This window comes from Amycolatopsis sp. NPDC114504, from assembly GCF_055633595.1.
The window spans coordinates 279,492-392,658 of sequence record NZ_JBVKDU010000003.1; the positions used below are offsets into that span (position 1 = coordinate 279,492).

Sequence of the window (113,167 nt, forward strand, 5' to 3'; positions counted from 1 at the left end):
GACGTCGTCGTCTGGCACACCTTCGGCCTCACCCACGTGCCGCGCCCCGAGGACTGGCCGATCATGCCCGTCGATTACACGGGCTTCACCCTCAAGCCGGTCGGGTTCTTCGACCGCAACCCGACGCTGGACGTGCCGCCGTCGGCGAGCGCGCACTGCCGCCACGAGGGAGGCCAGGCATGACCCCCGCGAACCTCGTCGTCACCGGCGGCCGGATTCGGACGCAGGACCCGGCGCGGCCGTGGGCCGAAGCGCTGGCCGTGCTCGTCGCGGTCGGCGGCGACGCCGACGTCCAGGCGTTCATCGGCCCGGACACGGTCGTTCACGACGTCGGGGGCGCGCTGGTGGTGCCGGGCCTGATCGACGGGCACGTCCACCTCAACCTCGGCGGCAGCCAGGCCGCCTTCGAACTGCCGTTGCTGCCGACCGACGACCTGGCCACGATCCTCGAGAAGGTCCGTGACTGGGCGGAAAAGCTCGCTCCGGACGCGTGGCTCGTCGGCGGCCGGCCGGTGCTGCTGCGCGACGACAGCATGCACAACCGGTGGGTCAGCTCGAAAGCGTTCGAGGCAATGGGCGTCCGGGCCGATTCGCCGGACCCGGAAGGCGGCCGGTACGTCCGCGACGCCGAAGGCCGGCTGACCGGTGTGCTGCACGAAGCGGCGTCCGCCCAGGCCGAAAGCGCTTTCGCCCGCTCGATCACCGACCTCCCGGCCCGGACCGCCACCGCCGTGCGCCGCGCGATCGAGGTCCTCAACGGCTACGGCGTCACCTCCGCGCAGGAAGCGGCCACGATGCTCGGGCCCGCGACCGCCCTGCACGACCTCGAAGCGGCGGGCGAGCTCAACGCCCGGGTCGTCCTCTCCGGACCGGCGAGGCCGTTCCTCGAAGACGGCGTCGTCGGCGAGGATCTCTTCGCGCAGCTGGAAAAGCTGCGCGGGGAGCTGGTGCGCCCCGACTTCGTCAAGATCGTGCTCGACGGCGTCCCGATGACCCGCACCACCACGCTGCTGGCACCTTATCGGTGTCACCACGGGGAAGAACCGTTCCGCGGCGAGGCCTACTGGACCCTGCCGGAGCTGGTCGAGCAGCTGACCCGGTGCACCGAACTGGGGCTGGGCGCGAAGCTCCACGCGACCGGCGACGCGTCGGTCCGGCTGGTGCTAGACGCGGCCGAACGGATCCGGCGGGCGGGGTCGGGCATCGGCCTGCAGATCGCCCACGCGGAGTTCGTCCACCGCGACGACATCGGCCGGTTCGGCGCGCTGGACGTCGTCGCCGACCTCTCCCCCTACATCTGGTACCCCAGCGTCATCCAGGACAGCATCGGCGCGCAGATCGAGCCGGAGCTGATCGAGGAGTCCTGGCCGGTGCGGGACCTCGTCGACGCGGGCGCGCTCGTCGCGGCCGGTTCGGACTGGCCGTGCGCCGCGCCGACGCCCGACCCGTGGACCGGCGTGGAAACCCTGGTCACCCGCGCGAACCCGGACGGCCGGTTCCCCGGCACGCTCAACCCCGGTCAGGCCGTCACCGTCGAGGAAGCGCTGGCCGCCTTCACGACCAACCCGGCGAAGGCGATGGGGATCGACGACGTCGCGGGCCGGCTGGCACCCGGGTACGCGGCCGACTTCCTCGTACTGGACCGGAACCTGTTCGAGATCGACCCCGGCGACATCCACGCCACCGTGGTCGAGCGGACGTACTTCGCCGGACGGCTCGTCCACCACCACGAGCCGTCGAATCCCTGACGCCCCCGTCTCCCTCGGAGCCGACCATGGCCGAACCGCGCACCACTCCCGTCCCCTCCACCGACACCGGTCACACCCTGCGCGGTTCCATCGGGATCGCCGGGATCGTCTTCCTCGTCGTCGCGGCCGCCGCCCCGCTGACCGCGATCGGCGGCGCGCTGCCGGTCATGCTCGCGATCAGCAACGGGCCGGGCGTCCCGCTCGCCTACGTCGTCGTCGCGGTCGTGCTGCTGCTGTTCAGCGTCGGCTACGCGACCATGAGCCACCACGTCGTCGACGCGGGCGCGTTCTACGCCTACGTCACGCGCGGGCTGGGCCCGGCGACCGGGCTCGGCGCGGCCGGGCTGGCGCTGCTGACCTACACCGCCATCCAGGCCGGGATCTACGGCCTGGCCGCGACGACCCTGCAGGGGCTCATCACCCACTACGGCGGGCCGTCGATCCCGTGGTGGGTCCTCGCCGGGGTGCTGCTGCTCACCGTGGCCCCGCTCGGTTACCGCAGCATCGACCTCGGGGCCCACGTGCTCGGCGTGATGCTGGTGCTCGAGATGAGCGTGCTGGCCGTGCTCGCCGTGACGATCCTCGTCCAGGGCGGCCCGGAGGGGTATTCGGCCGGCTCGTTCAGCCCGTCGGGCTTCTTCCACGGCGCCCCGGGGATCGCGATCATGTTCGCCGTCGCGTCGTTCATCGGGTTCGAGGCGACCGCGATCTACGGCGAGGAAGCGCGGTCCCCGAAACGCACCATCCCGAAGGCGACCTACATCGCCGTCCTGCTGATCGGCGTGTTCTACGCGGTCTGCAGCTGGACGATGGTCATCGCCTACGGGCCGTCGAAGGTGGAAGCGGCGGCCGGCGGCGACACCGCGGGTCTCGTCTTCAGCGCGGCCGCCCAGTACCTGGGCAGCACGTACGCCGACATCATGAACGTCCTGCTGCTGACGAGCCTCTTCGCCGCGCTGCTGGCGTTCCACAACGCGATCGCGCGCTACCTCTACGCCCTCGGCCGCCAGGGCGCCGGCCCGGAGGCGCTGGCCCGCACGCATCGACGGCACGGCTCGCCGCACATCGGCTCGCTCACGCAGTCGGCGTCGGCGGCCGTGATCCTGGCGGTGTTCGTCCTCGCGGGCAGCGACCCGGTGCTGAACCTGTTCACCTGGATGTCCGGGCTGGCGACGGTCAGCATCCTGGCGCTGATGGTGCTCACGGGCGTCGCGATCATCGTGTTCTTCGCCCGGAACCGGGTCGACCCGCGGCTCTGGCACACGCGCGTCGCGCCCGCGCTCGGCCTGGCGGGGATCGTCGGGGTGACGGTACTGGTGCTGGTGAACTTCACGACGTTGATCAGCGGCTCGGCGACGCTGGCGGCGATCCTGCTGGCGCTCGTGGTGCTGTTCTTCGCCGCGGGCCTCGTGGTGGCCCGGTTCACCCGCGCGAGCCGGTGAAGGCGTCCGTCAGTCCCGGGCGGCGGCGTTGGCCCGGTCGATCACCGGCATGTTCTCCTCGGCCCAGTTCCGCAGGGCGGCCAGCGGAACCTCGAGCGAGCGCCCCAGGTCGGTGAGGCGGTAGTGGACCTTCGGCGGCACCGTCGGCTCGACCCGGCGCGCCACCAGGCCGTCGTGGGTGAGGCTCCGCAGCGTCACGGACAGCATCTTCTGCGACACCCCCGGCATCCGCCGTTGCAGGTCCGCGAACCGCACCTCGGCCGGGCCGGCCTCGGCCAGCACCTTGACCGCCATCGACGTCCACTTGGTGCCGATCCGGTCCAGCAGCTTCCGGGTCGGGCACGCGGGGTCGAAGAGGTCGCCGCGCGCGCCCTTCGGTGAGGGGGTCACCTGGAGCTCACCACCTGTCGGGGAAGTGCCGTCTTGGCCGGGCCTCGGTCGTTACCTACCGTTAGCCACTAACCAATGGTAACCGCCCCCGGGAGGCATCGTGCGCGAACACCGGATCACCGCGAACGGCATCGAGGTCAACGTCGCCGTCGGCGGCCAAGGCCCCGCGCTCCTGCTGCTGCACGGCTTCCCGCACACCTGGCGCGTCTGGAGCGCGGCCATCCCGCACCTGACCCCGCACCACCGCGTCATCGCCCCCGACCTGCGCGGCCTCGGCGCGACCACCCGCGCCGGCGGCGGGTACGACGCCGGCACCCTCGCCGCCGACGCCGAAGCCCTCCTCGACGCCCTCGGCGAACCGGCGGCGACGGTCGCCGGCATCGACGCGGGCGCCCCGCCCGCCTTCCTCCTCGGCCTGACGCGGCCCGAGCGCGTCCACCGGCTCGTCCTCATGGAGTCCTTGCTCGGCCGCCTCCCCGGCGCCGAGGACTTCCTCGCCGGCGGGCCGCCGTGGTGGTTCGGGTTCCACGCCGTCCCCGGCCTCGCCGAGACGGTCCTCACCGGGCACGAAGCCGAGTACATCGGTTGGTTCCTCGACACCGGCACCCGCCGGGGCGTGCCGGCCGAGCTCCGGGACCACTTCATCGCCGCCTACACCGGCCGCGACGCGCTGCGCGGCGCGTTCGCCCACTACCGGGCCATGCCCGAGAGCGCGCGGCAGATCGCGGAGGCGGTCGCGACGGCCCGGCTCACGGTGCCCACGGTGGCGATCGGCGCCCACCCGGTGGGCGACACCCTCGCCCGCCAGCTGCGCCCGGTGGCCGACGTCCTCGAGTGCCACGTCCTCGAGGACTGCGGTCACATCATCCCGCTGGACCGCCCGGACGCCCTGGTTCCACTGCTGAAGTCCGGTGGTTCACGCGTATCCGCCGGCCGGTGAGCGGATGCGCTCGAGCCGACTGGGCGGTGACGGCCCTCGACGAGCGGAGCCGGATGACGGACAGCCGGGCCCCCGGCCGGCTGTCTCGCCGCGGTGCGCTGATCCTCCGGTCAACCGGTGGTGCGGGTGAACGTCACGTGCGTGACGCCGCTCGGGGACGACGTCGCCTCGACCTGGTAGTCCTTCTCCAGGCCCTCCAGGTCGTCCCACAGGCGCACCCCGCGCCCGAGCACGATCGGGACGATCACGACGTGCAGGTGGTCGACGAGCCCGGCCGCGAGGAACTCGCGGATCGTCGTCGCGCCGCCGCCCAAGCGGACGTCCTTGCCCTGCGCCGCTTCGCGGGCCACGTCGAGCGCTTCGGTGGGGGACGCGTCGAGGAAGTGGAACGTCGTGCCGCCCTCCATCTCGATCGGCGGGCGCACGTGGTGGGTGAGCACGAAGACCGGCGTGTGGAACGGCGGGTTCGGGCCCCACGGCCCCTTCCAGTCCGGGTCCTCGTGCCAGCCGGGGTGGCCGAACTTCCCGGCGCCCATGATCTCGGCGCCGATCCCCGGGTCGTGCTGCCGGATGAAGGTGTCGTCGACGCCGCCGCTGCCGCCGGGGTGCCACCACCGGGTCGTGAACATCCACTCGTGCAGCCGGTCCCCGGCGTGCCCGAAGTGGGCGTCGGCGGTCTGGCCCTCGCCGGTGCCGAAACCGTCGAGGGAAAGGGAAAAGCTGTGGACGCGGACGAGGGACATGGTCGCTGCTCCTTGCGTGGCGGTGTCGGTGCCGTCGATCGTGCAGGGAATCCGCTCGTCCGTCCAATGGCGATGTTCATGCCTTTCCATAGATAAAGTCGATGCATGCTGGACGTCACCAGACTGCGCGTCATCGATGCGCTCGCGCAGTTCGGCTCGGTCACCGCGGCGGCGAAGGAGCTGCACTACACGCAGCCGACCGTCAGCCACCACCTCGCCCGGCTCGAAGCCGAGACCGGTGCCCAGCTGCTGCAACGCGCCGGGCGCGGCGTCCGGCTCACCCCGGCCGGGCAGCTGCTGGCGTCCCGGGCGGCCGAGATCCTCGGGCGGATCGACGCCGCCGACGCCGAACTGTCCGCCCACGTCGGCCTGAGCGCCGGACGCGTGCGCGTGCGCGTGGCCAGCTTCTCGTCCGTGATCGGCTCGCTCATCCCGCGGGCGGTGACCGCGCTGACGGACGCGCACCCCGGGCTGGAGATCGGCCTCACCGACACGGAACCGCCCGAAGCGCTGGAACTGCTGCGCACCGGCAGGATCGACGTCGCGATCATCTTCCGCTACGACGACACCGAGCCCGAACCGCCGGACGTCCGCCTGCACCACCTGCTCGACGACCCGCTGTACCTGCTGTCGACCCGCCCCGGGCAGACGCTGTCCACCCTGCGCGACGCCACCTGGATCGCCGGTTGCGACCGGTGCCGCGTCCACCTGCTCTCGATGTGCGCCGAGCAGGGTTTCGAACCGCGGATCGGCTACACCTCCGACGACATGGTCGTCATGCAGGCACTGGTCGTCGCCGGGCTGGGCGTGACGACCAGTCCGGGGCTGGCGCTGCGCGCCCACCGCGTCGACGGGATCGAGGCGAGCGAGCTGCCCGGGTCGCGTCAGCACATCTACGCGGCGACCTACGGCGAACCTCCCGATCCGCCCGCCACCACCGCCCTCCTCGCCGCGTTGGCCGAAGCCGCGGCGTCGGTGCCGGGAGGATCCTGAAAGCTCAGACCGTGGTGATCTTGGGGCTGCCTTCGAGGTAGGTCACGAGGTTCGCGGGCGAGTACGCCATCGACTGGTGCCGGTCGCGGGCGCTGGACGCCAGTGACTCCGACGGCCCGTCCGCCGCGCCGATCGGGCGGTCGGCCGAGCCGAACAGCCGGAAGAACGCGTTGAGGGAGTTGTGCAGCTCCCCGGCCGGGTCCGCCTCGGCCAGGTCCCCGAGCGCACCCTGGCCGAACTCGAGACCGCACCGCTCGGCCCGGTCCGCCAGCCACCGCAGGGCGAGGTCCGACAGGTCGTGCTCCTGGTACCCGCCGCCGACGTCGGAATGCGCGCCGGCGAACCAGACCTGCTCCCGTTCCTGGTTCTGCTCCGCCCGTTTGAACGAGGGCAGCCAGACGGCCGGGACGTAGGACTTCCGGTGCTCGTCCACCGCCAGCGCCTGGAAGGCCGCCTGCACGGTCGAGCTCAGCGTCATGTCGTGGAACTGCCAGCGCCGGTTGAACCGGTGGAGCAGCCGGCCGCCGCTCAGCGGGATGCCCAGCGCGCCGACCGTGTCCCACACCCCGATGAACCGGATGGGGGTCACGTTCTCCTGGGCGTGCTCGTCGCGGAACCGGGCCGCCGCGGGACTGTCCGGCCCGGTCGCGACGTCGCGGTCGCGGTAGAGCCGGTACGCCTGCCCGATCAGGCCGGCGTGCTCGGCGCGCAGGACACCGCAGTTGCGGATGAGGCCCACGGTGCTGCGCGCGGTGTAGGCGCCGCGGCTGAACCCGAAGAAGAACAGCTCGTCCCCGGGCGCGTAGTTCTCGACGACGAACCGGTAGGCCTCCCGCACGTTGGCCGAGAGGCCCCAGCCGAACGCCCCGCCGGCCAGGTGCCCGACCAGGGGCAGGTTGGCGCCGACCCCCTCGATGTAGCAGGTCAGCTGGCGCGTGCCGGCCGCGGACTCGCCGGACACGGCCTTCCACACCCGCGCGACATTCGTCCGGGCCGGCTGCTTGAGGGAGTTCCAGGTCCCGTCGCAGCAGATCACCAGTCGTTTCTTCATCGTGCCCTCCCGGCCCGCCGGACACGCGTGAGTCGCGTCCGGACGGTCGCCCGTTACGCCGGGGTGGAGCTTTCCGGGTCGGCCCGGTTCCGGTGATCGTCCGGCGAAACTCGGCCGTGGACGGTCAGCCAGATCGAGCGCGCGAGCGCGACCGAAGCCACCGTGTCAGCCGCCGTGTCAGTGCGGTGGCCGCCGGGTGTCAGCAAGATCCGCGACGGTGGTTCTCGTCCCCACCACGGGGGGCCACAACTCCAGGAGCACCCGATGCAGACCTTCGCCACCGCCTTCCCGATCACCGCCGCCTTCGACCTCGCCGCCGGCCGCATCCGGCTCGCCGCCACCGACCGCGCCGACACCACCGTCGAGGTCCGGCCGGCCGACCCGGCCAAGAACCGCGACGTCAAGGCGGCCGAGCAGACCACCGTCAGCTACGCCGACGGCGTCCTGCGCGTCCACACCCCGCAGGGCCGGAACCAGTACTTCGGCCCCTCGGGATCCATCGAGGTCACCGTCGAGCTGCCCGCGGACTCCCGCGTGGAAGCCACCACCGCCGCCAGCGAGCTCGACGGCACCGGCCGCCTCGGCGAGGTCACCTTCACCGGCGCGTACCGCCACATCAAGCTCGACGAAGCCGCGAGCGTCCACCTCACCGCCACCGACGGCGACGTCGAGATCGGCCGCCTGGCCGGACCGGCCGAGATCACCACCGCCCGCGGCGACATCCGCATCGGCGAAGCGGCGGCCGGCCTGGTCACGCTGACCGCCCAGTCCGGTTCCATCACCATCGGCGCCGCCCCGGGCGTCTCGGCGTCGCTGGACGCCGGCACGTCCTACGGCCGCATCGACAACACCCTCAAGAACGACGGCACCCCCGGACTCGCCATCCGCGCCACCACCAGCCAGGGCGACATCGTCGCCCGCGGCCTCTGACCGGCCGGTGCCGGGCAAGACCTCGGGGGCACGTGACGGCTGGAGGGCACCTTCACCGCGAAGGCGCCCTCCAGCCCACCCGGGCGGCCGGCTCCGTCCACTAGGCTCGGTGGCCGTGCCGCGTCGAGGTCGTGCTCCGGGATCCACCGGGCCCGTTCTCGGGCGGGCCCTGCGGGTGCTCGGGGCCTTCACCCCGGACCACCCCGCCCTGCGGCTCGGCGAGATCGCGCGCCGGGCCGGGATACCCGCCGCCACCGCGCACCGCGTCCTGCGGGAGTTCTGCGAGTGGGGCGCGCTCGAACGGGACGAATCCGGCGTCTACCGGGTCGGGCTGCGGCTGTGGGAGCTCGGGTCGCTCGCCCCGCGGGGGCTGGGGCTGCGTGAACGCGCGCTGCCGTTCCTCGAAGACCTCTCCCAGATCACCCGCGAGAACGTGCAGCTCGCCGTCCGCGAAGGCACCGAAGTCGTCTACATCGAGCGGATCGCCGGGACCGGAGCCGTTCCGGTGCTCACCCGCGTCGGCGGGCGGTTCGCGCTCACCGCGACCGGGGTCGGGCTCGTCCTGCTCGCCCACGCTCCCGCCGACGTGCAGGAAGACGTCCTGCGCAGCCCGATCGAGCGGTACACCCCCGAGACCGTCACCGATCCGGACCGCCTGCGGCACCTGCTGGCCGACGTGCGCACCCACGGTTTCTCCACCAGCGAGCGCCAGGTGACCCTCGACAGCCTTTCGGTGGGCGCGCCGATCCACGACGCGCGCGGGCAGGTCGTCGCCGCCGTGTCGCTGGTCGTGCGGTACGGCAGCGCGTCGCCGCACGAGCTGGCCCCGCTGGTCATGACCAGCGCCCGCGCGATCTCGCGCGCGCTCGGCTGAAGCTTTCCATCTTATGGAAAGGCCCTTCGTGGGCGCCGGGGAGTTCCCGCACGCTGGGAGCCCCGCCACGAGAGGACGAAGCCCATGAGCGCCATCCCCCGCGACCAGTGGTACGTCGCCGCGTACGGCTCGGAGATCGGCCAGGACCTGTTCAGCCGCACCATCTGCGGGGAGCCGATCCTGTTCTGGCGGAAGCGCGACGGCGGCGTCACCGCGATGGCCGACCGCTGCGTGCACCGCCGGTTCCCGCTGTCGCAGGCGCCGTCCCGGCTCGTCGACGACCACGTCGTCTGCGGCTACCACGGTTTCACCTACGGCGTCGACGGCAAGTGCGTGTCCGTGCCGGGCCAGACCCGGGTGCCGCGGACGGCGCGGCTGCGGAGTTATCCGTTGGCGGAGCAGGATTCCTTCGTCTGGGTGTTCATCGGCGACCCGGAGAAGGCGGACGTCACGAAGATCCCGCGGGCGCCTTACCTCGACTCCCCCGGGTACACGACGGTCGCCGGAATGGAACCGCTGCAGGCGCGTTACTCGCTGCTGGTCGACAACCTGCTGGACCTCTCGCACGAGACGTACCTGCACGGCGGTTACATCGGTACGCCGGAGGTTGCCGAAACACCGATCACGACCGAGGTCGACGACGAGGCCGGGATCGTCTACGTGTCCCGCCAAATGGCCGACGCGGCGTGCCCGCCCTTCTACGCCAAGTCCACCGGCCTGCAGGGCCGGATCGCGCGCTGGCAGGACATCGAGTACTCGCCGCCGTGCCTCTACAAGCTGCACAGCCGCATCGCGCCGGTCGGCTCGGTACCGAACCCGGATGGCAGTGACCCGGACGCCTTCCACGTCGAAGTCGTCTACGCGATCACGCCCGAAACCGAGCACTCGACGCACGACTTCTGGGCGGTGGCAAGGGACTTCGCGCTCGACGACGAAGGCGTGTCGGCCTTCCTCGCGGAGAACAACCGCACGGTCGTCCTGCAGGACGTCGAAGCGCTCGACGTCCTCGAGCGGGTGCTCGCCGCCGAACCGGACGGCTACCAGGAGCTGTCGATCAACATCGACACCGGCGGCCTCGCGGCGCGCCGGCTGCTGCAGCGGCTGGTCACGTCGTGACGCGGCCGATGCTCACCGGCGACCGCGTCTACCGCATCCACTGGGTGCTGGGCACCGACCGGCTGCGCGCGGTCTGCCACTGCGCGGCCGAGCGCGAGTTCGACGACCCGGTCGCCCTGTGGGACTGGCTCCTCGCCCACCCCGAGGGGCACGAATGACACTCGAACTGCTGGTGGCGCACAAGGAGGAGATCGCCGATGGCGTCGTCCGGCTGACGCTCCGGGAGCCGGCCGGGCACCCGCTCCCAGCCTGGGAACCGGGAGCGCACGTCGATCTCCGGCTGTCCGGCGACGTCGTCCGGCAGTATTCGTTGTGCGGCCGGCCCGGGGACACCTCGGCGTACCAGGTGGCCGTCCTCCGCGAGCCGGGCGGCCGCGGCGGGTCGGCGTTCGTGCACGACGAACTCGCGGCCGGGCACCGCGTTTCCCTGGACGGACCCCGCAACCACTTCACGCTGGTCGACGCGAAGCGCTACCTGTTCGTCGCCGGCGGCATCGGCATCACGCCGATCCTGCCGATGATCGAGCGGGTAGCGGAGGCGGGCCGCGAGTGGCAGCTCGTCTACGGCGGCCGGACGCGCTCGTCGATGGCCTTCACGGCCGACCTGCGCCGGCACGAGGGCCGCGTGACGATCCACCCGCAGGACGAGCACGGGCTCCTCGACCTACCCGGGCTGCTGGCGGAGCCGCAACCGGACACGGCGGTGTACTGCTGCGGCCCAGAACCACTGCTGGCGGCGGTGGAGCAGCACTGCGCCGGCTGGCCGGAGGGCGCGTTGCGCGTCGAGCGGTTCACACCGGTGGCGGACGACTTCGCGAACACCGCGTTCGAGGTCGAGCTCGCGGCCTCGGGGCGCGTTCTGGAGGTCCCGGCGGACCGGTCGATCCTGGAGGTGGTCGAGGACTCGGGCGCGCAGGTGCTGTCTTCGTGCCGCGAAGGAACGTGCGGCACGTGCGAAACCGGCGTGCTGGAGGGCACTCCGGACCACCGCGACGCGGTGCTGACCCCGGCGGAACGGCGGGAGGGCGAGGTGATGATGATCTGCGTGTCCCGCTCGTGTTCACCCCGGCTGGTACTGGACCTCTGATCCTCCGGAAGGTAGCGCCCGCACCACCCCGGATCCGGTAGCCCGCGCTACTGATCTTCGCGTCGGATTCGAGCAGCATTTCCGGTATCGAACCGGACATGAAGGAGAACCGATGCGCAAGGGTGCAGTGATCTTGACGGTGGCGGGGCTGCTGGGCGGCCTGACCACGACAGCGGCGGCCACGACCCCGAAGTCGCCCGTCCAGGAAAGCCTCGACGCGCTGGTCAGCCAGCAGAAGTTCCCGGCCGCGCTGGCCTGGGTGGGCCGGAACGGCGACGGCGCGTCGCTGGTCGCCGGGTCCGCGCGGCTCGACCGCCCGGCTCCGGTCCCGCGCAACGGCCGGGTCCGGGCGGGCAGCAACACGAAGACCTTCACCGCGGTCGTCGTCCTCCAGCTCGTGGCCGAGGGCAAGGTCGAGCTGGACGCGCCGATCGAGAAGTACCTGCCCGGGCTGGTGCGCGGCGAGGGCATCGACGGGAACGCGATCACCGTCCGGCAGCTGCTGCAGCACACCAGCGGGCTGCCGAACTACACCGAATACCTCGGCGTCGAGAGCTTCGAAGACATCCAGCACAAGTTCTTCCAGCCCCACGACCTGCTCGCCGCGGCGCTGGCGCACCCGGCGAAGTTCGCGCCCGGCACGAAGTGGGACTACAGCAACACCAACTACCTGCTGGCCGGCCTGCTGATCGAGCACGTGACCGGGCGTCCGGTGCAGGAGCAGATCACCCGGCGGGTGATCGCGAAGGCGGGTCTGCGCGACACGTACTGGCCGCAGCCGGGCGACGAGACCATCCAGGGACCGCACCCGCACGGCTACTCGATCGCGGACAGCACGGGCACGCAGGTCGTCGACGCGACCGAGATGGATCCGTCGTGGGGTGGGGCGGCCGGCCAGCTGATCTCCACGCCGAGCGACCTCGCACAGCTCTCGCGGGCCCTGCTCGGCGGCAAGCTGCTGCCGCCCGCGCAGCTGGCCGAGATGCGCAAGACCGTCGACGCGCCGCTGTACCCGGGGTGGCAGTACGGCCTCGGCCTGTTCCGCGTCCCGCTGAGCTGCGGCGGCGTCTACTGGGGACACGGCGGCGACATCCCGGGCTACGAAACCCGCGGCGGCGCCACGGAAGACGGCCGTTCGGTCGCGCTGGCGGTGACCGCGCTGCCGGGCACGTTCGGCGACCCGCAGCAGGCGGCGAACGCCGTGCTGTCCACTGTGGATACGGCCTTCTGCCGGTGACCCGCGCTTGAGACTCCGGCGCGCGGGTAACCACTCCCCATGACCGAAGCCGAGAACGCACCGATCAGCCCCGACGTCCCCCGCCCGCCCGGCGTCCCGGAAGTCGACCTCGACGTCGAAATCCCCGAGGCCGACCGGGAGCAGCCCGAACACCAGGACGTCCAAGAGGACGCCGGCGAGGCCGAACCGCCGAGCTGATCACCGGATCGGGGGAATCCCCGGCGCGAACGGTGGTCTTCGGGCTGCCCGCGACCGCACTGCCGTGCTTGGGTGATCGCGGGGTTGCCGGGAGTCGGGGAGGAAGCTGCGGTGCGGACGTCGCGAGCGGGGTTGGCGCTGGCCGTCGCGGTCCTGGTGGCGGCGACGGCGCCCGCCGCCGCGACCACGCCCGATCCACTGGCGCCCTACCTGACCCAGAAGGTCGCCTGGGGCGCTTGCCCCTTCAAGGGCGACAAGGCTCAGTGCGCGCGGATCACCGTCCCGCGGGACTGGGCCGCGCCGGCCGCCGGGAAGGACCTGAAGGTCTCGATCAGCCGGGCCACCGCGACCGGCGAGCGGCGGGGCGCGATCCTGGTGAACCCGGGCGGGCCCGGCGGCCAGGGCACCTCTCTCGCCGGCGTGCTGGCCGGCCTGGAACCGGCGGTGAACGAGCACTTCGACTTCGTCGGGATGGATCCGCGCGGCACCGGCCAGGAGGGCACCGACGACGCGGGGTTCGTCTGCCGAGTGCCGCTGGGCCGGATCCCGGCCGACGATGACCTCGACGCGCGCGACCGGTCGGCCGCCAGCATCGCGCTGCACCAGCGGACGCCGCGGGCGGTGGCCGAGGCCTGTCAGAGCGACGCGCTCGCGCCGTTCGTCACCACCTGGCAGACCACGCACGACATGGACCTGATCCGCGCGCTGCTGGGCGACGAGAAGCTGAACTACCTCGGCTACTCCTACGGCACCTGGCTCGGCGCGAAGTACGCGTCGCTGTTCCCCGAGCACGCCGGCCGGGTCGTCCTCGACTCCAGCGTCAACTTCGAGGGGCGGCTCCAGGCCGCTTTCGAGGCGTTCCCGAAGATCGACCAGCGGCAGTTCGACCGCGTCTACGCGCCGTGGCTGGCCCGGCGGTACCCGGACCAGCTCGGCAAGAACGCCGCGGAGGTCAAGAAGAACTGGGAGCGGGTGCGTGCGTACTTCCGCCACGAGGGCGTGTCGCCGGACGTCTTCGACCACGTCTTCGTCGGCAACGGCAGCACGAAGCAGTGGCTGGTCGGCGCGCTGATCCTCACCAAGGGCCTGGCGGCGCTGAACGGCACGGCCCCGCCCGAGCCCGCCGACCTCGACGGCGTCGCGCGCTCGGCGTTCGGGCGTCCGGCGGCCCGGCTGACCGCGTCGGACGTGGCGCCGCCGGAGCCCGACTACGCCGACGTGGGCGGCACCCGCCTGGCCGTGGCATGCGGCGACCAGCAGACGCGGGCGTCGACCTGGTACAAGCTGCTCAGCGACCTCCAGGGCCCGCAGTACCCGCTGTTCGGCTGGGCGTACGGGCTCAGCGAGGCGTGCGGCTACTGGTCCGACCTCCCCCGGCACCCGCTGCCGAAGCTGTCTCCGGAAGCGGCGAAGAACGTGCTGGTCGTCCAGGGCGAGTTCGACCCGCAGACCGGCTACGAGCAGGCCGAGGCGGCGGCGCGGTCGGCCGGGATCCCGATGGTCTCGGTGGCGGATTCGCCGTTCCACGGCCAATATGCGGTCAGCGGGAACTCCTGTGTGGACGGTCTGGTGAGCGGCTACTTCCTCGGCGCCGCCCGGCCGGCCGCCACCATCTGCCCCGGGGTCCCGCTGCCCGGGGAGAAGCGGGTCTTCCCGGTGACCGGCCCGGCGGGCGACGCGACCGAGCAGCAGGCCCCGGAACCGGAGCCGGCGCCGCGGGACGCGCTTTCGTCCGCGCGGCACCAGCTCCAGGACCGGATCAGTGCCGTGAACCGGGACTACTGACCCGAGTACACGCCCGTGTCGAGGTCCTCGATCAGCGTCTTCCCGGTCGGCGTCCACCCGAGCAGCTCCTGCGTGGCGGTGCTCGTCGCCGCGAGGTCCATCGCGAAGAACCCGCCGATCCAGCCGAAGTGCGCCGGGACGTCGGCCGCGTCGATCGACGCCACCGGCAGGTCGAACGCGCGGCCGATCGCCTCCGCGATCTCGCGCGTCGGCACGCCTTCCTCCGCGACCGCGTGCAGGCGGCTGCCCGCGGGCGCCTTCTCCAGGCCGAGAACGACCATGCGGGCGGCGTCGCTCACGTGCACCGCCGCCCAGCGGTTCGTGCCGTCGCCGGGGTAGCCGGCCACGCCCTTGTCGCGGGCGATCGCCGACAGGTGCGCGATGAACCCGTGGTCACCGGTGCCGTGGACGGTCGGCGAGAACCGCAGGCTCACCGGGTGCACGCCGCGCTCGGCGAACCCGAGCGCGAGGTTCTCGGCGCCGCCGCGGGGCGAGTCCGGGCCGTGGAACGGGGACGCGTCGGCTTCGGTGGACGGGCGGCCCCGCGTCAGGCCGGCGACCCCCGATGCAAGCAGGAACGGGCGGCCGCTGCCCGCGAGCGCGTCGCCGATCGTTTGGACGGCTGCTCGCTCGGCCGCGTTCGACGCGGCCTGGTCGGCGAAGTCGTGCTTGTTCGCCAGGTGGATGACCGCTTCGGCCGCCTCGGCGCCGGCGCGGATGCCGTCGAGGTCGTCGAGGTCGCCGCGCCGGACCTGGACGCCCTTCGCTTCGAGCTTCGCGGCGGACGCGGCCGACCGGGCCAGCCCGCTGACCTCGTGGCCCGCGGCGAGCAGCTCGCCGACGACGGCGGTGCCGATCCAGCCGGAGGCTCCGGTGACGAAAACGCGCATGGCGTGAACTCCTTCAGTGACTGACGTGGTGCCTGTGACGTCTTAGACTGATGTCAGCGACCGACGTCAGTCGCTGACATACGCACCCTACGCCTTTATGTCAGCCGCTGTCATCACTAGAATCGGGAGCATGGTGCGCTGGGAACCCGGGACCGCGGAGCGGCTGCAGAAGGCCGCGCTCGAACTGTTCGCGACCCGCGGGTACGAGCAGACGACCGCCGCGGAGATCGCGCAGGCCGTCGGCCTGACCGAGCGCACCTTCTTCCGGCACTTCAGCGACAAGCGCGAGGTGCTCTTCCAGGGGCAGGAACTGCTGGTCCAGGCGTTCCTCGACGGTATCGACGCCGCTCCGCCGGAAGCGTCGCCGCTCGAGGTCGTCGCCTCCGCGCTGGCGTCGGCGGCGACGTTCTTCCCGGACGAGCGCCGCGCGCACTCCCGCACGCGGCAGTCCGTCATCGACCGGAACCCCGCGCTGCAGGAACGGGAGCAGCACAAGCTGACCACCCTGGCGACGACAGTCGCTGACGCCCTGCGCGCCCGCGGCGTCGACGAGCTCGCGGCCACGCTGGCGGCGGAGTCGGGCGCGACCGTGTTCGGGATCGCGTTCACGCGGTGGCTGCGCGAGGAGAAGTCACTGGCTGACATCGCGGCCGACGTGCTGGCCGAGCTGCTGCTGCTGGCGGAAACGGCGACTCAGGCCTTGCGCCCCACGAGGTGAAAGACGCGGCTGGGGTCGCGTCGGCCGGGTCCACTTCGGCGCTGCCGAAGCCGAGCCAGTCGGCGAACAGCCAGTCCCCGTACCAGCGCACGGGGTCCACGCCCTGGCCGCGCAGGATCCCGCCTGGTTCTTCGACGGTGCCGGCCGAGACCGTCCACAGTGGAGCAGACGGTCACTGCCCCGGCCGCCGCCGGATCCAGTCGCAGGCGGCGTCGACCGTCGGGTGCAGGGTGAACGCCTCGTCCAGCCGGCTGAGCTGCACCGCGCGCACGACCGGGTAGTGGTCGGCGACCACCGCGAGCGGCACGCCGCCGTCGGTCGTCGCCGCGACGAGCTCGGCCAGCACCTGCAGACCCGCCGAGCCGCAGAACCCGATCGCGTCCAGGTCGACGATGAGCGCGTCCGGCCGACCGTCCAGCACGGCCCGCGCCCGCTCCCGCAGCACGGGCGCCGACCCGAGGTCCAGGTCCCCGGCGGCCACGACGACGACGGCTTCGGGCACGGTGCGCACCCGCACCGTCAGCGTCCGCTCGCCGGTCACCGCATCTCCCTCCCGCCGGTGCCGACCTTAAGCCGCCCGCATCGGTTTGTCATCGATTCACCGGGTTACCGCAGCCGGACCACCCCCGGAAGGAGTCACGACGCTCACCGAGCAGCGCGGTCGTCGTGCGCCGACGAGGATCGCCACGCCCTGCCGCCGGAGGCACTGCGCGCGGCGCACCGGCCGGACACAGCGGCGCGCCCCTGTTCCTGGGCGGGTCCGTTCCGGACACCGCGCGGCGCCGGCCCGCGCTCACCGCCGGCCGTCGTCTGCGGAGCAGTCGCCCGGCGGCCCGTCCTCGCCGGGCCCGGCCGGCCACCCAGGATCGCGTGCGGCGCCCTCGGCGAGCCCCGCCCCGCTGCTGGCGCGCGCTCGCACCGGAAACCCACGCCCAGGCGCGCCCCCGCAGGCCGGGCACCTCCCCGAAACCCCGCCCCACCCGCGATCGGCCACCTGCACCACCGCACCCCACCCGCGTCGGGCATCCTTGGACCCGCTGTGTCCAGCGATGAGGGGACGAGGATGGGTGCTTCACCCGAGGTGACCGTGCCGGCGAGCGTCGACAGCCCGGTTCCGCCGAAGCCGCCGGCTTCCGGGCCGGCCCGCTGGCTGCTGGAGCACCGGGTCGCGCCCGTCGGGCGGCAGGGCGGCGAGGACCACGGCACGCCGCAGGCCTGGTGGAAGGTCATGTGCCTGACCGGCGTCGACTACTTCTCCACCCTCTCCTACCTGCCCGGCATCGCCGCGCTCGCCGCCGGGGCGCTCTCGCCGCTCGCCACGCTGCTGATCGTCGCCCTGACGCTGCTCGGCATGCTGCCGATGTACCGCCGCGTCGCCCGCGAAAGCCCGCACGGGCAAGGCTCGGTGGCGATGCTGGAGGACCTGCTGCCGTTCTGGCGCGGGAAGCTCTTCGTCCTCACGCTGCTGGGCTTCGTCGCGACGTCGTGGATCATCACGATCACGCTGTCCTCGGCGGACGCGACCGTGCACATGCTGGAAAACCCCTACCTGCCGGGCTTCCTGCACGGCCACGCCGTGCTCATCACCGTCGTGCTGCTGCTGATCCTCGGCGGGGTGTTCCTGCTGGGCTTCAGCGAGGCGGTCGGCGTCGCCATCCCGCTCGTCGCGGTCTTCCTGCTGCTCAACGCCATCGTCACGGTCGTCGGCGTCGTCGACATGCTCGGCAACTCCGCCGACCTCTCCCGCTGGAGCGACGCGCTGACCGCGGGCGGCGGCGGGTTCACCGGCGTCATCGGGCCGGCCGTGATCGCGTTCCCGCTGCTGGTGCTGGGTCTCTCGGGCTTCGAAACCGGGGTCAGCATGATGCCGCTGGTCGCCGCGGAGGGGAAGACCGCCGAAGAAAAGATGGAGTCGCGGGTCCGCAACACCCGCAAGCTGCTGACCGTCGCCGCGCTGATCATGTCGGTGTTCCTGATCGCGACGAGCTTCATCACGACCGTGCTGATCCCGGCGGACGCGTTCAAGGAGGGCGGCGAGGCCAACGGCCGCGCCATGGCCTACCTCGCCCACCACGAGCTGGGCGAGATCTTCGGCACCGCCTACGACATCAGCAGCGTCCTGATCCTGTGGTTCGCCGGCGCGTCGGCGATGGCCGGGCTGATCAACATCGTCCCGCGGTACCTGCCCTCCTACGGCATGGCGCCGGAGTGGGGCCGCGCGGTGCGGCCGGTGGTGATCGTCTACACGGTGATCAGCATCCTGATCACCGTCGCGTTCGGTGCCGACGTCAACGCGCAGGCCGGCGCCTACGCGACCGGGATCCTCGCGATGATGGTGTCCGGCGCGGTCGCGGTGAGCATCTCGGCGATCCGGCGGGGGCAGCGCGGCGCGGCGGCCGGGTTCATCGTCCTGACGCTGGTGCTGCTCTACGCGCTCGTCGAGAACGTCATCGAAAAGCCGGACGGCATCGCCATCTCGGGCCTGTTCATCCTCGGGATCATCGTCGTCTCCCTGGTTTCGCGGGTTTCGCGCACGACGGAGCTGCGGGCCGAGCGCATCGAGTTCGACGAGGAAGCGCGCCGGTTCATCACCGATTCGCTGGCCCACGACGGCAACCTGCACATCATCGCCAACAAGCGCCAGGGCGGCGACGAGGCCGAGTACTCCGCCAAGGAAGCCGAGCAGCGCTCGATGAACCCGGTCCCCGGCGCCGCCGACGTGATCTTCCTGGAGATCGACGTCGTGGACCCGTCGGAGTTCGCCAACGTGCTCCAGGTGCGCGGTGTGGACATCGACGGCTACCGGATCCTCCGTGCGGACAGCCCCGCGGCGCCGAACGCGATCGCGGCGATCCTGCTCGCCCTGCGCGACGTCACGGGCGTCCGGCCGCAGTGCCACTTCGAGTGGGCCGAAGGAAACCCGCTCGGGCACCTGTTCCGCTACCTCATCCTCGGCCGCGGCGACACGGCCCCGGTGGTCCGGGAGATCATCCGCACCGCGGAGAAGGACCCGGCCCGCCGGCCGGGCATCCACGTCGGCGGCTGAACCGGGAGTTCACCCGGAACGCGTGCGCCGGTCACCCCGGCTGGGTACGTTGCTCCGCGTGAAGACTCCGGCGCTGCTCGCCCTGCCCCTGTCCGCCGTGCTCACCCTGGCGCTGAGCACGCCGGCCTCGGCCGCCGGCGACGTGCTCGCGCCGGGGCTGACTGTGTCCACCACCGTCACCGGCGAAGGCACCGGGCACAGCACCTGGACCGTCACCACGCTCGTGCCCGGTGGGTCCAGTCCCGATCCGGACGCGCCGCCGTCCGCGCTCGGGAGCCGGGAGCACGCCGACGCGCTCGTGACGTCCTTGCGGGGCAAGGGTTTCGCCGCCCGCGCCGAGCGGGTCGACTGGCCCGCGTTCGCCGACACACCGCGTGGCGCGCTCGGCTGGCGGGTGCGGGTCGGCTCGTTCGCCGACCGCGCGCAGGCCGCCGCCACCGCGAGCGCCATGGCCGCCGGCGGCTTCACCAACTCCGTCGAATGGACCGGCCAGGACGGTCCCGAAGCGCAAGGCCCGCAACGCGTCCGGGTCGCCGTCGTCGATCCGCGGCGGTTCCGCGGCGACGTCGTCGCGTCGCACGGCGAGTCGGTGTCGGGCCGGCGCACGACGTCGGCGCTCTCGGCCGCCGCGGGGGCGCTCGTCGGGACCAACGGCGGCTTCTTCGTCATCGACCCGCGCGACGGCATCCCCGGCGAACCGGCCGGCATCGGCGTCTACCAGGGCCTCCTGCAGAGCGAAGCCACCACCGGACGACCCGCGCTGCTGCTCGGCGACCGGCCGTCGATCGGCGTTCCGCGGACCACGGTCACCGTCGGCGGCCGCGAGGTCAACGGCGTCAACCGCAAGCCCGGCCTCATCCGCAACTGCGGCGAGCCCGGCGACGTCCCGACCGACCGGCCGCTGCACGACACGACCTGCACCCACGCCGACGAACTGGTCCTCTTCACCCCGCAGCTCGGCACGCCGACCCCGGCCGGCACCGGCGTCGAAGCCGTGCTGGACTCCCACGACGTCGTCACGGCGGTGCGTCCCGCGGGCGGCGACGTCCCGGCGGGCGGGCACACGGTGCAGGGCATCGGCGCGGCGGCGACCTGGCTGGGCGACCACGCGCGGCCGGGCGCGAAGCTGCCGGTCGGGACGCGGATCTCCGCGGCCGGCCGGCCGATCCACCCGGCCGGCGTCGTCAACGGCGGCCCGTGGCTGGTCCGCGGCGGCCGGATCGCGGTGAACGCGGCGGCGGACGGCATCGTGCACCCGGGCGACCCGTCGTTCGTGTACGGCTGGGGCGTCAAGCGCAACCCGCGCACGATGGTCGGCCTCGACCGCGAGGGACGGCTGCTGATCGTCACGGCCGACGGGCGTCAGCCGGGCTTCGCCGAGGGCCTGTCCCTGATCGAGGGCGCGAAGCTGATGGCACGGCTGGGCGCGGTGACGGCGATCAACCTCGACGGCGGCGGCTCGACGGCGATGGCCATCGACGGCAAGCTGGTCAGCTCCCCCTCGGACGCGACGGGAGAACGTCCGGTCGGCGACGCCCTGCTGGTCCTGCCTCGACGCTGATCATCGAATGGTTTGATGGTGCGCGTGGAGCAGAAGAAATCATCCGAACGGCTGGTGTTCTTCACCGACGCCGTGGTCGCGATCGCGCTGACGTTGCTGGTCCTGCCGCTGACGGACCTGGTGCCGGAGCTGGTCGCCGAGCACAAGCCCGCGATGGAGGCCGTGACCGGCAACTGGTCGAAGATCATCAGCTTCGTACTCAGTTTTCTCGTGATCGGGCGCTTCTGGTCCGTCCACCACCGCATCTTCGAGCACGTGCGGTCGTACAGCACCGCGCTCGTGCGCGTGAACTTCCTCTGGCTGCTGACGATCGCCCTGCTGCCCTTCCCCACCGAGCTGATCGGCGCGTACCAGTCCGAGCGCTTCACCGTGCTGTTCTACCTGGGGACGTTGCTGGCCAGCAGCCTGTGCCACACCGCGATGGTGTTCATCATCCGCCACGACCCGCAGATCCGCGGGGACGCCGAGCCGGTGTCCGACGAGACGTTCTGGAACCACGTGCTGAGCGCGGCCGTGTTCGCGCTCGCGGTCGTCGTGGCGGTGTTCAAGCCGAGCATCGGCTACTACGTGCTGCTGTTGCTGCTGTTCCCGGCGAGGATCGCCCTCTGGCTGCGGAGCCGCCGGGCCGCGCGGTAAATCGGTGGGCACGGCGGCGACGGGCCGCTATCGTGCCCTTGACCGTGACTCGACGCCGGGAGGTGAGCCCCATGAACGCTGTTTCGATGGTGGGTGCTCCCCTCGTCGTCACGGTCGGGCGACTGTCGTAGGGGTCGCCGGGAGCGCTTCAGGCACTCCCGAGAGGTACGAACCCATGGAAACTTCCCATTTCACTTCAGGCGCGCCCGCGGTGGTGATCACGCGGGTCGCGCAGCGGCTCTGGCACGCGCTGGCGGACGACCGGGTGATCGGCCGCGGCGAAGCCACGACGCGGCCCGACGGGCGGATCTTCGTCAGCATCGACGCTTGGCACCGCTCGGTCTTCGACCAGCTCGCCGACGCGATGCTCGCCGAGTTCCCGGCCCCGCTCCACACGATCGTCGACAAGAGCGACGTCGAACTGACGGCCGGCTGGGAACGAGCCGGCTTCACGACCCGGCGTCGCGAGTGGGAGTACTCGGTGCCCACGGACGCCGTCCCGGTGCTCCCCCCGCCGGGCGTGACGATCGTGCCCCGCGGCTCGGCTTCGGAAGGCCCGCTGCGCGCGCTGGACCGCGTCGTCCGCGCCGAGGTCGAGGCGACGGTCGGCTGGCAGGAGATGCCGGCCGAGGTGCTGCCGCGGCCGGACGGGGACACCGTCGTGGACCCGGCGCTGTACGCGGCCGCGGCCGAAGCCGGCGAGTACGTCGGCCTGGTCCGGGTGGTCCAGGTGACGCGCCTGCCCAGGATCGGCCTGATCGCGGTCCGCGCGGACCACCGTCGCCGCGGCGTCGCCCGCGCACTGCTGACCCAGGTGCTGGGCGCCCTGCACGACGCGGGAATCCCCACGGCGACGGCGGAAGTGAACGAAGCCAACCCGGCGGCGACGGCGCTGTTCGAGAGCGTCGGCGCCCGGCGCGCGGGCAGCAACGTGGAGCTGGTGCGCCATGGCTGACAAGGGCGGCATCGAAGTCGAGGGCACCGTGCTCGAGTGCCTGCGCAACGCCACGTTCAAGGTGGAGCTGCCGAACGGGCACCAGGTCCTCGCGCACATCAGCGGGAAGATCCGGAAGAACTACATCAAGATCCTGCCGTACGACCGGGTGCTGGTGGAGCTGAGCCCGTACGACCTGAGCCGCGGCCGGATCCTCTTCCGCTACCGCAACTAGTCCCCGAAGGGTCGTGAGTGAGAAACAGGGTTAGAACACTGTTTCTCACTCACGACCGCTCAGGCCAGTTCCGCGCGCCACTTCCGTTCGAGCTCCCGCAGGAACTCCGGATCGCTCTCCGCCACCCGGGGAAAGGATTCCAGCCGCTCGTAAGGACGGCAGGCGTCGATGATCGCGCGGCTGTTGAACGGGGGCTCGCCCTCGACCGACAACGGATCCAGCTTGCTGCCCCACGTCCGCTTCATCACCTCGATGTCCCCGGCCGGGTCGCTGCGCGTCGACATCGCCCAGACGACCTGGTCGAGGTCCGCCGGGTCGATGTCGTCGTCCACCACCACGACGTACCGGTTCATGTAGGCGGCGGCCGGGCACTGGGCGGTCAGGTACGCCACCTGCCGCGCGTGCCCGGCGTACCGCTGCCGCACCGAAACCGCGATGAACAACCGCCCGCCGCCGGATTCGTGGGCCCACGCCTTGACGACACCCGGGACGCCCGACGCGGCCAGCTCGTCCTGGATCATCGCCGACTTCATCACCGTGCGCATGTACGAATAGTCGTGCGGCGGCTTGCCCGGCGGGGCACCGAGCAGGATCGGGTCGTCGCGGTGGTACAGCCGCGTGATCTCGACGGCGAGGTTCGGCCGGCGGCGGCCCGAGTAGTACCCGGTCCACTCGCCGAACGGCCCCTCCTCGCGCAGGTGGTCCGGCCGCAGCCAGCCCTCGATCGCCAGCTCGCTGCCCGCCGGGATCGGCAGCCCGGTGGCCGGCCCGGTGACGACCGGGACGCGCTCGCCCAGCACCGCCCCGGCGTACTCCAGTTCCGAAATCCCGTGCGGGACCTCGGTGCCGCCCAGCACGAGCAGCAACGGGTCGTGTCCGAAGGAGACGGTCACCGGCGCACGGCCCTCCTTTTCGAACCAGCGCCGGATGTTCTGGTCGCCGTGCTTGCCCGGCACCACCGCGAGGGTGACGCTCCGGCCCTCGTCGGCCACCTCCATCCGGTAGCAGCCTCCATTGTGGACGCCGGTGTCCGGATCGCTCGTGACGACGAAGCAGCCCGTGCCGATGAACCGCCCGCCGTCGTGGGCGTGCCAGCGCGGCACCGGGAACTTCAGCAGGTCGACCTGCTCGCCGGGGACCTCGTTGGCCAGCAGGGGCGCGTCCTCGACCGGCCGCACCGGGAAGTCCCGGGCCGACGCCGCCCAGCGCGACGGCTTCCCGCGCAGGGCCTCGACCACGCCGACGTCGTCGAGGTCGTCGCCCAGGCGCAGGGTCCGCCCGAATCGCCGCGGCGACCCGGTGCTGCCGGTGAGCACCCGCATCCCGGCCGGGTACCCGGCGATGTCGTCGAACAGGACGGCGGGCGCCCCGGGCAGCCGGTAGCTCAGCTCGGCGATCCCGCCCAGCTCGAGGTCCCAGTGCGCGCCCCGCACCGTGCGCAGCTCCCCGAACCCGGCGACGGCGTCGAGGTGCGAACGCAGGCTCAACAGCGGTTCCGTCACGTCTCGTCCCCGGCGAAGTGCCGGGCGACGACCGGCCACAGGTCGGGCCGTTCGAGCAGGCTCAGGTGCCGCGCGCGGTCCAGCACCCGCAGCCGCGCGCCCTCGATCCCGGCGGCCAGCTCGCGGGACATCTCCGGCGGCGTCGCGTAGTCCTCGGCGCCGACCAGCACCAGCGTTTCGGCCCGGACGTCGCCGAGCCGGTCGCGTGCGTCCAGCGCGCCGAGGGCCCGGCACGCGGCCGCGTGGGCCTTCGAGTCCGTCGCGGTGAAGATCTCGCACACGCGCTCGACCTCTTCGGGGTGTTCGGCGCGGAAGGCGTCGGCGAACCACCGGTCCCGCTGGAACTCCAGCTGCGCCGGCCGTTCCACGGTCAGCGCGCGCTCGGCCCGCTGCGCCCATTCGGCGACGCTGTCCGGGCCGTACCACGCGGTCGCGTCGGCGAGCACGAGCCGGTGCACGAGGTCCGGCCGGTTCACGGCGAGCGTGAGGGCGGTGCTGCCACCCATCGACAGGCCGATGACGTCCGCCGGACCGGCACCGAAGTCCTCGATGACGGCGGCGGCGTCGGCGGCCATGTCGTCCACAGTGAACTCCGCACCGTCCCAAGAGGACTCGCCGTGCCCGCGCGCGTCGAGCGCGAGCACCTGGTGCCGGGTGCCGAGGTATTCGGCGACCGGGTCCCAGACGGCGCCGCTGAGCGCCAGGGGGTGCAGCAGCACGACGGGACGGCCGTGGGTCCCGGTGCGGTGGACGTGCACTTCTTTCACGCGCTCTTCCTTCCCTCGCGGGCTTCCCGGCGGGCGGCCGCGGCCTTGATCGCGGTGCGGATCTCGCCGTAGGTGCCACAGCGGCAGATGTTGCCCTCCAGGTGCTCGGTGACGTCGTCGTCGGTCGGCCGCGGGTTCTCCGCCAGCAGCTCGTGGGCCATCAGCACGAACCCGGGGATGCAGTAGCCGCACTGCATCGCGCGGGCCGCGACGAACTCCTTGACCACCTCGTCGTCCTCCGGTAGCCCGTCGGCCGTCGTGATCTCGGCGTTGTCGTACCGCGCGGCGCGGGCCAGGCAGCTCGAGACACTGCGTCCTCCCACCAGGACCGTGCACGCCCCGCACGCGCCGACGCCGCAGCCTTCGCGCGCGCTCGTCACGCCGAACTCGCGGCGCAGCACGTCGAGCAGCAGCTCGTCGTCGGCGACGGTGAGGTGGCGGCGCCGTCCGTTGACGGTCAGCTGGATCTCCCTCATGACTGCTCCTGCTCGGTGATCGCGGTGAGGATCCGCTCCGGGGTGAGCGGCAGCTCGGTCAGCCGGACGCCGGTGGCGTCGCGCACGGCGTTGGCGATCGCCGGGGCGAGCGGGATGATCGCGGTCTCGCCGACGCCCTTGGCGCCGAACGGTCCGGTCCGGTGTGGACTCTCGATGACGATCGGCGTCAGCTTGTCCGGCATGTCCTTGATGGACGGCAGCTGGTAGTCCAGCAGGGTGCCGTTGACGATCTGGCCCTCGTCGAACACGAGCTGGTCGAACAGCGCGTGCCCGAGGCCCATGATCGCCGCGCCGGAGAGCTGCTGCTCGACCATGGCCGGGTTGATCGCGCGGCCGACGTCGCCGGCGACCGCGAGGTGCTCGACGTGCACGCGCCCGGTCGCGGTGTCGACGGTCAGCTGGACGGCGGCCGCGCCGGCGAACCAGTGCTCGGTGACCCGCGGGGACTGCCCGGTCTCGTGGTCGTAGGGCTGCCACGTCGTGCTGAAGTTCGCCTCCGCGGTGAGCGTGGTGCCCCGCGCGCCGAAGTGGGCGAGCAGCAGGTCCGGGATGCTGACGGTGGCCTGGCTCTGGGCGCTGACGAGCCCGTCGCCGGTGATCTTGATGTCGGTCGCTTCGACGTCGAAGTGCTTCGCCGCGAGGCCGGTCAGCCTGTCCCGCATGGACTCCGCGGCGAGCCGGACGGCGTTGCCGGTGTGGTAGGTCGAGCGCGATCCTGCGGTGATCGTGTCGTACGGCGTGACGTCGGTGTCCGCGCCGACGACCCGCACCCGGCCCTCGCCGAGGCACAGCACCTCGGCGGCGATCTGCGCCATGATCGTGTCGCTGCCCTGCCCCATGTCGACGGTGCTGATCAGCACGGTCGCCGAGCCGTCCTGGTTGAGCTGGACGGTGGCGTTGGAGATCGTCGGGGTCAGCACGGCCTTGATCCCGACCGCGACCCCGCGCCCGCGCACGAACCGGCCTTCCGCCGGTGGTAGCGGGTCGGCCCAGCCGATGGCCTCGGTGACGGCGTCGAGGCAACCGACGAAGTCCGCGCTGTGCATGGGCGTGCCGACGGGGGCGATGTCGCCCTCCCGCAGCAGGTTGCGCCGCCGGAACTCGGCCGGGTCCTCGCCGCGTTCGCGCGCCAGCTCGTCCACAAGGGACTCGTGGGACCAGGTCACCTGCGGCACACCGAAGCCGCGGAACGGCCCGGCGGACGGCTTGTTCGTGTAGACGCACCGGGAGCGCACGCGGACGTTGTCCACTTTGTACGGTCCGGTGGCGACCATGCCGGACTTGGCCGTGATGCGCGGCCCGACGTCGGCGTAGGCCCCGGTGTCGTACCGGACGTCGGCGGTCGCGGCCACGATCGAGCCGTCCTCGCCGGCGGTCATGCTGCCGGACACGGCGGCGCCGTGGCGCGTGGTGAGCAGGAACGCCTCTTCGCGGGTGGCGGTGATGCGCACGGGCTTGCGTTGCGTCCACGCCAGCGCCGCGACCAGCGGCTCCAGCCGGTCGTACATCTTGGCGCCGAAGCTGCCGCCGAGCGGCGCGGTCCGCACCCGGACCCGGTTGAGCGGCAGGTCAAGCAGGTCGGCGAGGCTCTGCCGGACGTAGGACGGCGTCTGCGTCGTCGCGACCAGCTCGACCCGGCCGCCCTCGGGCCACGCGGCCGCGTACGGCAGCTCGATCGGCACGTGGTGGGTCGGTGGCGCCCAGAACTCCGCGCTCACCTTGGTTCCCTCGGCCGCGTCGGGGTCGCCCTTCCGCAGGTTGAACTCGTAGTTGACGTTCGTGTCGCGCTTGCCGCGCAGGTGCTTGAGGTCGCCGAACACCGCCGACGGCCGGAGTTCTTCGTGCACGTAGGAGGTTCCGGTGATGGCGTCGTCGACGTCGTGCACCGGGGCCAGCTCGTCGTACTCGACCTGGATCTCTTCGGCCGCCTGGCGAGCTTGCGCGACGCTGTGCGCGAGCACGGCCACGACGGGTTCGCCGACGTACCGGACCTTGCCCACGGCCAGGCACGGCTGGTCGGAGAACGCGGGGCCGGTCATCATCCGCTCGCCGAGCAGGGCGAACAGGTCCGCGCCGGTGACGACCGCGACGACGCCCTCGACCGCGAGGGCCCGGGACGTGTCGACCGAGACGATCTTCGCGTGCGGCCGGGTGCCGCGGTGGACGGCGACGTCGAGGCACGGCCGGACGGGTTCCTCGGCGGCGTACCGGAACTCGCCGCGGACCTTGGCGCGCCCGTCGGTGCGGGCCCACCGCTCACCGACGGCGGCGCCGGCCGAGGAACGGGATCCGTCGCTCATCGTCTCGCTCCTTCCAGGAGGCTCGCACGGCTTCTTCGACGGCCACCAGGCCGAGCCGCGTTTTGTAAGCGCTTCCCCCGCGCACGTCCGGGAGGGGGTCGATCAGCGGCCCGGCGACGTCCTTCGCCGTGGCCACGACGTCGTCGACGGCGGTGTCGCCGGCGAGCTCGAACTGGGTGAACACCGGCACGTGGGCCAGCGCGCCGAGCCCGAGCCGCACCTGGCGGCGGCCGCGGGAAGCGGGCACGACCAGCACGGCGGCGGACGCGGCGGGCCAGTCGTTGACCGCGAGGCTCGACAGCTTGGCGAAGTGCGCGCCGGCGTCTTCGGGCTGCCGCGGGATCTCGACGGCCGTGATGAGCTCGCCGGGTTCCAGGGCCGTCTGCTGGAAGTCGACGAAGAACTCGCGCGCGGGCACGGTCCGCTTCCCCCGCGACGACGTGAGCTCGACGCGCGCGTCGAGCACCATCAGCGCGGTCGGCGGGTCGAGCCGGTAGTCGCCGTGCGCGAGGTTGCCGCCGACGCTCGCGGTGTTGCGGACGCGGGGGTTCGCGACGCGGCCGTAGACCTCGGCGGCCAGCGGTGCGAGCTCCCGCACGAGCGGGCTGGTTTCCATCTGCCGCAACGTGACCAGCGGGCCGGCGCGCAGGCCGTCCTTGGTGCGGGTGATCTCGCCGAGGCCCGGGACGGCGGCGATGTCGACCAGGTCGGACGCGAAGAGGACGCCCTGCTTGAGCAGGATCTGGACGGCGGTGCCGCCGCCGTAGACCATCGCGTCCTCGCCCTCCGCCAGGAGCGAGCAGGCTTCGCCGAGCGTGTCCGGGTAGTGGTAGACGGGCATCAGCTCTTCTTCCCGAACAGGCGCGCGAGCAGGCGGCGCCACCACGAGACGGGCTTTTCCGCAGCGTCGGCCGGCGCGGCGGGGCCGTTCCGGCGTTCGAGGACGCTGCGGAGCCCGGGGTTGTCCGGCCCCGGCGGGCCGGCGGCGCAGATCTCGGAGAAGGCCGCGACGAACTCCTTCTCGACCTCCTGCGAACGGCGCCGCACGAGCGACTCGCCGAGCCGGCCGATCCGGCCCCAGATCGCGACGTCCAGGCTGTAGTCCACTTTGGACGAGTCCGGGCCGTCGGGCCGGACGCCCAGGCGCGCGTCGATCTTGATGGAGCTGCCGAGCTTGTGGTCCTCGCCCTTGAGCAGCGCCCGCACCAGCTCCGGCTCGGTCAGTTCGGTGATCTCCGCGGAGAACCCGGCGCTGAACCGGACGTGGGCGATCTCGTTGACGAGCCGGCCGCGGTAGTGCTCCGCGTCCGCCCGGTCGAGTTCGGTGCAGCCGGGGACGCTGACCCGCATCGAGTCCGGGTCGAGGAAGTGCGCGAACACGCGTTCGTGCCCGGCGGGAACGAGAAAGGAGGATCCGAGCTTCATATGACCACCAGAGAGGACTAGGTGTCTAATATAGAGGACACTAACACGGTCCTGGCGACACGCAAACCCGCTCGGCTACCGTGCGCGAAGGAAGAACGACGAGGGGCGAGGATGACGAGCGACGTACCAGCGGTGCTGAGCGCCGTGCGGCTCCTGGAGCGGATCGCCCGGGACTGGCCGGAACCGGTGGCCTCCGGGGTGCTGATCGAGGAGCTGGGTCTCAACCGCAGCACCTGCTACAACATCCTCGGCACGCTGCAGCGGGCCGGCTGGACCACCAGCCGCGACGGCTGGTCGCTCGGCCCGCGGCTGCTCGCGATGGCCCGCCTCTCCGAAGACTGGATGACGGAGATCGTCCAGCAGGAGCTCGACGCGCTCAACCAGCGGATCAACTTCGTCGTCTTCGCCGTGCAGCCGCACGGGAAGGGCGAGTACTCGGTGCTGGCCAAGGGCGACCGCGGCAAGGGCGTGCGGATCACCGTCGGCGTCGGCGACACGTTCCCCTTCTCGGCACCGGCCATCATGCGCGCGTTCCACGCCTGGTCCGCCCCGGCCGAGGTGGACCGGCTGGTCGAGCAGTTCGGCGTCGAGGAGTTCACCCCCGAGACGGTCGCGACCCCCGACGAGCTGCGCGAGATCCTGGACGACACCCGCGAGCGCGGGTACGCCGAGAGCATCCGGGAGTACGACCTCGGCCAGTCCGGCGTGGCGGCCCCGGTGTTCGACGCGCAGGGCCGCGTCTGCCTGGTCGTGTGCTCGCTGGCGTTCGCGTCGGAGCTCAACGAGTCCACTGTGGATCACTACGGTGGCCTGATCCGCGAATGCGGGTCTCGCATCACCGAACGCACCGGCGGTGCGGAGAAAATCGCGGAATAGTTCCGCATCAGCGGAATCTCCACGATCCGGGGCTCCGGATCGTGCCTTGACCTCACCCTGCGGCTCGCTTACGGTTCCGCATGCAGGACTCGATGTCCTAGATAGAGGACAAGACTTCCGGCCCACGGCGGCCCGGAAAGGAGATCCCGTGTCCGAGGTCGCACTCGCCCGGAAGCCCTGGGCCAAGACACTGAACCGCACGCAGTGGCGGTCGCTGCTCGCCGCGAACCTCGGCTGGCTCTTCGACGGCTTCGAGACCTACGCGCTCATCCTGACCGCGAGTCTCGTCCTGAAGACACTCGAGCCCGGCGCGCCGGCGACGCAGGTGGCGTTCCTGACCGGCGCCACGATCGCCGTCACGCTGCTCGGCTGGGGCTTCGGCGGAATCCTCGGCGGGGTGTTCGCCGACTACTTCGGCCGGCGGAAAGCGCTCCTGACCTCGATGGTGCTGTACGCCGCGTTCACCGGCCTCACCGCGGTTTCCTGGTCGTGGGCGTCGTTCCTCGTCCTGCGGTTCATCACCGGGTTCGCGCTCGGTTCGGAGTGGGGCACCGGCACGTCGCTGGTCGCCGAGACCTGGCCGGCCCACGCGCGCGCCAAGGCCGCCGGCCTCATGCAGTGCGGGCTCGGGCTGGGCTTCTTCCTCGCGTCGGCCTGCTGGTACTTCATCGCGCCGCTGGGGCCGGACTCCTGGCGGTACATGTTCCTGATCGGCGTGCTGCCGGCGGTGTTCGCGTTGTGGCTGCGCCGCAAGGTGCCCGAGTCCGACCAGTGGACCAGCGCCCACCGCCGCCGCCGGGAGCTGAAGCAGCGGGGCGGCGAGCTGACCGACCACGAAAAGTCGTTCACCCGCCTGACCCTGCGCCAGATCATGGTCGACCCCAAGCTGCGCAGGCTGACCATCCTCGGCTCGCTGATGTCCCTGGTCACCACCCTCGGCTGGTGGGGCATCTCGACGTGGGTCCCCGCCTACGTCGCCTCGCGCGCCGCCGCCGACGGGCATTCGGCGACGTCGTGGGCGAGCGGGGCCGGGATGATCTACAACGCCGGCGCGATCGCCGGGTACATCGCCTTCGGCTTCATCGCCGACCGCGTCGGCCGGAAACCCGCGGTGCTGCTGTACTTCGCCGCTTCTTTGATCCTCACGCCGGTGCTGTTCCTGTGGACGCACAGCCTCGGCCTGATCGTGGTCGTGCTCGTGGTCAACGGGTTCTTCACGCTCGGCCAGTACACGTGGATGCCGGTGTGGCTGCCCGAGTTCTACCCCACCCACCTGCGCGCCACCGGCGCGGCGTTCGTGTTCAACGCGGCGCGGTTCATCGCCTTCCTCGGCCCGCTCACCGCCGGCGCGATCATCTCGAAGCTCGGCGGGTACGGCGTCGCCGCCACCGCCGTCGGGTCGATCTACGTGCTGGGCCTGGTCGTCGCCCCGTTCTGCCCCGAGACCCGGGGCCAAAAACTGCCTGACTGATCCCCGCGAAAGGGAACCTCCTTGTCGACCCTGCAGACGCCCACCGGCAGCGGTGGGCTCACTCCCGTGCGCTCCTACACCGCTCGCATCCTGTTCTTCGCGTTCCTCGGCACGCTCTTCGACGGCGCGGAGCTCAACCTCGTCGGCTACCCGCTGTCCTACCTGGCGGAGAGCTTCCACGTCAGCACCATCCAGATCATCCAGGTCGCCACGCTGCAGGGGTTCGCCTCGATCGTGGGCGGGATCCTGTGCGGCTGGCTCGGCGACCTCTACGGCAGGCGCTGGACCTACACCGGGTCCGTGCTGGCGTTCGGCGTCGCCGCGCTGCTCGGCGGGCTCGCGCCGAACTACTTCCTGTTCCTGCTGACCCGGCTGCTCGCCGGCGTCGGGATGGGCGGGCTGTTCGGGCTGTCGTTCTCGATGTTCGCCGAGTGCTGGAAGACCCGCAAACGCGGCATGATGGGCGGCTCGATCCAGGCGATGTACTTCGTCGGCCAGATCCTGACCGAGGGCGTGGTGTACGTCTGCCTCGTCGAGTTCGGCGAAGACCGCGGCTGGCGCACGGGGTACGTCCTGATCGGCGTCACGACGCTGGTGATCGGCATCGCCGCGGCCGTGCTGCTGCCGGAGTCCGAGCAGTGGCTGGAATACCAGCGCGAGCTGAAGGCGGGCCGGGTGCCGGAAAAGCTGCGGCGCACGAAGGTGCCGCTGCTGGACGTGTTCCGCGGTGGCTACGCGGCCGGCACGATCCTGTTCATGGCGCTGGCGACGGCGTTGTTCCTCACCACGAACTCGCTCATCTCGTACCTGTCGACGTTCCTCATCAAGGTGGAGAAGGTGCCGCTGGGCACGGCGAGCCTGATCGTCCTCTTGGGACTGGTCGTCACCGGGATCACCTACCCGCTGACCGGAATCCTTTCGGACGTCCTGAAACGCAAGTGGGCGATGTTCGCCTCGGCGCTGTTCGGCGTGCTCGGGTTCGCCTGGTTCCTCACCCTCGTGGTGAGCGGTGCGGCGAAGATCGGCACGGACTTCTGGGCGTCGCCGACGTTCTGGGCGCTGATGATGTGCGCCGGCGGCAGCGGCGGGTTCGGCGTGCTCGGCATCTGGATGGCCGAGTTCTTCCCGACGCGCGTGCGCTCGAGCGGCTCGAACCTCAGCTACTACGCCGGCCGCGGGTTCGGCGCCGGGCTGTTCCCGCTGGTCGCGTTGTCGCTCGCGGGCACGGTGCCGCTCGCGCTGGCACTCGGCATCGTCGGCCCGGTCGCCGCGGCGGTACTGGCGGTCGTGGCGCCGGACAAGACCGGCCGGCGCATCGAGGCGATCGAATGATCTCTCGCAAGATCGTCGTCGCGATCACCGGTGCCAGCGGCGCGGCTTACGGCGTCCGGATCCTGGAGCTGCTGGCGTACCGGCCGGACGTCGAGGTGCACCTGGTGCTGTCGAAGGCCGGCGCGGTGACCGTCCGGCACGAATGCGGGCTTTCCCCGGCAGAGCTGGGAAAGCTCGTGACGGTGCACCACCGGCCGGGCGAGATCAGCGCGTCCATCGCGTCGGGCTCGTTCCCGGTGGACGCGATGCTGGTGGCGCCGTGCTCGATCAAGACGTTGTCGGCGATCGCGTGGAGCTACACCGACGACCTGGTCAGCCGCGCGGCCGACGTGTGCCTGAAGGAAGGGCGCCCGCTGCTGCTGATGGTGCGTGAGACGCCGTTGCACCTCGGCCACCTCCGCGCGATGACGGCGGCGGCCGAGGCGGGCGCGATCATCGCCCCACCGGTCCCGGCGTTCTACCCGCACCCGAAGACGGTCGACGACCTGGTGGACCACACGGCCCGGCGCGCGCTGGCGCGGGTCGGGTTGCGCGAGCTGGCTCCCCCGGCGTGGCAAGGAGATCTCAACGGAGGCTCCGATCGGCGAACTCGACCGTGAAGCCGTCCGGGTCCCGCAGCTGCAGCTGCCGCTCGAACCCGCGGTCCCGTGGCGGGTCCGGCACCGGCACCCCGCGAGCGAGGAAGTCCGCGTACAGCTCGTCGAGGTCGTCGGCCAGCAGCTCGACCTGGACGAACTGCCGCAACCGCCCGGCTTCCCGCTCGACGACGTCGCCCAGTTCCAGCAGCCCGAGCGTACCGCTTTCCAGGCGCAGCAACACGAACCGCCCGTTGCGGACGTCGACGGTGAACCCGAGCGACTCGTAGAAGGGGACCGAACGGTCCAGACTGGTGACGGGCAGGCTCATCCCGGCAAAGGTGATCAAGGCGCACTCCTCCGGCTCAGTGCGCCAAAGGGAGTGCCGGGCGGGCGTTCCGACGCTGCACCCGCTCGCCCGTCAGCCTAGCCGAGTTCCGCCGCGACGAACCCGGCCGGACCTCGGTGACGCCGCCTCCGTGGTGGGAGCGGACCGGCCGGGCACGGGTCCCGGCGCTGCCGGCCGCCGCCGGCTCCGGGCAGAGCACCGACCTACCCCGGCGACCGGAGCACGCCGCGCGAAAACTCGAGAGAGCACTGCTGCTGCACCGACGATCCCGCAGCGTGGCCCCGCGGGTGCGCAAGGGTGGCTGGCTCCATACCGTCGCTCGCACTTTCGGCCTGGTTCCACCGCCGTGGTTCTTCACCCGTCGCTCCGCGGACGAGAAAGACGAGTAACACACCTCAGGGGAGCACAGCCGGCTGATCCGCACCGAGTTCCGCGAGCAGCGCCCGGATCGCCGGGCTCGCGTCGGCGCTGCGCCGCCACGCCGCGTGCACCTCGCGCTTCGGCTGCCGGCGCAGTGGGCGCGCGATCAGGTCCTCCCCCAGTGGTGGCCGGGCCAGGCGCGGGATCAGCGCGATCACCTCGCCGGACGCGACCAGGGACAGCTGCGTCGCGAAGTCGTCGACCAGGTGCCGGACGTCCGGCTCTTCCGGCGCGTCCGCGAACAGGCGGCGGAACCACTGGTGGCACACCGTTCCCGGCGGGCTCGTCACCCACGCGTGGCCGGTGAGGTCGGCGCGGCCGAGCGGTTCGGTGGCCGACGCGAGCGGGTGCGAGCGGCTCAGCACCACGTCGCCGACGTCGGTGTGCACGAGCCGCTGCGTCAACGACGGCGGGTGCGCGGCCGGCAGCCCGTCTGCGTCGTGGACGAGGGCGACGTCGGCCGTTCCGGCGTCGACGCCGCGCAGCGCCTCCTCGGGGTCCTGCTCGGTGATGTGGACGCGCAAGTCGGGACAGCGCAAGGACAATCCGCCCAGCAGCGGCGCGAGCAGGCCGCGGATGGCGGTCGAGAACGCCACCACCCGGAGCGTGCCGCGCGGGGCGCCCTCCGAGACCGATTGGGCCGCTTCGGCACACCGCTCCAGCGCCTGGAACACCTCCGGCGCCGAGTCCACGATCGCCTGCCCGGCCGGCGTCAGCACCACCCCGCGCCCGGCCGGCGCGAGGATCGGCACCCCGACCTGGTGCTCCAGCCGCTTGATCTGCTGCGACACCGCGGACGCCGTGAACCCCAGCTCTTCGGCCGCGCGCGCCAGCGTCCCGAGCGCCGCCACCGACCGCAACGCCCGCAGCGCACCGACCTCAATCATGAAGCAAGATTACGCAGTATCGGCAAAAAAGCATCGCTGGACCGCACCAGTCACGCCGGGCAAGGTCGAACCATGACCGACTTCGGCGCCAACCTCGTCGCGATGGTGACCCCCATGCGGCCCGGCGGGGCACTCAGCGAACCCGGCCTCGCGAGCCTCGTCGACCACCTGCTGGCCACCGGCTGCGACGGCCTCGTCGTCGGCGGGACCACCGGCGAGTCCCCCACCTTGACCGAACCCGAAGCCGCCGGGCTCGTCCGGAGCGTCGTGGCCCGGGCCGGGCACCGCGCCCGCGTGATCGCCGGCATCGGCACCTATGACACGGCCGCGAGCGTCCGCCGGGCCCGCGAAGCCGAGGCGGCCGGCGCGGACGGGCTACTGCTCGTCTGCCCCTACTACTCCCGGCCGACGCAGGCCGGGGTGATCGCCCACTGCCTGGCGGTGGCCGACGCGACCGAGCTGCCGGTGATGCTCTACGACGTCCCGGCGCGGGCCGGCATCGCGATGACGCCGTCGACTTTGATCGAGCTGGCCGCCCACCCGCGGATCCGGGCGGTCAAGGACGCCAAGGGCGACCTGTTCGAGGCGATGACGGTCATGACCCGCACGTCGCTGGCGTACTACTGCGGCATCGACGAGCTGAACCTGCCGTACCTGGCGTGCGGCGCGGCGGGCGTGGTCAGCGTGGTGGCCAACGTCGCGGCCGACCGCACCGCGGCCCTCATCGAGGCCGTCCGCCGCGGCGACCTGGAGACGGCCCGGTCGCTCAACGACGCACTGCTTCCATTGGTGGACACCATCATGCGCGCCGGCCCCGGGGTGGCGGCGGCGAAGGCCGCGCTGGCCGACCTGGGTGTCATCCCGCACGCGACGGTCCGGCTGCCGCTGATCGAGGTCAGCTCGACGGCAGCCGGTACACCGATACGTGCGACGGCGATCGCGTCGTGAACTCGCCGCCGGTCCAGTCCTCGTGGCGGGACTCCAGCTCGAACCCCGCCAGCCGGCCCATGAGGTCCAGCTCGGCCGGCCAGATGTAGCGCTGCGGGCACCGGCCGAGCCGCGCCTCCCGCCCCTCGCCGAACTTGAAGTGGTGCGAGACCAGGTGCTGGCGCACGGTGTCGTAGGTGTCCACGCCGAGGTACCCGGACTCCGCGGTGAAGACCACCGCGTCCTGCCCCGGCGGAAGCCGGCGCAGCTCGGGGACGCCGAGCTCGATCACGAACCGGCCGCCGGGATCCAGGTGCCGGGCCGCGTTGCGGAAGCACTCGACCTGCTCGTCCTGGGTCAGCAGGTTCCCGATCGTGTTGAAGACCAGGTAGACCAGCGAAAACCGGCCCGGCGCCGTGGCCGTCGCCATGTCGCCGGCGACCACCGGGATCTCGGCCTTCGCCCGCAGCCGGTCGAGCATCGGCTCGGACAGTTCGATGCCCGTGACGGACACGCCCCGCGCGGCCAGCGGGACGGCGATCCGTCCGGTGCCGATGGCGAACTCCAGCACGCGCCCACCCTCGGCCAGCGCGGCGAGGCGGTCCACGGTGGGGTCCACGACCTCGGGCGCGAACATGCCGCGACCGGGGGTGTCGTAGCGTTCGGCGGTTTCGACGTCCCAAATGTCTTCCTGGCGCACGTCGTCAACCCTTGACCCACCCCTGAGATGTGTCCAACCAATAAACTTGCCCGATTCCGGGCAAGAATTTGGGGTTCACCCGATCGATGAGGCATGCTGTCCGGCGTGGAGGACACGGACATCGTCGAGCGCGTCGCCGCGTCGACCGGCTTGCCGCCGGGCGTCGCCGCCCGCGTCGTCGACGACGTCCTCGCCTTCTACCGGACCCCCACCGAGCAGTACGTCCGCCGCAGGCACGCCGAGCTGCAGGCCGAGGGCCGGAAGAACCCCGAGATCTTCCCGCTGATCGCCGCCGAGCTCCGGGGCAGGCTCGTCGCCGCCCCCGACCTGTCCGAGCGCCAGCTGCGCCGCATCGTCTACGGCTGAGACCCAGCCCCCCTTGGAAGAAGAGGTTCGCCATGTGCGGGATCGTCGGCTACATCGGCGGCCAGAACGCCGCCCCCATCCTCCTCGAAGGCCTCACCCGGCTCGAGTACCGCGGCTACGACTCCGCGGGCATCGCCGTCCTCGGCCCGAAGGACACCGCGCAGGTCCACCGCGTCGTCGGCCGGGTCCGCAACCTCACCGCCGCGCTGCCCAAGCGCCTCACCGGGAAGGTCGGCATCGGCCACACGCGGTGGGCCACGCACGGGCCCGCGTCGGAGGACAACGCGCACCCGCACACGTCCGAAGACGGCCGCGTCTGCGTCGTCCACAACGGCATCATCGACAACGCCGACGCCCTGCGCGCCCAGCTCGCGGACGCCGGCGTGAAGCTGACGTCCGAGACCGACACCGAGGTCCTCGCCCACCTGATCGCGCGGTCGGGCGCCGACACCCTCGAAGACGCCGTCGTCGAGGCGGTCTCGCGGATCACCGGCACGTACGCGATCGCTGTCACCGACTCCGCGCACCCGGACCGCCTCGTCATCGCGCGCAACGGCTCGCCGCTGATCATCGGCGTCGGCGAGCGCGAGATGTTCGTCGCGAGCGACCTCGCCGCGCTGGTCCGGCACACCTCGCAGGTCGCGCACCTCGACGACGGCGAGTTCGCGACGGTCTTCGCGACCGGCTACCGGACCTTCACCGTCGACGAGAGCGACACCACCAAGCCCGCCACCGAGATCGACATCGCCGCCGAAGACCTCGATCTCGGCGGGTTCCCGCACTACATGGCCAAGGAGATCCAGGAGCAGCCCGAGTCGGTGGAGCGGATGATCCGCGGCCGCCTGGACCACCGGTTCGGCGTCGCCCGCCTCGACGGGCTCAACCTGACTCCGCGTGAGCTGCGCGGGTTCAGCCGCGTGAAGATCCTCGGCTGCGGCTCGGCGTACTACGTCGGCCAGATCGGCGCGACGATGATCGAGGAGCTGGCCCGGATCCCGGCCGACGCCGAAGCCGCGTCGGAGTTCCGCTACCGCAACCCGATCATCGAAGCCGACACGCTCTACATCGCGGTCAGCCAGTCCGGCGAGACGATCGACACCGCCTTCGCCGTCGAGGAGATCAAGCGCAAGGGCGGCCGGGTCACCGGCCTGGTCAACGTCGTCGGCTCGACCATCGCCCGCGCCTGCGACGGCGGCGTCTACCTGCACGCCGGCCCGGAGATCGCGGTCGCCTCGACCAAGGCGCTGACGAACATGGCCGTCGGGTTCGCGCTGATCGCGCTGTCGCTCGGCCGCGTGCGCGACCTGTCCAATGCGGACGGTCAGCGGATCATCGACGCGATCCGCGCGCTGCCGGACCAGATCCGCGCGGTCCTGGCGCAGGAAGCGGAGATCGCCGAGCACGCCAAGACCGCGGCGGCCGCGAACAGCCTGTTCTTCATCGGCCGCGTCCGCGGGTTCCCGGTGGCCCGCGAGGGCGCGCAGAAGTTCAAGGAGATCTCCTACCGCCACGCCGAGGCGTACCAGACGTCCGAGCTGAAGCACGGCCCGCTCGCCCTGATCGACGAGTCGCTCCCGACGGTCGCGATCGTGCCCGCCGACGAGCTGGCCGACCGCAACCTGGCCGCGATGCAGCAGATCCGCGCCCGCGGCGGAGCGGTACTGGCGGTGACGCACGAGGACGTCGACTTCGGCGAGCTGGACGTGCCGAAGATCGTCGTGCCCCGGACCGAGCCGGAGCTCGACCCGATCCTGCTGACGATCCCGCTGCAGCTGCTCGCCTACCACGCGGCGCTGACGCTCGGCTACGACATCGACAAGCCGCGCAACCTCGCCAAGTCCGTCACGGTGGAGTGAGGCTCAGCCACATGGTCCGCAGCCCGACGTCTCCGCGCGCCGGGTGGCGGAACGCTCCCGGGGCGACGCCGAGGGTCGTGAAGCCCAGGCTTTCGTAGAGGCGGATCGCGGCGGTGTTGGTGTCGACGACGGCGTTGAACTGGACCGCCGCGAACCCACCCGGGCAGGTGCGGGCACCAGCCACACCAACACCCGCCGCGCCTCCGCTTCGCTCATGCTCCGGTCGTAGGGGAACGTCTCCTGCTCGGCGCTCACGGCGTGGACGAGCGGCCAGATCGCCGGCCAGTCGGCGGCGCGGGCGGCGCGGATCGTGAGGGGCACTCCGCCACTGTGGCGGGATGCCGGCCGTCCCGCCACAGTGATTTACGCCGGCACGGCGGCGCCGGCGATGGCCTGCCGGTGAACCCGGGCCTGCTTGGGCATGTTCCAGCCCAGCACTCCGATCACACGGCCGTCCGCGCGGTACTCGGCCACGAACCGGCCCGACGCGGTGCTTCCCTCCACAATGGACACCTCGGCGTCCGCGGACAGCGTTCCGTACACGTGGATGCGCGCGTCGAACTGGTTGGTCCAGAAGTACGGCACCGGCGTGTACGGGCGGTCGTCGCCGAGGATGTTCGCCGCGACGGCGACCGCCTGCTCGGTCGCGTTGGTCCGGTTCTCCAGGCGCAGCAGCACGTCGAGGCCTTCGTGGTGCCAGCGCGCGACGTCGCCCGCCGCGTAGATCCCGTCCGCCGCGCGGCAGCGGGAATCGCAGACGACGCCGTTGTCGCACAGCACCCCGCTGCCCGCCAGCCACTCCGTCGCCGGGGCCGCGCCGAACGCCACCACGACGATCTCGGCGGGCAGCTCTTCACCCGTCGCCACACGAACGCCGGTGACCCGCCCGTCCCGTGAGGACAGTCCGGTGACCGCCGCGCCGAGTCGCAAGTGGACACCGCGGTCGGCGTGCAGGGACGCGAGCATGCCGGCCACCAGCGGCCCGAACTGGTACGCCAGCGGCGCGGGTTGCGGCCCGGCCAGCGTCACCGGGACACCGAGGCCGCACACGGTCGCCGCGATCTCCGCGCCGAGGACGCCGTCCCCGACGACCACCACGCGCTTGTCCGGCGTCAGCTCCGCCCGCAGGGCCAGCGCGTCGTCGAGGGTGCGCAGGACGTGGACGCCCGCGAGACCGTCCTGGCCCGGCAGGGTGCGCGGCCGCAGGCCGGTGGCGAGCACGACCGCGTCCGCGGTCAGGGTGCGTCCGCTCTGGGTGTGCACGGAGAGCGCGCGGGCGTCGAGCCGCACCGCCGGGTCGCCGAGCACGAACTCGGCGTCCAATGCGGACAGTACGTCCGGCGTGCGCAGGCTCGCCTGCCCGGGTGCCCAGCTCCCGGCGAGGACCTGTTTGGACAGGGGCGGCCGGTCGTACGGCAGGTGCGGCTCGGCGCCGAGCACGGTCACGCGCTCCTCGTAGCCCCTGCGCCGCAACGCTTCCACCGTGGCGAGCCCGGCGGCCGAGGCTCCGACGACGAGGACCGTCACGCGTCCTCGCTCACGGAGATCGCGACCCCGGGGCACACGCTCGCCGCCTCCCGGACGATCGCGTGGTGCGCTTCGCCGGGAGTCTCGTCGAGCAGGATCACGATGCCGTCGTCGTCGCGCTGGTCGAACACGTCCGGCGCGAGCATCACGCAGGTGCCGGCGCCGCAGCACTTGCCTTCGTCCACAGTGACCTTCATGGTCGTTCCTCTCCTTCGCGGGGGTGCGTCACGGGTGCGAGCCAGAGCCCGACCAGAGCGTCGGTCAGGCCGGTGGCGGCTTCGCGCCAGCTGGCTCTCGGGGTGTCGCCGCCTTCGGCCACCGCGCGTTCGCGCTCGGCCATCGTGTGGATCAGCAGCTGGCGGGTCATGGCGTTGCGTTCGGCGCGGACGTCGGCGGGCAGCTCGGGCAGGCACCGGCTCAGCCCCTCGACGGTCCGCGCCAGCGACGGCGACGACAGCGTCTCGACGGCGACGGCCGAGCGCAGCGACGGTTCGGTCATCACCTGCGCGGTGAACCGGGCGAACCAGCTCGGCCGGCCCGCCGCGGCCAGGTACTCGGTGGACGGGTGCACCAGGCACCGGACCCAGTCCCGCAGGTCCGCGCCCTCGCCGACGCCGGCCAGCATGCGTCCGCGCAGGTCTTCGACCGCCGCGGAGTGCCGCCGGGCGATGGCGCGGACGAGGTCGGTCCGGGTGCCGAAGTGGTAGCCGACGGCGGTGTTGTTGCCCTGCCCGGCGGCCTCGCTGATCTGCCGGTTGGACACGGCGAGCACGCCGTGTTCGGCGTAGAGCCGTTCGGCCGCGGTCAGGATCGCCTCCCGCGTCGCGTGCGCCCGAGCAGGAGCCGTCACCACCGGACGGGCAGTTCCCGCAGTCCGCCGACGGCGAGCCCTTCGACGCGGCGCAGTTCGTCCGCCGGGACGGCGAGCTCGAGCGAGGGCAGCTTGCGCAGCAGGACTTCCAGCACGACCTGCAGTTCGGTGCGGGCCAGCGGCTGCCCGAGGCACGCGTGCGCGCCGGCACCGAAGGACAGGTGCGGGTTCGGGCTGCGGCCCAGGTCCATTTCGGACGCGTTCTCGAACGCGCTGTCGTCGCGGTTGGCCGCGGCCATGCTGCACATCGCGGTGGTCCCGCCGGGCAGCACGGTCCCGCCGACCTCGAACTCGTCGGTGAAGTAGCGCATCATGCCGACGCCCGCGTTGGCGTCCAGGCGCAGCGACTCCTCGACGGCGGTGCGCACCAGCGCCGGGTCGGCCAGCAGCCGCTCCCACCGGCTCCGGTCGGCGAGCAGCATCGCGACCATCTTGGCGATCATGTTCGCGGTGGTCTCGTGGCCGGCGATCAGCAGGCCGATGCCGGTGGCGATGAGCATGGCGTCGGACCAGCCCTCGGGCAGCAGCGCGCTGAGGATGTCTTCGCCGGGTTCCGCGCGCTTGGCGGCGATGAGCCCGCCCATGTACCGGCCGAAGTCCTGCTGCGCGGCGTCGAATTCGGCCTGCGTGTAGCGGGTCATGCTGAGCATGACGTCCGACCAGTGCGCGAACCGGTCGCGGTCGGAGTCCGGCACGCCGAGCATGTCGCAGATGACCCAGACGGGCAGCGGGAAGGCGACCCCGGCCTTGAGGTCCCCGGGCGCGCCCTCGGCGACGAGGTCGTCGATGAGCTGCTCGGCCATCGCGGCCATACCCGGCCGCAGGGCGTTCATCCGCTTGGCGGTGAACCACTTGCCGATCGTGCGGCGCCAGGTGAGGTGGGCCTCGCCGTGCTGCGGGAGGACGGTCGCCATCTCGCTGTTGAAGACCCCGCCGGACTCGGTGTCGGCGACCCGCGCGGCGTTGTCGGCGGGTGTGGGCCGCGTCCACCGCGGATCGGAGAGGACGTTCTTGACGTCGGCGTAGCGCGTGATCAGGGCGGCTTCGTCCCCACTGGCCAGCTGGACGTGCGCGACCGGGCACTTCGCCCGGAGCTCGGCCCACTCGGCGGGCGGCTCCAGCGCGGTGTCGGACCGGAACGGGAAGCTCGGCAGCTCGGTGTGACTTCGCGTCATGACGGACTCCTCGTTGGTGAATGTCCCCTGCCACCGAGCATGGCGAGGATCGAGGATTACGTCAAGCGCTTGACTTAATTTGGCCCACCGAGAGGCACAGCCGGGCGCCGGCGGGGACTACTCGCGCTCGACCTTGCGGAGCCCGCCCTCGGGCGTCCACCACTCGACGACCAGCAGCGTCGCGGCCTCGTTCAGGTGGGTGTGCACCACCTCGGTGACGTCGACGCGGAAGCCGTCGCCCGCCTCCACGGCCCGGCCGGCGATCTTCGCCTCCCCCGGCCAGTCGGCCTCGGCGCCGTCGACCGGGTCGACCGTCGCGCTGTGCAGCGCCAGCCGCGGGTCGCGCTTCAGGTCCGCGCCCTTGCGCGCCCGGGGCATCGAGCCGAACGTCAGCTCGCCGTCCGCGAACTTCGTCTCGATGCCGGAGATCCGCGGCGAGCCGTCGGCCCGCAGGGTCGCCATCGTCTTGTGCTTGTGCGCGTCGAACAGCCCCTGCACGCGCTGGGCGAACTCCGGTTCCGCCGCCTCGAACTCACGCCACGCCGTCATGCGGTCATGATGGCAGCCACCGCGCGTGCACACCCAGCGGTTTGCGGAACACCAGGCCCGACGCCGCGGCCGGCTCCGCCAGCTCGATCCCGGGCAACCGGTCGAGCACGGTCTCCACGGCGGTCCGCGTCTCCAGCCGGGCGAGGTCGACGCCGAGGCAGAAGTGCGGGCCGTGCGCGAACGCCAGCTGTTTGCGCAGGTCCGGGCGGTGCACGTCGAAGACGTCCGGGTCCGGGAACACCGCGGGGTCCCGGTTGGCGGCGGTGAGCGAGACCGTCACGAGGTCGCCGCGTGCGATCGACGCACCCGCGAGCGAGACGTCGCGGGTCGCGTACCGGTCGACGATCGCCGCCGCGGGTTCGAGCCGCAGCGACTCCTCGATCGCGGCGGGGACGAGCGCGCGGTCCGCCCGCACCAGCTCCAGCCGCGCCGGATCCCGCAGCAGGTGCAGCAGGAGGTTGGCGATCATGCCCTCGGTGGTCTCGATGCCCCCGAACATCAGCACCGCCGCGTTCGACACCACCTCCGGCAGGTCCAGCACCGAAGCCGCCTCGGTCACCAGCGAGCGCCGGCCGACCGCGCCCTCGATGTGGGCACGCAGCTCCCCGAACGCTTCCGCACCACGGGAACCCGTCGGCCGGCCGGCCGAAATGTCGTCCACTGTGGACACGATCGCGTCGTACCAGGCCAGCACCCGCGCCGTGTCGGTGTCGGCCAGGCCCAGCGCGTCGGCGACCACCGCGACGGACAGCGGGCCGGCCAGCGCCCGGCGCAGCTCCGCCCGCCCGGCCGCGGCGAACCCGCCGACCAGCCGGTCGCATTCGGCGCGCACGAACCCGCCGAACCGGTCCTCGATCTCCCGGGGCCGGAAGTGCCGGGCGAACGGCGTCCGGTGCCGGGTGTGCCCGGCGGCGTCCAGGGAGAGCATCGACGGGCCGACGACCCGGGCCGTCGAGAAGCGGGGGTCGTCCACGGTGAAACCGTCCGCGTCGCGCATGACCCGCAGGGCGAGGTCGTGCCGCGTGACCAGCCAGCCGTTCAGCTCCGGCAGCCAGGCCACCGGCTCGGTCGCGCGGAGCCGGGCCAGCAGGGCGTACGGGTCGGTCGTGAGCTGCTCGATCACGCCCGCAGGCCCTCGATCAGGAGCCCGACCAGCCGGCGCGCGTCGTAGTCCGGGTTGTTCTCGGCGCCGACGCAGAGGTTGCCCACACCGCGCATCAGCTCCAGCGGGCGCACCCGGGACGTCAGCCCGGCCGCTTCCAGCAGGTGCGCGCACACCGGGACCAGGCGGTCGATGAAGTACGCGTGCAGGGTGTCGAAGCCGTCGCCCTGCAGGACACCCGCCAGCCCGTGCTTGGTCACCAGGAAGTCGACGAACAGGTCGATCCACTGCGCCAGCGCGGCGTGCGGCGTCTCGGCCGTCTCGAGCAGCACGGGCCCGGCCGCGGCGCACTCCTCCACCTGGTGCCGGTAGACGGCGACGATCAGGTCCGCCCGCGTCGGGAAGTGCCGGTAGATCGTGCCCATGCCGACGCCGGCCTTGGCCGCGATGTCCCGCACCGGCGCGTCGACCCCGGACGCGACGAAGACCGCCGCCGCCGCGTCGAGCAGCGTCCGCTCGTTGCGCCGCGCGTCGGCACGCTTCGGTTTGGCCACGAAACCTCCAGGGTTGCTAAACGGAACAACGCTCCGTATCGTTAGCGGAGCAACGTTCCGCTTGCCATCTTGTCACGGAGGACCGCGAAATGCAGTACCGCACCCTGGGTCGCACCGGCGTCCAGGTCAGTTCCCTCGCACTCGGCGCCATGAACTTCGGCGCGATCGGGCGCACCACCCAGGACGAGGCCACCGCCATCGTCGACGCCGCGCTCGACGGCGGGATCAACGTCATCGACACCGCCGACATGTACGGCCAGGGCGAGTCCGAGGTCATGGTCGGCCACGCCATCCGCGACCGCCGCGACGACATCGTGCTGGCCACCAAGGCGTTCATGCCCATGGGCGAGGAGCGCAACCACCAGGGCAGCTCGCGCCGCTGGCTGGTCACCGCGCTCGAGGACAGCCTGCGCCGGCTCGGCGTCGACCACGTCGACCTCTACCAGGTCCACCGGTGGGACCCGCGCACCAGCGACGAGGAAACGCTTTCCACGCTGACCGACCTGCAGCGCGCGGGCAAGATCCGGTACTTCGGCTCCTCGACGTTCCCGGCCTACCGGATCGTCCAGGCGCAGTGGGCCGCGCGCGAGCAGCGCCTCGGCCGGTACGTCACCGAGCAGCCCAGCTACTCGATCCTGCAGCGCGGCATCGAGGCCCACGTGCTCCCGGTGACGCAGGAGTACGGCCTCGGCGTCCTGGCCTGGAGCCCGCTGGCGTCCGGCTGGCTGTCGGGCGCGGTCCGCGCCGGGCAGGAGATCGCCACCAACCGCGCGACCGTCCTGCCGCAGCGCTTCGACCTCGCCGACCCCGCCAACCAGGCCCGCCTCGACGCCGTCGAGAAGCTGGCCAAGGTGGCCGACCGGGCCGGGCTGACGCTGATCCAGCTCGCCCTCGGCTTCGTGACCGCGCACCCGGCCGTGACCAGCGCGCTCATCGGCCCCCGCACGCTCGGCCACCTGGAGTCGCAGCTCGAAGCGGCCGACACCGTGCTGCCCGCCGACGTGCTCGACGAAATCGACACGATCGTCGCCCCCGGCGTCGACCTGGCCGCCCACGAGAAGTTCGACACCCCGCCCGCGCTGCTCGACCCGTCCCTCCGGAGGCGCTGATGACACCCCGTTTCGGCATCCTGACCGCACCGATGAACGTCGGCTACGACGAGGTCCTGCGCGTCTGGCGCGAGGCCGACACCGTTCCCGAGATCGAGCACGCCTGGCTGTTCGACCACCTCATGCCGATCGGCGGCGACCCGGACGGCCCGATCCTCGAAGGCTGGACGCTGCTTTCGGCGCTGGCCGCGCAGACCGAGCGGATGCGCCTCGGCCTGCTCGTCACCAGCAACCGCTTCCGGCCGCCGGCGGTGCTGGCGAAGATCGCGACCACAGTGGACATCGTGTCCGGCGGACGCCTCGACTTCGGCATCGGCGCCGGGTCGCGCCCGAGCCATCCGCTGGCCCGGCGCGAATACGACGGCCACGGCCTGCCGTACCACACCCAGGACGACGCCGTCGCCGCGCTGGCCGAAGCCCTGACCGTCATCCGTCGCTTGTGGACGGACGACGCGCCGTTCGACTTCGACGGCGAGCACGTCCGGCTGAAGGGCGCGTTCGGCAACCCCAAGCCGGTGCAGCGGCCGCACCCGCCGATCATGATCGGCGGCCGCGCGAGCGCCACGCTGCGGGTCGTCGCCGAGCACGCCGACCTGTGGAACATCCCCGGCGGCGGCGACATCGAGGACCTGGCCGGCCGCAGCAGGCTGCTCGACCGCTACTGCGCCGAGATCGGTCGCGACCCCGGGGAGATCACCCGCTCGATCTTCCTGCCGGTGGACTACGACAAACCCGCCTCCACGAAGGAAAAGATCGAGGAAGCCGTCGACGCCGGCTTCGGGCACATCGTCCTCGGCCTGGCGAACCCGTACCCCGACGGCATCGCGCACTGGGTCGCCGACGAGCTGATCCGCTGAGCTACTTGTCGACTCCTTCGTAGGTGCCCTGGGTGAACCGGCGCGAGAACACGAAGTACACGATCGCCACCGGCAGCGTCATCAGCAGCGCCGCGGCGAGCTTCAGCGGGAACTGGTTGCCCTGGCCCAGTTCGCCGGAGACCAGGCTCGCCACGCCGGAGGTCAGGGTGTTCAGCGCCGGGTCCTGCCGCGACACGATGTAGTGCGGCAGCTCGTTCCACGATCCCTGGAACGACAGGATGGTCACGGTGATCAGCGCGGGTTTCGACATCGGCAGCACCACCGACCAGAACGTCCGGAAAGGACTCGCGCCGTCGATCCGCGCGGCCTCCTCGACGCTGACCGGCACGGTGTCGAAGAACTGCTTCATGATGAACACCCCGGTGCCGTCGACCAGCAGCGGGATGATCATGCCCGAGTAGCTGTCGTACATGCCGAGCTGGTTGAGCACCAGGAACTTCGGGATCAGCAGCACCACGCTCGGCACCGCGATGACCGCCAGGACGGCCCCGAAGATCGCCCGCCGGCCGCGGAAGCGCAGGCGGGACAAGGCATACCCGGCCAGCGAGTTGAACACGACCCGGCCGACGGTGATCGTCACCGAGACGAACACCGAGTTCGCCGCCCAGCGCGGGAAGTTCTGCTCGGCGAGCGTCTTGAAGACACTCGCGGACCACTCCCGCGGCCAGGGCAGCAGCGGGTGCGCGGTGGCGTCGGCGTCGGTCTTGAACGCCGTCGCGAGCTGGATGAGGAAGGGGTAGATGTACAGCGCCGCGACCAGCAGCAGCACCGCGTACCCGAGCCGGCGCTTCACCGGCGTTCCCGCAGGACCCAGCGCTGCACCAGCGTGAAGGCCACGATCACGACGAACAGGAGGAACGCGATCGCCGCGCCCTGGCCCCACTGGTGGCCGATGAACGACGACGAGTACGACAGGTAGGCGGGCGTCAGCGTGGTGTTGGCCGGGTTGCCGCGGCTGAGCACGTACACCTGGTCGAAGACCTGCCAGGTGCCGATCAGCCCGAGCGTCAGCACGAGGAACAGCGTCGGGCGCAGCTGCGGCAGGGTGACGCGCCAGAAGCTCTGCCACGACGTCGCGCCGTCGATCAGCGCGGCCTCGTCCACCGACGGCGGCAGGTTCTGCAGCGCCGCGTAGAACATCAGCATGAAACCGCCGGTGGACGTCCAGACGACGAGCACGATGATCGAGCACATCGCGACGCTCGGGCCGGACAGCCAGTCCCACCAGGACAGCCCGAGGAAGCTGTGCCCGGTCAGCGTGCCCGGCGGGCTCGCGGGATCACCGAGGGCGAGGTGGAAGATGCCGCGCGGGTCGGCGAACCAGCTGGGACCGTCCACTCCGAACAGTTTCAGCGCGGCGTTCACCGTGCCGGTGCTGGAGAACAGGAAGAGGAACACCACGGAGATCGCGACCGAGCTCGTCACGGTCGGGAAGTAGAAGGCGGTCCGGAAGAACTGGCGCCCCTTCAGCTTCTTGCGGTGGAGCAGCAGCGCGAGGAACAACGCCAGCGCCGTCTGCAGCGGCACGACGAACAGCACGAAGTAGCCGTTGTTGCGGACGCTGGTGGCGAAGTTCTGGCGCGTCAGCCCGGGTTCCGCGAGCAGCGCGGCGTAGTTGTCGCCGCCGACGAAGTTCACGCGGGAGGAGAACGGGCTGCCGTTGCCGGTCCAGTCGCTGACGCTCACCCAGAGCGCCATCAGGATCGGCAGCACCATGAACAGGCCGAGCACGATCAGCGTCGGGGCGAGGAACAGCCAGCCGGCCCGGCCCTCGCGCCGGAGGGGGCGGCGGCCCCGGGTGCCGCGCGGGGGTGCGGTACCCGGGACCACCGGCGTGGTGAGCAGCGTGCCCATGACGTCACTGCCCCAGCGCGGCCGCGGTGTTCTGCTGCAGCTGCTGCAGGATCCGCTTCGGGTCGGCGCCCGGCAGCTGCTGCAGCTGGGCGTCGAAGTCGGTCAGCACGGGGTCCATCTTGCTCAGGGTGACGGGCCCGTGCGCGTGGTCGGCGCCGGCGACGAACGCCGCCTGCGCGGGGAACTTCTGCTCGTACTGCGCCCGCACGGACTGCCGCGACGGGATCACGCCGAAGGCCTCGGCGAACGCGAGCTGCTGCTGCGGCTGCATGAAGGAGTCGACGAGCTGCTTGGCCTGGTCCTGGAACTTGCTCTTGGCCGCGATGCCCCAGCACTGCGTGAACGACAGCGTCCCGGGCCCGGCCGGCCCGGCGGGCAGCGCGACGACGCGGTACTTGACGTCCGGGTAGTCCTTCTTCATCCCGCCGGCCATCCAGTTGCCGTCGATGCTCATCGACGCCTTGTGCTGGCCGAAGGCCTCGCCGGAGTCACCCGCGCCGATCTGCTTCGGGTACTTGGCCACCCCGGAGGACAGGAGGTCTCGCACGTAGGTCAGGGCCTGGAGGTTCTGCGGGGTGTCCGCGGTCGCCTTCTTCTGGTCGGCGTCGACCGACCAGCCGCCGGCCTGGACGAGGAAGGAGCCGATGCGGTCGCGGGTGTCGTTGAAGACGAGGCCGGTCCGGCCGCCGGTGGTCAGCTTCTGCGCGACGGTCTTCAGCTGGTCCCAGGTCCGGGGGAAGTCGGCGTCGGTGAGCCCGGCCGCGGTCCAGTCGTCGGTGTTGATCGCCAAGGCCAGCGTCGAAAAGTCCTTGGGGGCGCAGTAGAGCTTGCCGTCCTTGGTGAACGTCGTCCTCAGGGTGGGATAGATGTCCTCCTTGTAGGACAGCGCGTCCCCGTACGGGAGCATCTCGGCGGCGTAGCCCTCGAACTTGGTCGCGTCCACGGCGAAGACGTCCGGCGGGCTGCCCGCGGCGAAGCCCTGGCTGAGCTGCTGCGCCAGGTCGTTGGCGGAGACGACTTCGGCCTTGGAGCCGTCTTTGCCCCAGGCCGCGGCGGCATCCTGCATGGCTTTGAGCTCGGCACCGCCGCTCGCGGCGATCATCACCTTGAGCGTGGCGGGCCCGGCCTGCTGGGTGGCGGGCTTCGACGAGTCGTCGAAGCCACTGCCGCAGGCGGAAAGCGGGAGCAGCAGACCGGCCGCCGCGAAGGCGGCCACAGTTCGGCGGGGAAGCATCGATCCTCCTTGATCGCGCGGGGACTCACGTGGTGCGCAGCACCAGGTGCGGGGTGAAGAGGGTGGTCACGGGTTCGGTTTGCCCGCGCAGGATGGCCCGCAGCTGCCGCACGCATTCGGCGGCGACATCGGCGATGGGCTGCGCGACGCTGCTCAAGCCGAGGACGGAAGCGGTGGGGGTGTCATCGAAGCCGATGACGGCGGCATCGGCACCGGGCCGGATACCGCGGTCGCGCAGTTCGGCGGTGACCCCGAGAGCGAGGGAGTCACTGGCACAGACGAACGCGGTCGGCGCACCGGTGCCGGCCCAGTGCGCCGGGTGGCCCTCGCCGCCGGGCAGGCTCGCCGAGCGGCCGCTCATACCGCCCGCGATCAGCCCGCTGGTGCCGGATCGGCCGGCCTCGCTGCGACCGGGCCGGTTCGCCGAGCGGCCGCCCGCCGTTCCGGCACCGCGGGGCAAGCTCGCCGAACGACCGCTGCCCGCCTCCCCGGCGCTGCTGGGCAGGTCTGCCGAGCGGCCGCTCCTGCCGCCCGCCGCCCCGGCACCGCGAGGCAAACTCGCCGAACGACCGCCGTCCGCCTCCCCGGCGCTGCTGGGCAGATCTGCCGAGCGGCCGCTCACACCACCGGCCGCCCCGGCACCGCGGGGCGAGCTCGCCGAGCGACCGCCCCCTTCGCCGCCGGCCGGCCCGCTCGCGTCCAACAGCCGGGCGGCAGCCGAGCGACCACCCTCCACCCCGTCGAACACCGCGGCCTGCGGGCCTTCGCCCAGTCCGGCCGCCGCGAGGCCCGCCGCCCAGCCCGCGCGGCGGTCGTCGCCGCTTCCCGACCCCTCCGGCCAGCCGACGAACGCGATCCGGCGGTGGCCCTGGCGCACCAGGTGGTCCGTGGCCAGCCGGGTGCCCGCGGCGCCGTCGACGTCGACCCACGGGTGGGTGTCCTCCGCTCCCCACGGCCGGCCGAACGTCACGAACGGCAGCTCGCGCTCGAGCAGCCAGCGGGTGCGCAGGTCGTCGTGGTGGGTGTTGGTCAGGACGAAACCGTCGATGCCGACCGAGGCGATCAGGTCGGCGTACGCGCGCGTCTCGGCTTCGTCGTCGGCCGCGGTGAACAGCATGATGCGGTGGTCGAAGCGCTCCGCGGTCGCGGTGAGCGAATGCAGGAACTGGTCGAGCACGACGCCGCTGACGCCGTTGCCCGACGGCGGGATGCACAGCCCGATGATCTGCGACCGCGTGGTACGCATCTGCCGCGCTGCGGTGTTCGGGCGGTAACCCAGCCGCTCGATGGCGGCCTGGACGCGTTCGCGCGTCTCCGGGCTGACCACCTCGGGCGAGTTGATCACGTTGGAGACGGTCTGCCGCGACACCGCGGCCGCCTCGGCCACCGAGTTCAGCGTGGGCCGTGCCATGTCGCCTCCGGGTTTGAACGTTCAACTGCCGGTCACTCTGAACCCGTGGCGTTGAGCTGTCAAGACCTCGAAGTCAGTTGACATTCTTTCGTTTGATCGATCCAATCGTAGCCATGGCCGATCTCCAGCCCCTTCTTCACGACCTCGCGATCGCCCTGCACGCGCCGACCGTCGTCCTGTCCGGCCGGGACGGGCAGATCCGCGGCGGCGGGACGCAGGGCCTCCTGCACGGCGACCTGCGGCTGCTCAGCGAAGCCGTCGTGACGGTCGACGGGGATGAACCGGAGACCATCGGGAGCGACGAGCCGGGCGCCGACCGCGCGCGGTTCACCGGGCTGCTGCGCCGGGTCGGGAGTCCCGGGCCCGACCCGACGGTGTGGCTGCGGCGCGAACGCCACGTCACGGCGTCCGGGATGACCGAGGAGCTTGCGCTCGTCTCGACGGACGGGGTGCACCGCGACTGCGTCGTGGAAGTGGTGCTGGCAGCCGACTTCGCGCCGATCGACGAGATCAAGTCGGGCGGCCGCCGCTCGCCGGTGACCCCGGACGGCGCTCGCTGGGCCGGCGACTCCGCGACGTCCGAAGTGACGGCCGAGGGCGCCGAAGTCGTCGTCGACGGCCCCCGCGTCCGGCTGCGCTGGACGGTGGCCGCGCCGGCCACGCTGCGCTGGTCACTGCGAGTTTCCGACGAACGCGCGCTGTTCGTGCCGGCCGGCACCCGGCTGCCGCGGCCCGAGGTGCACGCCGACGACCGCCGGTTCACCGCGTTGCTGGACCGCGCGCTCGACGACCTCGACGGCCTCCTGCTCGCCGAGCGCGACCACCCCGGCGACAGCTTCGCCGGCGCCGGCGCACCCTGGTTCCTCACACTGTTCGGGCGCGACAGCCTCTGGGCCGCACGGCTCGCGTTGCCGCTGTCGGTCGACGTCGCGCGCGGCACGCTCCGGACACTCGCCCGCGCGCAGGGCACCCGGCACGACCCGGCGACCGGCGAGGCGCCGGGCAAGATCCTGCACGAGCGGCGCCGGGACACCTTCGAGACGATCGGCGGCGCCTCGCTGCCCGCCGAGTACTACGGGACCGTCGACGCGACCGCGTTGTGGGTGTGCCTGCTGCACGACGCCTGGCGCTGGGGCCTGCCCGAGGACGACGTCCGCGACCTGCTGCCGACGCTGCGGTTCGCGCTGTCCTGGATCACGGGCGCCGCGGACCCGGACGGCGACGGGTTCGCCGAGTACCGCGACGAGAGCGGCCACGGCCTGGCCAACCAGGGCTGGAAGGACTCGGGGGACGCGGTCCGGTTCCGCGACGGTTCGCAGGCGAAGCCGCCGATCGCGCTGGCCGAAGTCCAGGCGTACCAACATGAAGCGGTGGTGCGCGCGGCCTCCCTGTTGACGGCCCTGGGCGAACCTTCCGACGGTCTGTCCGAGTGGGCTTCGGCTCTGCGAAAGCGTTTCCGCGACCGGTTCTGGGTGTCCACTCCGGACGGACGGTACCCGGCGCTGGCCCTGGACGGCGACAAGCAGCCGGTCGACGCACTGACGAGCAACATCGGCCACCTCCTGGACACCGGCCTGCTCTCCGCGGACGAAAGCGCGTCGATCGGGGCGTTGCTGCTGGACCCGTCGCTGGCGTCGGGGTTCGGTCTGCGCACGATGAGTTCGACCGCGGGCGGCTACTCCCCGTTGAGCTACCACTGCGGCTCGGTCTGGCCGCACGACACGGCGGTGGTGGTCCGCGGCCTGCAGCGTTCGGGCCAGGGTTCGCGCGCGGCTTCCCTTGCCGCCCAACTGCTTTCGGCCGCTCCGGCGTTCGGCTACCGGCTGCCCGAGCTGTTCGCCGGGTACGACGTGGCGGAGAGTTCGTCGCCGCTCCCCTACCCGGCGTCGTGCCGGCCCCAAGCCTGGTCGGCGGCGGCCGCGGTGAGCCTGCTCATGGCATTCCTCGGCTTGGAGGTCGACGTTCCGGCGCGGACGGTGAGGCTGTCCCCACCCCGGCCAAGCCCGGTCGGTGCACTGCGGGTCCGGGGCCTGCCACTGGCGGGGTCCACTGTGGACATCGCGATCGACGCTGCCGGCTCGGTGACGGAACTGCGGCTGCCGCCGGGGTTTTCAGTCCTTGCGGAACAGTCCGGCGAGCAGGAAGGGCACCCCGAATAGGCCGGTGTTCTCCCGCATCGGCCGCAGTTCGACCTCGGTGTAGCCGCCGAACAGCCGGCGCAGCTCGTCCGGCGTGTACGCGAGACCGCCGTGGAGGCTGCGGTCGCGGTAGAGCTGCACGTCCGGGACTTCGACGCCGGAGTCCGGATCGCCGGTGCCGGCGGCGAAGCACGCGAGGCCGAAGTGGCCGCCCGGCTTCAGGTGGCGGTCCAGCAGGGCCAGGTAGCTGATCCGCCGGTGTGGTGCGAGATGGTGCAGGCAGCCGGAGTCGTAGATCAGGTCGTAGGTCTCGTGCGGCAGGTCCATGGCGAAGATGTCGGCCTGGTGGAAGCGGACACCGGCGCCGCGTTCGGCCGCCCAGGCGATCGCGGCGGGCGACCGGTCGACAGCGTCCACCTCATACCCCGCGGCGGCGAGCCTTCGCGCGTTGCGTCCGGGTCCGCAGCCCAGCTCCAGCGCGCGGCCTTTCCGGAGGGAACCGTCGCGGAGCCAGGCGTCGAGGCTTTCGTCGGGCTGGTCGGCGAAGAACGGGACGGGCCGGTCGCGGTCCGCGTAGAAGCCGTCCCACGGGATGTCTTCGAAGAGGCCGTCCAGCATGCTCAGGAGGTCGTCGACCGACCGGATGTCGCGGTTCACCGTTCGACGTGGTCGCGCACGGCCCGCAGCTCCTGGTCGATGACCGCCATCTGCGCGTCGATGGCCGCCGGTTCGGTTCCCTGGGGGAAGAAGAGGCTGAAGATCAGCTCGGCGCCGGTCAGGTTGGGGACCACGCGGGTGAAGAGGCCGAGGTTCGGGGCGTCGGCGCTGACGACGTCGACGACGCCGTGGGCCTTCGCGGCCTTGACCACGACCTGGCGCTGCTCGCCGCCGGACCGGACGCGCCAGACGTCGTCGTGGTCGTGCTCGACGGCCTGGGCGAAGTCCGGCGCCCAGTCCGGGATGTGGCGGGCGTCGGCGAGGTAGTCGAAGACCCGGTCGGGCGGGGTGGACACGGAGATGGTGCGCGTCTCGGCGCGCCCCGGTTCGGATGATGTCATGCGATAAACGATACGCAGCTGCTTATGATTTGTCCACGCGTAAGATCTGGCCGGTGAGCGAAGACCTCGGAGCGTTGTGCGCCGGAGCGGGCCGCGCGCTGGCCGAGGCCGAGCGCCCGGTGCTGGAGGAGCACGGGCTCTCGATGTGGCAGTACGTGGTGCTGTCGGCGCTGTCCCCGGGGGCGGCGCCGAGCCAGCTGGCACTGGCCCAGCAGATCCACTACGACAAGACGCGGCTGATCGCACTGCTGGACGGCCTGGTCGCGGAGGGACTGGTGAGCCGCTCGCCGGACCCGTCCGACCGCAGGGCCCGCGTGGTGCGGCTGACCCCCCTCGGAGTACGGCGTCATGCGGCGGTCCGCGACGCGATCCGCGAGCTGGAGGAGCGGCTGCTCAGCGGGCTGGACGAGGAGACCCGGCGAGCGCTGCGGGTGGGCTTGGCCCACCTGGCTCACTCGGACTGACCCGCACCGACAGGGCGCACGCGAGGGGCGAGCGCCGGCCGGCACTCGCCCCTCGACCCGTCAGCCCACCGCGCAAAGGGTTCCGTTCAAACGGAACGCCGTCGGCAGGATGTTCGGCCCGCCGTAGTCCGCGACGAACCCGACGTCCCATCCACCGCTCAGCGCCGCCGCCGACGTCACCTTCACCTCGGAACCGGACTGCGTCCACGTCCCGTTCCAGCCGCTCGTGACCCGCTGCCGCGCCGTCGGCCAGGCGAACGTCAGCGTCCAATCGCCCGTCACCGCCGCCGACACCACGTGGATCCCGCCCACGAAACCGCTCGCCCAGTCGTTCACATCCGTCAACGCCACCGCGCAACTGCTCGACGAAGGTGCGCCCGTCGTAAGAGTCAACGGCGGTGACGCCCACGACACCTTCCCCGCCGCATCGCGCGCCAGGACGTTCGCCGTGTACCTCGTGCCCGGGGCCAGGTTTCCCACGGTCAACGAGGTTCCCGTCGTCTCGCCCCACTGCTCGCTGACCACGCCCGCCTGCCGGTACACCTCGTACTTCACGCCGGGCGCCGACGGGGGCCAGCTGATCGTCGCCGTCGTGTCGGTCGTCGTCGCGGTCGGCTGGCCCGGTGCCGCCAACCGCGCCGGCGCCGCGGCGGGGTGCAGCACCACCGTCGTCAACGAATACGGCGGTACCGTTCCGTCCCACGTCGACGCGCGGGTGATCGACGTCGCGCCGTTCGTGAACGTCGACACCTCGGCCACGGACGCACCCGCGCCGGACAACTTCACCGTGCGGGCCGAGTCAGGGTCCTTGTTCACCAGCAGCACCGCGACATCCCCGTCCGGACGGCGGACCGCGTGCGCGTCGAGCAGCGGGTCGTCCGTGCCGGCCCGCACGAACTGGTCGCCCGGCCGCGCGAACGTGCTCAGCATCTTCAGCCCGTAATACGGCGCGAACGGTGTGTTGAGCGCCGGCTCGCACCCGCCGTCGAGACAGGTCGCGCTCGAGAGCAGGCCGAAGTCACCGTAATCCGGGTATCCGGCCACTGTGGACAGTGCGGTCGCGCCGTTGTGCGTGTCCCACCAGTCCACTGTGAACACACCGTTCTCCAGCAGGGACGCGTACGCCTCGGCCGCGAACAGCGCGCCCGGCTGGGTGTTCATGCCGATCGGCGTGTTCGTCTCGGTCAGGGCGATGCCGAGCGGCCGGCCCGCGTACCGCGCTATCTGCTCCCGCGCCAGGTAGATCATGTCGTCCACCTGCTCGGTCTTGGTAAGCGCTTCCGCCGCCGTCGACCCGCCCGGATACCAGTGCAGCACGGCGAAGTCGACGTGCGGGCCCGCGATCGACAGCACGGTCTGGTTCCACGTCCCGGTGTCCCCGGCGCCGACGATGCCATCCGGCCAGTTCGCCGGTGTCGTGAGCACCGCGCCGATCTTCACCGACGGGTCGACGGCCTTCATCGCGTCGGCGTAGGCGACGACGCCCGCGGCGTACGCGGCCGGGCTCTTGTCCTCGTGGTTGTCGGCCTCCCAGTTCGCGCCGTAGTGGCCGTTGCCGTAGAGCTCGTTGCCGATCTCCCAGTACTTGACGCTGTAACCCTTCGTGACGTTCGCGTACCGCACCCAGTCGGCGGCCTCCTGCGGCGTCCCGGTGCCGTAGTTGGCGATGACGATCGGCTGCGCGCCGGCCCGCCGGACGCCGCCCATGAACGTGTCGAAGTCCGTGCCGGGCGCCACGTACCCGCCCGGCGCGGTGTTGTCCTTCCAGTGGTAGATGTCGCCGTAGGAGCCGCCGGGGTAGCGCATCGCGGCGACCCCCGCGGCACCGAACAGGTCGGCCACGGTGTCGGTGCCGAGCTGGCTGTCCCACACCGCGTGGTTGATGCCGAGCGCGGTGTCCGGCACGGTGGCCAGCCCCGCTTTCGCGTTGACCGTCACGGTCGCTTCGGGCGGGGTCGCCGCGGCCGCCGCCGGCACGGCCGCCACGAGCACGGCGGCCACCGGCCACGCTGCCCAGCGCAGACGTCGAGCTGTCATGGATCGTCCATCCTCACTCGTCGAGACGCACGGATGGCTGAGAGCGCTCTCAGAGCAGAGAACCAGTGCGCGGCCCGGAAGTCAACGAAAGTCCCGGGACGGCCCGGCCCGCATCGACAGATCGAGGCGTTCGAGGCGGTCGGCGACGAGCGTGACGACGCCCTCCGCGGCCTGCACCTGCCCGCGGATGAGCAGCGCCGAGCTGGTGCGGGCGACCAGGCGCTGCCGCTGCCACAGGCCGGGCGAGACGAGGACGTTGGCCATGCCGGTCTCGTCCTCGAGGTTGAGGAACGTGATCCCGCCGGCGGTGGCCGGGCGCTGCCGGTGCGTCACCGCGCCGCCGACCCACACGCGCGTCCCGTCCTCGACCCGCGCGAGCTCGGCCGTGGTGAGCGCGCCGCGCGCGGTGAGCAGCGCGCGCAGGTACTCGACGGGGTGGCTGTCCGGGGAGACGCCGGTGGCCCACAGGTCCGCGGCCGTCACCTCCAGCCGCGTCATGCCCGGCAGTGCGGGCGCGTCGAGGCCCGGGGCCAGACCCGGCAGGTGCCCGGGCCGGGTGGTCGCCGCGGCGCCCGCGGCCCAGAGGTCCTGACGCCGGTCGCCGCCGAACGCGCCGGCCGTGGCCAGGGCTTCGACGGCGTTCTTCTTCAGCCGGACACGCCGGGTGAGGTCGCCGGCCCCGGCGTACGGGCCGCTCGCGTCACGCTCGGCGACGATCGACGCCGCGGCGTCGTCGCCGAGGTGCCGGACACCGGCGAGGCCCAGGCGGAGCGCGACGCCGCCGGTGCTGTCGGCGTCGGGTTCGAGGGTGGCGTGCGCGAGGCTGGCGTTGATGTCCGGCTCCCGGACGCGGACGCCGTGCCGGCGCGCGTCGGCGACCAGCGACTGCGGGCTGTAGAAGCCCATCGGCTGCGCGCGCAGCAGCCCCGCGCAGAACGCGGCCGGGTAGTAGCGCTTGAACCACGCGCTCGCGTACACCAGCAGCGCGAACGACATCGAGTGCGCCTCGGGGAAGCCGTAGCCGGAAAAGGCGTGGATCTGCTCGAAGATCCGCGTCGCCAGCTCGCGGTCGAGGCCGTTGGCTTCGCACCCGGCGAAGAACCGCGCCATCAGCGCCTTCATCTTCGCGCTGGACCGCTTGGCGCCCATGGCCCGGCGCAGCTGATCGGCCTCGGCGCCGGTGAACGAAGCGACGTCGACGGCCATCTGCATCACCTGCTCCTGGAACAGCGGCACCCCGAGCGTCCGGTCCAAACTGGACGCCAGCAGCGGGTGCGCGTGCTGCCACTGCTCTTCCCCGCGGCGGCGCCGGATGTACGGGTGCACCGAACCGCCCTGGATGGGGCCGGGGCGGATCAGCGCGACTTCGATGACCAGGTCGTAGAACTTCCGCGGCCGCAACCGCGGCAACGTCGCGAGCTGCGCGCGGGACTCCACTTGGAACACTCCGACGGCGTCGGCTTCGCAGAGCATGTCGTAGACGTTCGGGTCGGCGAGGTCGAGCTCCCCCATGTCCACAGTGGACCCGTGGTGCTCGGCGACGAGGTCGATCGTGTAGTGCAGCGCCGACAGCATGCCGAGGCCGAGCAGGTCGAACTTGACCAGGCCGACGGTGGCGCAGTCGTCCTTGTCCCACTGCAGGATGCTGCGATTCTTCATCGTGGCCCATTCGACCGGGACCACTTCGGACACCGGCTGTTTCGAGATCACCATGCCGCCGGAGTGGATGCCGAGGTGACGCGGGAAGTCCTCGATCCGGGCGGCCAGGTCGAGGACGTCGGCGGGGATGTCGCCGGCCGTCTGCTGTTTGGTGCCTCCCCAGCGGTCGACGAGCTTGCTGTAGGCGTCCTGCTGCCCGGGGCTGTGACCGAGGGCCTTCGCGGCGTCGCGGATCGCGGACGGCGCCCGGTAGGTGACGACGTTGGCGACCTGCGCGGCGTGGAAGCGGCCGTGCTTCTCGAAGACGTACTGGATGGCCTCCTCACGGCGGCCGGACTCGATGTCGATGTCGATGTCCGGCGGCCCGTCGCGCTCCGGGGCGAGGAAGCGTTCGAACAGCAGGTTCCACTTCACCGGGTCGGCGTGGCAGATTCCCAGTGCGTAGCAGACGGCGGAGTTCGCCGCGGAACCACGGCCCTGGCAAAGGATGTCGGATTCCTTGCAGAACCGGACGATGTCCCACACCACGAGGAAGTAGCCGGGGAACCCGAGTTTCCCGATGACGCCGAGCTCGTGGTCGAGCTGGGCGTAGGCCTTCGGGTTGTCCTCCCGCGGCCCGTAGCGCTCCGCCGCGCCGCGCCAGGTCAGCTCGCGCAGGAACGACATCTCGTCGTGCCCGGCCGGCACCGGGAACGGCGGGAGGTCGGGGGCGACGAGCTTCAGGTCGAACGCGACCTCGACGCCGAGGACGGCGGCGCGCCCGACCGCGCCCGGGTAGCGGCGTTCGAAGCGGCGGCGCTGCTCCATCCCGGACCGCAGGAACGCCTGCCCCGACGGCGGCCGCCAGCCTTCGAGCTCCTCGGCCGACCGGCGGGCCCGGACGGCGGCGACCATGTCGGCCACGACGGCGTCTTCCGGGCGCGCGTAGTGCGCGTTGTTCGAGACGACGGTCGGCAGCCGCAGGTCCTTCGCCATCCCGGCGAGGTGGTCGTTGGCCGTGTCGTCGAGGGGCTGGCGGTGGTCGATCAGCTCGACGGCGACGTGCCGGGGCCCGAACCAGTCCGCGAGCCGGCTCAGCTCGGCTCGCGCGGCGGCGGGCCCGTGCTCGGCGAGGGCCCGGCGGACCGGCCCCTTGCGGCACCCGGTGAGCACGACGACGTGCCCGGCCAGCTCGTCGACCAGCTCCTCGAGGTCGTAGACGGGCCTGCCCTTCTCGCCGCCCGCCAGCTGCGCGTGGGAGATGACCTTGCAGAGCCGGTGGTAGCCCTCCTGCTGCCGGGCGAGCACGAGCAGGTGCGACCCTTCCGGGTCCGGCTCGCCGGCCTGCGGCGCGGGCAGGTCGAGCGACAGTTCGGCCCCGAACCCGACCCGGACGCCGAGCTCCCGCGCGGCGTCGTTGAACCGGACGGCGCCGTACATGCCGTCGTGGTCGGTGAGGACGAGGGCGTCGAGCTCGAGCCGCGCGGCCTCCTCGACGAGCCGCTCGGGGTGGCTCGCGCCGTCGAGGAAGCTGAAGTTGGAGTGGACGTGCAGCTCGGCGTAGGGAGCGCGGATCCGGTCGCCGCCGTCGTCCCGGCTCTTGCGGGACCGCAGGTCTTCGGGCGCCCCGGCGTACCCTTCGCGTTTGCGCGACCACGCCGGGGCATCGTTGCCGTCGCCCGGAACGGGTGGCCGCCCGGAGGCGATCCGCTCCACTTCGGACCACGGCACGTTCGGGTTGTTGAACGCCAAGATTCCGCTCCCCACAAGGAGTTCGCTGTGGGGAAGCCAGCGACTACCGTTCGAACACACGTGCGAGTACTGTGGGTCGATCCTGTGCCGGGGAGCGTCCGGTGTCAACTCGGGAGTCGCATCGGTCACAAAGGACTAGTCGTAGACGCCCTCGACTGTCCACTGTGGATCAGCGCCGACGGTGGCTTCGAGCAGCAGCGCGAGGTCGTCGTTCTCGCCTTCCAGCACCACCTGCACCCGCGCTGTCGGGCGCGCGCCGCGCACCACCCACGGCCCCGCCGAACCGAGGACCCTTCTCACCGGGCCGTCGCCGATCGAGACCGTGGCCGGCGGGTAGCTGAGCTCGCCGCGCTCGGTGCAGCGGACCGCGTCGCCGACGGCGTCGAGCACCGAAGCCGCCGGGGACCGGGGCGGCACCCAGGCCGGCGACGGCGCGGGCAGGCGTCCCGGCCACGGCCGGTCCTCGGTCACCGGGCGCCGCGGCTCGCCCCACGGGACCAGGCGGACGCGCTCGGCCGGGCCGCGGCCGCCGTCGAGCAGCGGGGTGAAGACGGCGTCGGGCCCGAGCAGGCCCTGGATGCGCACGAGGGCGCGGCCGGCGCGTTCGGCGGCGTCGGCGTCGCGGCCCAGCGAGCCGAGCTGCAGCTGCAGCGCCTGCCCGCCGACGACCTCTTCGGGGTCGAGGCGCAGCCGGACGATCCCGGCGGTGGGCCGGTCGCGGGCGGTGAGCCAGCCTTCGCACTGCCAGCGCACGCGGTCGGCCGTCGCGCGGGCGGTCAGGGGTTCGGCGCAGCGCCAGACGCGTACGCGCTCTTCGCCGGCTTCGGTGACCGCGACGATGGCCAGGCGGGTGCAGGCGAGGCCGTGGTTCGCGAGGCCGGCGAAGAAGCGTTCGCCGAGGGTTTTCGCGACGAAGGCGGCTTCGTCGATTCGTCTGAGGGGCTCGTCGAAGGTTTCGGTGACGGTCAGGTCCGGCGGGAGGGCGCGGCGCAGCGGCGGGCGTTCGGCGAGGCCGCGGGCGAGGCGGTGGGCGGTGATGGCGTCCTTGGTGAAGCGGCCGGCGACGTCGCGTTCGGCCAGCGCGGCGAAGGCGCCGAGGGTACGCAGGCCGAGGCGGCGCAGCAGGCCGACGAGCTCGCCGCGGTCGTCGCCCGGCTGGTCCAGCTCGGTGATCGAAAGGGGCGCGAGGAAGGCTTTCGTGCCACCGGGCGGGACGAAGGCCGAGCGGCGCGCGGCAAGGGTCGCGGCGAAGAGACCATCGGCGATCCCGACCTGACACTCGACCCCGGCCCGGGCCGCGACCTCGTCGACGAGCAGTTCGGCGAGGGCTTCTTCGCCACCGAAGTACCCGGCGGCACCGGCGACGGGCACGGCGACGATGCCGGGCCGCACAACCTCGACCCCGACGGCCTGCGCCTCGACAGCGGCGGCGACGGGTTCGAAGAGCCGGGCATCGCGGTCTGGATCATGTTGGTGCACAACGAGTTCCGGGCACCGGGACTGGGCGTCGCGCCGCCGCATCCCGCGCCCAACCCCGCTGCGGCGAGCTTCGGCGGAGCAGGCGACGACGCGGTTGGCGGAGAAGACGGCAGAGGGGGCGGTCGGCGGAGTCCCGGCAGCGGCCCCGGCGGCGACGACCGGCCAGTCCGGGCACCACAGCACGAGCAGCCGTGGCGAAGAGCTCATCCCGCGGCGGTGGCCGGGAATCCACCCCGGCCGGCGCCGCCAACCGCGGCGGCGCGCCGACCATCGCGAGACCGCGGCGAGGTGCCTGCTCGGCCGCGCCGACCATCGCGCGACCGCAACAGGGCGCCCGCCCGGCCGCACAACGCAATCCGCCGACCGTCGTGCGACCACAACAAGGCGCCCGCCCGGCCGGACAACACGGCCCACCGACCCCCACGCGACCACAAGACACCCGCTCGGCCACACATCGCAGCCCGCTGACCATCGCGAGACCGCGGCGAGGCGCCCGCCCGGCCGTACATCCTTGGGCTGGCACCGCAACTCGCGCGACTCACCGTGCGGCCGCGGCGAAACACCCGGCCGGCTCGCACCCTGGCTCCCCGCTCATCGCGCAGACCCGGCCGGTGCGGACAACCGCCGCCGGCCAGTCATCGCGCAAGCCCAGCAGCGCATCCCAGCCGGCGCGAACAACCGCCGCCGGCCAGTCATTGCGCAAGCCCCGCAGCGCATCCCAGCCGGCGCGAACAACCGCCGCCGGCCAGTCATTGCGCAAGCCCCGCAGCGCATCCCGGGCCGCGGAACCCAACCCACGCACCACAACTCACCCGGCCACCTCGGCCAAGCGACGCCGCTCCGGTGGCTCCCCCGCCGCCAAACTCCCGCCCGGCCCAGGCAGCTGCAGCCGCACCGACAACGGGCGGACCGCTGCCCCCCGGCCGCGGCTTGTCGCCACTACCTCGCGGGCTCGCAGGTGTCCGTACCCGTCCTGCGTCAGTCCGTGCCAACGACGTCCGGACACGCGCAGCTCCAAGTCCGCTCCCGGCCACGAACCCAGCGTCAGCAACACCGTTCCCCTGCTGCGAACCCGGCCCGCCACCCTACGTGCGAGCTGGGGCTGGACCGCGACCGGTCCGAGCACCACCAGGTCGAACCCGTCCACCAGTGCCGACAACACGCCCGTCAGCTCCGCTCCGGGATGGGGTACCAGCGCCAGCCGTTCCAGGGCAACGCCCAGCTCCGCCGCCGCGGCCAGGCCCAGTTCCGGCAATGCCGTCACCGCCGCCCAGGAACCGTCGCGGGTTGCCGCCGCCAGCAGGGCCGGGACCAGCGAGGTCGCGCCGCCCAGGGCGATCGTGGTGCCGCGGCGCAACCCGCCTCCCGGCAGCAGCCTCGCCAGGGGTGGCAGCACCGTCAACACCTCCGACGACGGCGAATCCGCCGCCGTGCGGACTCCCGGGATCGCCGTGAGCCCGGCCAGCGCCTCCGGCACCGCCACCACCGCTCACCTCCAGCACCACGTACTCGCACCGGAGACACCCACCGCGGAAGCCGCGGGCGCACCCTGGAGAAAGTCATCGAACACTTGTTCGCATAGTGCGAGACGTGCGGCCCGCTGTCAAGCCGGGGGTCACCCCGGCGGGGCATGGCCGCTCCGGCACACTGGACCGCATGACCCGCACGAACCCGGGCATCGACGCCGCGAGCGTCGACACGCTGACCGACGCGGTCCTCACCGCGTCACGGCTGCTGGTGGCGGTGTCCGTCCGGTCGATCGCCGCGGCCGAAGACAGTCTGACACTGCCGCAGTTCCGGCTCCTCGTCGTGCTGCACACGCGCGGGCCGCTCAAGCACGCGACGCTCGCCGACCACCTCGGGGTCACGCCGTCCACCGCCAGCCGCATGGTCGACCGGCTGGTCGCCGGCGGGCTGGTCGACCGGCGGCACAGTCCCGTGTCCCGGCGCGAGATCGTGCTGGAGATCACCCGCGAGGGTGGCCGGATCGTCCGGCAGGTGACGACCCGGCGGCGCAAGGAGATCGCCAAGATCGTCGCGCGGATGCCGGAGGAGAGCCGGCAGGGGCTCGTCGACGCGCTCACCGCGTTCGCCGAAGCCGGCGGGGAACCGCCCGCCGCCGCGGCACCCGAAGACATCTGGGGCTGACGGCTCAGACCACGCGGCTCACGACCCACGCGTGCGTGCCGACCTGCCGCACGCGGGTGAACCCGGACTCCTCGAACAGCTCGACGGTCGCGCTGAACAGGAACCGGCCCGGCGCGTCCCGGCCGGTCGTCACCTCGGAGATCGCCTCGACGAGCCCGCCGCCGGCCGCGCCGATCTGCGTCAACGCCCCATCCAGCGCCGCGCGGGCGACCCCGGCGCGCCGGTGTTTCCGGTCGACGAAGAAGCACGTGATCCGCCAGTCCGGACGCGGCGGCGCGGCCTTGTCGTACTCGCGCCGGTGTTTGATGCGAGGCAGCTCGTCCGGGCTCCCGTACTGGCACCAGCCCTGCGCGACGCCGTCGTCGTCGAACACGAGCGCCGCGTGCGCGCCGCCGGTCCGGACCCGCTCCTGCTTGAGTTCGCGGCGGACCGATCCGCGCAGCTTGCCCTCCGGGTGGAACCCGAGGCACCAGCAGCCGCCGAAGACGCCGTTGTTGCGTTCGGCCAGCTCCGCGAACGCGTCCCACGTCGAGGCGTCCAGGGACCGCGTGGTGTAGGTCACCCGGCGATCCTGCCGCAAGCGGGCCTCGTCGTGAACCCCGCCACTCCAGCGCGGCTTGACGGCCCGGCCGAGGTGGCGAGGAGCACCACCGCGAACGCGTCCTCCCTGTGACGCGGATCCCTGTCACGTCCTCCCCCACCACCTCGTCCAAAGGGTGAAGCGAGAAAAGAGGACGAGATGCGCCGGATCCTGATCGTCGGTGGTGGTTACGCCGGGTTCTACGCCACCTGGAAGCTCGAGAAGAAGCTTCGCCAGTACGAAGCCGAGGTCACCCTGGTCGACCCGCGGCCCTACCTGACCTACCAGCCGTTCCTGCCCGAGGTCGTCGCCGGGGCGGTCGAAGCGCGGCATGCTGCCGTGTCGCTCAGGCGGCACCTGCGCCGCACCCGCGTTGTCGCCGGGACCGTCACCGCCATCGACCACGCGCACCGCGTCGTCACCGTGCGGCCCACCGATGGCGACGCCTTCGAGCTCGGCTACGACCTCGTCGTCGTCACCGCCGGGGCCGTCACGCGGAAGCTGCCCGTGCCCGGGGTCGCCGAGCAGGCGATCGGGCTCAAGCACGTCGAGGAGGCCGTCGCGATCCGCGACCGGCTGCTCACCTCGTTCGACCGTGCCGCCGTGCTGCCCGACGGCCCGCGACGCCGGAAGCTGCTCACCGTCACCTTCGTCGGCGGTGGCTTCTCGGGCGTCGAGGGCTTCGGCGAACTGCTGTCGCTCGCGACGGCGCTGCTCAAGCGCTACCCGGAGCTGCACCGCGACGAGCTGCGGTTCCACCTCGTCGAGGCGTCGGGCCGCATCCTGCCCGAGGTCACCGACCGGCCGGGCCGCTGGGTCGTGCGCGAGCTGGAACGCCGCGGCGCGCGCGTCCACCTGGACACGCTGGTGACGTCGGCGACCGGTGGGCACGTGACGCTTTCGACGGGCGAGGAGTTCGACTCGGAGCTGATCGTCTGGACGGCGGGCAACGGCGCCAACCCCGTCCTCGGCAAGCACACCGACCTGCCCGTCGACGAGCGCGGCCTGGTCGTCGTGCGGCCGGACCTGCGGGTCGAGGGCGTGGCGGACGCCTGGGCCGCCGGTGACGACGCCGCGGTGCCCGACCTCGCCTCGCCGGTCCCGGGCGCGCGCACGGTGCCCAACGCGCAGCACGCCTACCGGCAGGGAAAACTGCTGGCCCGCAACATCATCGCGACGCTGCGCGGCCGCGAGCCGAAGCCGTACGTCCACCACGGCCTCGGCGCCATCGCGACGCTCGGCCTGGGCCGCGGCATCTTCCAGTACCGGCGCCTGGTGATCACCGGCCTGCCCGCGTGGCTCATGCACCGCGGCTACCACGTGCTGGCCGTGCCGAGCTGGGAACGCAAGGTCCGCGTGCTCGCGGTGTGGCTGACCGCCGCGCTGTTCGGGCGGGACATCCTGTCGCTGGCTTCGGTGCAGCACCCGCGCGACGCGTTCGTCAGCGGCGGTGACCGTCCGGAATGGACTGGGGAAGAACTCCCCGCCCCCTTCAAGGTATAGCCGACCCCGGGGCTTGCCGCAAGGCCGGGGTCGTCCCCCACAATGGCCGCGCAACCAGCGACAACAGGGGGAACGCATGCGTGTTTTGCTGACGACGTGGGGATCGCGCGGGGACGTCGAGCCGTTGGCGGGGCTGGCGGTGGCCCTGCGCGGGCTCGGCGTGGACTCGGTGGTCTGCGCGCCACCGGACGGGGATTTCGTGACGCTGCTGGAGCGCGCCGGGGTGGCGCACGTGCCGCTGGGCCCGTCGGTGCGCTCGGTGGTGACCCGCGAGCGGCCGGACCCGTTCGCGCTCGCGGACGAACTGGTCACCGCGCGGTTCGACACGCTCGCCACCGTGGCGAAGGACTGTGACGTGGTGGTGGCACAGGGGTTGCTGCCCGCCGGCGCGCGGGACGTCGCCGAGCGGGCCGGGATCCCGTACGTGTACGCGTGTTACCACCTGCACGGGCTGCCGTCGCCGCACTTCCCGCCGGGGATGCGGCCGGGCACGCCGTCCCCGGCGGGCGAGACCGACAACCGGGTGCTGTGGCGCCACGACGCCGAGCGCGTCAACGCCCTGTACGGCCCGGCGCTCCACCGGCACCGGGCGGCGCTCGGCCTACCGCCGGTGGAGAACGTCCGCGACCACGTCTTCACCGATCGGCCGTGGCTGGCCGCGGATCCGGTGCTGTGCCCGACGGACCTGGACGTCCGGCAGACGGGCGCGTGGATCCTGCCCGACGACCGGCCGCTCCCGGACGATCTGGCGAAGTTCCTCGATGACGGCGAGCCGCCGGTGTACGTCGGCTTCGGCAGCATGGCCGCGTACGCGCCGGAGGGCATCGCGCGGATCGCGACCGAGGCGATCCGCGCGCACGGGCGCCGGGTCGTCCTGGGCAGCGGCTGGGCCGGCCTGACGGCGGTCGACGACGCCGTGGACTGCTTCGTCGTCGGCGAGGTCAACCACCAGGCGCTCTTCCGCCGGGTGGCGGCGGTCGTGCACCACGGCGGCGCGGGCACCACCACGACGGCCGCCCGGGCCGGCGCGCCCCAGGTGGTGGTGCCGCGGATCGCGGACCAGCCCTACTGGGCTCAGCGGGTGGCCGAACTGGGGATCGGCGCGGCCCATCCGGACCCGGTGCCGACCGCCGAGTCGCTGTCCGCCGCGCTGGCCAAGGCACTCGCCGCGGAAGGCCGCGTGGACATCCGCACCGACGGCGCGACGACGGCCGCGAACCGGCTCGTCGAGCTGGTCTGAGCGACGGGCCTCGCCGGAGCTCCCGGCGAGGCCCGCCCGGCCTCAGCCCGCGAACGGGCTCGCGTCGATCGCGCAGGTCTTGCCCGCGGCCGGGAACGCCCCGGAAATCAGGTAGTCCCGCTTCACCTGCTCGGTGCACGTGCTCGGCACGTACATCGACGAGTGCCCGTACCCCTCGGTGACGAACACGCGAGCCCTGGCCAGTTCCGCCGCGCCGTCGCGAGCGCCGGCCAGCGGCGTCGACGGGTCGTAACGGTTGTTCAGCACCAGGATCTCCGCCGACGTCGGACGGTTCCACGGGCCGGTGTAGCGGTCCGCGGCCGTCCCCTTCCAGAACGCGCAGCTCATCATGTCCAGCACCGCGATCCGGCCGAAGTACGGGACGCGCTGGTCCTCGGACTCGGCGTACCGGCTGTAGATCGCCGGGTCGGTCGGCACATCGCTGTCACCGCACTGGATCGCGTTGAAGGCTTCGGTGCGGTTGGACGTGTACGGCTCGCCCGCCTTGAACGCGACGGCCGTGCGAGGAGCGTCGTACAGGCGTTGCAGCAGCGACGCGATGTCCGGCCAGCCCCGCGAGTCGGACAGGTCCGCCGCCGCGTTGATGATCCCGGAGTACGTCCACGTTTCGCCGTCCGAGGTGATCGGCGCCTGCTTGGCGCGCGCGGTGATCGAAGCCCACTTCGCCTTCGGGTCGCCCGAGGAGAACGCGCACTTCGGACCGGCTTCCGTGCACAGGCGCAGGAACTGGTCGAACGTCTGCGAGATGCCGGTGGCGACGTCCTGGCGGGTGTCCAGCGGGACGCTCTTGCCGCTGCCGTCGTGCCCGGTGGAGTTGCCGGTGAAGTCCATCGTGCCGTCGAACACCATGGCGCGGATGCGGTTCGGGAACAGGTTGGCGTAGGTGGCGCCGAGCTGGGTCCCGTAGGAAATGCCGTGGTAGGTCAGCTTCGCGTCACCGACCGCGCGGCGCAGTAGTTCGAGGTCCCGCGCGGTGTCGGCCGTCGAGACGTGGTCGAGGATCGGGCCCGCTTTGGCCGCACAGCGATCGGCCAGCTCCTTCGACTTGGCGTAGAAGGCCGCGTTGCCGCTCGGGTCGCCCGGCATCTCCGGGAACGAGCCGAAGAAGGACTCCTGCTCGGCGAGGGTGTCGAAGCACCGGACGGCGGTGCTGTTCCCGATCCCGCGCGGATCCCACGAGACGACGTCGAACCGCGCGCGCAGCTGGTCGGAGAACAGCCACGGCCACTTCCCGCGCTCCCGCAGGCGTTGCAGGCCGGACGCGCCCGGGCCGCCGAAGTTGACGAACAGCGTGCCGATCTTGTGCGCGGGATCGGTGGCGGGCAGCTTGATGAGCGCGAGGTCGATCTTCGCGCCGGACGGCCGGTCGTAGTCGAGCGGCACCGCGGCGGTGGCGCACTGGAAACCGTCTTCGCAGCCGGTCCAGCTCAGGTTCGGAGTGGGAACGCTGTCGACGGAGGCCGAAGCCACGGCCGGTCCGGCCGCGACGGCCACCGAGACGCCGAGCGCGACGACCACGCCGCGCACGATGCCTCCCCCAGGAAAACGACGCACGAAGAACCCTTTCGTCGGAGAAAACGATCACCTCCACAGACGCGGGGCGCCCGCCGAGGTTCCACGAGTCATTCGCGATCCGGCCGGAGGAGGTTCCCGGAAGAACCCCTGGCGCCCACTTCCACTCCTTAGCTATAGTGCTAGTCACCTAGTTAAATGGAGTTGCCGATGATCGAATTCCACCTCGACGCCCGCTCGGGCCTGTCGCCGTACCAGCAGCTGGTCCAGCAGGTGCGGCACGCGCTGCGGCTGGGTCTGCTCGACAAGGGAGACCAGCTCCCGAAGGTCAAGGACGTGGTCGCCGACCTGGCGATCAACCCCAACACCGTGCTCAAGGCCTACCGGGAGCTGGAGCACGACGGCCTCGTCTCGGCCCGGCCCGGGGTCGGCACCTTCGTCACCGCGACGCTCAACGGCGGCGCCTCCTTCGCCGCGCTCGCACCGCTGCGGCAGGACCTGCGCCGCTGGCTGGGGAAGGCCCGCAAGGCCGGCCTCGACGAAGAGAGCATCGAGGCCCTGCTGATGTCCACGTTTCGCGACTCCGCCAGAGAGGACATAGCGTGACCGTCCTGCGTGCCCAGGGACTGGGCAAGAAGTACAAGCGCAAGTGGGCGCTGACCGGCTGCACGCTCGAAATCGAAGCCGGTCACGTGACCGGGCTCGTCGGTCCCAACGGTGCCGGCAAGTCCACCCTGCTGAACATCGCGTCCGGCATGCTGGAGCCGACGAGCGGCACCATCGAAGTGTGCGGTGGCGTGCCCGGCAGCGGCCCGGACCAGCTGGCGAAGGTCGGTTACGTCGCCCAGAGCACGCCCGTCTACACCGGGCTGAGCATCGAAGAGCACCTGCGGCTCGGCGCGCACCTCAACCCGCGGTGGGACACCACGCTCGCCGAGAAGCGGATCGAACGCCTCGGGCTCGACCCGAAGCAGCACGCCGGCAAGCTGTCCGGCGGCCAGCGCGCGCAGCTCGCGCTCACCCTCGGCATCGCCAAGCGCCCCGAGCTGCTGCTGCTCGACGAGCCGGTCGCCGCGCTGGATCCGTTGGCACGGCGGGAGTTCCTGCAGGACCTCATGGAGGCCGTCGCCGAGCACGGGCTGTCCGTCGTGATGTCCTCGCACCTGGTCAACGACCTGGAACGGGTCTGCGACCACCTCGTCGTGCTGGTGGACTCCCAGGTCCGGGTGATCGGCGACGTCGACGAGCTGCTTTCCACGCACCACCGGCTCTCCGGGCCGCGCCGCGAGGTCGACTCGCTGCCGGCGGAGCAGCACGTCGTCTCCGCGAAGCACACCGACCGCCAGACCACCGTGCTCGTCCGCACCGAGGCACCGATCCTCGACCCCGCCTGGACGGTCGCGCAGATCGGCCTCGAAGACCTCGTCCTCGAGTACATGAGCAACCCCACCGCCGCCCGCCCCGCCCTGGAGGTCTTGCGATGACCTGGCTGACCTGGCGCCAGTTCCGCCTGCCCGTGCTGTCCGTGTCCGCCGCGCTGGTCCTGATCGGCGCCGTGCTCGCGATCACCGGGCCGGAGCTGGTCGGGCGCACGAACTTCTCCGACCAGGACGCGATGTTCGGCGGGACGATCCTGGTGCTCTACCTGCTGCCCGCGGTGATCGGCGTCTTCTGGGGCGTCCCGATGATCACGCGCGAGCTGGAGAGCGGCACGCACAGCCTGGTGTGGAACCAGACCGTCACGCGCAAGCGGTGGCTCGCCACCAAGCTCGGGTTCGGCCTGCTCGCCGCGATGGTCGCCGGTGGCCTGCTGAGCGTCGCGGTGTCGTGGTGGGCGAGCCCGATCGACGCGCTCGCGGCGCAGCAGACCGACCGCGAGATGTTCTCGCGCATCGCGCCGGTGGTGTTCGGCGCGCGCGGCATCGTCCCGATCGGGTACGCGGCCTTCGCGCTCGCGCTCGGTGTCGCGGTCGGGATGCTGCTGAAGCGGACGGTGGCCGCCATGGCCGTCACGCTCGTCGTGCTCGCCGCCGTGCTGCTCGTGGTGCCGAACTTCGTGCGCCCGTACCTGTTGCCGCCGCAGACGATGACGGTCGCCATCGTCGGCGACAACATCACGAACATCACCGGCAACGAATCCGGTGTGCAGGAGATCGGCGTGCGGAACCCGGCCGGCGCGTGGGTGCTGGCGAACGAAACGATCGACCCGGCCGGGAACCTGGCCTCCCCGCTGCCGGACTTCGTGCGGAACTGCCTGCCGAGGCCGGGCGGCCCGGTGCCGGACCGCGGCAACGTCGAACAGTGCATGGGGCAGCTGGGCGCCCACGGCTACCAGCAGCGCCTGACCTACCAGCCGGGTTCGCGGTTCTGGCCGCTGCAGTGGCTCGAACTCGCGCTCTTCCTCGCGATGACCGCGCTGCTCACCTGGTTCTCCTTCCGCCGCGTCCGTCACCTGTCCTGAACCGATTCCTGGGGGAATCATGCGCACTCTCGCGGTAGCCACCGCTTTGACCCTCACCTTGTCCGCGTCACCCGCTTCGGCGAGCACGACGCCTTACCTGCCCCGCCCGACCGGCCACGAGCCCGTCGGTGTCACCTCACTGTCCCTCAAGGACACTTCGCGCCCCGACCCATGGGTGGCTACGGTGCCCTACCGGGAGCTGATGGTCTCCGTCTTCTACCCGGCGACCTCGGCGAACGGGCCGAAGAAGCAGTACATGACGCCGCTCGAGTCCGAGCGCAACCTCGAACGGGAGAACATCCCGGGGCTGCCCTTGGACGTCCTGAGCACCGTCCGCACGAACGCCGTCGTCGACGCGAAACCGGCCGGGCGGTGGCACGGCCTGCCGCTGGTCGTGCTGTCGCCGGGCTGGACGCAGCCGCGGGCCACGCTCACCGCGCTGGCCGAGGACCTCGCCAGCCGCGGGTACGCCGTCGCGGCGATCGACCACGCCCACGAGAACCGCGCCACGACGTTCCCCGACGGGCACGTCACCGGCTGCGAAGCCTGCGAAGTCGACGACCAGCCCGGGTTCTGGGAGAAGCTCGCGCAGGTGCGGTCGAAGGACACGTCGTTCGTGCTCGACTCGCTGCTGCGCTCACCCAAGTGGGGCGCGCTGATCGACCCGCGGCGCATCGGCATGACCGGCCACTCGGCGGGCGGTGCGATCACGACGCAGGCGATGCTGGCCGACCCGCGCATCCGCGCCGGGGCGGACATCGACGGGAGCATCCACGTCCCGCTCCCGGCGTCCGGGCTGTCCCGGCCGTTCCTGTTCCTGGGCAGCATGGACAACTACGTCCCCGGTCAGCAAGGTCCTTACGACGACTGGGAAACGGACTGGACGCACCTCACCGGGTGGAAGCGCTGGCTCATGGTGTCCGGCACGGTGCACAGCTCGTTCACCGACCTCGGCGTGCTCGCCGACCAGCTGGGCGTCGACATCGGCGCGTCGATCGACGCCTACCGGGCCCTGACGATCACGCGGAACTACGTAAGCGCTTTCTTCGACCTGAACCTGCGCTGCCTTCCGCAACCGCTGCTGACCGCGCCTTCGCCCACCTACCCGGAAGTGACATTCATCGGATGAAGATCCTCCTGATGGTGACCGCGCTGACGCTGACGCTGACGCTGCCCGTGCCGGCGTCGGCGTCACCGGCGCTGTCGCTGGCCGCGCCGACCGGCGGCCTGCCGGTCGGCACCACTTCCCTGTACCTGAAGGACACCTCGCGTCCCGACCCGTGGGTCGCGACGGTGCCCTACCGCGAGCTGATGGTGTCGCTGTTCTACCCGGCCGTTTCCGCGCAGGGGCCGAAGAAGCAGTTCATGACCGAGACCGAGGCGCAGGCGGTGTTCGACGAGGCCGGCATCACCGGCATTCCGGCGTCGGTCATGACGACCGTGCACACCGACGCCGCGGTCGACGCCCGGCCGGCCGGGCACCACCTGCCGCTGGTCGTCCTGTCGCCCGGGTTCAAGCGGCCCCGCGCCGAGCTGACGTCGCTGGCCGAAGACCTGGCGAGCCACGGCACCGCGGTCGTCGTGGTCGACCACACCTACGAGAACGTCGCCACGACGTTCCCCGACGGGCACGTCACCGGCTGTGCGGCCTGCGGCAACTATGACGACGCGTTCTGGAAGAAGCTGCAGCGAGGCCGGGCGAAGGACGTTTCGTTCGTGCTGGACTCGCTGACGCACTCGAAGTGGGCGTCGCTGATCGACGCGTCCCGGATCGGCATGGCCGGGCACTCGGTCGGCGGCGCGAGCGCGCTCGGCGCGATGGTGGCCGACCCGCGGATCAAGGCCGGGATCGACATCGACGGCACGACGGACGACCCGCTGCTCGCGCCCGGGCTCGACCGGCCGTTCCTGTTCCTGGGCCGGGCGGACACGTACACGCCCGGCACCGGCGAGGAATCCGGTACCTGGCAACGGGACTGGGCGCAGCTGACGGGGTGGAAGCGCTGGCTGGTCGTCGCGGGCATGGCGCACCCGTCGTTCACCGACATCGGCCTGTTGGGCGAACAGCTCGGCCTCGACTTCGGCGCGACGACGCCGGCGGCGCGCGGGCAGGCCGTCACGGCGGCCTACGTTCGGGCATTCTTCGAAGAGCACCTGGAGGGCCGGGCCCAGCCCTTGCTCGACCAGCCGTCGTCGCGCTACCCGGAGGTCAGCTTCGCCATGACGTCGACGCCCTACCTGCCCGCACCGACCGGCGACCGGCCGGTGGGCAGCGCGCAGGTGTACCTGAAGGACCCATCGCGGCCGGACCCGTGGGTGCCGTCGGTGCCCCACCGCGAGCTGATGGTGTCGCTCTTCTACCCGGCGGTGCCTTCGCACGGGCCGAAGACGCGGTACGTGACGGCGGCCGAGTCGGCGGCGCTGCTGTCCGGCAGTGGCCTGGACGCACCGCCGGACCTGCTCACCCGGCTGGTGACCAACTCGGTCGCCGACGCCCGCCCGGCGGGGTCTCACCTGCCCCTGGTGGTGCTTTCGCCCGGCTACACGAAACCCCGCGCCACGCTCAGCGCGCTGGCCGAGGACCTGGCGAGCCACGGGTACGCCGTCGCGCTGGTCGGCCACACCTACGAGAACACCGGCACCAGCTTCCCCGACGGGCGGTTCGCGGGCTGCGCGTCGTGCGAGGTCCCGCACGACTCCGCGTTCTGGACGAAGCTGGAGCTCGGCCGGGCCGCCGACGTGTCGTTCGTGCTGGATTCCCTGACCCGCTCGAAGAAGTGGGCGCCGCTGATCGACGCGTCCCGGATCGGCATGGCCGGCCACTCCATGGGCGGGGCGAGCACGCTGCCCACGATGGTCGCGGACCCGCGCGTCCTGGCCGGCATCGACATCGACGGCCGCACGGAGGTTCCGCTGACCCCGCCCGGGTTGTCCCGGCCGTTCATGTTCATGAGCCACCAGAACGCGGCGACGGCCTGCGCGCCGGGGAACGAGCCGTGGGAGCGGGACTGGGCCCAGCTGACCGGCTGGCGGCGCTGGCTCGAGGTGGCGGGCACGCAACACGCGTCGTTCACCGACGTGGGCCTGGTGGGAGAAGAGCTCGGCGTCGACATCGGCGCGACCACCACGGCTCTGCGCACCCAGGAGATCACGCGGGCGTACGTGAACGCCTTCTTCGACCAGCACCTGCGGGGCGAGGCACGGCCGGTGCTCGACGAGCCCGGGTATCCGGAAGTCTCGTTCTGCCACTGAAAACGGCGGAAGCGGCACTCGTGGGGGTGTGCCGCTTCCGCTTTCTCGTGGATCGGCCACAACCCGCCGCACCGCCTCGGTGGCCCGCCGCCCCGCCGCGGCCCCGGGCCCCCGGCCGGGGACTGACCCGCGCGGCCGCGGCCGCGCTCGCGCTGGGCGCCGTGACAGCGGTGTTCTCCCTGCTGGGCGGTCTCGTGTTCGCCGCCCAGCAGCGGCACTCCACGCCGGGTCAGGAGTCGCTGCTCTCCGTCCTGCTGGGCACCGCCGTCCTCGCCGTCGCGGCCGCGACGCTGGGCCTGCTCGCCGTGGTGCTGAGCCAGACGTTCTGGCCGGCGAACTGGCTGACCACCTTCATGTAGCCGTCAGAGCTTGCCGCCGGCGACCGGCGGCATGTCCGGCGCCTCCTCGGCGCCCGTGGCCGCCTCGCGGTACAGGTGGTTCTCGACCTCGAAGAGGTTGTCCGCGGCGCGCTCGACGACCGTGAGCAGCGTGGACATCTGGGCCACCTCCTCCACCTGCTCCTTGAGGAACCAGGCCATGAACTGTTCGCCGAGGTAGTCCTCCTCCAGCCGCGCGGCCTTCGCCATCGCCTCGATGTCGGCGGTCACGGCCCGTTCCTGCGCCAGCGCCAGCTCGATCGCCTCGTGCGCGCTCGAGAAGTCGTTCCGGACGTCGCCGCTGCCCGGGATCGCCACCGGCTGGCTCCGGTCGAGCAGGTACCGGACCATCGCCAGCGCGTGGTTGCGTTCCTCGATCGACTGCCGGTAGAAGCGTTTCGCCAGCCTCGGCAGATCCCGCGCGTCGAACCAGACGGCGAGGGCGACGTACTGCTGCGCGGCGGTGAACTCGTGCCGGATCTGCTCCTGCAGGAGCTCGGAGAACTTCGAACGCTGGGTGTCGGCCATGCCCACAAAGTACGGCGCCGGGCTGCCCCGCGCACCCGTCACACGCGTCAAGCGCGGGGCTGGTACTGCTCCACCCGGATGCTGTCCTTCACCGCGTCCAGGAACTCGTTCCGGGCGGTGTGCAGGGCCCGGTACTCGGGTTTTCCGGGGTTGATCAGCTCGTGCCACAGCGAAACGACCACGCCGCAGCGATCTTCCAGCTCGTGGGCCTTGGAGATCAACGCCGGTGTCCCGATCACCTCCAGCATCGCGACCTGCTCCCGCATGCCCGCGAGCGCGTAGGCGCCGGCCTGGTAGCGCAGGCGGCGCTCGTCCTCGTCGGTGAGCACCTGGTACCGGAAGGCGGTGATCCGGGCGAGGTGCCGGGTGATCTCGAGGTAGGTGTCACGGATCTCCCGGTCCCACCGGCGGCGGTCCTCCCGGTTCAGCTTCCGGCGGTCGCTCACCGCGATCGCGACGAACGCGAGCACCGCGCCCGCGAGCAGGAAGCTGCCCGCGATCACGGGCACGCCCCACCAGGGCACGGAGGCCGAAGCCGGTGCGGCGGGGACGAGAGCGGTCGGCACCGGCGAGATCATGCGGGCACGATACTCGCGAAATCCGCCGAAAACGCCCGCCGATCGAGGCCCGGCTACGATCGGCGGGTGCCGAGCCGCCTTCTCGATCTTTCCGGCACGGTCACCTGCGTCACCGGCGCGAGCGGCACGATCGGCCGCGGGATCGCGCTGCGGTTCGCCGAAACGGGCAGCGCGGTGGCCGTGCACCACCGCCGTCCCGGCGCGGGCGACGACGTCGTCGCGGCGATCGAAGCCGCGGGCGGGCGGGCCCGGGCGTTCGCCGCCGACCTGACCGACGACAGCGCTTGTCACGCCCTGCTGGAAGCCGTCGCGGACTGGGGCGGACGGCTCGACGCGCTCGTCAACAACGCCGGCGTCCAGCCGGTCGAACCCCTCGCGGACCTGACGGCGCAAGGCTGGCAGTCGATGCTGGACAGCACCCTGACCAGCGCGTTCTCCTGCACCCAGGCGGCAAGCCGGCTGCTGGGAGACGGCGGCAGCGTCACGCACATCGCGTCGATCGAGGCCCGGCAGCCCGCGCCCGGGCACGTCCACTACAGCGCGGCCAAGGCGGCGCTGGTGATGCACGCCCGCGGTGCCGCGCTGGAGTACGGGCTGCGCGGGATCCGCGTCAACACTGTGTCGCCCGGCCTGATCTCGCGTCCGGGGCTGGAGCGGGACTGGCCCGAAGGCGTCGAGCGGTGGCGGCGCGCCGCCCCACTGGGCCGGCTGGGCACGCCGGCCGACGTCGGCGACGCGTGCGTCTTCCTGGCTTCCCCGCTGGCTTCCTGGATCACCGGGCACGACCTGGTCGTCGACGGCGGGGTCACCGCGCGGCCGACCTGGTAACGTGGAACACGTTCTAGTTTTGGGGGCGCGATGACCTTCCCGATCGTCGACGGCGTGCCGCCCGGGCGGGCGCTGCTCGGGTCCCGGATCCGCGAGCTGATCGACGCTTCCGTGTGCGCGGGCGACGACGCCGACCTGGCCGCCGCCGCGAGCCGGGTCGAGGCGGTCACCGCCGCGCTGCGGGCGACCGGCGGCGCACCGCCGTTGCTGCTGGCGGCGCTCGAGGGCGGCGGCCACCTCAGCGTCAACAACCCCCTGGAAGGACCCGGGAACCCGCTGGCGCCACCGTTGTCGTGGACGTACGTCGGGCCGGACGAGGTCCGCGCGGAGGTCCTCCTCGGCGCGGCGCACGAAGGACCGCCCGGCCGCGTGCACGGCGGCTGGGTGGCGGCGGTCCTGGACCACGTGCTCGGCCGGGCCACCGCCGCGGCCGGCTACCCCGGGATGACGGCGTCGCTGACGATCGACTACCTCCGCGGCACGCCGTACGGTGTGCCGCTGGTCGCGGAGGGACGGCTCGAACGCCGGGACGGACGCAAGCTGCACGCCACCGGCACCCTCCGGGCCGGCGCCGAGATCTGCGCGACGGCCAAGGCCATCCTCGTCCACTTCAGCGCCGACCGGTTCCCGGTACCGGTCCAGGACTGAGTCACGACCTCACGGCACCAGCGTCGTGTGCCGGGGCGACTCCGAGCTCGACGACGCCATCAGCACCGCGCAGATCGGCACCGCCATCGCCAGCGCCGCCAGCACGAACACCGGGAACAGGAACGAGAACACCTCCGCGCCCGACGGGTCCGGTGCCGCCGGGTCCAGGTGCAGCCGGACCGCCGCCATGCCCGTGTAGTGCATGCCCGTCACCGCCGCCGCCATCACCAGGCCCGCCACCAGCCGGGGCAGGAGCTTGTCCAGCCCGACCGTGAACCACAGCGCCGCCGTCGCCGCGACCACCGCGATCACCACCGACAGCACCACCAGCGTCGGGTCGTAGCCGATCGTCCCCTTGATCTGGACCGCCCACATCCCGGTGTAGTGCATGACGTTCACGGCGAGCCCGGTCAGCAGCCCGCCCAGCAGCAGCCGCTTCCAGGCGAACCGGTTGCGGACGCCGAACACCAGCAGCCCGCAGAACACCGCCGCCACCGACAGGACCGCCGACAGCGCCGTGCGCAGGATGTCGTAGCGCACCGGCAGTCCCGGCGTCGAAAACCCGAGCATCGCGATGAAGTGCATGACCCAGATGCCGACCCCGCCGATCGACACCGCCGCCAACGCGAGCCAGGTCAGCCGGGTGCGCGCGTTGTCCGTGGTCCGCGCCTGCAGCGTGCAGGCGAGCCCGAGCGCGCAGCCCACCACCGAGGTCAGGTACGCGAGCACGACGAGCCAGTGGCCCATCGCGAAGTCGTCGTGGTCCATGGTCATTTCCGTGCTCCTGTCAGGCTTGCCGCTGCCGCGGCGCATGCAACGCGGCGAGTGCGTACTCGGCCGCGGCGATGAGGGTCTCTTTCGTCGACTCCGGCGAACGCGCGTCGCAGGTGACCACCTGGACCTCCGCCGGGACCTTGAGGGCTTCGCGCACCTGCTCCGGCGGGTGCTGGCGGGTGTCCTGGAACTGGTTGACCGCCACCAGGAACGGCACCCCGCGTGACTCGAAGAAGTCGATCGACGCGAAGGAGTCCGCGAGCCGGCGGGTGTCGACCAGGACGATCGCCGCCACCGCGCCGCAGACCAGGTCGTCCCACATGAACCAGAACCGGTGCTGGCCCGGCGTGCCGAACACGTAGAGGATCAGGTCGTCGGCGAGGGTGAGCCGGCCGAAGTCCATCGCCACCGTCGTGGAGAACTTCCCCGGCACCGCTTCGGTCCGGTCGACGCCGACGGCCGCGGCCGTCATCACGGCCTCGGTGCGCAGCGGGTCGATCTCGGAGACGGCCCCGACGAAGGTCGTCTTGCCGGCGCCGAACCCGCCGGCCACGACGATCTTGGCCGAGGTGATCCGCCTGTCAGAGTGCACGTAGTCCACTGAGGACCCTTTCGAGCAGTTCGTTGCGTTCGTCGAAGGAGGCGTCCGCGGGGAGCGTGTCGCGGATGGACACCTGGCCGGCGACCAGCAGGTCGCCGATGAGCACCCGGGCCACGCCCAGCGGCACGCCCAGGTGCACCGCGACCTCCGCCACCGAGCGCTGGTGCAGGCACAGCTGCGTCACCGCGGCCAGGGGGTTGGTCGGGCTGAAGGGCGCCGTCCGCCCCGCCGCCGTCGTTTCGACGAGGGCTTCGACCGCCATGTCGACCTTCGGCCGGGTGCGGCCGGCGGTCCACGCGTAGGGGCGGGCCAGTGACGCCGCGTGCCGCCCGCCCTCGCGTCGCCGGCCTTCCGTCACCGGCTCGCTCCCGGAGCGGCCGCTGGCCGCGCGGGTGTCTCGACCATCTTCCCGAACCGGTCCACGAGCAGCGTCATCTCGTAGCCGACCAGGCCGATGTCGCAGCCGGGGTTGGCCAGCACCACCAGGTTCGACCCGTCCCCGACGTTCATCAGCATCAGGAAGCCCTGCTCCATCTCGATGACCGACTGCACGACCCGGCCAGCGGTGAACAGGTCGGCCGTGCCGAGCGCGAGGCTCGAGAGGCCGGACGCGATGGCCGAGAGCTGGTCCGCCCGGTCGCGCGGCATCGAGTCGTTCGACGCCACGAGCAGGCCGTCCGCCGAGACGAGCGCGGCGTGCGCGACGCCGGGCACCTCCTGCGTGAACGCCGACACCAGCCAGTTCCGGGACTGGTCGGTCACTTCCGCTCCTTCCTGCCGCGCGCTCGTGCTCATCACTGGCCCTTCGGGTCGGTCGCGACCCGGTGGCGGGCCGCGCGCATGCCGCTGTAGTGCCGGGAAAGGTTGTTCCGCACCGCGGCCGGGTCCCGGAACGACGGGTCGGCCGGCTGCGGCTGCCGCGGGGCGACCGAGCCGGGGACGAGCTGCGCGCCCGGATTCCGGGTCGGCAGGCCCGACTCGGTGAGCTCGAGGTCGTCCGGCGAGCCGACCGCGGCTTCGGCGGCCTGGCGGACGTCGTCGGCCGGCGTCGCCCAGTCGGCGGGACGCGCCGGTTTCGCGCGGTCGTCGGCGAACCAGTGCGACAGCATCTGGTCGAAGATCGGCGTCGGCATCGGCGAGTCCGCCGCGACGGCGGCGGGCTCTTCGGCGGGCCACCGGGGTTCCGGCTCGGGCCGGGCCGCGCCGTTGACCGCCGGCGGCCGTTCGGGCAGCCCCGGGAGCCCGGGCCGCGCCGGCAGGTCGACCAGGATCAGCACGCCCGGGACGTGCACGCTGGCGGTGATGCCGGCGCTCGCGGTCCGGGTGGTCGTGGGCCGCAGCCGCACGGTGATCCCGTGCGAGGCGGCGAGCCTGCTCACCACGAACAGGCCCATCCGGCGGGTGGTCTCCGGGCTCACCGAGGCACCGGCGGCGAGCCGGGCGTTCGCCGCTTCGAGGTCCTCGCGGGTCATGCCGAGGCCGACGTCGACGACCTCGATCAGCACGCCGCCGTCGAACCCGCGGTCGGCGGTCAGCACGACCTGCTCGTCCGGCGGGGACGACCGGATCGCGTTCTCCAGCAGCTCGGCGAGGATGTGCACGACGTCGGCCGCGGCCTCGGACTGCACCGACCCGCGGGGCGCGTTGCCGAGCGTGATCCGCTGGTAGTCCTTGACCTCCGACGTCGCGGCCCGCAGCAGCTCGACCGTCGCGACCGGCCCGATGTCCCGGCGCACCGGCCGGCCGCCCGCGAGGACCTGCAGGTTCTCGCCGTTGCGCCGCAGCCGGGTGGCGATGTGGTCGATCTGGAAGAGCTCGGCCAGCCGCTGCGGGTCCTGCTCGTCGGCTTCGAGGTCCTCGATCACCGACAGCTGCAGCTCCACCAGCGACTGGCTGCGCCGCGACAGCGTCATGAACATCTCGCTGACCTGGATCCGCATCTCGGCCTGCTCGCCGACGGCCAGCCGCACCGCCTGCCGGTGCATGTCGTCGAAGGCGCGGGCCAGCTGGCCGATCTCCTCCTCGGAGTCGACGGGGAGCCGCTCGGTCGCCTGCCAGTCGACGTCCTCGCCCTCCCGGATCCGCTCGATGGTGCCCGGCAGCCGGCGGCGCGCCGTGTCGACCGCGGCCGCGTGCAGCCGCCGGATCGGGGCGAGCACCGAGCGGGCCACGGCGAGCGCGATGGCGAGGGCGCCCAGCAGTGTGGCGAGCACCAGCGCGGTGTCGCGCAGCGCGTCGGACCGGGCGCGGTCGGTCCGCGCGCCGACCGCGTCCGAAAGCGTTTTCGCCTGGTCGGTCAGGATGATGCCGAGCGCCGCGCGCTTGGCCGCGGGCCCGCCGGCGCCGGGGATGGTGGCGGCGGCGAACCGCGCGGCCACCGCACCGGTGGGCAACGCCCGGCGGATCTGCCCGGTGAGCACCGACTCTTCGGCGACGGCGGCGGCGAGCGCGTCCGCCGATCGGCCACCCGGGACCTCCTGCCCGGCGAGCGTCGCTCTCAGCTGCGTCAACGCTTTCGTGATATCGGCCGCGGCGTCGAGATCGACATTCCCGGCCTGGCCGACGATACGTGGGATCACTTCGCTGAGGGAGCCGACGAAGTCGTGGTAGGCGGGAGCTTTCCCACCGGCGGAACCGTCCTGCTGGCGCAGACCGGCCAATTTTCCCAATTGATCTTCCAGTGTCCGCGAAATCTCCGGGCTCAGCCGCGCGAATTCGGCGTCGTGCCGGATCACGGCGGCTTTCGCGTCGACCGCGGCGGTCTGCGCGGCCCCGCCGTCGTGGATCATCTCGTCGTCGACGAGCCCGGTGAGCTCGGCGATCCCTTGCACGACCGGCATTTGGTCGCGCACCCCGCTGAGCGCGCCCGCCTGGTCGAGCTCGGCCTGCACGCGTCCACCGGCCAGCAGCAACGCGACCAGGACGGGCAGCAACAACACGACGGAGATCTTGGTGCGCAGCCGCCAGGTGCCGGGATTCCACGACGCGGTGGAACGACGGCGCAGCGGTTCATCTTCTTTCATCGGTGGCGTGGCTCGATTCGTACCGGTGGCCCGAGAACGATTTCCTGGATTTCTTCCACGGAATTCAGAACGGAGACATAACCCCGGCGACGGCGGCGCTGTCAAGGAACACCGGCCGTTTCCCCCGTACGCACCAGCTACACAGGGTGAACTTCCACAGCGTGGCATTTCGCCTTCGCGGAGGGTGAGCGGACCGCCCGGATTCCCCGCGGTTCCGTGAATCTCCGACCGCGCCGCCGACCACTGTCCACTGAGGACTCGTGGCCGGACCGACCCCCAGCCGGTCCGCACCCGGCACGCGACTTCGTCGGCGGCCGTGCGGGCATGAACGTGCCAGTGGCACGCGAGCGGCGTCAACCGGACAACGGAGGTTTCGCACCTGCACGAAAGGTGCCAGGTCACAGTGCGGCGTGACCGCGCGTCACCAGCGGCTATTCTCGCCCGGGAAAGGGCGGTACGTCGATGCTCAAGATTCACTTCACGGACGCGGACCTGGCGAAGCTGACCATCGCCGAGGACGCCGACCCGATGTGGGAGCTGCTCATGAGCAGCTACCGGATCCGGCGTCCGGAGGGCGAGCCGTTCTTCGGCCGGTGGCGCCGGGGGTCACGCTCCGCGGTCCCGGAGTCCGGCCGGCTGCTGATGTCCGCGGTCCCGCCGTACGGGTACTGCCCGGACTTCCTCACCCCGGCCGGGCACACCACGATCGGCGACGGCGTCTCGGCGGTGCTCGAAACCTCCTCGACGACCCTGGCCACCGACGTCGCCGAGCTGGCGGCGCAGGGCACGCGCGTGGCGCCGTGGCTGCGCCGGCTGGCCGGCGGCGAGGCCCGTGAGCTGCACCGGCTCGGCACGGCCCTGCACGACTACTACCGCCAGTGCATCGCCCCGGACTGGGCGACGATCCGCCGCTCGGTCGCCCGCGACCGCCGCCGGCTGCAGTCGAGCCTCGACCGCGGCGGGCCGCAGCTGCTGCTCTCGACGGTGCACCCGGACATCACGTGGTCACCCCCGGTGCTGCAGGTGCGCTTCCCGATCGAGCAGGAGCTCCACCTCGACGGCCGCGGCCTGCGCCTGGTCCCGGCGTTCTTCGCGCACGGCATGCCGACGACGTACAAGGACCCGGGCCTCCAGCCGGTGCTGGTCTACGCGATCAGCCACCCCCGCTTCGACAGCGACGCGGAGCCGGGCCCCTCCCTGGCGGCCCTGCTCGGCCGCACGCGGGCGCGGGTGCTGGTGACGGTCGCGATCACGCCGTGCAACACGAGCGAGCTGGCCGAGCTGACGGGCGTGTCCCTGGCGACGGCCAGCCAGCACGCGTCGGTGCTGCGGTCCAGCGGGCTGATCACCAGCGCGCGGTCGGGGAAGTCGCAGATCCACGAGATCACGCCGCTGGGGCTGGGCGTCATCCGGGCCAGCTGAACCCCGTCGTACCTGGCCGAACGCCGTGAATGAGTCATTCGCGACGTTCCGGACCAGGGCTTGCGCGACCCACCCGCCAACGCGAACAATCATTCGCTATGGACTCCAGAGCCAGCTTCACCGCGGAGACGATGGCCCTGCAGCGCGCCTTCGAATCCCACCGCCCCCGAGGGCGGAGACGCTTCGAAGACCCCTATGCCACCGCCTTCCTCCGGCCGTCGCTGCGCGTTCTCGCCGAGGCCGCGCGCGTCCCCGGTGTCCGGCGGCTCGCCACCGGCCTCTACGACGTCGTCGCCGGGCCGGGGCCGCGGACGTCCGGGATCGCGCGGACCGAGGTCATCGACGACGCCCTCGCCGACGCCATGACCGATGACACCCAGTGCGTCCTCCTCGGCGCCGGCTACGACACCCGCGCGCACCGGCTGGCCGCGCTCGACGGGCGGGCCGTCTTCGAGGTCGACCACCCCGCCACCCAGGCCCGGAAGCGCACCAAGATGGGCCCGGGTCCCGTCTACGTTCCCGTCGACTTCGAGCACGACGACCTGACGGCGAGCCTCCTCGAAAACGGCTTCGACCTGGGGAAACCGAGCGTTTTCGTCTGGGAGGGCGTCACCAACTACCTCACCGCCGACGCCGTCGGCAGCACCCTCGCGGCCATCCACGGACTCGGCGGCGACCTCGTCTTCACCTACGTCGACGTCCGGGCGTTGCGCGAACCCAGCCCCTTCCCCGAGGCGCGGCGGTGGGTGCGGGCCGTCGCGCGGGCCGGGGAGCCGTGGACCTTCGGGTTGCTGCCCACCGAAACCCGGGAGTTCCTGGCCGCACGCGGCTTCGAACTGCGGAAAGACGTCTCGGCCCACGAAGCCGGCGGCGGCTCGCGGCTCTACCGGATCGCCGTCGCCACGAGGAGCGCCCGTGCCCCGCATCAGTGACGAGCGCCGCCGGAAGCAACGGCAGCGGATCCTCGACGCCGCGATGACCTGCTTCGAGAAGACCGGTCCGGACGGGGCGTCCATGCAGGACATCGTCGCCGAGTCCGGGATGAGCGCCGGCGCCCTCTACCGCTACTTCGACGGCAAGGAAGCCATCATCGAGGCGGTCGCCGCCGACCGGCACGAGCACGAGCGGGACCTGGTCCGCGCCGCGCTCGCCGACGGCGGCCCGGACGCCCTCCGCCGGTTCCTCGACGCCTACTTCGACTGGGTGGCCGACCCCGAGGAGGCACGACGACGGCGCGTCACCGTCCACGTCTGGGCCCGCGCCCAGCACGACGAGCGGCTCCGGCGGATCGTCACCGAGGGACTCGCCCCGCTGGACGACGTCGGCCGCGCGCTGGCCGGCATCGGGCTGCCGGACGGCGTCGAGCCGGACATGTTCGCGCGCGTCCTGCTCGCGCTCATCCAGGGCTTCCTGCTCCAGCGCTCGTGGGAGCCCGACCTCGACCCGCAGCGCTACCGCGACACCGTGACCAGCCTCCTCGATCGGGTGTTGCCCCGGTGAGCGGAGCTCGTGTTAGCCTGTCGCCGTGCAGCGCCCGATGATGTCCTCGCGACTCGTAACCCGGCGCGCCGGCTGAACCCAGGTCGCCGGCGCGCAGCGTCGTCGATCGCGTTTTCTCGGGACCTGGCCCCGATCTCATTCCTTCTGCATCCTGGGAGATCAGCCATGTCCACGTCCTTCGCCATTCCCGCCACCCGCTCGGCCATGCTGCTGCGCCGCCGCATCGCCACGTACTTCGTCGGTGGCGCCGGAGAAATCCCGGCACTGGTCAGCGCACTGGCGGGCCACCTCGTCCACGAGCTGTCCGTCGACATCAAGGACGGCGTCCGCGAGAGCAGCATGGTCTGCGCCGTCCTGCTGGCCGCCGAAGAGACCGAGCCCCTGCTGGACCGGTTGCGCGAGCTGACCGCGGTCGTTTCGGCCGAGCTCGCCTGAGGGATGTCTCGTAAGTGATCCAGCTGCGGTCCGGTTGGATTGCGGACGTGGTCGGTCGCGGTGAGTTGACGGATAAGCGTGGGCGGTGATCGAGCCCCTGCTGCCGCCGCGGCAAGGCGGTGGACGGCGGTGGTGGGATCACCATCAGTCGACCGGGTGATCGTCAAAGACGACGCCGTCGGCCCCGGGCCAGGCCGGCCGAGGTGTCGGCCGAAGACGGTGATCGCGGACAAGGCGTATTCGGTGCTTCAACCGGCTCAAGCATCGTGCTCTGGCTCCGATGACTTACAGGACAGCTCCTAGCTGCTATCTTCACGGGGAAGATCAACGGAGGAGACCAGTCGTGGCAGGTGACGTCGACATCTCCGGGTAGCTCCGGAGTGTGCAGGCCCCCGGCAGTGCCGGTGCGGGCCGCTTTCGACGTCCCCCTTTCGCTTCGCACCACCACGAGGTCTTCACCATGTCCGAAATCGTGCTGTCCGGCCTGTCCTTCTCCTGGCCCGACGACACCCCCGTCTTCGACCACCTGTCCGCCACGTTCCCCGGCGGCCGCACCGGGCTCGTCGCCCCGAACGGCTCCGGCAAGACGACGCTGCTGAAGCTCGTCGCCGGAACGCTGACGCCGTCCTCGGGCAGCGTCACCGCCGACGGCGTCCTCGGCTACCTGCCCCAGGACCTGCCGCTGAGCGGCGAGCCGTCCGTCGCCGAAATCCTCGGCGTCGCACCGGTTCTGGACGCCATCGCGGCCGTCGAGTCCGGCGACGTCGACGAGGCGCACTTCACCACCATCGGCACCGACTGGGACATCGAGGAACGCACGCGCGCCCAGCTCGACCGGCTGGGTCTCGACGTCACGCTCGACCGCTCGCTGAGCACGCTGTCCGGCGGTCAGATCGTCTCGCTGGGACTGGCCGCGCAGCTGCTCAAACGGCCGGACGTGCTGCTGCTCGACGAGCCGACCAACAACCTCGACCGCGAAGCCCGGCACCGGCTGTACGCCGTGCTAGACGACTGGTCCGGCTGTCTCGTCGTGGTCAGCCACGACCGCGCGCTGCTCGACCGGATGGACCGGATCGCCGAGCTCGACCGCGGCGAAATCCGTTTCCACGGCGGGAACTTCACCTCCTACGAAGAGGCCGTCGACGCCGCGCGGGAGGTCGCCGAGAAGAACATCCGCAGTGCCGAACAGGAGGTCAAGCGCGAGAAGCGGGAGATGCAGCAGGCCCGCGAGCGCGCCGCCCGCCGCGCGAGCACCGCGTCGCGCAACCTCGGCAGCGCCGGGCTGCCCAAGATCTTCGCGGGCACCATGAAGCGCAACGCGCAGGAGTCGGCGGGCAAGGCGGACGGCACGCACGCGGCGCGCGTCGGCGCGGCCAAGGCGAAGCTCGACCAGGCCGAGCGGGCGCGCCGGGACGAGCAGAAGATCAGCCTGGAGCTGCCGCGGACGGAGGTCCCGGCCGGCCGCACGCTCTTCACCGGCGAGGGCCTGCGGGCGCGCGGCCTCTTCCCGGACGGCGTCGACCTGACGATCCGCGGCCCCGAGCGGATCGCGCTCACCGGGCCCAACGGCGCCGGGAAGTCCACGTTGCTGCGGCTGGTGACCGGAGATCTCGCGCCCGACAGCGGTTCGGTGTCCCGCGCCGACGGCCGGGTCGCGTTCCTGTCCCAGCGTCTCGACCTCCTCGACGACGACCGCTCGGTGGCCGAGAACCTGGCCGCGGCCGCTCCCGCGTCGCCGCCGTCGCAGCGGATGAACCTGCTGGCCCGCTTCCTGTTCCGCGGCTCGCGGGTGCACCTGCCGGTCGGTGTTCTCTCGGGCGGGGAACGGCTGCGCGCCACGCTGGCCTGTGTCCTGTTCGCCGAACCGGCACCGCAGCTGCTGCTGCTCGACGAGCCGACGAACAACCTCGACCTCGTCAGCGCCGGGCAGCTGGAGAGCGCGCTGACAGCGTTCCGCGGCGCGTTCGTCGTCGTGAGCCACGACGAACGCTTCCTCGAGCGCATCGGGATCGACCGGTGGCTGCGGCTGGAAAACGGTGACGTACACGGGTGACGTCGTGCGACGGTCGCCGCGGTGGTGGGCGGGTTCCTAGCGTGGTGGAGTCACCCGCTGAAAGGAACACCATGTCCGAAGTGACCTACACCGCCGTCGCCACCTCCACCGCGGAGGGCCGTAACGGCGGCCGCGCGACCTCCGACGACGGCGCGCTCGACGTCACGCTCGCCGTGCCCAAGGCCTTCGGCGGCGCGGGCGACGGGACGAACCCGGAGCAGCTGTTCGCCGCGGGCTGGGCGTCGTGCTTCGTCGGCGCGGTCCGCCGGGTCGCCGCCGCGAAGAAGGTGCCGCTGAACGACCTCGCCGTCGTCGCCGAAGTCACGTTGCACCACGACACGGAGGCGAGCGACTTCAAGCTGAGCGCGGCTTTGCACCTGGAGGCGTCGGGCATCGACCAGGCCACGGCCGACGAGCTGGTGACCGGCGCGCACCAGCTGTGCCCGTACTCGAAGGCGACGCGCGGCAACATCGAGGTCACCCTCGACGCCACCGTCGCCTGACCGTCGTGAGTGAGAAACAGTGTTAGAACACTGTTTCTCACTCACGACCGTTCACATGCGGGCAGCGTCCACAATGGCCTGCGCGAACGGGCGCGGGGCCTCCTGCGGGACGTTGTGGCCGATGCCGTCGAGGATCCGGTGCTCGTACTTGCCGGTGTACTTCGCGCGGTAGGCCTTGCCGTCCTTGGCCGCGCCGTCGAAGTCGCTGGCGATCGTGATCGCCGGGACCGTGATGGCCGGTCCCGCGGCCAGTTTTTGTTCGTACGCCTCGTACTGCGGCTCACCCGGCGCGAGACTCAGGCGCCAGCGGTAGTTGTGGACGACGATGTCGACGTGGTCGGGGTTGTCGAACGCCGCCGCGCTCCGGTCGTACGTCGCGTCGTCGAAGTGCCACGCCGGGGACGCCGTCTTCCAGATCAGCTTGTTGAAGTCGTGGCGGTTGGCCGCGTAGCCGGCGCGCCCGCGCTCGGTCGCGAAGTAGTACTGGTACCACCAGCCGAGTTCGGCTTGCGGCGCCAGGGGTTTCTGGTTCGCCACCAGGTTCGTGACGATGTACCCGCTCACCGCGACGACGGCCTGGCAGCGCTCCGGGAACAGCGCGGCGATGATGTCCACCGTCCGCGAACCCCAGTCGTAGCCGCCGAGGACGGCCTTGTCGATCTTGAGCGCGTCCATCAGGGCGACGACGTCGAGCGCGACCGCCGCCTGCTGCCCGTTGCGGACGGTCCGCGCCGACTTGAACGTCGTCGGGCCGTAGCCGCGCAGGAACGGGATGATCACCCGGTGGCCGGCCGCGGCCAGGATCGGCGCGACGTCGACGTAGCTGTACGGGTCGTACGGCCAGCCGTGCAGCAGCACGACCGGCTGCCCGGTCGCCGGCCCGGACTCGTAGTAGGCCATGTTCAGCACTCCGGCGTCGACGTGCTTGACCTCGCCGAGCGACGTGTGTTCGCCCGAGCCGGCCCGCGGGTCGGGTGTGGTCGAGGGTGCGGCCGCGGGGGTACCCGAGGACGAGCAGGCCGCCAAGGAGGTGGCCGCCAGTCCCGCCGCGAACGCCTGCCCGAACCTTCTCCTGCTGATCATCTTGACTCCTGTGCGAAAGACCGTGGGACTTTCACGACGTTAGAGAGCTTCGAGTGATCTTCGCGCCCGTCAGGTGACGCAGCCGGTGTAAGTCACCCTTCCAGGGTCTTCAGCATCCCGGCGAGGTCGGCGCGGGAGCTCACGCCGAGCTTGGGGAAGATCCGGTGCAGGTGCGTGCCGACGGTCCGGTGCGAAAGGTACAGCCGCTGGCCGATCTCCCGGTTCGTCAGGCCGTCGGCGGCCAGCTGGGCGATGCTCAGCTCGTGCGGGGTCAGCTTCTCGCGCGCGTCCGGACCGCGGTTCGGGCTCGACTCGCCCGCGCCGCGCAGTTCGCCGCGGGCCCGCTCGGCCCAGGCCGTCATGCCGAGGGCGTCGAATGTCTCGCGCGCGGTGCGCAGGTGCGTCCGCGACTCGACGACCCGCCGCTGCCGCCGCAGCCACTCGCCGAAGGCCAGGTGGACGCGGCCGCGTTCGGCGGGCCAGCCGGCCAGGTCGGCCCCCAGCGCTTCGGCGAACCGCTCGTCACCGGGGTCGAGCACGGCCCGCGCGTACCGCAGCCCGATGTGCAGGGCGGGCGAGGGCGTGGTTTTCGCCAGCGGTTCCAGTTCGGCGAGGATGTCGCGCATGGCGTCGGTCTGCCCGGAGCGCACCGCGGCCTCGGTCAGCTCGGCGACGCAGTACGCGCGCAGGGCGAGCTGGTAGGCGGGGTCGGCCGGGTCGAGCAGCCGGCGCAGGTCGGCGAAGGCGTCGTCGAAGCGGCCTTCGCTCAGGCTCGTGAGCCCGCGCGCGAGCTGGACGGTGGCGAGCACCGGCCGCGCGCACGCGGCGAGCCCGGCGCGTTCGGCCTCGGCGGCCAGGGTTTTCGCCTGCTTGTGGTCACCGCGCAGGGCGGCGATCTCAGCCTGGACGGCGGTGGCGAGGCCGTACATGAAGGGCTGGCCGGTCTCCCGGGCGAACCGGGCGGCTTCGGCGGCGACGGGCACAGCCGCGGCGAGGTCACCGAGCCGGACGCGGCTCCACGCCTGGACCGCCAGCGCCCGCGGCAACAGCCCGAGCCGTCCCTGCGCCCGCAGCCCCGGAGCGGCGGCCGCGGAGAACCGCGCGGCGAGGTCGAAGGCCCCGACCTGCAGCGCGGCGCTGCCGAGGTACCGATCGACCTCGGGATCGGCACCGGTGGCCACGACGAGCTTCCGGAGGTTCCCGAGGACCTCCTGCCCGCGCTCGAACGGCGCGACATAGGCGGTGACGGCCACGACGCGCGGGTCGTCACATGGAATCGGGAGCCGATCGACGACGTCGAGCAAGGCGTTCCGGGCGGCGCTGCCGGGTTCGGTCCAGAAGCAGCGCATCGCGGCGCTCCAGAGGATCCGCGTGGCGCCGTCGATTTCCCCGTCGTCCGCGGCATTTTCGGCGGCGACGGCGAGTTCGGCGACGCGGGCGGGGTCTTCGCGAAGGCCGTCTTCGAACTCGCTGAGCAGCCGGCTCGCGGTGGCCCGCTCGCTCTTGCCGACCGGGTTGGCGTCGTGCACAAGGCGTTCGGCGGTCTCCCGCCGCCCGGACTCGACGGCCAGTTCGGCGGCTTTGAGCAGGCGTGCACACCGGCGCCCGGGCAGGTCACTGAGCCGCGCGGCCTGTTCGAGCGCGGCGATGGCGGCCGCGGCCCCACCCCGGTACCGGGCCCGTTCGGCGGTGCGGTCGAGTTCATCGGCGACGGTCTCGTCGGGCCCGACGGTGGCGCCGGCCTGGTGCCAGGCGCGGCGGTCGGGCTGGTCGCGGAGAGCTTCGGCGAGGGCGAGGTGGGCCCGCCGCCGGTCGGTCGGGGTGGCGGCCGCGGGAATGGCGGAGCGCATGAGCGGGTGGCGGAAGGTGACGATGCCGGCGGAGAGTTCGACGAGGCGAGCTTCGACGGCGGGGGCAAGAACTTCGGGCTCGACGCGAAGGCAAGGGGCGCCGGGCGAGCGATCGACCGGGCCGGCGTCGACGGCCGTCGGCGGCGCTTCGCCACGCAGCCCTGCCTGCGCACGCTCCCCACCCGCAGCCGCCTCAAGCGACTCGACCTGCTGGCCGTGGCCGCTCAAGCGCACCGCCGCGCCCGACCCCTCGACCTGCCCGGCATCGCCGCCCGAAACCGGCTCCGCAGCCGTCGTCAGAAGCGAAGCCGTCGCCGTCAGGGTCTCCGCCAGCGATGTCGTTTCGTTCAGCGCCGCCACCAGCAACGCCGTCCGCGTCGCCGCCGGCAGCCCGGCCACCCGCGCCGTGAACGTCCGCTCCAGACGTTCCGTCAGCGGCAGCACCGGGTCGAGCCCGTCGAAGTCCGCCAGCCCCAGCGGCAGCTCCGTCAACGCCAGCGGATGCCCCGCCGCCTCCGTCAGCAGCCGGGTGCGGACCGCCGGGGCCAACCCCGGCGCGACCGCGTCCAGCAGGTCCGCCGCGTCGTCCGCCCCCAGCCGCTCCAAGACCATCGGCGCCAGCCCCGCGTCGAGCAGCGGAGACGAAACGCCGTCGCGGAGGGTCGCCACCAGGACGATCGGCTCGGTCTCGATCCGCCGCGCCACGAACGCCAGGACGTCCGCGCTCGCGCGATCCAGCCAGTGCACGTCCTCCGCCACCAGCAGCAACGGCTTCGCGGCCGCCTCCTCCGCCAGCAACGTCAACGCCGCGAGCCCCACCAGGTACGCACTCGGCGAAGCTCCGTCTGCCAGCCCCAACGCCGTCCGCAGTGCGTCCCGCTGCGGCGCCGGCAGCTCCGCCACCGCCCCACGGACGGGGTGAAGCAGCTGGTGCAACCCGGCGTACGCGAGGTTCTGCTCGGCCTCGGCCCCGGCCGTCCGCAGCACGCGCAGCCCGGCGACCGACGCCGCGGCCGCCGTCTCGGCCACCAGTGCCGACTTCCCGATGCCGGCTTCGCCGCGCAGGACGACGCCGGCGCGGTCTTCGGGGCCGTCGACGAGCTCGCCCAGCTCCTTCAGCTCGGCTTCCCGCCCGTGCAGCGCCATGGAACCGACCTTACCCAACGCACGTTTCCGCAGCTCAAGGCCGAGTGACGTACATCAACAGCGTCATCCGACGGGCGCGGCGGCCGCGGGCCGCCACCTAGCTTCACAGCGTCCACGCAAGCGACCCGAGGAACCGATGAGACGCATCCCGAAGTTCATGGCGGCCGCCGTGCCGCTCCTGCTGACCGGCCTGGTGCCGCTGGCGCCGAGCGCGGCGGCCGCGACGCCGGCCTGCGCCGCCGTCTCCGTCCCCGCCCCGGCCGGCGCGAAGATCGAGTCGGTCACGGCCGAGCACAAGACCGCGTACTGCCAGCTCACCGTCACCCTGACCCACGACGGCAGCGACCACGTCAAGGTCGCCGTGGCCCTGCCCGACACCGGGTGGACCGGCCGGCTGCAGGCCCTCGGCGGCAGCGCCTATGCCGCCGGCAACTTCGACGGGCTCGCCCAGGCCGTCAAGGACGGCTACACCGGCGTGACGACCGACGCGGGCGTGTCCCTCGACGGGCTCGACACGTCGTGGGCGGTGACCGACGGCCAGGTCGACCAGACGCTCCTGACCAACTTCGCCACCCGTTCGGTGCACGAGGAAGCCCTGATCGGGAAGGCCGTCACGCAGCGGTACTACCACCGCCCGGTGGCGTACTCGTACTGGACCGGCTGCTCGACCGGCGGCCGCCAGGGCTACTCCGAGGCGCAGAACTACGCCGGCGACTTCGACGGCATCCTCGCCAACGCCCCGGCCGTCGACTGGACGCAGTTCGCCGTCGCGACGCTGTGGCCGCAGATCGTGATGAACCAGAGCCACGACTTCCCCAGCACGTGCGTGCTTTCGGCGTTCCGCACCGCCGCGGTCCAGGCGTGCGACGCGCGTGACGGCGTCACCAACGGCATCGTCGACCGGCCGGACGAGTGCGGCTACGACCCGCGCGGCCTGATCGGCACGAAGGTGGTCTGCGACGGCCAGGAGTTCACCGTCACGGCCGCGGACGCCGAGGTCATGCGCAAGATCTGGGCCGGCCCGACCGACGAGCGCGGCCGCAAGCTGTGGGCCGGGCTCCCCAAGGGCGCGGACTTCACCTGGCTGGCCGGCACGACGCCGGGCCCCGACGGCACGCTCGTCGCGCCGGGCTTCCCGGTGGCCGTCAAGTGGGTGCAGTCGTTCCTGGAGAAGCAGCCCGATTTCGACACGTCGAAGCTGACGTACGGCCAGTTCGCCGCGCTGTTCCGCCAGTCGGTGCGCGAGTACGACGACGTCATCGGCACGTCCGACCCGGACCTGTCGGCGTTCCGCCGCACCGGCGGCAAGCTGATCACGTTCGTGGGCGCGAACGACCAGCTGATCCCGCCGGGCGGCACGCTGTCCTACCGCAAGCAGGTCGAACGGACGATGGGTGGCGTCAACGACTTCTACCGGTTGTTCCTCGCCCCGGGCGTCGAGCACTGCTTCGGTGGCGGCGGTCCGGAGCCGACGAACGCGCTCGGGCAGCTCGTCGACTGGGTGGAGCACGGCAAGGCGCCGGCCACGCTCGCGGCGGCATCCGCGGACGGGAAGACCCGGAACCTGTGCCCGCTGCCGTCGGTCTCGCGCTACACCGGCGGCGATCCGGCGACGGCGTCGAGCTACCGCTGCCGCTGAGCCGAACGCCGTGTGTGCCGGCCTCCCTCCGGCACACACGGCGTTACTGGACTTGCCGGTCCAAAAAATGGTCGGCACGCTGAAGTCATGGCACTTGATCAGTACTACCTCCTCGGCCGCTCGGGCCTGCGCGTCAGCCGGCTCGCGCTCGGGACGATGAACTTCGGCACCGGCGGTTTCCACGCCGCCTACGGGAAGACCGAGGACGAGGTCCGCCCGATCTTCCGCGAGTACCTCGACGAAGGCGGCAACTTCCTCGACACGGCGGACTTCTACACGGCGGGCGAGAGCGAAACCATCCTCGGCCGCCTCATCGCCGAGGCGAACGTGCGCGAGCGAGTCGTGCTCACCACGAAGTTCACGAACAGCGTCGACCCGGGCGACCCCAACGCGGGCGGCAACGGCCGCAAGCACCTGGTCCGCGCGCTCGAGGCATCGTTGCGCCGCCTGGGCACGGACTACGTCGACCTGTTCCTGCTGCACACGTGGGACCGGCTGACCCCGGTCGAGGAGGTCGTGCACACGCTCGACGACCTCGTCCGGGCGGGCAAGATCCGTTACGCGGGCCTGTCCGACGTACCGGCGTGGTACGCGGCCCGAGCCCAGAGCATCGCCGAGGCGCACGCGCTCACGCCGATGATCAACCTGCAGCTGCCGTATTCCCTGGTACAGCGCGAAATCGAGACGGAGCACGTCCCGATGGGACAGAGTCTCGGCCTCGGCATCACGGCATGGAGCCCCTTGGCGGGCGGCTTCCTGACGGGCAAGTACCGCGACGGCGGCTCGGGCCGGTTCGATCCCGGCTCACAGGCCTGGACCGAGCGCGACTGGCAGTTGTTGAAGCCGCTGGAGGAGGTCGCGGGCAAGCTGGGCGTGACGATGGCCCAGGTGGCGATCAACTGGGTGGCAACGCAGCCGGGCATCGCGTCGGCGATCGTCGGGGCGAGCAGCGCCGAGCAGCTGGGCAAGAGCATGGCGGCGCTGGACTTCGAGATCCCGGCGGAGCTGCGTGCTCAGCTGAACGAGGCGAGTGCGGTGCCGCCGGCGTCGGTGTACCGGATGTTCACGGCGCAGTACCAGAACTGGATCGTCACGCCGGGCACAAAGGTGGGCGACAAACCGGAGGGATACGCGCCGGCCGTGCGGAACTGGTGAACGGTCGCGGAGCGGCAAGCGCCGCTCCGCGAACCCGGGTCGGGAGTCACGAACTCATTGCCCGATAAGGGGTAAGAAGAGCGCACCTGTCCGCCGCGCACAACATCCGCGATCGTGTTCCCTTCCCGGAGTGATGTGCCCGTCGCCGGAAACACCCAAACTGGGGCCATGCGAGCGACGCCCGGGTGCGATGAGCGAAATCACCCCACGGAACCCTCGATATATCGCGCGTCGTTCCGGACAATCGGAGGAGTCGAGCACCACGCCAGCGACCGCCACGGGAGCACGTGCATGGACACGCCGGAACACCCCGATCCGGACGCCGCCCGTGCCGAACGCAACCACAAGATGGTGCAGGACTGGCGCGACGGCGCTTCCATCACCCAGATCGCCCGGCGGTACGGCCTGTCACTCAACTGGACCGGCACTTTGCTCCGGCAGCACGGCGCCGACCTCCCCGTCAGCGGACGAGGCATCAAACGCGACCTCGACGACGAGCAGGTCGTGACCGCCTATCTCGACGGCGCCACGGTTCGGGAAATCGCCGACGCCCACGACGTGTCCTACGGCAAGGTCCATCGCTTACTGCGACAAAACGACGTTCCGATGCGCCCACGTGGGGGAAGAACGTCGCCGCGCCGAGTAAACTGATGTCCGCCGCGAAGCCACCCAAAGTAGTTGTCCACAGTGGACATAATGCTCGGTCGTGTGGACATCTTCACATTGTGCTCCACCGTAGGCGGAGAACCGGTAGACCGGAAGGTCGGGGTCGCCGCGGGGAGGGGGACGCATGGCACGTCCGGGACCGATTCAGTTACCCTCGCCGCCCCCTGAGTTCGCCGGACGGGACCACGAGCTCGAACAGCTCGACGCCCTCTGGGAAAGTCCCCGGGACCACCCGCGGATCGCGATCCTGACCGGTGTCGGAGGCGTCGGGAAGACAGCACTCGCCGTGCATTGGCTCACCACACGCCGCGCCGCGTTCCCGGACGGGGTGCTCTACACCAGTTTCACGTCGGGAGCGAAAGACGAAAGCCCGGAATCCCCCGACATCGCGCTCCACGGTTTCCTCACCGCGCTCGGGATTCCCGCGGCCGACATTCCTGCCCGGACCGGCCAGCGGGCCGCGTTGTTCCGCGCCCACACCATCGGGCGCTCATTCGCGCTCCTGCTCGACAACGTCGCCTTCGCCGCGCAGGCGCGCGCTCTGCTGCCGGCCGCGCCCACCGCGTTCGTCCTGGTGACCAGCCGCTCGCAGCTCAGCGGCCTCGGCTTGGACGGCGGCGACATCGTTCCCGTCGAGCCACTCGGCGACCGCGCCGCGCACGCCCTGCTGGACTCGCGCGCCGGGCACGGCCGGCTCGACGCCGATCCCGTCGCCACCCGGGAAATCCTCCGCGCCTGCGGCGGTCTTCCCCTGACGATCTCGATCGTCGGCGCCCGTCTGCGAGCGCGCCCCGAGCGGAGCCTCGCCCGGGAGGTCCGCGGCCACGGCGTGGCGGGCGGCGGACCGCACCGGGCCGTGTTCGGCGCGTCGTACGACTCCCTCACACCGGCCGCGGCACAGATCTACCGCCTGTGCGGGCTGTTCCCGGGGCACCACGTCGCGCTCGACGCGCTGGCCCACGTTCTCAGCACTCCCGTCGACAGCCTCGACGGCCTGCTCGACGAGCTGATCGAAGCCAACCTGCTGAGCGAACACGACGACGTCGTCAGCCAGCACGACGTGATCCGCGCCGACGCCCGCACCCGGTGCGAGCGCGAGACGACGGTCGACGACCGGCAGGCGATGCTGCGCTCGTTCACCCTCTGGTACGTCGAGCGGGCTCTCGCCGCGGACGAGCTCATCCACCCGTTCCGCCCACGCTTCGCCGCGCTCGGCGAGCCCGCCGCCGGCACCTTCGTTGACCGGGAGCAGGCGATCCGGTGGTGGCGCCGTGACGAGCAGGTGCTCCGGGCGGTCATCCGCGAAGCGGCGGCACGCGGCTGGGACACCGAGGTGTGGCAGCTGGCCGAGGCTTCCTGGGGGTACTTCCTCCACAACCGTGACTACGAACCCTTCCTGGCCCTGACGACGCTGGGCGTCGACGCCGCTCGGCGGTGTCGTCTGCCGCTCGTCGAGGCGCGGCTGCGCAGCCAGCTCGGTTTCGCGCTGGACCAGCTGGGGCGGTTCGGCGAAGCCGACGCCCAGCACGCCGTCGCGCTGGAGATCGGCGAACGCGAAAACGACGGCCCCACCCGGGCGACAGCCGTCTCGCGGCTCGCGAGAGCGGCGCGTCGCCGTGGCGACCTCGAGGAGGCTCTCCGGCTGTACGGGCAGAGCGCCGACCTGCACGCCGAGATCGGCCGTCCCCGGGGCGTCGCGCTCGCGCGCCGCCGCCGGGGCGAGCTGCTCATCGAGCTGAACCGGGACGAGGCGGCCGCGGTGGAGCTCACCGCGGCCGCCGAGGCCATGGCCGAAGCCGGGGACGCCAACCAGCACGCCCGTGCCGTCACGGCGCTCGCGCGTCTCCACGACCGCCACGGCCGTTACGACCTAGCCAGAAGCCGGCTGAACGACGCGCTGGACGTCGTCCGAGGCCTAGATTCGCCGTACTACACCGCCGAGATCCTCGCCGTCCTGGCCGACCTCGAGACCCGCCACGACGACCTCGAACAGGCTCAGGAGCACCGAGTCGAAGCGCGACGGCTCTACGCGCGGCTCGGGGATCCGCGAGCCGGCGAGCCGGACTGACCAGAAGCCGGCCGCTCGCCCGCCGCGGGCGTTCTTCCAGGCGAAGACCGTCGCCGCCCGGTACCAGGCCAACGCCGCCACCGCACCGGGGTACTCGCCGGCCGCTCGGCGCGCCGCGGTCATCGCGGCGTCAGGGCAACCGTGGACGCCGGCCAGCACGACGTCGGCGCACGCCGCCCACGCCACCGGAGCCACGGCCGCGTCGACCACCAGAAGCGGCGCCCGGGACGCGGCCGGGATCCGCACCCACCGGACTCCCGGGACGAGCAGGCCGGTCATGCCGCCCACCCCGGCAACGGCCGCGGGGTCGGCAGCGGCGGCAACGAGGCCGGTGTCGCCGGCACCGACAGCTCCAGCAACCGGTACATCGCGTCCCTCAGGATCTCCGCCGAGCGGCCCGGGCGGGACGTGATCGCCGCCGTCGCGGCGCCGGCGAGGCGGCCCGCCCGCAGCTTGGCGGACTCGGCCTGCTCGGGCAGCGAACGTGTCCAGTCGAGCGGCAGGGTGTGGGCGCGCACGACATCGGCGACGCTGCCCTCCTGCGGCCGGCCACCGGCCGGTGCGAGCGTCACCGGGCACCCGGTCGCCGCCGCGTACCCCGTGGTCGACCCGTGGTCACCGATCACCCAGTCGGCGGCCAGCATCGTCGCCTGCCAGCCGGACTCCGGAGGGACGAGCAGCAACCCGCCTGCCACGGCGGCGGACAGCCAGGCGCTGACCTGCCGGCGCCCGTGGACCGCCCACACGTTCGGGTGCAGCACGGCCGCGACCGCGAACCGCCGGGCGGGCAACGCGTCCACGACGGACCGGTACAGCTCCGGTGACCGGCCGAACGCCGAGTCGGTGAACCACGTCGTGCTGAGCACGACGAGCCGCCGAGCCGGCACCACGCCCAGGGCACGCCGGTACACCTCTCGCAGGTGCCGGTTCGCCCGCATCCGGTCGAGGCAGATGTCGCCGGCCACCACGGCGTTCGGCAACGCCTCGGGACACCGCTCGCGCAGCAGGTCGACCTCGTCGTCCGTGCCGAGGCCCAGCACCGCGGGCAGCACGCGCCCGCGGAAGGTGAGCAGCTCCCGGTCCACGCCTGTCGTGCGCTCGCTCGCCTCACCGGCCTTCCGGCTGTGGGCGCGGGGCTTGACCCGCCCGGCGCCGTGCCCGACCAGAAGGATGGGCCCGTGCACCTCGGCGAGGTGGCGGTGGCTGGCCGCGAGCACCAGGTCGAACCGGTGCGCGAGCGCCTGGTCCCACGGCAGGACCAGACCGTGCAGCCCTCGCACGAACTCCTCGACGCCGTGCCACCGCTCGGTCGTGTGCGGCACGGTGAACACGACCTGGACCCGGAGATCGGGTTCCAGGAGGGAAACCACGTCCAGCAACCGCGTCCCGGCGGTCACGGTCGGAACCACGACCAGCACCGCGCGGCACCTCGGCCGGGTCACCCGCGTGCCGGCGTCGAGCCCGACCGGACCTCGTATCCACAGCTGGGCTGCCATTCTTCGTCCCCCTCGGCGTCGTTGCGCGTTGACGGAACGAGCGTGGCGACCATGCCTGCCAATCACCTTCCCAGTCCTCGGACAAAACCCGGACATCCCGTGGCCGGATCGCGGACACAAACGATCGTTACCACCCCGTCGTCGTCGTTTCACCAAAACGATGCGAAGCTGACGACAGGGAGAGGGAAAGGGCCGTGAAATGGAGATCGATTATGGCATTCTCGGACCCACAACGGTGCGGATGGACGGGCAGCCGACCGACGACTGGGGATCCCGCCAGGCTCGTCACCTGCTCGCCACGTTTCTGACCCGGCCCCGGAAACGCTTCTCCCCGCACACCCTGTTCGACTGGGCCTGGCCCGACTCGATACCCCCGAACAATCCCAAGGATGCCCTGTACAAGGCCGTGACCCGGCTGCGCCAGGCGTTGGCGGACACCGACCGCCCGCCGGTGATCCGGACCGTCAACGGCGGCTACCAGCTCGAAGTCGATCCTCATAACGTCGATATCTTCCGGTTCAACGACGAAATGCGCAGGGCCCGGCAATTGAGCGGCGCCGGAGACCATGAAAATGCATGCGCGGTCGCACGTGCAGCGCTCGACCTGTGGCGTGACGAACCGCTCGCCGGAATGGAATCCGAATCCGCCCGGAATTGGCGGCGGGCAAGCCTGGCGGCGGACTGGGCGCCCGCGCACGGTTTTCTCGCGGCCGAGCTCCTGACGGCGGGCCGCCCGGCGGAATCGCTGCGGCACCTGACCGGCGTGCCCCACGAGTACGCCACCGAGCTTACGTTCGTGAAGCTGCGCATCGCCGCGCTCTACGCGCTGGGCCAGTCCCACGAGGCCCACGCCTGTTTCCTGAACGCGCTCAAGGGCTACGAAGAAGACGGCGATGTGCAAGCCGCAACAGACCTGCGCGCGCACCACGCCCGGACGCGCCCCTCGACGGCCCGGCCGACGGCGACCCCGCGACCCGGCCCCGCACCGGACACGCCGATCCGGGTCGGGCTGCCCCGCACCCTCCGCGGGTTCGTCGGCCGCGCCGACGATCTCCGGCTGCTCGACCGGCACCTGCTGTCCCCGGACCACGCGTCCGCGGCCATCGTCAGCGGACCGCCGGGCATCGGGAAGACGAGCCTCGCCGCGCATTGGGCGCGCCGCTGCGCCGACCGGTTCCCCGGTGGCATCCTCTGCATCGACATGCAGGGTTTCGGGCCGGCTCCGGCACGCGAGACCGGTGAGGTGGTCGACCTCGCCCTCACCGCACTCGACTATCCCATCGATCACCTGGTCAGCCCGACGGCTCGCGCCACGCGACTGCGCGCGCTGCTCGATCAGCGGAAATCCTTGCTGGTCATCTTCGACAACGTCGGCGGCTCCGAACAGGTCGACGAGCTCATCGACATCGTCGAGTCGTGCACCGTGCTGCTGACCTCACGCAACTCGCTCCACGCGCTGGCCCGCCGCCACGACGTCCCCACGGTCAAGCTCGGGCAACTCGACGAAGAAAGCTCGTTCACGCTGCTGAGCAGGCGCATGCGCGGCCGCGCCGAGGAAGAGCCCGAAGCGGCTCGCGCGCTGGTAAGACTCGGAGACGGCCTGCCGCTGGCGTTGACCCTGCTGGCCCAGCGAGCCGCCGGCCGCCCCGGCGTCGGCCTCCGCACCATGCTCGAAGAACTGCGGGACCCGGACATCCTGCTGAGCATCGGCGACGACGGGGACGACGCCGGCCTGCGCAGCACGTTCTCCGCGTCCTACCACGCACTCGATCCCATCGCCCAGCACGTGTTCCGGCTCTTCGGTCACCACCCCGGCCCCGAAATCCAGGCCGACACGCTGCTTTCGGCGAGTGGTCACCCGCGGGCGGCGACCCGGCGCGCGCTCGAAAACCTCGTCGCGTGGCACCTCGTCGAGCAGCCGGGCGAGCCGGGCAGGTACCGCATCCCCGACATCTTCCACCGCTACTCCCGCACGTTGACCGCGGACGACGACGTGCGGCCCCTGCGGCGGATCCTGTCGCACTACTTGCAGACCGCCGCCCGGGCCCACCTCACCGCACACCCGTACGGCGGCCGGCCGCCCCTCATGCCGGCCGAACCCGGGATCGTCCCGCTCACGTTCGACTCGGCCGCGGCGGCCATGGAATGGGGGTTCCGCGAACGCGGCAACCTGTCCGCGCTGATCCGCGAAGCCGAGCAACGGGAGCAGTTCGACTACGCGGTCGCCCTGCCGCACCTGCTTTCCGACACCTGGGAGCGCTTCGGGTGCTACGCGGACATGGCGCAGGGGCTCGCGGGCGCGGTCCGGGCGGCCCGGGCGACGCGCGACATGATCGGCGAGGCCGCGTCGCTGAACGACCTCGGCGAACTCCACCTGATCCTCGGCGACGCCTCGAAGGCCCGCGTCCACCTCGCGCTCGCCCGCGAGCTCGCCGTCGAGTACGAGGACGCCACGGGCGTGCTCACCGTCGACATCAACCTCGCTCGCCTCCACCGGCACGGCGGCGAGCCCACCGAGGCCATCACCTTGCTCCAGCGATGCCTCGACCAGGCACGCCGGATTCCCGACCCGATCCGCGAAGGCAAGGCGGAGCAGTACCTCGCCGACACGTTCGCCGACCTCGGGCAGCACCCGCAGGCCCTGCCGCACTACCACCGGGCACTGCACCTGCGCACCGTCGTCGGCGACACGATCGGTCAGATCGCGACCCACACGGCCTTGGCCGCGCTGCACACGGAGGACCACCGCCTCGAGCTGGCGCACATGCACTGCCGGCAGGCGATCGCCTGCCTCGAAGACCGCGACGACCTCACGGCGTCGATGAAGCTCGGTACCGTCCGTGCCCGGCTCGCGCACGCCGAAGGCGATGCCCGCGGGGCCCTCCGGCTGGCTTGGGACACCGTCGACCTCGCCCGGCGGGCGCACAACGCCACCGGACAGGCCCGCGCGCTCGAAACTCTCGGTGACCTCCTGCGCAGCCTTCGAAATCCTCGCGAAGCCGTGAAAGCATGGACGGAGGCCGTCGCTTTCTACCGCGGTCGCGGGCGAGACGCCAAGGCAGATCGTCTGCAGGCCCGCATCGACGAGCTGTCCGTCGACGTCGACGCGCTCATCCCGGGCGCCCGCCGGGGCGACGAAGGAACCGTCGCCATGCCGAGCCCGCCCCGCTGATTCCGGAAAGACAACCCTGAACGGGTGAATTTCCCGCAGTTCTCCCGCTTGGCTTCACTCGTGCGCGGTCGAATATGTGCTGCTAGGTGGTCACGCACGCGCACGCCACTACTCACAGTAGTTCGAGGTTATCGCCGATAGATCTTGAAGCGACCGGCTACCACTCCTACTGTTCGAGTGCCTCGATTGATCCACGTTCTGCCGATCATGGTAGTTGTGGCGAGAACATCCCCGAAAGATCGTCCCCAGGGAGTAAGCACGTGCACGACCTCATGACCTACGCCACCGTCGCCACCGCCGCGTTGCTCGCCGTGGCCAATTGGTGGCGCTGCTGAGAAATGGCGATGGTGGTGCCCCGCGACGCACATCGGGGGCACCACCGGGACCGCGTCAGGTCGCGGTTCCGGAAACCACCTCGCCGCCCTGGATGATGTGGCGGAAGTGCTTCGGCTCCGCCAAAACTCCGATGTCCGTCAGCGGATCCCCGTCCACCACCAGCAGGTCCGCATACGCGCCTACCGCCAGCGTCCCGATCTCCCCGGTCAGATTCACCAGCTCCGCCGCCGTCGAAGTCGCCGAACGGATCACCTCCAGCGGCGTCTGCACCTCTCCACGCAACCGAAACTCGTGGTTCTGATGCCGGTGCATCCCGCCCAGCAGGTCCGTCCCGTACACCAGCTTCACCCCGCCACGAGCCGCGCGCTCCAGGGCTGCCATTCCCGCTCCCAGGACCTCGTCGACCTTGCGCCAGCTCGACTCCGGGAGGCCGTGCTCGCGGCCCTCCTCCTTCAACGCCCAATACGTCACCAGCGTCGGAACCAAGTACGCCTCGGAAGACAAGAACAGCGAAACACTGCGGTCGTCCAGCAGGTTGCCGTGCTCGATCGAACGGACTCCCAGCTCCAACGCGCGGTTGACCGCCCGGGCCGTGTACGCGTGCGCCGCCACGTACCGGTTGGCCGCCGTTGCCTCCTCGACTATCGCGGTCAGCTCCTCCGCCGAGTACTGCGTCGAGTCGATGCGGTCCGTGGGGGATGCGACGCCGCCCGAGGCCATCACCTTGATGTGGTGCGCTCCCTTGCGCAGCTCGTCGCGGGCGGCCGCGCGGACCGCGTCGACGCCGTCCGCGACCCGGCCCAGGCCCGCGCAACACGGGTGGTCGTCCTTCGCGTGGGTGCCCCTGGTGCGGCTGTCGCCGTGGCCGCCCGTCTGGCTCAGCGCGCGCCCGCAGAACAGCAGCCGGGGGCCGCGGAACAGGCCCTCCGCCTGGGCGTCCGCGAGGCCGTAGTCGGCGCCCGACGCGTCGCGGACCGTGGTGAACCCGCGGTCGAGCATCCGGCTCATCGTGCGGGCCGCGTGCGCGGCCACATAGGACGGTGACGACGACGGCAGCGAGCCCAGGTCCGCCGTCGACGCCGTGACGTGCACGTGCGCGTCGACCAGCCCGGGCAGGACCACCGCGCCCCGCACGTCCAGGGAAGGCACGTCGGCCGCGGCGAGCCCCGGCCCCACCTCGACGATGCGGCCGTCGGCGGCACGCAGGTCGCCTTCGGTGTACTCGCCGGACAGCGGGTCGAGCAGGCGGGCGTTGCGCAGCAGCAGGGATCCGGTCACCGGTTCTCCTTCTCCAGGTCGAGCAGGGCGGACACGGCCAGCGGCGCGAGCGACTCGGCCACCACCACCGCATCGTCGTCGTAGCTGCCCTCCGCGTCGAGGATGTTGAGCACCCCGAGCGTCCGGCCGTCGGCGACCACCGGCACGTTGATGATCGAGCCGCAGCCGAGCCCCTCGATCAGGTCGTGGTCGGCGAAGATCTCGCGCACCGCCGCCCGGTCCGGCCCGAAGTACGGCTCCTGCGCGGTGATGCAGCGGTCGAGCCAGCCGGCCGCGACCTCGACGGTCTTCTCCCCGCCCACGGGGTATTCCGCGGGGTGGCTGCTGTGCACCCGGCGAAGCGCGCGACGCTCCGGCACCCAGGCGAGCACGGTGAACAGCCGCACGCCGATCGCGTCGCGCACCCGTTCCTCCACAGTGGACAGAGTCACTTCGTCATCTCCTTCGCGGCGGCCTTCGGCGCGCCGTGTTCGGTCAGTTCTTCCAGGGACCGGCCGGCGGTGGACAGGCCGAAGACGAGCACGCAGAGCACACCCGCCGCCAGCACCGCCGTCGTCAGGCCGAAGACGCCGGCGAACCCGAGGCTCGCCGCGGACAGGCCGATGATCGTCGGCGCGAGGATGCTGCCGACCCGGCCGAACGCGCTGGACAGGCCGGTGCCGCTGGCCCGGATCCAGGTCGGGAACACCTCGGGCGTGTAGGAGTACACGCCGGCGTAGGTGCCGTTGAGGAAGAACGACAGCACCGCGCCCGCCAGGGTGATCGACCACGGCGCGCTCGTCTGGCTCAGCCAGAACGCGCTCACGGCCGAGCCGGCGAGGTACAGCGCGATGGTGTGCTTGCGGTCGAGCCGTTCGGACAGCCACGCGGCGGAGAAGTACCCGGGCACCTGGGCCAGGTAGATGATGATCGAGAACTCGAAGCTCTTCGTCACCGTGATGCCGCGCTCCACCAGCAGCGTCGGGATCCACGAGAAGAAGCCGTAGTAGGAGAACGTGATCACGAACCAGACGGTCCAGATCACCGCCGTCCGGCGCCGCATCGCGGGGCTCCACAGGAACTTCAGCGCGCTGACGAGGTTGACCTTCGGGGTCTCGGTGGCGGGCTGGGCGTCGGCGGGCGGCACCGGCGGGAGTGACGTGCCGGTGGCCTTCTCGACGTCGCGTTCCATCTTGGCGACGACGGTTTCGGCCTCGGCGGCCCGGCCCTGGGCGAGCAGGAACCGCGGCGACTCGGGCAGGGATCGCCGCCACCACAGCAGCATCACGATCGGCAGTGCGGTGACGAGCTGCGCGATCCGCCAGCCGTCGTCGAACGACGGCACGACGAACCGGCCGATCAACGCGGCCGCCACGAACCCGAAGGAGAAGAAGCCGGCCAGCGCGCCGACGAACCAGCCGCGTCGCTTGGCCGGCACGAACTCGGACAGGAACGGCGCGATGATCGCGCTTTCCGCGCCGGCGCCCGCCCCGGCGAGCACCCGGGCGCCGAGGAAGATCTCGTAGTTGGGCGAGAAGGACGCGATGACGGAGAACAGCGCGTAGAAGGCCAGCGCGTACATCATGACCTTCTTGCGGCCGATGCGGTCGCCGAGCAGGCCCGCCGCGATCGCGCCGAAGAGGAAGCCGAACGGCGTCGCGGAGCCGATCAGCCCGAGCTGGCCGTTGTCGAGGCCCCACGCCGCCTTGGCGCTGGGCAGCAGGAAGGCGACGACCGCCGAGTCCATGCCGTCGAAGGTGTAGCCGAGACCGCCGATGAGCAGCAGCTTGTAGTGGGGCCGGCTCAGCGGGAGCCGATCCAGTCGGGCCAGCAGGGTCATGGGGGAACGCCTTCCGTGTCGGGCGCCGGGGAGTGCGGACAACGTATACTGCGTTTTCTGATTTTTGCAACGTTCATTGCAAGAAGACATCCCTGCGTTACGGTCTACGCGATCCGAGGGAGGGCACGAAGTGGCGGAAACCGACGACGGTTTCGAGGGCTGGCTGCGGGACCGGCTGCCCGAGCGGGGGCTGCGGCCGAAGTCGGCCGCCGTGCTGGAGGTGCTGGTCTCCCAGCCGCGGCGCGCCTCGTTCGGCTCGACGGCCGAGCTGGCGCAGCTCGCCGGGGTCAACGTCGCGACCGTGACGCGCACGGCGCAGGCTTTGGGCTTCGCGGGCTGGCCGGCGTTGCAGCAGGAGCTGCGGGCGCGGTACCTGTCGTCGCTGAGCGCGCCGCAGGTGGCCGAAGAGCACCGCGGCGTCGACTCGCCGGGCTCGGCGTCGCTGCGCCGGGACCTCGACAGCCTCGCTCTGCTGAACCGGCGCTTCGACGAAGAGGTGCTCCGCGAGGTCGCCCGCGCGATCGCCGCGGCCCGCCGGACGCTGGTCATCGCCGACGGCAGCTACGCGGCGGTCGGCATCGCCTTCGCGCACAACGCACGGCTCGCCGGCTACGACGTCCACGCGGTGACGGCGGGCGACGCGGAGCTGGCGAACCAGACGGCGAAGCTGACCTCGGACGACGTCCTGGTGGCGATCAGCTTCTGGCGCCTGTACGAGAGCACGGTCCTGGCGGCGAGCGAGGCGAAGAGCCGCGGCGCGCGGGTGTTCGCCGTGACGGACGCGGCCAGCCCGGCCCTGGCGGACGCGGTGGAGCAGGTGCTGATGGTGCCGGCGGAGGGCGTGACGTTCTTCCCGTCGCTGACCGCGGGCATGGCACTGGTCCAGGCGATCGTGGCCCAGCTGGCGGCGGTCGACCCGGCGCGGACGAGCGAGTCCATCGAAGCCGCGGAGGCGATGTGGTCGCGGTTCGACCTCCTGCACCGGCGCCCGTCGGCCAAGTCCGTGTGACCCGCGTCACGCGGCGACGGTTTCTCGCTCCCCCGGCGGTCTAGACCCGGTCCACACCGCATCGACCACCGGGAGTCCTCATGTCCACCACCGCCGTAGTCACCGGGGCCGGCCGCGGCTTCGGGCGCGCCATCGCCGCCGCGCTCGTCGCCGGGGGCCGTACCGTCGTCGGCGTCGCGCGCAGTGAGTCCGAACTCGACGCCGTGCGCGACGAGCTCGGCGCGGGCTTCGTCTCCGTCGCCGCCGACGCGACTGACGACGCCCTCGCCGAGAGCGTCCTGCGCGACCACCGCCCCGGCTTGCTCGTCCTCAACGCGGGAGCCGTGCCGCACATGGCGCCCGTGCACGAACAGACCTGGGAAACCTTCAGCCGCAACTGGCACGTCGACACCCGGCACGTCTTCGCCTGGACGCGCGCCGCACTCCGGCAGCCGCTCGAGCAGGGCGGTGTCGTCGTCTCGATGTCGAGCGGGGCGGCCATCGGCGGGTCGCCGCTCAGCGGTGGGTACGCCAGCGCGAAGGCCGCTATCCGGTACCTGCGCGCGTACGCCGCCGACGAGTCGGACCGCGCCGGGCTCGGCCTCCGGTTCGCCACGCTCCTGCCGCAGCTGACCCCGCTCACCGGCCTCGGCAGCGTGGGCGTCGACGGTTACGCCGCGCGCACCGGCGTCGACCGCGACACGTTCGTCGGGAACATGGAGTCGGTCCTGACGCCGGAGCAGGTCGCAAAGGCCGTCCTCGAGATCATCGACGGCGACGCGGCGGAATACCAGGTCAGCGGCACCGGGCTGCGTACGCTCTGACTGTCATGCCCGACTTCACCGCGAGCACCGAGCAGTTCCGGCCCGAGCTGCTCGCGCACTGCTACCGCCTCCTCGGCTCGATCCACGACGCCGAGGACCTCGTGCAGGAGACGTACCTGCGGGCGTGGCGCGCCTTCGGCGGGTTCGAGGGCCGGTCTTCGGTGCGGCGCTGGCTGTACAAGATCGCGACGACGGCGTGCCTGACGGCGCTGGAGACCCGGGCCCGGCGGCCGCTGCCGTCGGGGCTGGGCGCGCCGGCCGACGACCACCGGGTAGCCGTCGCGGCGGCGGACCCGTCGATGCCGTGGCTCCAGCCGATCCCCGACGCGCTGCTCGACCCGGCGGCCGTCGTGGCCGGGCGGGCCGGCGTGCGGCTGGCGTTCATCGCCGCGCTGCAGCTCCTGCCGGCGCGGCAGCGGGCCGTGCTGACCCTGCGCGACGTGCTGGCGTTCGGCACCGGCGAGGTCGCCGAGCTGCTCGGCACGACCCCGGCGGCGGTCGACAGCGCGCTGCGCCGGGCCCGCGGCCGGCTCGCCGAGGCGGGCCCGGTGGAGGCGGACCTGGCGGAACCGGCCGGGCAGGGGCCGGTGCTCGACCGGTACGTCGACGCGTTCGTCCGCGCCGACCCGGACGCGCTGGTGACGTTGCTGCGCGCCGACGTCGAGCTGGAGATGCCGCCGATCCCGACGTGGTTCACCGGCCGCGACGCGGTCACCGGGTTCCTCGCCCGCCGCGTGCTGCGCCCGGGCGCGTGGCGGCTCGTCCCGACGAACGCCAACGGCCAGCCGGCGCTGCTGGAGTACGCGGCGACCGGGGACGGCCGGTTCGAAGCCCATGGCGTGCAGGTGCTGACGCTGATCGGTGCCCGGATCGCCCGGATCACGGCGTTCAACGACCCGGCGCTGGTCCCGCTGTTCGACGTGCCTAGGACGAGCCGCCGGCCGAGCTCATCCGCTTCGTGAAGCGCGCCGCGACGTCGCGCAGCTTCGTGTTCGTGTTCTGCGACTCGACGATCAGGCGCTGCATCGCGGTGTCCTCGCTGACCCGGTGGATCAGCATCAGCATGCCCTTGGCCTGCTCGATCACCGCGCGCGTCTCCATCGCGTTCCGCAGCTCGTCGGCGAGCTCGCGGGCTTCCCGGTAGCGGCGGGTCAGCCGCAGCACGGTCTCCACGCACAACGTGAACAGCCGCAGCACCTTCGTGTCGAACTCGTGGTAGCCGTGGGCGCCGAAGCCGAACAGCGTGATCGCGCCGACGAGCGTGTCGTCCACCCGCAGCGGCACCGCCAGGTAGCTGCCCACGCCGAGCTCCTTGGCCGCGAGGACGAACTCGGGCCACCGCTCGCCGGTGTCGCCGACCGCGACCCGCACGACCTCGCCCGTGAGCGCCGCGAGCAGGCCGGGGCCGTCGCCCGCCGCGTACTGCGCGTCGTCGATGCGCCGGGCGCGCTCGTCGGTGAAGGCCGCCGTCGTGGTCGCGCCGTCGCGGACCACCACGATGCTCGCGAGATCCGCGTCGGGGACCACCCGGACCGCCTCGCCGCAGACGGCGTCGAGCAGCCCCGGCGTGTCGGACACCGACTCGAGGACCCCGACCAGATCGGCCAGGACGGCGTTCAGCTCGTCGACCCGCTCCGCCATGCCGTCGCCAGTCGTCGGCACTGCTCACCTCTCCCCATCCGTCGAGCGGCGAGCAAGAGGAGAGAGCCCGCCAGCAGCGTCAACCAAGACCACCGCTGGCGTTTCAACGGGTCCGCGGGGAACTCTACCGGCCACGGGCGTCCGGTTCGGCGTCGAGGCCTACCGAACGGTCGCCTGCCAGCGCTGGTTCGGGCCGTTCGTCGGCCGGTACAGGCCGATGCGGGCGCCGTCGTCCCTCGACTCGCCGGTGACGTCGAGCAGCTGCCCGTCCGCGGCGTTCACGAACGTCCACGTCCCGTCGCCGGTCGTCGACACCGTCCACTGCGCGGCCGCGCCCGAAGTCCCCGGCGGGGCCAGCGTCACCGCGCCGCCGGCCGTGCTGAGCACCTGGCCGGTGCCGGCGTTGGACACGGTGAACCGGTCGCGGCTGCCGTAGCGGCCCGTGCGGTCGGTCAGGGTCCAGCGCTGCGCGGCCGCGGCGGCGTCCGTCGTGCGCTGGACCAGCGTGCCGCCCTCCGCCGCCAGCGACTTGCCGCTCTGCACGCCGGTGAACGTGACCGGCTCGCCCGAGCCCAGACCCGTACCCGCGGCCGTCGACGAGACGCCGTCGACGAGGAACGTCGTCACCGACCGGGCCGGGACCCGCAGCGTGGCGTGCGCCGAGGTCACCCGCACCGGCTTCCCGCGCCGAAGGGCACCGGTGACGTCGGTGACGACCGGCGTCACCGACGCGCCGGGCCGGACGCACCCGAACCCGGACAGGTCCAGCGAGACGTCCTGCTCGCTCGTGCCCGAGTTGGTGTGGACGACCGTCGCCAGGTCCTCCCCTCGCATCGCGACCGTCGAAGTGGTGTCGTTCGACGCGATCAGCCGGTCACCCGGCCGGATGTAGTGGGTGAAGTTCCGCATGGTGTCGAACTTCGTGTTCGTCCTGATGGGACAGTCGGAAGTGGTGCAGTCGAAGGGGACCTGGATCTCGCCCCAGTTCATCCCGGCCGCGGACTCCCCACCCGGCTTCATGTTGTCGTAGTCCTCGATCGGCTGCCAGCTGACCCACGCGCTCGGCTCGAGCAGGCGCAGGTCGTCGGTGATCTGGCCGGCCAGCCCGAGCCCCGGGTCCATGCTGGTGAAGTCCTGCCGGTCGAGCCAGCTGCCGCCGACCTCGCTCATCCACAACGGCTTCGACGCGCCCTTCGCGATGTCGCGCGGGATGGGCCGGTTGCCGGTGCCGTAGGTGTGCACGTTCAGCCGTCCCGCCGCCGCCCGCGCCGGGGCGGACCAGCCCGCCCAGTCGGCGGCGAAGATGTCCGGGTTGGTCTCGTCGGGGGCGGAGACCACCTTCCCGGGCAGCGCCGCGGCCATCGCCGGGATCAGCTGCGACTGCACCGACGGCCCGATGTGCGCACCCTCCTGCCGCCCGCCGGTCGGGTTGCCGTCGGCGCCGAGGGTCGTCTTCCAGTAGTTCGTGTTCGGCTCGTTCAGCGGGTTCACCGACGCGAACTTGATGCCGTGCGCGCGTTCCAGCGTGCGCACGACCTGCGCCAGGTACGCCGTGAAGTCGCCGATCCTGTCGGGACGCAGCTGCTCGTCGGTGGCGCTGAAGCCGCCCGAGACGTACCCCGACACCGTCTGGAAGTACGGCGGCGAGTTGCTGAAGGCCTCCCACTTGGTGACGCGCTTCTTGATCCGGTCCACCCACCAGCGCTGGTTCGGGTCCGCGGCGGCGTCGAACTCGGCCGGGTCACCGGGGGTCCACCAGTCCTTGTCGGCGCGGGTGGTGCCGGCCGGGGCCTTCCACCAGCCCGGCACCGCGCCGCCCGGACGCAGGTACGCCGGGACGTCCGGGGCGTTGCCACCGCCGATGTTGAAGCGCGCGATGTTCAGGTTCAGCCCGTCGGGGCCGAAGACCAGGTCGGCCAGCTTGGTCCGGACCGAGTCCGGGTAGCCGCCGGTCGCCTCGGCCATCCACGCCAGGCTCGAACCCCAGCCCTCGAACGGCTGCTGGCGGTAGCTCGGGTCGGGCTTCACGGTCACGGCGGTGGCGGCCGCCGCGGGGGCCACCGCCAGCCCAGCCGCGGCGATCGGTACAAAAAGGACGGTTAATAGGCGCCGGAACGTGCGGTTCATCGTCGAACTGCCTTTCGTTTCGGTGGGGACTGCTCAGGCCTCCGTGTGGCCCAGCAGCGGCCGCGGCACGAACCGGGCCGCCGGGTCCAGCATCGTGTCCAGTTCGAGCACGACGAGCTCGTTGGCACCCGCGCGGACGACCGGGCCCGGCACGTACAGCGTCCGCTGCGGCCCGCGCCGCCAGTACCGGCCGAGCGGGAACCCGTTGAGCCACACGAGACCCTTGCCCCACTCGCCGGTGTCGAGGAACAGGTCGGTGGACGCCTCGGCCTCGAACGACGCGCGCAACAGCACCGGCCCGGCGACCGGACCCTCCACAGTGGACGTCGTGAGCGGCGCCGGCAGCGCGTCCAGGTCGAGCGGCAGCACGTCCCAGCCGGCCAGCGGCTCACCGTGCAGCGACGCGCCGCCGATGATGCCCTTCGCCTCGCCGATCCGCGGGCCGTAGTCGACGCGGCCCTGGTCCTCGACCAGCACCATCAGCTCGCCGTCCGCCCGCGGCAGCGCGAGCGCGCGGTCGTGGTGCTCGCGCAACAGCGTGCCGATCGCGTCGCCGTCGAAGAACACCGTCGCGCGGTCGCGGACCTCGCCGAACGTCAGGACGCCCGGCCGGTCGCCGGTGACGCGGGTGCGCAGCAGGGCCAGCCGCGGCGTCGGGGTCAGGTCGTCGAAGGCGGGCAGCTCCTCGTGGAACTCCCAGGTGCCCCACCGGTCCGGGGCGTCGAGCAGCCGCACGGGGTCGCGCAACCGCGCCTGCGGGGCCGGCGCCGGGCGGGCCGGCGGCGGAACGGAGTCCGGCACCTTGTGGTAGCGCGCGATCACGTCGCGGAAGGCGTGGTACTTCGGGGTCGGGTCACCGGCTTCGTCCAGCGGCGCGTCGTAGTCGTAGGACGTGACGATCGGCTGGTAGACGCCCTTGTCGTTGGCGCCGCTGGTGAACCCGAAGTTGGTGCCGCCGTGGAACATGTACAGGTTGACCGACGCGCCCGCGGCGAGCAGCACGTCCAGCTCGGCCGCCGCGTCCGCGGCCGGGGTCGTGTGGTGGTGCGCGCCCCAGTTGTCGAACCAGCCGTTCCAGAACTCGCTGCACATCAGCGGCCCGGTCGGCTGGTGCTCGCGCAGGATCGCCAGCCGCGCCTCGGCGTTCGAGCCGAAGGACGCGGTGCGGTGCAGTCCCTCCAGGCTGCCCGCTTCGAGCATGTCCGGCTGGTCCACTGTGGTCAGTGGCACGGTGACGCCGCACGCCCGCGTGTGGTCGGCCAGCGCTCGCAGGTACCGCTTGTCGTCGCCGAACGCGCCGTACTCGTTCTCGATCTGGACCAGCAGCACCGGCCCGCCGCGGTCGACCTGGTGCGGCACCACGACTTCGTAGACCCGCGCGAGGTATTCGCGCACCGCGTCGAGATAGCGAGGCTCGTACCGGCGGACCCCGACGGACGGGTCGCGGAACAGCCACGCCGGCAGGCCGCCGTTGTCCCACTCCGCGCAGATGTACGGGCCGGGCCGGACGATCGCGTGCATCCCGGCGTCGGCGACGAGCCGCAGGAACCGGTCCAGGTCGAGCCCGCCGGAGAGATCGAACTCGCCGGGCGAGGGGGCGTGCGCGTTCCACGGCACGTACGTCTCGATGGTGTTCAGGCCCATCCGCCGGGCCTTGTCGATCCGGTCGGCCCACAGGTCCGGGTGCACGCGGAAGTAGTGCAGGGCACCGGACAGGATCCGGAACGGCCGGCCGTCGAGCAGGAAGTCGGTCTCCCCGATGGCGAACTCAGGCATGCGAAGCCGCCTCCGGGCTCAGCTGGAGCACGGTCCAGGACAGCGGTGGCAGTGTCACGGTGATGGTCGTCCCCCCTGGGTCGGACGTCGCGGCGGCGCCGGGCAGCGGCACCGGCCGGACCGGTTGCGCGGTGGCGGTGTTGGTCGTGTGGCGCGTCCCGCCGTCGGGCGTGGTCAGCGTTTCGGCGGCGTACAAGCCGTACCGCGCGCCGCGCAGGCGGATCCGGACCTCGGTCGGCGACGCGGTGGCGCGGTTGGTCAGGAACACGGCGCCCCGCCCGGATTCCCCGGCCGTCGCGGCGACGTCCACGAGGTCGACCTCGCCGTGCTGCGCGGTGCGCAGGCGCTCGCCTTCGACGCTCAGGCGCAGGCTCGCCCCGTTCGCCAGCGCCGCGACCTGCCGGAACGGGTGGAACGTCGCCTGCCGCCACGCCGGGCCGCCGGGCTCGGTGCGGATCGGCGCGATGACGTTCACCAGCTGC

General features: G+C 72.0%; 106 protein-coding genes (2 of these 106 only partly in view). 55 read left to right on the plus strand and 51 right to left on the minus strand.

The features are described 5' to 3' along the window. The 3 genes in view from ACZ7PG_RS22670 to ACZ7PG_RS22680 are tightly spaced (at most 26 nt apart) and all read left to right on the plus strand, a layout consistent with a single transcriptional unit that may run on beyond the window. A protein-coding gene (locus tag ACZ7PG_RS22670) for a primary-amine oxidase (protein ID WP_470241077.1) crosses the window boundary here: on the plus strand, positions 1-183 show its 3' end. Its footprint begins 1,779 nt before the window's first position; 183 of the gene's 1,962 nt are visible here — the last part of the coding sequence; the start codon falls outside the window, past its left edge; its stop codon occupies positions 181-183. Next, a complete protein-coding gene (locus ACZ7PG_RS22675; RefSeq protein ID WP_470241078.1) occupies positions 180-1,748 on the plus strand; it encodes an amidohydrolase in 1,569 nt (522 codons plus the stop codon). The genes ACZ7PG_RS22670 and ACZ7PG_RS22675 overlap by 4 nt, the downstream gene beginning before the upstream one ends. A 26-nt stretch (positions 1,749-1,774) precedes the next feature. Next, positions 1,775-3,190, plus strand: coding sequence for an APC family permease (locus ACZ7PG_RS22680; protein ID WP_470241079.1), 1,416 nt, complete (start codon positions 1,775-1,777; stop codon positions 3,188-3,190). Positions 3,191-3,199: 9 nt separating this feature from the next. Here the strand turns inward: ACZ7PG_RS22680 and ACZ7PG_RS22685 are convergent, their stop codons facing one another. Then, the gene (locus ACZ7PG_RS22685; protein ID WP_470241080.1) at positions 3,200-3,580 is read right to left on the minus strand and encodes a winged helix-turn-helix transcriptional regulator; all 381 of its coding nucleotides are present in this window, start codon (positions 3,578-3,580) and stop codon (positions 3,200-3,202) included. Between the two features lie 100 nt (positions 3,581-3,680). Between ACZ7PG_RS22685 and ACZ7PG_RS22690 the strand changes: the two genes are divergently transcribed. Next, positions 3,681-4,520: an alpha/beta fold hydrolase gene (locus ACZ7PG_RS22690; protein ID WP_470241081.1), complete on the plus strand. Its 840-nt coding sequence runs from the start codon at positions 3,681-3,683 to the stop codon at positions 4,518-4,520. 110 nt (positions 4,521-4,630) lie between these two features. Here ACZ7PG_RS22690 and ACZ7PG_RS22695 read toward each other — a convergent pair whose 3' ends face one another. Next, the gene (locus ACZ7PG_RS22695; protein ID WP_470241082.1) at positions 4,631-5,263 is read right to left on the minus strand and encodes a dihydrofolate reductase family protein; all 633 of its coding nucleotides are present in this window, start codon (positions 5,261-5,263) and stop codon (positions 4,631-4,633) included. Positions 5,264-5,368: 105 nt separating this feature from the next. Between ACZ7PG_RS22695 and ACZ7PG_RS22700 the strand changes: the two genes are divergently transcribed. Then, the gene (locus tag ACZ7PG_RS22700) at positions 5,369-6,256 is read left to right on the plus strand and encodes a LysR family transcriptional regulator (protein ID WP_470241083.1); all 888 of its coding nucleotides are present in this window, start codon (positions 5,369-5,371) and stop codon (positions 6,254-6,256) included. Between the two features lie 4 nt (positions 6,257-6,260). Here ACZ7PG_RS22700 and ACZ7PG_RS22705 read toward each other — a convergent pair whose 3' ends face one another. Further along, positions 6,261-7,307 (minus strand): DUF2235 domain-containing protein, encoded by a 1,047-nt coding sequence (locus ACZ7PG_RS22705; protein WP_470241084.1) that lies wholly within the window; start codon positions 7,305-7,307, stop codon positions 6,261-6,263. Positions 7,308-7,571: 264 nt separating this feature from the next. Between ACZ7PG_RS22705 and ACZ7PG_RS22710 the strand changes: the two genes are divergently transcribed. From ACZ7PG_RS22710 to ACZ7PG_RS22745, 8 genes are all read left to right on the plus strand, one after another. Then, entirely contained in the window at positions 7,572-8,237 is a 666-nt protein-coding gene (locus ACZ7PG_RS22710; RefSeq protein WP_470241085.1) for a DUF4097 family beta strand repeat-containing protein, read from the plus strand. Between the two features lie 115 nt (positions 8,238-8,352). Continuing rightward, entirely contained in the window at positions 8,353-9,111 is a 759-nt protein-coding gene (locus ACZ7PG_RS22715; RefSeq protein WP_470241086.1) for an IclR family transcriptional regulator, read from the plus strand. 84 nt (positions 9,112-9,195) lie between these two features. Continuing rightward, the gene (locus ACZ7PG_RS22720) at positions 9,196-10,227 is read left to right on the plus strand and encodes a Rieske 2Fe-2S domain-containing protein (protein WP_470241087.1); all 1,032 of its coding nucleotides are present in this window, start codon (positions 9,196-9,198) and stop codon (positions 10,225-10,227) included. Then, on the plus strand, positions 10,224-10,385 hold the full coding sequence (locus ACZ7PG_RS22725) for a hypothetical protein (RefSeq protein ID WP_470241088.1): 162 nt from the start codon (positions 10,224-10,226) through the stop codon (positions 10,383-10,385). The genes ACZ7PG_RS22720 and ACZ7PG_RS22725 overlap by 4 nt, the downstream gene beginning before the upstream one ends. After that, entirely contained in the window at positions 10,382-11,314 is a 933-nt protein-coding gene (locus ACZ7PG_RS22730; protein WP_470241089.1) for a PDR/VanB family oxidoreductase, read from the plus strand. Before ACZ7PG_RS22725 ends, ACZ7PG_RS22730 begins: the two co-directional genes overlap by 4 nt. Positions 11,315-11,426: 112 nt before the next feature. Next, the gene (locus ACZ7PG_RS22735; protein ID WP_470241090.1) at positions 11,427-12,551 is read left to right on the plus strand and encodes a serine hydrolase domain-containing protein; all 1,125 of its coding nucleotides are present in this window, start codon (positions 11,427-11,429) and stop codon (positions 12,549-12,551) included. A gap of 39 nt (positions 12,552-12,590) precedes the next feature. Then, complete coding sequence (locus ACZ7PG_RS22740) at positions 12,591-12,749, plus strand: hypothetical protein (protein ID WP_470241091.1); 159 nt, start codon at positions 12,591-12,593, stop codon at positions 12,747-12,749. A 111-nt stretch (positions 12,750-12,860) separates the two neighbouring features. Further along, complete coding sequence (locus ACZ7PG_RS22745) at positions 12,861-14,534, plus strand: alpha/beta fold hydrolase (RefSeq protein WP_470241092.1); 1,674 nt, start codon at positions 12,861-12,863, stop codon at positions 14,532-14,534. Here the strand turns inward: ACZ7PG_RS22745 and ACZ7PG_RS22750 are convergent. Continuing rightward, entirely contained in the window at positions 14,528-15,424 is an 897-nt protein-coding gene (locus ACZ7PG_RS22750; RefSeq protein ID WP_470241093.1) for an SDR family oxidoreductase, read from the minus strand. The two genes, ACZ7PG_RS22745 and ACZ7PG_RS22750, sit on opposite strands and share 7 nt — an antisense overlap. A 130-nt stretch (positions 15,425-15,554) precedes the next feature. Between ACZ7PG_RS22750 and ACZ7PG_RS22755 the strand changes: the two genes are divergently transcribed. After that, positions 15,555-16,142: a TetR/AcrR family transcriptional regulator gene (locus tag ACZ7PG_RS22755; RefSeq protein ID WP_470241094.1), complete on the plus strand. Its 588-nt coding sequence runs from the start codon at positions 15,555-15,557 to the stop codon at positions 16,140-16,142. 172 nt (positions 16,143-16,314) lie between these two features. Here ACZ7PG_RS22755 and ACZ7PG_RS22760 read toward each other — a convergent pair whose 3' ends face one another. Next, the gene (locus tag ACZ7PG_RS22760; protein WP_470241095.1) at positions 16,315-16,683 is read right to left on the minus strand and encodes an STAS domain-containing protein; all 369 of its coding nucleotides are present in this window, start codon (positions 16,681-16,683) and stop codon (positions 16,315-16,317) included. 522 nt (positions 16,684-17,205) lie between these two features. Between ACZ7PG_RS22760 and ACZ7PG_RS22765 the strand changes: the two genes are divergently transcribed. From ACZ7PG_RS22765 to infA, 5 genes are all read left to right on the plus strand, one after another. Beyond that, positions 17,206-19,188 (plus strand): APC family permease, encoded by a 1,983-nt coding sequence (locus tag ACZ7PG_RS22765; RefSeq protein WP_470241096.1) that lies wholly within the window; start codon positions 17,206-17,208, stop codon positions 19,186-19,188. 58 nt (positions 19,189-19,246) lie between these two features. Then, complete coding sequence (locus ACZ7PG_RS22770; RefSeq protein WP_470241097.1) at positions 19,247-20,749, plus strand: phosphodiester glycosidase family protein; 1,503 nt, start codon at positions 19,247-19,249, stop codon at positions 20,747-20,749. A gap of 15 nt (positions 20,750-20,764) precedes the next feature. Further along, on the plus strand, positions 20,765-21,385 hold the full coding sequence (locus ACZ7PG_RS22775; protein WP_470241098.1) for a TMEM175 family protein: 621 nt from the start codon (positions 20,765-20,767) through the stop codon (positions 21,383-21,385). Positions 21,386-21,560: 175 nt separating this feature from the next. After that, the gene (locus ACZ7PG_RS22780) at positions 21,561-22,340 is read left to right on the plus strand and encodes a GNAT family N-acetyltransferase (protein ID WP_470241099.1); all 780 of its coding nucleotides are present in this window, start codon (positions 21,561-21,563) and stop codon (positions 22,338-22,340) included. Next, on the plus strand, positions 22,333-22,554 hold the full coding sequence (infA, locus tag ACZ7PG_RS22785; protein WP_284743821.1) for a translation initiation factor IF-1: 222 nt from the start codon (positions 22,333-22,335) through the stop codon (positions 22,552-22,554). The genes ACZ7PG_RS22780 and infA overlap by 8 nt, the downstream gene beginning before the upstream one ends. A 59-nt stretch (positions 22,555-22,613) precedes the next feature. On the opposite strand, the gene ACZ7PG_RS22790 is transcribed toward infA, so the two are convergent. The 6 genes from ACZ7PG_RS22790 to ACZ7PG_RS22815 are packed head-to-tail and all read right to left on the minus strand — an operon-like array spanning position 22,614 to position 29,045. Further along, positions 22,614-24,056, minus strand: a complete 1,443-nt coding sequence (locus tag ACZ7PG_RS22790; protein ID WP_470241100.1) for a UbiD family decarboxylase — start codon at positions 24,054-24,056, stop codon at positions 22,614-22,616. Then, positions 24,053-24,823, minus strand: coding sequence for an alpha/beta fold hydrolase (locus ACZ7PG_RS22795; protein WP_470241101.1), 771 nt, complete (start codon positions 24,821-24,823; stop codon positions 24,053-24,055). Before ACZ7PG_RS22795 ends, ACZ7PG_RS22790 begins: the two co-directional genes overlap by 4 nt. Further along, positions 24,820-25,299: a (2Fe-2S)-binding protein gene (locus ACZ7PG_RS22800; protein ID WP_470241102.1), complete on the minus strand. Its 480-nt coding sequence runs from the start codon at positions 25,297-25,299 to the stop codon at positions 24,820-24,822. Before ACZ7PG_RS22800 ends, ACZ7PG_RS22795 begins: the two co-directional genes overlap by 4 nt. After that, a complete protein-coding gene (locus tag ACZ7PG_RS22805) occupies positions 25,296-27,620 on the minus strand; it encodes a xanthine dehydrogenase family protein molybdopterin-binding subunit (RefSeq protein WP_470241103.1) in 2,325 nt (774 codons plus the stop codon). The genes ACZ7PG_RS22800 and ACZ7PG_RS22805 overlap by 4 nt, the downstream gene beginning before the upstream one ends. Then, positions 27,577-28,461: an FAD binding domain-containing protein gene (locus ACZ7PG_RS22810; RefSeq protein WP_470241104.1), complete on the minus strand. Its 885-nt coding sequence runs from the start codon at positions 28,459-28,461 to the stop codon at positions 27,577-27,579. Before ACZ7PG_RS22810 ends, ACZ7PG_RS22805 begins: the two co-directional genes overlap by 44 nt. Further along, entirely contained in the window at positions 28,461-29,045 is a 585-nt protein-coding gene (locus tag ACZ7PG_RS22815) for a CoxG family protein (RefSeq protein WP_470241105.1), read from the minus strand. The genes ACZ7PG_RS22810 and ACZ7PG_RS22815 overlap by 1 nt, the downstream gene beginning before the upstream one ends. 111 nt (positions 29,046-29,156) lie before the next feature. Between ACZ7PG_RS22815 and ACZ7PG_RS22820 the strand changes: the two genes are divergently transcribed. The 4 genes from ACZ7PG_RS22820 (at position 29,157) to ACZ7PG_RS22835 (ending at position 33,323) form a co-directional block, all read left to right on the plus strand. Beyond that, positions 29,157-29,921: an IclR family transcriptional regulator gene (locus tag ACZ7PG_RS22820; RefSeq protein WP_470241106.1), complete on the plus strand. Its 765-nt coding sequence runs from the start codon at positions 29,157-29,159 to the stop codon at positions 29,919-29,921. Positions 29,922-30,069: 148 nt separating this feature from the next. Then, on the plus strand, positions 30,070-31,392 hold the full coding sequence (locus ACZ7PG_RS22825; protein ID WP_470241107.1) for an MFS transporter: 1,323 nt from the start codon (positions 30,070-30,072) through the stop codon (positions 31,390-31,392). A 21-nt stretch (positions 31,393-31,413) separates the two neighbouring features. After that, a complete protein-coding gene (locus tag ACZ7PG_RS22830) occupies positions 31,414-32,724 on the plus strand; it encodes an MFS transporter (RefSeq protein WP_470241108.1) in 1,311 nt (436 codons plus the stop codon). Then, on the plus strand, positions 32,721-33,323 hold the full coding sequence (locus ACZ7PG_RS22835) for a UbiX family flavin prenyltransferase (RefSeq protein ID WP_470241109.1): 603 nt from the start codon (positions 32,721-32,723) through the stop codon (positions 33,321-33,323). The genes ACZ7PG_RS22830 and ACZ7PG_RS22835 overlap by 4 nt, the downstream gene beginning before the upstream one ends. Here ACZ7PG_RS22835 and ACZ7PG_RS22840 read toward each other — a convergent pair. Together ACZ7PG_RS22840 and ACZ7PG_RS22845 are read right to left on the minus strand one after the other, a co-directional pair. Continuing rightward, positions 33,289-33,648, minus strand: coding sequence for a VOC family protein (locus tag ACZ7PG_RS22840; RefSeq protein WP_470241110.1), 360 nt, complete (start codon positions 33,646-33,648; stop codon positions 33,289-33,291). The genes ACZ7PG_RS22835 and ACZ7PG_RS22840 overlap by 35 nt on opposite strands. Before the next feature lie 395 nt (positions 33,649-34,043). Beyond that, positions 34,044-34,955, minus strand: a complete 912-nt coding sequence (locus ACZ7PG_RS22845) for a LysR family transcriptional regulator (protein WP_470241111.1) — start codon at positions 34,953-34,955, stop codon at positions 34,044-34,046. Between the two features lie 72 nt (positions 34,956-35,027). On the opposite strand from ACZ7PG_RS22845, the gene dapA reads away from it, so the two are divergent. Next, on the plus strand, positions 35,028-35,903 hold the full coding sequence (dapA, locus tag ACZ7PG_RS22850; RefSeq protein WP_470241112.1) for a 4-hydroxy-tetrahydrodipicolinate synthase: 876 nt from the start codon (positions 35,028-35,030) through the stop codon (positions 35,901-35,903). On the opposite strand, the gene ACZ7PG_RS22855 is transcribed toward dapA, so the two are convergent. Further along, positions 35,851-36,519, minus strand: a complete 669-nt coding sequence (locus ACZ7PG_RS22855; protein WP_470242381.1) for a class I SAM-dependent DNA methyltransferase — start codon at positions 36,517-36,519, stop codon at positions 35,851-35,853. The two genes, dapA and ACZ7PG_RS22855, sit on opposite strands and share 53 nt — an antisense overlap. A 156-nt stretch (positions 36,520-36,675) precedes the next feature. Between ACZ7PG_RS22855 and ACZ7PG_RS22860 the strand changes: the two genes are divergently transcribed. Together ACZ7PG_RS22860 and glmS are read left to right on the plus strand one after the other, a co-directional pair. Beyond that, positions 36,676-36,948 (plus strand): hypothetical protein, encoded by a 273-nt coding sequence (locus tag ACZ7PG_RS22860; protein ID WP_364619670.1) that lies wholly within the window; start codon positions 36,676-36,678, stop codon positions 36,946-36,948. A gap of 32 nt (positions 36,949-36,980) precedes the next feature. After that, positions 36,981-38,804, plus strand: coding sequence for a glutamine--fructose-6-phosphate transaminase (isomerizing) (glmS, locus tag ACZ7PG_RS22865; RefSeq protein WP_470241113.1), 1,824 nt, complete (start codon positions 36,981-36,983; stop codon positions 38,802-38,804). On the opposite strand, the gene ACZ7PG_RS22870 is transcribed toward glmS, so the two are convergent. From ACZ7PG_RS22870 to ACZ7PG_RS22905, 8 genes are all read right to left on the minus strand, one after another. Then, positions 38,791-38,988: a hypothetical protein gene (locus ACZ7PG_RS22870; protein ID WP_470241114.1), complete on the minus strand. Its 198-nt coding sequence runs from the start codon at positions 38,986-38,988 to the stop codon at positions 38,791-38,793. The two genes, glmS and ACZ7PG_RS22870, sit on opposite strands and share 14 nt — an antisense overlap. 179 nt (positions 38,989-39,167) lie before the next feature. Further along, positions 39,168-40,331 carry an NAD(P)/FAD-dependent oxidoreductase gene (locus ACZ7PG_RS22875; RefSeq protein WP_470241115.1) on the minus strand — a complete coding sequence of 388 codons (1,164 nt, stop codon included), beginning with the start codon at positions 40,329-40,331 and terminating at the stop codon, positions 39,168-39,170. Further along, positions 40,328-40,528 (minus strand): ferredoxin, encoded by a 201-nt coding sequence (locus tag ACZ7PG_RS22880; RefSeq protein ID WP_470241116.1) that lies wholly within the window; start codon positions 40,526-40,528, stop codon positions 40,328-40,330. Before ACZ7PG_RS22880 ends, ACZ7PG_RS22875 begins: the two co-directional genes overlap by 4 nt. Then, on the minus strand, positions 40,525-41,181 hold the full coding sequence (locus tag ACZ7PG_RS22885) for a TetR/AcrR family transcriptional regulator (RefSeq protein ID WP_470241117.1): 657 nt from the start codon (positions 41,179-41,181) through the stop codon (positions 40,525-40,527). The genes ACZ7PG_RS22880 and ACZ7PG_RS22885 overlap by 4 nt, the downstream gene beginning before the upstream one ends. Then, positions 41,178-42,377, minus strand: a complete 1,200-nt coding sequence (locus tag ACZ7PG_RS22890; RefSeq protein ID WP_470241118.1) for a cytochrome P450 — start codon at positions 42,375-42,377, stop codon at positions 41,178-41,180. The genes ACZ7PG_RS22885 and ACZ7PG_RS22890 overlap by 4 nt, the downstream gene beginning before the upstream one ends. Before the next feature lie 117 nt (positions 42,378-42,494). After that, positions 42,495-42,926, minus strand: coding sequence for a pyridoxamine 5'-phosphate oxidase family protein (locus ACZ7PG_RS22895; RefSeq protein WP_470241119.1), 432 nt, complete (start codon positions 42,924-42,926; stop codon positions 42,495-42,497). 4 nt (positions 42,927-42,930) lie between these two features. Beyond that, complete coding sequence (locus ACZ7PG_RS22900) at positions 42,931-44,049, minus strand: cytochrome P450 (protein WP_470241120.1); 1,119 nt, start codon at positions 44,047-44,049, stop codon at positions 42,931-42,933. Continuing rightward, positions 44,046-44,582, minus strand: coding sequence for a TetR/AcrR family transcriptional regulator (locus ACZ7PG_RS22905; RefSeq protein ID WP_470241121.1), 537 nt, complete (start codon positions 44,580-44,582; stop codon positions 44,046-44,048). The genes ACZ7PG_RS22900 and ACZ7PG_RS22905 overlap by 4 nt, the downstream gene beginning before the upstream one ends. An 89-nt stretch (positions 44,583-44,671) precedes the next feature. Here ACZ7PG_RS22905 and ACZ7PG_RS22910 point away from each other — a divergent pair, with 89 nt between their 5' ends. Continuing rightward, complete coding sequence (locus ACZ7PG_RS22910; protein ID WP_470241122.1) at positions 44,672-45,691, plus strand: aldo/keto reductase; 1,020 nt, start codon at positions 44,672-44,674, stop codon at positions 45,689-45,691. Continuing rightward, positions 45,691-46,548: an LLM class flavin-dependent oxidoreductase gene (locus tag ACZ7PG_RS22915; protein WP_470241123.1), complete on the plus strand. Its 858-nt coding sequence runs from the start codon at positions 45,691-45,693 to the stop codon at positions 46,546-46,548. Before ACZ7PG_RS22910 ends, ACZ7PG_RS22915 begins: the two co-directional genes overlap by 1 nt. Before the next feature lies 1 nt (position 46,549). Here the strand turns inward: ACZ7PG_RS22915 and ACZ7PG_RS22920 are convergent, their stop codons facing one another. From ACZ7PG_RS22920 to ACZ7PG_RS22935, 4 genes are read right to left on the minus strand one after another with little or no spacing between them, the layout of a single operon-like run. Further along, positions 46,550-47,362: a carbohydrate ABC transporter permease gene (locus ACZ7PG_RS22920; protein ID WP_470241124.1), complete on the minus strand. Its 813-nt coding sequence runs from the start codon at positions 47,360-47,362 to the stop codon at positions 46,550-46,552. Continuing rightward, positions 47,359-48,423 (minus strand): carbohydrate ABC transporter permease, encoded by a 1,065-nt coding sequence (locus ACZ7PG_RS22925; protein ID WP_470241125.1) that lies wholly within the window; start codon positions 48,421-48,423, stop codon positions 47,359-47,361. The genes ACZ7PG_RS22920 and ACZ7PG_RS22925 overlap by 4 nt, the downstream gene beginning before the upstream one ends. Positions 48,424-48,427: 4 nt before the next feature. After that, positions 48,428-49,657: a sugar ABC transporter substrate-binding protein gene (locus ACZ7PG_RS22930; RefSeq protein ID WP_470241126.1), complete on the minus strand. Its 1,230-nt coding sequence runs from the start codon at positions 49,655-49,657 to the stop codon at positions 48,428-48,430. Between the two features lie 25 nt (positions 49,658-49,682). Then, a complete protein-coding gene (locus ACZ7PG_RS22935; protein WP_470241127.1) occupies positions 49,683-51,068 on the minus strand; it encodes a LacI family DNA-binding transcriptional regulator in 1,386 nt (461 codons plus the stop codon). 113 nt (positions 51,069-51,181) lie between these two features. On the opposite strand from ACZ7PG_RS22935, the gene ACZ7PG_RS22940 reads away from it, so the two are divergent. Continuing rightward, a complete protein-coding gene (locus tag ACZ7PG_RS22940; RefSeq protein ID WP_470241128.1) occupies positions 51,182-53,227 on the plus strand; it encodes an amylo-alpha-1,6-glucosidase in 2,046 nt (681 codons plus the stop codon). On the opposite strand, the gene ACZ7PG_RS22945 is transcribed toward ACZ7PG_RS22940, so the two are convergent. Then, on the minus strand, positions 53,180-53,863 hold the full coding sequence (locus tag ACZ7PG_RS22945) for a class I SAM-dependent methyltransferase (RefSeq protein ID WP_470241129.1): 684 nt from the start codon (positions 53,861-53,863) through the stop codon (positions 53,180-53,182). The two genes, ACZ7PG_RS22940 and ACZ7PG_RS22945, sit on opposite strands and share 48 nt — an antisense overlap. Further along, complete coding sequence (locus ACZ7PG_RS22950; protein WP_470241130.1) at positions 53,860-54,264, minus strand: SRPBCC family protein; 405 nt, start codon at positions 54,262-54,264, stop codon at positions 53,860-53,862. The genes ACZ7PG_RS22945 and ACZ7PG_RS22950 overlap by 4 nt, the downstream gene beginning before the upstream one ends. Before the next feature lie 53 nt (positions 54,265-54,317). Between ACZ7PG_RS22950 and ACZ7PG_RS22955 the strand changes: the two genes are divergently transcribed. Beyond that, on the plus strand, positions 54,318-54,728 hold the full coding sequence (locus tag ACZ7PG_RS22955) for a MarR family winged helix-turn-helix transcriptional regulator (protein ID WP_470241131.1): 411 nt from the start codon (positions 54,318-54,320) through the stop codon (positions 54,726-54,728). 60 nt (positions 54,729-54,788) lie between these two features. On the opposite strand, the gene ACZ7PG_RS22960 is transcribed toward ACZ7PG_RS22955, so the two are convergent. The 4 genes from ACZ7PG_RS22960 to ACZ7PG_RS22975 all read right to left on the minus strand — a co-directional run bounded on the left by ACZ7PG_RS22960 (position 54,789) and on the right by ACZ7PG_RS22975 (position 63,117). After that, on the minus strand, positions 54,789-56,765 hold the full coding sequence (locus ACZ7PG_RS22960; protein ID WP_470241132.1) for a cellulose binding domain-containing protein: 1,977 nt from the start codon (positions 56,763-56,765) through the stop codon (positions 54,789-54,791). Between the two features lie 81 nt (positions 56,766-56,846). Further along, on the minus strand, positions 56,847-60,155 hold the full coding sequence (locus ACZ7PG_RS22965) for an error-prone DNA polymerase (RefSeq protein WP_470241133.1): 3,309 nt from the start codon (positions 60,153-60,155) through the stop codon (positions 56,847-56,849). A 135-nt stretch (positions 60,156-60,290) separates the two neighbouring features. Beyond that, positions 60,291-61,841 carry a DNA polymerase Y family protein gene (locus ACZ7PG_RS22970; protein ID WP_470241134.1) on the minus strand — a complete coding sequence of 517 codons (1,551 nt, stop codon included), beginning with the start codon at positions 61,839-61,841 and terminating at the stop codon, positions 60,291-60,293. A gap of 601 nt (positions 61,842-62,442) precedes the next feature. Then, entirely contained in the window at positions 62,443-63,117 is a 675-nt protein-coding gene (locus ACZ7PG_RS22975; RefSeq protein ID WP_470241135.1) for a hypothetical protein, read from the minus strand. A 173-nt stretch (positions 63,118-63,290) separates the two neighbouring features. Between ACZ7PG_RS22975 and ACZ7PG_RS22980 the strand changes: the two genes are divergently transcribed. Next, complete coding sequence (locus ACZ7PG_RS22980) at positions 63,291-63,782, plus strand: MarR family winged helix-turn-helix transcriptional regulator (RefSeq protein WP_470241136.1); 492 nt, start codon at positions 63,291-63,293, stop codon at positions 63,780-63,782. Positions 63,783-63,786: 4 nt separating this feature from the next. On the opposite strand, the gene ACZ7PG_RS22985 is transcribed toward ACZ7PG_RS22980, so the two are convergent. After that, the gene (locus ACZ7PG_RS22985) at positions 63,787-64,344 is read right to left on the minus strand and encodes a GNAT family N-acetyltransferase (protein WP_470241137.1); all 558 of its coding nucleotides are present in this window, start codon (positions 64,342-64,344) and stop codon (positions 63,787-63,789) included. Positions 64,345-64,521: 177 nt separating this feature from the next. Between ACZ7PG_RS22985 and ACZ7PG_RS22990 the strand changes: the two genes are divergently transcribed. Both ACZ7PG_RS22990 and ACZ7PG_RS22995 read left to right on the plus strand, forming a co-directional pair. Beyond that, entirely contained in the window at positions 64,522-65,865 is a 1,344-nt protein-coding gene (locus ACZ7PG_RS22990) for an NAD(P)/FAD-dependent oxidoreductase (RefSeq protein WP_470241138.1), read from the plus strand. Between the two features lie 76 nt (positions 65,866-65,941). After that, positions 65,942-67,105, plus strand: coding sequence for a glycosyltransferase (locus ACZ7PG_RS22995; protein ID WP_470241139.1), 1,164 nt, complete (start codon positions 65,942-65,944; stop codon positions 67,103-67,105). Positions 67,106-67,147: 42 nt separating this feature from the next. On the opposite strand, the gene ACZ7PG_RS23000 is transcribed toward ACZ7PG_RS22995, so the two are convergent. After that, positions 67,148-68,653 carry an alpha/beta fold hydrolase gene (locus ACZ7PG_RS23000; protein WP_470241140.1) on the minus strand — a complete coding sequence of 502 codons (1,506 nt, stop codon included), beginning with the start codon at positions 68,651-68,653 and terminating at the stop codon, positions 67,148-67,150. 195 nt (positions 68,654-68,848) lie between these two features. Here ACZ7PG_RS23000 and ACZ7PG_RS23005 point away from each other — a divergent pair, with 195 nt between their 5' ends. The 6 genes from ACZ7PG_RS23005 (at position 68,849) to ACZ7PG_RS23030 (ending at position 74,710) form a co-directional block, all read left to right on the plus strand. Next, on the plus strand, positions 68,849-69,244 hold the full coding sequence (locus ACZ7PG_RS23005; RefSeq protein WP_470241141.1) for a GntR family transcriptional regulator: 396 nt from the start codon (positions 68,849-68,851) through the stop codon (positions 69,242-69,244). After that, positions 69,241-70,122, plus strand: coding sequence for an ABC transporter ATP-binding protein (locus ACZ7PG_RS23010; RefSeq protein ID WP_470241142.1), 882 nt, complete (start codon positions 69,241-69,243; stop codon positions 70,120-70,122). The genes ACZ7PG_RS23005 and ACZ7PG_RS23010 overlap by 4 nt, the downstream gene beginning before the upstream one ends. Then, positions 70,119-71,099, plus strand: coding sequence for a transporter (locus tag ACZ7PG_RS23015; protein ID WP_470241143.1), 981 nt, complete (start codon positions 70,119-70,121; stop codon positions 71,097-71,099). The genes ACZ7PG_RS23010 and ACZ7PG_RS23015 overlap by 4 nt, the downstream gene beginning before the upstream one ends. Positions 71,100-71,118: 19 nt before the next feature. Next, entirely contained in the window at positions 71,119-72,228 is a 1,110-nt protein-coding gene (locus ACZ7PG_RS23020; RefSeq protein WP_470241144.1) for an alpha/beta hydrolase family protein, read from the plus strand. Continuing rightward, positions 72,225-74,351: an alpha/beta hydrolase family protein gene (locus ACZ7PG_RS23025; protein ID WP_470241145.1), complete on the plus strand. Its 2,127-nt coding sequence runs from the start codon at positions 72,225-72,227 to the stop codon at positions 74,349-74,351. Before ACZ7PG_RS23020 ends, ACZ7PG_RS23025 begins: the two co-directional genes overlap by 4 nt. Positions 74,352-74,512: 161 nt before the next feature. After that, on the plus strand, positions 74,513-74,710 hold the full coding sequence (locus ACZ7PG_RS23030) for a hypothetical protein (protein ID WP_470241146.1): 198 nt from the start codon (positions 74,513-74,515) through the stop codon (positions 74,708-74,710). 3 nt (positions 74,711-74,713) lie between these two features. Here ACZ7PG_RS23030 and ACZ7PG_RS23035 read toward each other — a convergent pair whose 3' ends face one another. Together ACZ7PG_RS23035 and ACZ7PG_RS23040 are read right to left on the minus strand one after the other, a co-directional pair. After that, positions 74,714-75,256 carry a ferritin gene (locus tag ACZ7PG_RS23035; RefSeq protein ID WP_470241147.1) on the minus strand — a complete coding sequence of 181 codons (543 nt, stop codon included), beginning with the start codon at positions 75,254-75,256 and terminating at the stop codon, positions 74,714-74,716. A gap of 47 nt (positions 75,257-75,303) precedes the next feature. After that, positions 75,304-75,834, minus strand: coding sequence for a hypothetical protein (locus ACZ7PG_RS23040; protein ID WP_470241148.1), 531 nt, complete (start codon positions 75,832-75,834; stop codon positions 75,304-75,306). Positions 75,835-75,900: 66 nt separating this feature from the next. Between ACZ7PG_RS23040 and ACZ7PG_RS23045 the strand changes: the two genes are divergently transcribed. Together ACZ7PG_RS23045 and ACZ7PG_RS23050 are read left to right on the plus strand one after the other, a co-directional pair. Beyond that, entirely contained in the window at positions 75,901-76,662 is a 762-nt protein-coding gene (locus ACZ7PG_RS23045) for an SDR family NAD(P)-dependent oxidoreductase (RefSeq protein ID WP_470241149.1), read from the plus strand. 30 nt (positions 76,663-76,692) lie between these two features. Beyond that, a complete protein-coding gene (locus ACZ7PG_RS23050) occupies positions 76,693-77,310 on the plus strand; it encodes a PaaI family thioesterase (protein ID WP_470241150.1) in 618 nt (205 codons plus the stop codon). A 9-nt stretch (positions 77,311-77,319) separates the two neighbouring features. Here ACZ7PG_RS23050 and ACZ7PG_RS23055 read toward each other — a convergent pair whose 3' ends face one another. From ACZ7PG_RS23055 to ACZ7PG_RS23075, 5 genes are read right to left on the minus strand one after another with little or no spacing between them, the layout of a single operon-like run. Then, positions 77,320-78,078, minus strand: a complete 759-nt coding sequence (locus ACZ7PG_RS23055) for an MHYT domain-containing protein (protein WP_470242382.1) — start codon at positions 78,076-78,078, stop codon at positions 77,320-77,322. A 19-nt stretch (positions 78,079-78,097) separates the two neighbouring features. Further along, complete coding sequence (locus ACZ7PG_RS23060) at positions 78,098-78,685, minus strand: GTP-binding protein (RefSeq protein WP_470241151.1); 588 nt, start codon at positions 78,683-78,685, stop codon at positions 78,098-78,100. Beyond that, positions 78,666-79,043 (minus strand): DUF742 domain-containing protein, encoded by a 378-nt coding sequence (locus tag ACZ7PG_RS23065; RefSeq protein WP_470241152.1) that lies wholly within the window; start codon positions 79,041-79,043, stop codon positions 78,666-78,668. The genes ACZ7PG_RS23060 and ACZ7PG_RS23065 overlap by 20 nt, the downstream gene beginning before the upstream one ends. Continuing rightward, positions 79,040-79,480, minus strand: a complete 441-nt coding sequence (locus ACZ7PG_RS23070) for a roadblock/LC7 domain-containing protein (RefSeq protein WP_470241153.1) — start codon at positions 79,478-79,480, stop codon at positions 79,040-79,042. The genes ACZ7PG_RS23065 and ACZ7PG_RS23070 overlap by 4 nt, the downstream gene beginning before the upstream one ends. Continuing rightward, the gene (locus tag ACZ7PG_RS23075; protein WP_470241154.1) at positions 79,480-81,708 is read right to left on the minus strand and encodes a HAMP domain-containing sensor histidine kinase; all 2,229 of its coding nucleotides are present in this window, start codon (positions 81,706-81,708) and stop codon (positions 79,480-79,482) included. Before ACZ7PG_RS23075 ends, ACZ7PG_RS23070 begins: the two co-directional genes overlap by 1 nt. Positions 81,709-82,170: 462 nt before the next feature. Between ACZ7PG_RS23075 and ACZ7PG_RS23080 the strand changes: the two genes are divergently transcribed. From ACZ7PG_RS23080 to ACZ7PG_RS23105, 6 genes are all read left to right on the plus strand, one after another. Further along, positions 82,171-83,130: an ArsR/SmtB family transcription factor gene (locus ACZ7PG_RS23080; protein ID WP_470241155.1), complete on the plus strand. Its 960-nt coding sequence runs from the start codon at positions 82,171-82,173 to the stop codon at positions 83,128-83,130. A gap of 98 nt (positions 83,131-83,228) precedes the next feature. Continuing rightward, positions 83,229-84,062, plus strand: coding sequence for a class I SAM-dependent methyltransferase (locus ACZ7PG_RS23085; RefSeq protein ID WP_470241156.1), 834 nt, complete (start codon positions 83,229-83,231; stop codon positions 84,060-84,062). After that, complete coding sequence (locus ACZ7PG_RS23090; protein ID WP_470241157.1) at positions 84,046-84,630, plus strand: TetR/AcrR family transcriptional regulator; 585 nt, start codon at positions 84,046-84,048, stop codon at positions 84,628-84,630. The genes ACZ7PG_RS23085 and ACZ7PG_RS23090 overlap by 17 nt, the downstream gene beginning before the upstream one ends. A 165-nt stretch (positions 84,631-84,795) precedes the next feature. Beyond that, entirely contained in the window at positions 84,796-85,065 is a 270-nt protein-coding gene (locus ACZ7PG_RS23095; RefSeq protein ID WP_470241158.1) for a hypothetical protein, read from the plus strand. A 460-nt stretch (positions 85,066-85,525) separates the two neighbouring features. Continuing rightward, positions 85,526-87,118: an ABC-F family ATP-binding cassette domain-containing protein gene (locus ACZ7PG_RS23100; protein WP_470241159.1), complete on the plus strand. Its 1,593-nt coding sequence runs from the start codon at positions 85,526-85,528 to the stop codon at positions 87,116-87,118. A gap of 71 nt (positions 87,119-87,189) precedes the next feature. Beyond that, positions 87,190-87,621, plus strand: coding sequence for an organic hydroperoxide resistance protein (locus tag ACZ7PG_RS23105; protein ID WP_470241160.1), 432 nt, complete (start codon positions 87,190-87,192; stop codon positions 87,619-87,621). 51 nt (positions 87,622-87,672) lie between these two features. On the opposite strand, the gene ACZ7PG_RS23110 is transcribed toward ACZ7PG_RS23105, so the two are convergent. Beyond that, positions 87,673-88,704 carry an alpha/beta fold hydrolase gene (locus tag ACZ7PG_RS23110; RefSeq protein ID WP_470241161.1) on the minus strand — a complete coding sequence of 344 codons (1,032 nt, stop codon included), beginning with the start codon at positions 88,702-88,704 and terminating at the stop codon, positions 87,673-87,675. 92 nt (positions 88,705-88,796) lie between these two features. Continuing rightward, entirely contained in the window at positions 88,797-91,700 is a 2,904-nt protein-coding gene (locus tag ACZ7PG_RS23115; protein WP_470241162.1) for a helix-turn-helix transcriptional regulator, read from the minus strand. 136 nt (positions 91,701-91,836) lie between these two features. Between ACZ7PG_RS23115 and ACZ7PG_RS23120 the strand changes: the two genes are divergently transcribed. The 4 genes from ACZ7PG_RS23120 to ACZ7PG_RS23135 all read left to right on the plus strand — a co-directional run bounded on the left by ACZ7PG_RS23120 (position 91,837) and on the right by ACZ7PG_RS23135 (position 97,228). Further along, positions 91,837-93,339 (plus strand): tannase/feruloyl esterase family alpha/beta hydrolase, encoded by a 1,503-nt coding sequence (locus ACZ7PG_RS23120; protein ID WP_470241163.1) that lies wholly within the window; start codon positions 91,837-91,839, stop codon positions 93,337-93,339. A gap of 87 nt (positions 93,340-93,426) precedes the next feature. Further along, a complete protein-coding gene (locus ACZ7PG_RS23125) occupies positions 93,427-94,494 on the plus strand; it encodes an aldo/keto reductase (RefSeq protein ID WP_470241164.1) in 1,068 nt (355 codons plus the stop codon). A 291-nt stretch (positions 94,495-94,785) separates the two neighbouring features. Beyond that, the gene (locus ACZ7PG_RS23130; RefSeq protein ID WP_470241165.1) at positions 94,786-95,145 is read left to right on the plus strand and encodes a helix-turn-helix domain-containing protein; all 360 of its coding nucleotides are present in this window, start codon (positions 94,786-94,788) and stop codon (positions 95,143-95,145) included. A gap of 139 nt (positions 95,146-95,284) precedes the next feature. Continuing rightward, positions 95,285-97,228: an AAA family ATPase gene (locus tag ACZ7PG_RS23135; protein ID WP_470241166.1), complete on the plus strand. Its 1,944-nt coding sequence runs from the start codon at positions 95,285-95,287 to the stop codon at positions 97,226-97,228. Between the two features lie 275 nt (positions 97,229-97,503). On the opposite strand, the gene ACZ7PG_RS23140 is transcribed toward ACZ7PG_RS23135, so the two are convergent. Next, positions 97,504-98,724, minus strand: a complete 1,221-nt coding sequence (locus tag ACZ7PG_RS23140; protein WP_470241167.1) for a hypothetical protein — start codon at positions 98,722-98,724, stop codon at positions 97,504-97,506. Positions 98,725-98,965: 241 nt separating this feature from the next. On the opposite strand from ACZ7PG_RS23140, the gene ACZ7PG_RS23145 reads away from it, so the two are divergent. Beyond that, the gene (locus tag ACZ7PG_RS23145) at positions 98,966-101,896 is read left to right on the plus strand and encodes a tetratricopeptide repeat protein (RefSeq protein WP_470241168.1); all 2,931 of its coding nucleotides are present in this window, start codon (positions 98,966-98,968) and stop codon (positions 101,894-101,896) included. Between the two features lie 390 nt (positions 101,897-102,286). Here the strand turns inward: ACZ7PG_RS23145 and ACZ7PG_RS23150 are convergent, their stop codons facing one another. The 3 genes from ACZ7PG_RS23150 to ACZ7PG_RS23160 are packed head-to-tail and all read right to left on the minus strand — an operon-like array spanning position 102,287 to position 105,329. Then, positions 102,287-103,510 carry a metal-dependent hydrolase family protein gene (locus ACZ7PG_RS23150; protein WP_470241169.1) on the minus strand — a complete coding sequence of 408 codons (1,224 nt, stop codon included), beginning with the start codon at positions 103,508-103,510 and terminating at the stop codon, positions 102,287-102,289. After that, on the minus strand, positions 103,507-103,941 hold the full coding sequence (locus ACZ7PG_RS23155; protein ID WP_470241170.1) for a GAF domain-containing protein: 435 nt from the start codon (positions 103,939-103,941) through the stop codon (positions 103,507-103,509). Before ACZ7PG_RS23155 ends, ACZ7PG_RS23150 begins: the two co-directional genes overlap by 4 nt. Continuing rightward, positions 103,938-105,329 (minus strand): MFS transporter, encoded by a 1,392-nt coding sequence (locus tag ACZ7PG_RS23160; RefSeq protein WP_470241171.1) that lies wholly within the window; start codon positions 105,327-105,329, stop codon positions 103,938-103,940. Before ACZ7PG_RS23160 ends, ACZ7PG_RS23155 begins: the two co-directional genes overlap by 4 nt. 130 nt (positions 105,330-105,459) lie before the next feature. Here ACZ7PG_RS23160 and ACZ7PG_RS23165 point away from each other — a divergent pair, with 130 nt between their 5' ends. The 3 genes from ACZ7PG_RS23165 (at position 105,460) to ACZ7PG_RS23175 (ending at position 108,103) form a co-directional block, all read left to right on the plus strand. After that, positions 105,460-106,338: a MurR/RpiR family transcriptional regulator gene (locus ACZ7PG_RS23165; protein ID WP_470241172.1), complete on the plus strand. Its 879-nt coding sequence runs from the start codon at positions 105,460-105,462 to the stop codon at positions 106,336-106,338. 80 nt (positions 106,339-106,418) lie between these two features. Then, positions 106,419-107,141: an SDR family oxidoreductase gene (locus tag ACZ7PG_RS23170; protein ID WP_470241173.1), complete on the plus strand. Its 723-nt coding sequence runs from the start codon at positions 106,419-106,421 to the stop codon at positions 107,139-107,141. Between the two features lie 5 nt (positions 107,142-107,146). Continuing rightward, a complete protein-coding gene (locus tag ACZ7PG_RS23175; protein WP_470241174.1) occupies positions 107,147-108,103 on the plus strand; it encodes an RNA polymerase subunit sigma-70 in 957 nt (318 codons plus the stop codon). Here the strand turns inward: ACZ7PG_RS23175 and ACZ7PG_RS23180 are convergent. From ACZ7PG_RS23180 to ACZ7PG_RS23195, 4 genes are all read right to left on the minus strand, one after another. Continuing rightward, entirely contained in the window at positions 108,066-108,782 is a 717-nt protein-coding gene (locus ACZ7PG_RS23180) for an ANTAR domain-containing response regulator (RefSeq protein ID WP_470242383.1), read from the minus strand. The genes ACZ7PG_RS23175 and ACZ7PG_RS23180 overlap by 38 nt on opposite strands. A gap of 159 nt (positions 108,783-108,941) precedes the next feature. Further along, positions 108,942-110,810: an RICIN domain-containing protein gene (locus ACZ7PG_RS23185; protein WP_470241175.1), complete on the minus strand. Its 1,869-nt coding sequence runs from the start codon at positions 110,808-110,810 to the stop codon at positions 108,942-108,944. 132 nt (positions 110,811-110,942) lie between these two features. Next, complete coding sequence (locus ACZ7PG_RS23190) at positions 110,943-112,685, minus strand: glycoside hydrolase family 35 protein (RefSeq protein ID WP_470241176.1); 1,743 nt, start codon at positions 112,683-112,685, stop codon at positions 110,943-110,945. Beyond that, positions 112,678-113,167, minus strand: the end of a protein-coding gene (locus ACZ7PG_RS23195; protein WP_470241177.1) for an alpha-N-arabinofuranosidase. It continues 1,049 nt past the right edge of the window; only the last 490 of its 1,539 coding nucleotides appear in the window; the start codon falls outside the window, past its right edge; its stop codon occupies positions 112,678-112,680. The genes ACZ7PG_RS23190 and ACZ7PG_RS23195 overlap by 8 nt, the downstream gene beginning before the upstream one ends.

Coding starts and splice junctions, on each gene's coding strand:
- ACZ7PG_RS22910 (WP_470241122.1), top strand. CDS start 44,672: ATGCAGTACCGCACCCTGGGTCGCACCGGCGTCCAGGTCAGTTCCCTC.
- dapA (WP_470241112.1), top strand. CDS start 35,028: ATGACCGACTTCGGCGCCAACCTCGTCGCGATGGTGACCCCCATGCGG.
- ACZ7PG_RS22810 (WP_470241104.1), bottom strand. CDS start 28,461: ATGCCCGTCTACCACTACCCGGACACGCTCGGCGAAGCCTGCTCGCTC.
- ACZ7PG_RS22990 (WP_470241138.1), top strand. CDS start 64,522: ATGCGCCGGATCCTGATCGTCGGTGGTGGTTACGCCGGGTTCTACGCC.
- ACZ7PG_RS23075 (WP_470241154.1), bottom strand. CDS start 81,708: ATGAAAGAAGATGAACCGCTGCGCCGTCGTTCCACCGCGTCGTGGAAT.
- ACZ7PG_RS22800 (WP_470241102.1), bottom strand. CDS start 25,299: ATGAGGGAGATCCAGCTGACCGTCAACGGACGGCGCCGCCACCTCACC.
- infA (WP_284743821.1), top strand. CDS start 22,333: ATGGCTGACAAGGGCGGCATCGAAGTCGAGGGCACCGTGCTCGAGTGC.
- ACZ7PG_RS23160 (WP_470241171.1), bottom strand. CDS start 105,329: ATGACCCTGCTGGCCCGACTGGATCGGCTCCCGCTGAGCCGGCCCCAC.
- ACZ7PG_RS22880 (WP_470241116.1), bottom strand. CDS start 40,528: ATGAAGGTCACTGTGGACGAAGGCAAGTGCTGCGGCGCCGGCACCTGC.
- ACZ7PG_RS23055 (WP_470242382.1), bottom strand. CDS start 78,078: ATGGACCACGACGACTTCGCGATGGGCCACTGGCTCGTCGTGCTCGCG.
- ACZ7PG_RS22855 (WP_470242381.1), bottom strand. CDS start 36,519: ATGTTCGCGCCCGAGGTCGTGGACCCCACCGTGGACCGCCTCGCCGCG.
- ACZ7PG_RS22775 (WP_470241098.1), top strand. CDS start 20,765: ATGGTGCGCGTGGAGCAGAAGAAATCATCCGAACGGCTGGTGTTCTTC.
- ACZ7PG_RS22675 (WP_470241078.1), top strand. CDS start 180: ATGACCCCCGCGAACCTCGTCGTCACCGGCGGCCGGATTCGGACGCAG.
- ACZ7PG_RS23125 (WP_470241164.1), top strand. CDS start 93,427: ATGGCACTTGATCAGTACTACCTCCTCGGCCGCTCGGGCCTGCGCGTC.
- ACZ7PG_RS22970 (WP_470241134.1), bottom strand. CDS start 61,841: ATGAGCTCTTCGCCACGGCTGCTCGTGCTGTGGTGCCCGGACTGGCCG.
- ACZ7PG_RS23035 (WP_470241147.1), bottom strand. CDS start 75,256: ATGGCCGACACCCAGCGTTCGAAGTTCTCCGAGCTCCTGCAGGAGCAG.
- ACZ7PG_RS22730 (WP_470241089.1), top strand. CDS start 10,382: ATGACACTCGAACTGCTGGTGGCGCACAAGGAGGAGATCGCCGATGGC.
- ACZ7PG_RS23115 (WP_470241162.1), bottom strand. CDS start 91,700: ATGGCGCTGCACGGGCGGGAAGCCGAGCTGAAGGAGCTGGGCGAGCTC.
- ACZ7PG_RS23020 (WP_470241144.1), top strand. CDS start 71,119: ATGCGCACTCTCGCGGTAGCCACCGCTTTGACCCTCACCTTGTCCGCG.
- ACZ7PG_RS23040 (WP_470241148.1), bottom strand. CDS start 75,834: ATGATCTCGCCGGTGCCGACCGCTCTCGTCCCCGCCGCACCGGCTTCG.
- ACZ7PG_RS23170 (WP_470241173.1), top strand. CDS start 106,419: ATGTCCACCACCGCCGTAGTCACCGGGGCCGGCCGCGGCTTCGGGCGC.
- ACZ7PG_RS23175 (WP_470241174.1), top strand. CDS start 107,147: ATGCCCGACTTCACCGCGAGCACCGAGCAGTTCCGGCCCGAGCTGCTC.
- ACZ7PG_RS22735 (WP_470241090.1), top strand. CDS start 11,427: ATGCGCAAGGGTGCAGTGATCTTGACGGTGGCGGGGCTGCTGGGCGGC.
- ACZ7PG_RS23145 (WP_470241168.1), top strand. CDS start 98,966: ATGGACGGGCAGCCGACCGACGACTGGGGATCCCGCCAGGCTCGTCAC.
- ACZ7PG_RS22695 (WP_470241082.1), bottom strand. CDS start 5,263: ATGTCCCTCGTCCGCGTCCACAGCTTTTCCCTTTCCCTCGACGGTTTC.
- ACZ7PG_RS22835 (WP_470241109.1), top strand. CDS start 32,721: ATGATCTCTCGCAAGATCGTCGTCGCGATCACCGGTGCCAGCGGCGCG.
- ACZ7PG_RS22755 (WP_470241094.1), top strand. CDS start 15,555: ATGGTGCGCTGGGAACCCGGGACCGCGGAGCGGCTGCAGAAGGCCGCG.
- ACZ7PG_RS23130 (WP_470241165.1), top strand. CDS start 94,786: ATGGACACGCCGGAACACCCCGATCCGGACGCCGCCCGTGCCGAACGC.
- ACZ7PG_RS23050 (WP_470241150.1), top strand. CDS start 76,693: ATGACCTTCCCGATCGTCGACGGCGTGCCGCCCGGGCGGGCGCTGCTC.
- ACZ7PG_RS23180 (WP_470242383.1), bottom strand. CDS start 108,782: ATGGCGGAGCGGGTCGACGAGCTGAACGCCGTCCTGGCCGATCTGGTC.
- ACZ7PG_RS22705 (WP_470241084.1), bottom strand. CDS start 7,307: ATGAAGAAACGACTGGTGATCTGCTGCGACGGGACCTGGAACTCCCTC.
- ACZ7PG_RS22815 (WP_470241105.1), bottom strand. CDS start 29,045: ATGAAGCTCGGATCCTCCTTTCTCGTTCCCGCCGGGCACGAACGCGTG.
- ACZ7PG_RS22680 (WP_470241079.1), top strand. CDS start 1,775: ATGGCCGAACCGCGCACCACTCCCGTCCCCTCCACCGACACCGGTCAC.
- ACZ7PG_RS22860 (WP_364619670.1), top strand. CDS start 36,676: ATGCTGTCCGGCGTGGAGGACACGGACATCGTCGAGCGCGTCGCCGCG.
- ACZ7PG_RS22915 (WP_470241123.1), top strand. CDS start 45,691: ATGACACCCCGTTTCGGCATCCTGACCGCACCGATGAACGTCGGCTAC.
- glmS (WP_470241113.1), top strand. CDS start 36,981: ATGTGCGGGATCGTCGGCTACATCGGCGGCCAGAACGCCGCCCCCATC.
- ACZ7PG_RS23005 (WP_470241141.1), top strand. CDS start 68,849: ATGATCGAATTCCACCTCGACGCCCGCTCGGGCCTGTCGCCGTACCAG.
- ACZ7PG_RS22700 (WP_470241083.1), top strand. CDS start 5,369: ATGCTGGACGTCACCAGACTGCGCGTCATCGATGCGCTCGCGCAGTTC.
- ACZ7PG_RS22930 (WP_470241126.1), bottom strand. CDS start 49,657: ATGCTTCCCCGCCGAACTGTGGCCGCCTTCGCGGCGGCCGGTCTGCTG.
- ACZ7PG_RS22765 (WP_470241096.1), top strand. CDS start 17,206: ATGGGTGCTTCACCCGAGGTGACCGTGCCGGCGAGCGTCGACAGCCCG.
- ACZ7PG_RS23110 (WP_470241161.1), bottom strand. CDS start 88,704: ATGATCAGCAGGAGAAGGTTCGGGCAGGCGTTCGCGGCGGGACTGGCG.
- ACZ7PG_RS23140 (WP_470241167.1), bottom strand. CDS start 98,724: ATGGCAGCCCAGCTGTGGATACGAGGTCCGGTCGGGCTCGACGCCGGC.
- ACZ7PG_RS23190 (WP_470241176.1), bottom strand. CDS start 112,685: ATGCCTGAGTTCGCCATCGGGGAGACCGACTTCCTGCTCGACGGCCGG.
- ACZ7PG_RS23120 (WP_470241163.1), top strand. CDS start 91,837: ATGAGACGCATCCCGAAGTTCATGGCGGCCGCCGTGCCGCTCCTGCTG.
- ACZ7PG_RS23095 (WP_470241158.1), top strand. CDS start 84,796: ATGTCCACGTCCTTCGCCATTCCCGCCACCCGCTCGGCCATGCTGCTG.
- ACZ7PG_RS22935 (WP_470241127.1), bottom strand. CDS start 51,068: ATGGCACGGCCCACGCTGAACTCGGTGGCCGAGGCGGCCGCGGTGTCG.
- ACZ7PG_RS22950 (WP_470241130.1), bottom strand. CDS start 54,264: ATGACATCATCCGAACCGGGGCGCGCCGAGACGCGCACCATCTCCGTG.
- ACZ7PG_RS22805 (WP_470241103.1), bottom strand. CDS start 27,620: ATGAGCGACGGATCCCGTTCCTCGGCCGGCGCCGCCGTCGGTGAGCGG.
- ACZ7PG_RS23015 (WP_470241143.1), top strand. CDS start 70,119: ATGACCTGGCTGACCTGGCGCCAGTTCCGCCTGCCCGTGCTGTCCGTG.
- ACZ7PG_RS22890 (WP_470241118.1), bottom strand. CDS start 42,377: ATGACGCGAAGTCACACCGAGCTGCCGAGCTTCCCGTTCCGGTCCGAC.
- ACZ7PG_RS22710 (WP_470241085.1), top strand. CDS start 7,572: ATGCAGACCTTCGCCACCGCCTTCCCGATCACCGCCGCCTTCGACCTC.
- ACZ7PG_RS23085 (WP_470241156.1), top strand. CDS start 83,229: ATGGACTCCAGAGCCAGCTTCACCGCGGAGACGATGGCCCTGCAGCGC.
- ACZ7PG_RS22845 (WP_470241111.1), bottom strand. CDS start 34,955: ATGATTGAGGTCGGTGCGCTGCGGGCGTTGCGGTCGGTGGCGGCGCTC.
- ACZ7PG_RS22895 (WP_470241119.1), bottom strand. CDS start 42,926: ATGACGGCGTGGCGTGAGTTCGAGGCGGCGGAACCGGAGTTCGCCCAG.
- ACZ7PG_RS22820 (WP_470241106.1), top strand. CDS start 29,157: ATGACGAGCGACGTACCAGCGGTGCTGAGCGCCGTGCGGCTCCTGGAG.
- ACZ7PG_RS23070 (WP_470241153.1), bottom strand. CDS start 79,480: ATGAGCACGAGCGCGCGGCAGGAAGGAGCGGAAGTGACCGACCAGTCC.
- ACZ7PG_RS23025 (WP_470241145.1), top strand. CDS start 72,225: ATGAAGATCCTCCTGATGGTGACCGCGCTGACGCTGACGCTGACGCTG.
- ACZ7PG_RS22740 (WP_470241091.1), top strand. CDS start 12,591: ATGACCGAAGCCGAGAACGCACCGATCAGCCCCGACGTCCCCCGCCCG.
- ACZ7PG_RS23080 (WP_470241155.1), top strand. CDS start 82,171: ATGCTCAAGATTCACTTCACGGACGCGGACCTGGCGAAGCTGACCATC.
- ACZ7PG_RS22980 (WP_470241136.1), top strand. CDS start 63,291: ATGACCCGCACGAACCCGGGCATCGACGCCGCGAGCGTCGACACGCTG.
- ACZ7PG_RS23105 (WP_470241160.1), top strand. CDS start 87,190: ATGTCCGAAGTGACCTACACCGCCGTCGCCACCTCCACCGCGGAGGGC.
- ACZ7PG_RS22995 (WP_470241139.1), top strand. CDS start 65,942: ATGCGTGTTTTGCTGACGACGTGGGGATCGCGCGGGGACGTCGAGCCG.
- ACZ7PG_RS23100 (WP_470241159.1), top strand. CDS start 85,526: ATGTCCGAAATCGTGCTGTCCGGCCTGTCCTTCTCCTGGCCCGACGAC.
- ACZ7PG_RS22720 (WP_470241087.1), top strand. CDS start 9,196: ATGAGCGCCATCCCCCGCGACCAGTGGTACGTCGCCGCGTACGGCTCG.
- ACZ7PG_RS22750 (WP_470241093.1), bottom strand. CDS start 15,424: ATGCGCGTTTTCGTCACCGGAGCCTCCGGCTGGATCGGCACCGCCGTC.
- ACZ7PG_RS22780 (WP_470241099.1), top strand. CDS start 21,561: ATGGAAACTTCCCATTTCACTTCAGGCGCGCCCGCGGTGGTGATCACG.
- ACZ7PG_RS22960 (WP_470241132.1), bottom strand. CDS start 56,765: ATGACAGCTCGACGTCTGCGCTGGGCAGCGTGGCCGGTGGCCGCCGTG.
- ACZ7PG_RS23135 (WP_470241166.1), top strand. CDS start 95,285: ATGGCACGTCCGGGACCGATTCAGTTACCCTCGCCGCCCCCTGAGTTC.
- ACZ7PG_RS22940 (WP_470241128.1), top strand. CDS start 51,182: ATGGCCGATCTCCAGCCCCTTCTTCACGACCTCGCGATCGCCCTGCAC.
- ACZ7PG_RS22925 (WP_470241125.1), bottom strand. CDS start 48,423: ATGGGCACGCTGCTCACCACGCCGGTGGTCCCGGGTACCGCACCCCCG.